This window comes from Massilia timonae, assembly GCF_001866515.1.
Taxonomy (GTDB): Bacteria; Pseudomonadota; Gammaproteobacteria; order Burkholderiales; family Burkholderiaceae_D; genus Telluria; species Telluria timonae.
On the sequence record NZ_JRYB01000001.1, the window covers coordinates 5291883 to 5405554 of the forward strand.

99 protein-coding genes and 7 tRNA genes (2 of these 106 cut by a window edge) are annotated in these 113672 nt (G+C 67.6%); 43 read left to right on the top strand and 63 right to left on the bottom strand.

The genetic code is table 11. The annotated features are described in order from the left end of the window. Window positions 1-333: the 3' portion of a sensor histidine kinase gene (locus LO55_RS22465; protein WP_005669945.1), read on the top strand. Its footprint begins 390 nt before the window's first position; the window shows 333 of its 723 coding nt (coding positions 391-723); its start codon lies beyond the left edge, outside the window; it ends in the stop codon at window positions 331-333. Window positions 334-428: 95 nt separating this feature from the next. Here LO55_RS22465 and LO55_RS22470 read toward each other — a convergent pair whose 3' ends face one another. From LO55_RS22470 to LO55_RS22480, 3 genes are all read right to left on the bottom strand, one after another. Further along, window positions 429-1730 carry an NAD(P)/FAD-dependent oxidoreductase gene (locus tag LO55_RS22470; RefSeq protein ID WP_005669943.1) on the bottom strand — a complete coding sequence of 434 codons (1302 nt, stop codon included), beginning with the start codon at window positions 1728-1730 and terminating at the stop codon, window positions 429-431. Window positions 1731-1835: 105 nt separating this feature from the next. Continuing rightward, entirely contained in the window at window positions 1836-2618 is a 783-nt protein-coding gene (locus tag LO55_RS22475; RefSeq protein WP_071363182.1) for a LytR/AlgR family response regulator transcription factor, read from the bottom strand. Continuing rightward, on the bottom strand, window positions 2608-3888 hold the full coding sequence (locus LO55_RS22480; RefSeq protein ID WP_071363183.1) for a sensor histidine kinase: 1281 nt from the start codon (window positions 3886-3888) through the stop codon (window positions 2608-2610). The genes LO55_RS22475 and LO55_RS22480 overlap by 11 nt, the downstream gene beginning before the upstream one ends. Before the next feature lie 234 nt (window positions 3889-4122). On the opposite strand from LO55_RS22480, the gene LO55_RS22485 reads away from it, so the two are divergent. From LO55_RS22485 to LO55_RS22490, 3 genes are all read left to right on the top strand, one after another. Next, the gene (locus LO55_RS22485) at window positions 4123-4800 is read left to right on the top strand and encodes a hypothetical protein (RefSeq protein WP_083415514.1); all 678 of its coding nucleotides are present in this window, start codon (window positions 4123-4125) and stop codon (window positions 4798-4800) included. A 90-nt stretch (window positions 4801-4890) separates the two neighbouring features. Then, on the top strand, window positions 4891-5028 hold the full coding sequence (locus tag LO55_RS26765; RefSeq protein ID WP_005669937.1) for a hypothetical protein: 138 nt from the start codon (window positions 4891-4893) through the stop codon (window positions 5026-5028). Between the two features lie 123 nt (window positions 5029-5151). Continuing rightward, window positions 5152-6396 (top strand): DEAD/DEAH box helicase, encoded by a 1245-nt coding sequence (locus tag LO55_RS22490; RefSeq protein WP_071363184.1) that lies wholly within the window; start codon window positions 5152-5154, stop codon window positions 6394-6396. Window positions 6397-6405: 9 nt separating this feature from the next. On the opposite strand, the gene LO55_RS22495 is transcribed toward LO55_RS22490, so the two are convergent. The 4 genes from LO55_RS22495 to LO55_RS22510 form a co-directional block, all read right to left on the bottom strand. Then, complete coding sequence (locus LO55_RS22495; protein ID WP_083415515.1) at window positions 6406-6858, bottom strand: GNAT family N-acetyltransferase; 453 nt, start codon at window positions 6856-6858, stop codon at window positions 6406-6408. 56 nt (window positions 6859-6914) lie between these two features. Further along, window positions 6915-7190 (bottom strand): hypothetical protein, encoded by a 276-nt coding sequence (locus tag LO55_RS22500; RefSeq protein WP_005669933.1) that lies wholly within the window; start codon window positions 7188-7190, stop codon window positions 6915-6917. Continuing rightward, entirely contained in the window at window positions 7190-7585 is a 396-nt protein-coding gene (locus LO55_RS22505) for a hypothetical protein (RefSeq protein ID WP_143054603.1), read from the bottom strand. Before LO55_RS22505 ends, LO55_RS22500 begins: the two co-directional genes overlap by 1 nt. Window positions 7586-7682: 97 nt before the next feature. After that, entirely contained in the window at window positions 7683-10373 is a 2691-nt protein-coding gene (locus tag LO55_RS22510; RefSeq protein WP_071363185.1) for a bifunctional acetate--CoA ligase family protein/GNAT family N-acetyltransferase, read from the bottom strand. 114 nt (window positions 10374-10487) lie between these two features. On the opposite strand from LO55_RS22510, the gene LO55_RS22515 reads away from it, so the two are divergent. Genes LO55_RS22515 through LO55_RS22530 form a run of 4 tightly spaced genes read left to right on the top strand, consistent with a single transcriptional unit; the run spans window position 10488 to window position 14105 of the window. Next, complete coding sequence (locus tag LO55_RS22515; protein ID WP_071363186.1) at window positions 10488-10889, top strand: DUF2946 family protein; 402 nt, start codon at window positions 10488-10490, stop codon at window positions 10887-10889. A gap of 56 nt (window positions 10890-10945) precedes the next feature. Further along, window positions 10946-11305: a hypothetical protein gene (locus LO55_RS22520; RefSeq protein ID WP_071363187.1), complete on the top strand. Its 360-nt coding sequence runs from the start codon at window positions 10946-10948 to the stop codon at window positions 11303-11305. Continuing rightward, window positions 11305-12720, top strand: coding sequence for a TolC family protein (locus tag LO55_RS22525; protein ID WP_071363188.1), 1416 nt, complete (start codon window positions 11305-11307; stop codon window positions 12718-12720). The genes LO55_RS22520 and LO55_RS22525 overlap by 1 nt, the downstream gene beginning before the upstream one ends. Continuing rightward, complete coding sequence (locus LO55_RS22530) at window positions 12717-14105, top strand: multicopper oxidase family protein (RefSeq protein ID WP_071363189.1); 1389 nt, start codon at window positions 12717-12719, stop codon at window positions 14103-14105. Before LO55_RS22525 ends, LO55_RS22530 begins: the two co-directional genes overlap by 4 nt. On the opposite strand, the gene LO55_RS22535 is transcribed toward LO55_RS22530, so the two are convergent. Both LO55_RS22535 and LO55_RS22540 read right to left on the bottom strand, forming a co-directional pair. Further along, on the bottom strand, window positions 14099-16885 hold the full coding sequence (locus tag LO55_RS22535; protein ID WP_083415516.1) for a PAS domain S-box protein: 2787 nt from the start codon (window positions 16883-16885) through the stop codon (window positions 14099-14101). The genes LO55_RS22530 and LO55_RS22535 overlap by 7 nt on opposite strands. A 164-nt stretch (window positions 16886-17049) precedes the next feature. Continuing rightward, window positions 17050-19545 carry a heavy metal translocating P-type ATPase gene (locus tag LO55_RS22540; protein ID WP_071363191.1) on the bottom strand — a complete coding sequence of 832 codons (2496 nt, stop codon included), beginning with the start codon at window positions 19543-19545 and terminating at the stop codon, window positions 17050-17052. A 205-nt stretch (window positions 19546-19750) separates the two neighbouring features. On the opposite strand from LO55_RS22540, the gene LO55_RS26080 reads away from it, so the two are divergent. Beyond that, a complete protein-coding gene (locus LO55_RS26080) occupies window positions 19751-21220 on the top strand; it encodes an aryl-sulfate sulfotransferase (RefSeq protein ID WP_177185563.1) in 1470 nt (489 codons plus the stop codon). A gap of 44 nt (window positions 21221-21264) precedes the next feature. On the opposite strand, the gene LO55_RS22550 is transcribed toward LO55_RS26080, so the two are convergent. Continuing rightward, the gene (locus LO55_RS22550; protein ID WP_071363192.1) at window positions 21265-21591 is read right to left on the bottom strand and encodes a hypothetical protein; all 327 of its coding nucleotides are present in this window, start codon (window positions 21589-21591) and stop codon (window positions 21265-21267) included. An 82-nt stretch (window positions 21592-21673) separates the two neighbouring features. Next, window positions 21674-23554 carry a PAS domain S-box protein gene (locus tag LO55_RS22555; RefSeq protein ID WP_071363193.1) on the bottom strand — a complete coding sequence of 627 codons (1881 nt, stop codon included), beginning with the start codon at window positions 23552-23554 and terminating at the stop codon, window positions 21674-21676. A 185-nt stretch (window positions 23555-23739) separates the two neighbouring features. On the opposite strand from LO55_RS22555, the gene LO55_RS22560 reads away from it, so the two are divergent. The 5 genes from LO55_RS22560 to LO55_RS22580 all read left to right on the top strand — a co-directional run bounded on the left by LO55_RS22560 (window position 23740) and on the right by LO55_RS22580 (window position 27668). Continuing rightward, the gene (locus tag LO55_RS22560) at window positions 23740-24306 is read left to right on the top strand and encodes a nuclear transport factor 2 family protein (protein ID WP_071363194.1); all 567 of its coding nucleotides are present in this window, start codon (window positions 23740-23742) and stop codon (window positions 24304-24306) included. 188 nt (window positions 24307-24494) lie between these two features. After that, window positions 24495-24803, top strand: a complete 309-nt coding sequence (locus LO55_RS22565; RefSeq protein WP_071363195.1) for an iron uptake protein — start codon at window positions 24495-24497, stop codon at window positions 24801-24803. A 1-nt stretch (window position 24804) separates the two neighbouring features. Further along, the gene (locus LO55_RS22570) at window positions 24805-26484 is read left to right on the top strand and encodes a PepSY-associated TM helix domain-containing protein (RefSeq protein WP_071363196.1); all 1680 of its coding nucleotides are present in this window, start codon (window positions 24805-24807) and stop codon (window positions 26482-26484) included. Then, a complete protein-coding gene (locus LO55_RS22575; protein WP_005669916.1) occupies window positions 26477-26803 on the top strand; it encodes a DUF3325 family protein in 327 nt (108 codons plus the stop codon). Before LO55_RS22570 ends, LO55_RS22575 begins: the two co-directional genes overlap by 8 nt. 226 nt (window positions 26804-27029) lie before the next feature. Next, window positions 27030-27668 carry a superoxide dismutase gene (locus LO55_RS22580; RefSeq protein ID WP_071363935.1) on the top strand — a complete coding sequence of 213 codons (639 nt, stop codon included), beginning with the start codon at window positions 27030-27032 and terminating at the stop codon, window positions 27666-27668. Between the two features lie 81 nt (window positions 27669-27749). Here LO55_RS22580 and LO55_RS22585 read toward each other — a convergent pair whose 3' ends face one another. Then, window positions 27750-29798 carry a TonB-dependent receptor gene (locus LO55_RS22585; RefSeq protein WP_071363197.1) on the bottom strand — a complete coding sequence of 683 codons (2049 nt, stop codon included), beginning with the start codon at window positions 29796-29798 and terminating at the stop codon, window positions 27750-27752. A 112-nt stretch (window positions 29799-29910) separates the two neighbouring features. After that, window positions 29911-32958, bottom strand: a complete 3048-nt coding sequence (locus LO55_RS22590; RefSeq protein ID WP_143054604.1) for a sensor histidine kinase — start codon at window positions 32956-32958, stop codon at window positions 29911-29913. Between the two features lie 211 nt (window positions 32959-33169). On the opposite strand from LO55_RS22590, the gene mprF reads away from it, so the two are divergent. Then, window positions 33170-35740, top strand: coding sequence for a bifunctional lysylphosphatidylglycerol flippase/synthetase MprF (gene mprF, locus LO55_RS22595; RefSeq protein WP_143054605.1), 2571 nt, complete (start codon window positions 33170-33172; stop codon window positions 35738-35740). A 393-nt stretch (window positions 35741-36133) separates the two neighbouring features. Here the strand turns inward: mprF and LO55_RS22600 are convergent. The 6 genes from LO55_RS22600 to cysS form a co-directional block, all read right to left on the bottom strand. After that, window positions 36134-36226 (bottom strand) — tRNA-Ser (locus LO55_RS22600). A gap of 98 nt (window positions 36227-36324) precedes the next feature. After that, entirely contained in the window at window positions 36325-37572 is a 1248-nt protein-coding gene (locus LO55_RS22605) for an aspartate kinase (protein WP_071363199.1), read from the bottom strand. Window positions 37573-37726: 154 nt separating this feature from the next. Further along, window positions 37727-39082 (bottom strand): tRNA lysidine(34) synthetase TilS, encoded by a 1356-nt coding sequence (tilS, locus tag LO55_RS22610; protein WP_071363200.1) that lies wholly within the window; start codon window positions 39080-39082, stop codon window positions 37727-37729. 67 nt (window positions 39083-39149) lie between these two features. Next, window positions 39150-40127, bottom strand: a complete 978-nt coding sequence (locus tag LO55_RS22615; RefSeq protein WP_005669899.1) for an acetyl-CoA carboxylase carboxyltransferase subunit alpha — start codon at window positions 40125-40127, stop codon at window positions 39150-39152. 99 nt (window positions 40128-40226) lie between these two features. Beyond that, window positions 40227-40940, bottom strand: a complete 714-nt coding sequence (locus tag LO55_RS22620; protein ID WP_229410215.1) for a DNA-3-methyladenine glycosylase family protein — start codon at window positions 40938-40940, stop codon at window positions 40227-40229. Then, window positions 40940-42334, bottom strand: coding sequence for a cysteine--tRNA ligase (gene cysS / locus LO55_RS22625; protein ID WP_071363201.1), 1395 nt, complete (start codon window positions 42332-42334; stop codon window positions 40940-40942). The genes LO55_RS22620 and cysS overlap by 1 nt, the downstream gene beginning before the upstream one ends. A 271-nt stretch (window positions 42335-42605) precedes the next feature. Here cysS and LO55_RS22630 point away from each other — a divergent pair, with 271 nt between their 5' ends. From LO55_RS22630 to LO55_RS22660, 7 genes are all read left to right on the top strand, one after another. After that, complete coding sequence (locus tag LO55_RS22630) at window positions 42606-43274, top strand: peptidylprolyl isomerase (RefSeq protein WP_071363202.1); 669 nt, start codon at window positions 42606-42608, stop codon at window positions 43272-43274. Between the two features lie 57 nt (window positions 43275-43331). Further along, a complete protein-coding gene (locus LO55_RS22635) occupies window positions 43332-43823 on the top strand; it encodes a peptidylprolyl isomerase (protein WP_005669893.1) in 492 nt (163 codons plus the stop codon). Window positions 43824-43854: 31 nt separating this feature from the next. Beyond that, complete coding sequence (locus LO55_RS22640; protein WP_071363203.1) at window positions 43855-44613, top strand: UDP-2,3-diacylglucosamine diphosphatase; 759 nt, start codon at window positions 43855-43857, stop codon at window positions 44611-44613. A 146-nt stretch (window positions 44614-44759) separates the two neighbouring features. After that, window positions 44760-45134 (top strand): GntR family transcriptional regulator, encoded by a 375-nt coding sequence (locus LO55_RS22645; protein ID WP_005669890.1) that lies wholly within the window; start codon window positions 44760-44762, stop codon window positions 45132-45134. Then, complete coding sequence (locus tag LO55_RS22650; RefSeq protein WP_071363204.1) at window positions 45131-46051, top strand: ABC transporter ATP-binding protein; 921 nt, start codon at window positions 45131-45133, stop codon at window positions 46049-46051. Before LO55_RS22645 ends, LO55_RS22650 begins: the two co-directional genes overlap by 4 nt. Window positions 46052-46059: 8 nt before the next feature. Continuing rightward, window positions 46060-47025 carry a hypothetical protein gene (locus LO55_RS22655; protein ID WP_071363938.1) on the top strand — a complete coding sequence of 322 codons (966 nt, stop codon included), beginning with the start codon at window positions 46060-46062 and terminating at the stop codon, window positions 47023-47025. Between the two features lie 5 nt (window positions 47026-47030). Beyond that, a complete protein-coding gene (locus LO55_RS22660) occupies window positions 47031-47804 on the top strand; it encodes a hypothetical protein (RefSeq protein ID WP_071363205.1) in 774 nt (257 codons plus the stop codon). Here LO55_RS22660 and LO55_RS22665 read toward each other — a convergent pair. The 4 genes from LO55_RS22665 to rnr form a co-directional block, all read right to left on the bottom strand. Continuing rightward, on the bottom strand, window positions 47764-48447 hold the full coding sequence (locus tag LO55_RS22665) for a YceH family protein (RefSeq protein ID WP_071363206.1): 684 nt from the start codon (window positions 48445-48447) through the stop codon (window positions 47764-47766). The two genes, LO55_RS22660 and LO55_RS22665, sit on opposite strands and share 41 nt — an antisense overlap. Window positions 48448-48473: 26 nt before the next feature. After that, complete coding sequence (gene cysE / locus LO55_RS22670) at window positions 48474-49214, bottom strand: serine O-acetyltransferase (RefSeq protein WP_005669881.1); 741 nt, start codon at window positions 49212-49214, stop codon at window positions 48474-48476. Window positions 49215-49347: 133 nt separating this feature from the next. Next, a complete protein-coding gene (rlmB, locus tag LO55_RS22675) occupies window positions 49348-50091 on the bottom strand; it encodes a 23S rRNA (guanosine(2251)-2'-O)-methyltransferase RlmB (protein ID WP_005669879.1) in 744 nt (247 codons plus the stop codon). Between the two features lie 25 nt (window positions 50092-50116). After that, the gene (gene rnr, locus LO55_RS22680) at window positions 50117-52876 is read right to left on the bottom strand and encodes a ribonuclease R (RefSeq protein ID WP_071363207.1); all 2760 of its coding nucleotides are present in this window, start codon (window positions 52874-52876) and stop codon (window positions 50117-50119) included. Between the two features lie 351 nt (window positions 52877-53227). Between rnr and LO55_RS22685 the strand changes: the two genes are divergently transcribed. The 4 genes from LO55_RS22685 to LO55_RS22700 all read left to right on the top strand — a co-directional run bounded on the left by LO55_RS22685 (window position 53228) and on the right by LO55_RS22700 (window position 53712). Next, window positions 53228-53312: transfer RNA gene (locus LO55_RS22685), tRNA-Leu, on the top strand. Between the two features lie 33 nt (window positions 53313-53345). Further along, window positions 53346-53430 (top strand) — tRNA-Leu (locus LO55_RS22690). A gap of 37 nt (window positions 53431-53467) precedes the next feature. Beyond that, window positions 53468-53552 (top strand) — tRNA-Leu (locus LO55_RS22695). A gap of 75 nt (window positions 53553-53627) precedes the next feature. Further along, window positions 53628-53712, top strand: a tRNA-Leu gene (locus LO55_RS22700). Window positions 53713-53801: 89 nt separating this feature from the next. Here the strand turns inward: LO55_RS22700 and cueR are convergent. Next, window positions 53802-54209 carry a Cu(I)-responsive transcriptional regulator gene (gene cueR / locus LO55_RS22705; protein ID WP_005669875.1) on the bottom strand — a complete coding sequence of 136 codons (408 nt, stop codon included), beginning with the start codon at window positions 54207-54209 and terminating at the stop codon, window positions 53802-53804. 112 nt (window positions 54210-54321) lie between these two features. Between cueR and LO55_RS22710 the strand changes: the two genes are divergently transcribed. Both LO55_RS22710 and phaP read left to right on the top strand, forming a co-directional pair. Then, a complete protein-coding gene (locus LO55_RS22710) occupies window positions 54322-54528 on the top strand; it encodes a hypothetical protein (RefSeq protein ID WP_071363208.1) in 207 nt (68 codons plus the stop codon). Window positions 54529-54609: 81 nt separating this feature from the next. Beyond that, window positions 54610-55182 carry a TIGR01841 family phasin gene (gene phaP / locus LO55_RS22715; protein ID WP_071363209.1) on the top strand — a complete coding sequence of 191 codons (573 nt, stop codon included), beginning with the start codon at window positions 54610-54612 and terminating at the stop codon, window positions 55180-55182. A gap of 22 nt (window positions 55183-55204) precedes the next feature. Here the strand turns inward: phaP and tssA are convergent, their stop codons facing one another. The 7 genes from tssA to LO55_RS22750 form a co-directional block, all read right to left on the bottom strand. Beyond that, window positions 55205-56194 carry a type VI secretion system protein TssA gene (tssA, locus tag LO55_RS22720; RefSeq protein WP_071363210.1) on the bottom strand — a complete coding sequence of 330 codons (990 nt, stop codon included), beginning with the start codon at window positions 56192-56194 and terminating at the stop codon, window positions 55205-55207. Between the two features lie 10 nt (window positions 56195-56204). Beyond that, window positions 56205-58865: a type VI secretion system ATPase TssH gene (tssH, locus tag LO55_RS22725; RefSeq protein WP_071363211.1), complete on the bottom strand. Its 2661-nt coding sequence runs from the start codon at window positions 58863-58865 to the stop codon at window positions 56205-56207. Window positions 58866-58905: 40 nt separating this feature from the next. After that, window positions 58906-59376 carry a type VI secretion system baseplate subunit TssE gene (tssE, locus tag LO55_RS22730; protein ID WP_005669865.1) on the bottom strand — a complete coding sequence of 157 codons (471 nt, stop codon included), beginning with the start codon at window positions 59374-59376 and terminating at the stop codon, window positions 58906-58908. A gap of 83 nt (window positions 59377-59459) precedes the next feature. Next, window positions 59460-59951: an Hcp family type VI secretion system effector gene (locus LO55_RS22735; protein ID WP_005669863.1), complete on the bottom strand. Its 492-nt coding sequence runs from the start codon at window positions 59949-59951 to the stop codon at window positions 59460-59462. Window positions 59952-59981: 30 nt separating this feature from the next. Beyond that, window positions 59982-61472 (bottom strand): type VI secretion system contractile sheath large subunit, encoded by a 1491-nt coding sequence (tssC, locus tag LO55_RS22740; RefSeq protein ID WP_071363212.1) that lies wholly within the window; start codon window positions 61470-61472, stop codon window positions 59982-59984. A gap of 1 nt (window position 61473) precedes the next feature. Next, window positions 61474-61977, bottom strand: a complete 504-nt coding sequence (gene tssB, locus LO55_RS22745; RefSeq protein ID WP_071363213.1) for a type VI secretion system contractile sheath small subunit — start codon at window positions 61975-61977, stop codon at window positions 61474-61476. Between the two features lie 26 nt (window positions 61978-62003). After that, window positions 62004-62582, bottom strand: a complete 579-nt coding sequence (locus tag LO55_RS22750) for a tetratricopeptide repeat protein (protein ID WP_071363214.1) — start codon at window positions 62580-62582, stop codon at window positions 62004-62006. 196 nt (window positions 62583-62778) lie between these two features. Here LO55_RS22750 and tssJ point away from each other — a divergent pair, with 196 nt between their 5' ends. Genes tssJ through icmH form a run of 3 tightly spaced genes read left to right on the top strand, consistent with a single transcriptional unit; the run spans window position 62779 to window position 65563 of the window. Beyond that, window positions 62779-63384, top strand: coding sequence for a type VI secretion system lipoprotein TssJ (gene tssJ / locus LO55_RS22755; protein WP_071363215.1), 606 nt, complete (start codon window positions 62779-62781; stop codon window positions 63382-63384). A 53-nt stretch (window positions 63385-63437) separates the two neighbouring features. Further along, complete coding sequence (tssK, locus tag LO55_RS22760; RefSeq protein ID WP_071363216.1) at window positions 63438-64802, top strand: type VI secretion system baseplate subunit TssK; 1365 nt, start codon at window positions 63438-63440, stop codon at window positions 64800-64802. Continuing rightward, the gene (icmH, locus tag LO55_RS22765; protein WP_071363217.1) at window positions 64799-65563 is read left to right on the top strand and encodes a type IVB secretion system protein IcmH/DotU; all 765 of its coding nucleotides are present in this window, start codon (window positions 64799-64801) and stop codon (window positions 65561-65563) included. The genes tssK and icmH overlap by 4 nt, the downstream gene beginning before the upstream one ends. 57 nt (window positions 65564-65620) lie before the next feature. Here icmH and LO55_RS22770 read toward each other — a convergent pair whose 3' ends face one another. The 4 genes from LO55_RS22770 to LO55_RS22785 all read right to left on the bottom strand — a co-directional run bounded on the left by LO55_RS22770 (window position 65621) and on the right by LO55_RS22785 (window position 72119). Continuing rightward, entirely contained in the window at window positions 65621-66409 is a 789-nt protein-coding gene (locus LO55_RS22770) for an OmpA family protein (protein WP_071363218.1), read from the bottom strand. Window position 66410: 1 nt separating this feature from the next. Then, complete coding sequence (gene tagF / locus LO55_RS22775) at window positions 66411-67385, bottom strand: type VI secretion system-associated protein TagF (protein ID WP_040777698.1); 975 nt, start codon at window positions 67383-67385, stop codon at window positions 66411-66413. Further along, on the bottom strand, window positions 67382-71158 hold the full coding sequence (gene tssM / locus LO55_RS22780) for a type VI secretion system membrane subunit TssM (RefSeq protein ID WP_071363219.1): 3777 nt from the start codon (window positions 71156-71158) through the stop codon (window positions 67382-67384). Before tssM ends, tagF begins: the two co-directional genes overlap by 4 nt. Window positions 71159-71279: 121 nt before the next feature. Then, window positions 71280-72119 carry a M15 family metallopeptidase gene (locus LO55_RS22785; protein ID WP_040777695.1) on the bottom strand — a complete coding sequence of 280 codons (840 nt, stop codon included), beginning with the start codon at window positions 72117-72119 and terminating at the stop codon, window positions 71280-71282. Window positions 72120-72211: 92 nt separating this feature from the next. Here LO55_RS22785 and LO55_RS22790 point away from each other — a divergent pair, with 92 nt between their 5' ends. The 3 genes from LO55_RS22790 (at window position 72212) to LO55_RS22800 (ending at window position 76859) form a co-directional block, all read left to right on the top strand. Next, window positions 72212-72853, top strand: coding sequence for a hypothetical protein (locus tag LO55_RS22790; RefSeq protein WP_143054607.1), 642 nt, complete (start codon window positions 72212-72214; stop codon window positions 72851-72853). An 82-nt stretch (window positions 72854-72935) separates the two neighbouring features. Beyond that, on the top strand, window positions 72936-74594 hold the full coding sequence (locus tag LO55_RS22795) for a VRR-NUC domain-containing protein (RefSeq protein WP_071363221.1): 1659 nt from the start codon (window positions 72936-72938) through the stop codon (window positions 74592-74594). A gap of 6 nt (window positions 74595-74600) precedes the next feature. Continuing rightward, window positions 74601-76859: an ATP-dependent DNA helicase gene (locus tag LO55_RS22800; protein WP_071363222.1), complete on the top strand. Its 2259-nt coding sequence runs from the start codon at window positions 74601-74603 to the stop codon at window positions 76857-76859. 3 nt (window positions 76860-76862) lie between these two features. Here LO55_RS22800 and LO55_RS22805 read toward each other — a convergent pair whose 3' ends face one another. The 7 genes from LO55_RS22805 to LO55_RS22825 all read right to left on the bottom strand — a co-directional run bounded on the left by LO55_RS22805 (window position 76863) and on the right by LO55_RS22825 (window position 83677). Then, window positions 76863-77597, bottom strand: coding sequence for a LytR/AlgR family response regulator transcription factor (locus LO55_RS22805; protein ID WP_071363223.1), 735 nt, complete (start codon window positions 77595-77597; stop codon window positions 76863-76865). A gap of 3 nt (window positions 77598-77600) precedes the next feature. Then, window positions 77601-78677 carry a sensor histidine kinase gene (locus tag LO55_RS22810; RefSeq protein WP_071363224.1) on the bottom strand — a complete coding sequence of 359 codons (1077 nt, stop codon included), beginning with the start codon at window positions 78675-78677 and terminating at the stop codon, window positions 77601-77603. Beyond that, window positions 78677-79393 carry a LiaI-LiaF-like domain-containing protein gene (locus tag LO55_RS22815; protein WP_071363225.1) on the bottom strand — a complete coding sequence of 239 codons (717 nt, stop codon included), beginning with the start codon at window positions 79391-79393 and terminating at the stop codon, window positions 78677-78679. The genes LO55_RS22810 and LO55_RS22815 overlap by 1 nt, the downstream gene beginning before the upstream one ends. Then, entirely contained in the window at window positions 79383-79757 is a 375-nt protein-coding gene (locus tag LO55_RS22820) for a LiaI-LiaF-like domain-containing protein (protein ID WP_005669839.1), read from the bottom strand. Before LO55_RS22820 ends, LO55_RS22815 begins: the two co-directional genes overlap by 11 nt. A gap of 212 nt (window positions 79758-79969) precedes the next feature. Continuing rightward, entirely contained in the window at window positions 79970-80146 is a 177-nt protein-coding gene (locus LO55_RS26770; protein ID WP_177185564.1) for a hypothetical protein, read from the bottom strand. A 66-nt stretch (window positions 80147-80212) separates the two neighbouring features. Beyond that, a complete protein-coding gene (locus tag LO55_RS26775; RefSeq protein ID WP_177185565.1) occupies window positions 80213-80374 on the bottom strand; it encodes a hypothetical protein in 162 nt (53 codons plus the stop codon). 300 nt (window positions 80375-80674) lie between these two features. Then, entirely contained in the window at window positions 80675-83677 is a 3003-nt protein-coding gene (locus tag LO55_RS22825; RefSeq protein WP_071363226.1) for a TonB-dependent receptor, read from the bottom strand. A 230-nt stretch (window positions 83678-83907) separates the two neighbouring features. Here LO55_RS22825 and LO55_RS22830 point away from each other — a divergent pair, with 230 nt between their 5' ends. Together LO55_RS22830 and LO55_RS22835 are read left to right on the top strand one after the other, a co-directional pair. Continuing rightward, window positions 83908-84870: an N-acetylmuramoyl-L-alanine amidase-like domain-containing protein gene (locus LO55_RS22830; RefSeq protein ID WP_071363227.1), complete on the top strand. Its 963-nt coding sequence runs from the start codon at window positions 83908-83910 to the stop codon at window positions 84868-84870. Between the two features lie 516 nt (window positions 84871-85386). Continuing rightward, complete coding sequence (locus tag LO55_RS22835) at window positions 85387-87309, top strand: polysaccharide biosynthesis protein (protein WP_307188263.1); 1923 nt, start codon at window positions 85387-85389, stop codon at window positions 87307-87309. 182 nt (window positions 87310-87491) lie between these two features. Here the strand turns inward: LO55_RS22835 and LO55_RS26780 are convergent, their stop codons facing one another. From LO55_RS26780 to LO55_RS22860, 6 genes are all read right to left on the bottom strand, one after another. Beyond that, window positions 87492-87635, bottom strand: a complete 144-nt coding sequence (locus tag LO55_RS26780) for a hypothetical protein (RefSeq protein ID WP_177185484.1) — start codon at window positions 87633-87635, stop codon at window positions 87492-87494. Window positions 87636-87668: 33 nt separating this feature from the next. Continuing rightward, the gene (locus tag LO55_RS22840; RefSeq protein WP_229410217.1) at window positions 87669-88820 is read right to left on the bottom strand and encodes a polysaccharide biosynthesis/export family protein; all 1152 of its coding nucleotides are present in this window, start codon (window positions 88818-88820) and stop codon (window positions 87669-87671) included. A 187-nt stretch (window positions 88821-89007) separates the two neighbouring features. Further along, on the bottom strand, window positions 89008-90699 hold the full coding sequence (gene tolA / locus LO55_RS22845) for a cell envelope integrity protein TolA (protein WP_071363229.1): 1692 nt from the start codon (window positions 90697-90699) through the stop codon (window positions 89008-89010). A gap of 104 nt (window positions 90700-90803) precedes the next feature. Continuing rightward, the gene (locus LO55_RS22850) at window positions 90804-91757 is read right to left on the bottom strand and encodes an MBL fold metallo-hydrolase (RefSeq protein ID WP_071363230.1); all 954 of its coding nucleotides are present in this window, start codon (window positions 91755-91757) and stop codon (window positions 90804-90806) included. 75 nt (window positions 91758-91832) lie between these two features. Continuing rightward, window positions 91833-92186 carry a DUF5710 domain-containing protein gene (locus LO55_RS22855; RefSeq protein ID WP_071363231.1) on the bottom strand — a complete coding sequence of 118 codons (354 nt, stop codon included), beginning with the start codon at window positions 92184-92186 and terminating at the stop codon, window positions 91833-91835. A gap of 80 nt (window positions 92187-92266) precedes the next feature. Further along, complete coding sequence (locus tag LO55_RS22860) at window positions 92267-92464, bottom strand: phage holin family protein (protein ID WP_005669793.1); 198 nt, start codon at window positions 92462-92464, stop codon at window positions 92267-92269. A 167-nt stretch (window positions 92465-92631) separates the two neighbouring features. On the opposite strand from LO55_RS22860, the gene LO55_RS22865 reads away from it, so the two are divergent. Both LO55_RS22865 and LO55_RS22870 read left to right on the top strand, forming a co-directional pair. Next, the gene (locus LO55_RS22865) at window positions 92632-93354 is read left to right on the top strand and encodes an XRE family transcriptional regulator (RefSeq protein ID WP_005669791.1); all 723 of its coding nucleotides are present in this window, start codon (window positions 92632-92634) and stop codon (window positions 93352-93354) included. Then, window positions 93351-93638, top strand: coding sequence for a hypothetical protein (locus LO55_RS22870; RefSeq protein ID WP_071363232.1), 288 nt, complete (start codon window positions 93351-93353; stop codon window positions 93636-93638). Before LO55_RS22865 ends, LO55_RS22870 begins: the two co-directional genes overlap by 4 nt. Here the strand turns inward: LO55_RS22870 and LO55_RS22875 are convergent. After that, on the bottom strand, window positions 93635-94537 hold the full coding sequence (locus LO55_RS22875) for a LysR family transcriptional regulator (protein ID WP_071363233.1): 903 nt from the start codon (window positions 94535-94537) through the stop codon (window positions 93635-93637). The two genes, LO55_RS22870 and LO55_RS22875, sit on opposite strands and share 4 nt — an antisense overlap. 107 nt (window positions 94538-94644) lie before the next feature. Here LO55_RS22875 and LO55_RS22880 point away from each other — a divergent pair, with 107 nt between their 5' ends. Beyond that, on the top strand, window positions 94645-95055 hold the full coding sequence (locus tag LO55_RS22880) for a tellurite resistance TerB family protein (protein WP_071363234.1): 411 nt from the start codon (window positions 94645-94647) through the stop codon (window positions 95053-95055). Between the two features lie 143 nt (window positions 95056-95198). Further along, window positions 95199-96245, top strand: coding sequence for a DUF4214 domain-containing protein (locus LO55_RS22885; protein WP_071363235.1), 1047 nt, complete (start codon window positions 95199-95201; stop codon window positions 96243-96245). On the opposite strand, the gene LO55_RS22890 is transcribed toward LO55_RS22885, so the two are convergent. The 5 genes from LO55_RS22890 to LO55_RS22910 are packed head-to-tail and all read right to left on the bottom strand — an operon-like array spanning window position 96232 to window position 101712. Next, the gene (locus LO55_RS22890) at window positions 96232-97074 is read right to left on the bottom strand and encodes an HpcH/HpaI aldolase/citrate lyase family protein (RefSeq protein WP_071363236.1); all 843 of its coding nucleotides are present in this window, start codon (window positions 97072-97074) and stop codon (window positions 96232-96234) included. The genes LO55_RS22885 and LO55_RS22890 overlap by 14 nt on opposite strands. Next, window positions 97071-98444, bottom strand: a complete 1374-nt coding sequence (locus tag LO55_RS22895) for an MmgE/PrpD family protein (RefSeq protein WP_071363237.1) — start codon at window positions 98442-98444, stop codon at window positions 97071-97073. The genes LO55_RS22890 and LO55_RS22895 overlap by 4 nt, the downstream gene beginning before the upstream one ends. A gap of 24 nt (window positions 98445-98468) precedes the next feature. Next, window positions 98469-99647 (bottom strand): CaiB/BaiF CoA transferase family protein, encoded by a 1179-nt coding sequence (locus tag LO55_RS22900; RefSeq protein ID WP_071363238.1) that lies wholly within the window; start codon window positions 99645-99647, stop codon window positions 98469-98471. A 10-nt stretch (window positions 99648-99657) separates the two neighbouring features. Continuing rightward, window positions 99658-100818 carry an acyl-CoA dehydrogenase family protein gene (locus tag LO55_RS22905; protein ID WP_005669775.1) on the bottom strand — a complete coding sequence of 387 codons (1161 nt, stop codon included), beginning with the start codon at window positions 100816-100818 and terminating at the stop codon, window positions 99658-99660. Window positions 100819-100851: 33 nt separating this feature from the next. Continuing rightward, window positions 100852-101712, bottom strand: a complete 861-nt coding sequence (locus LO55_RS22910) for an HTD2 family dehydratase (RefSeq protein ID WP_005669773.1) — start codon at window positions 101710-101712, stop codon at window positions 100852-100854. A gap of 175 nt (window positions 101713-101887) precedes the next feature. Here LO55_RS22910 and LO55_RS22915 point away from each other — a divergent pair, with 175 nt between their 5' ends. Beyond that, on the top strand, window positions 101888-102817 hold the full coding sequence (locus LO55_RS22915; protein WP_071363239.1) for a LysR family transcriptional regulator: 930 nt from the start codon (window positions 101888-101890) through the stop codon (window positions 102815-102817). A gap of 122 nt (window positions 102818-102939) precedes the next feature. Continuing rightward, window positions 102940-103905 (top strand): tripartite tricarboxylate transporter substrate binding protein BugD, encoded by a 966-nt coding sequence (locus tag LO55_RS22920; protein ID WP_071363240.1) that lies wholly within the window; start codon window positions 102940-102942, stop codon window positions 103903-103905. 21 nt (window positions 103906-103926) lie between these two features. Here LO55_RS22920 and LO55_RS22925 read toward each other — a convergent pair. From LO55_RS22925 to LO55_RS22950, 6 genes are all read right to left on the bottom strand, one after another. After that, window positions 103927-104003, bottom strand: a tRNA-Arg gene (locus LO55_RS22925). A 150-nt stretch (window positions 104004-104153) separates the two neighbouring features. Beyond that, window positions 104154-104230: transfer RNA gene (locus tag LO55_RS22930), tRNA-Pro, on the bottom strand. Window positions 104231-104304: 74 nt separating this feature from the next. Beyond that, a complete protein-coding gene (gene glmM, locus LO55_RS22935; RefSeq protein WP_071363241.1) occupies window positions 104305-105645 on the bottom strand; it encodes a phosphoglucosamine mutase in 1341 nt (446 codons plus the stop codon). Between the two features lie 30 nt (window positions 105646-105675). Further along, window positions 105676-106536: a dihydropteroate synthase gene (folP, locus tag LO55_RS22940; protein ID WP_071363242.1), complete on the bottom strand. Its 861-nt coding sequence runs from the start codon at window positions 106534-106536 to the stop codon at window positions 105676-105678. A gap of 167 nt (window positions 106537-106703) precedes the next feature. Next, entirely contained in the window at window positions 106704-108587 is a 1884-nt protein-coding gene (gene ftsH / locus LO55_RS22945; protein ID WP_005669764.1) for an ATP-dependent zinc metalloprotease FtsH, read from the bottom strand. A gap of 237 nt (window positions 108588-108824) precedes the next feature. Next, a complete protein-coding gene (locus tag LO55_RS22950) occupies window positions 108825-109472 on the bottom strand; it encodes an RlmE family RNA methyltransferase (protein WP_071363243.1) in 648 nt (215 codons plus the stop codon). A 45-nt stretch (window positions 109473-109517) separates the two neighbouring features. Between LO55_RS22950 and yhbY the strand changes: the two genes are divergently transcribed. Next, on the top strand, window positions 109518-109988 hold the full coding sequence (gene yhbY / locus LO55_RS22955; RefSeq protein WP_071363244.1) for a ribosome assembly RNA-binding protein YhbY: 471 nt from the start codon (window positions 109518-109520) through the stop codon (window positions 109986-109988). A 68-nt stretch (window positions 109989-110056) separates the two neighbouring features. On the opposite strand, the gene LO55_RS22960 is transcribed toward yhbY, so the two are convergent. From LO55_RS22960 to carB, 3 genes are all read right to left on the bottom strand, one after another. Then, the gene (locus LO55_RS22960; protein WP_071363940.1) at window positions 110057-110509 is read right to left on the bottom strand and encodes a DUF4149 domain-containing protein; all 453 of its coding nucleotides are present in this window, start codon (window positions 110507-110509) and stop codon (window positions 110057-110059) included. A gap of 20 nt (window positions 110510-110529) precedes the next feature. Beyond that, window positions 110530-111003, bottom strand: coding sequence for a transcription elongation factor GreA (greA, locus tag LO55_RS22965; RefSeq protein ID WP_005669756.1), 474 nt, complete (start codon window positions 111001-111003; stop codon window positions 110530-110532). Between the two features lie 135 nt (window positions 111004-111138). Beyond that, window positions 111139-113672 carry the 3' portion of a carbamoyl-phosphate synthase large subunit gene (gene carB / locus LO55_RS22970; protein WP_071363245.1) on the bottom strand. The gene runs 697 nt beyond the window's last position, so the window shows 2534 of its 3231 coding nt (coding positions 698-3231); the start codon falls outside the window, past its right edge — the gene reads right to left on this strand; its stop codon occupies window positions 111139-111141.

Consider the following 113672-nt stretch of genomic DNA (forward strand, 5'->3'; position numbering starts at 1 on the left):
AGCCTGCCCGACGACGACGGCGCCTGGTCGCGCGAACACGGCGTGCTGCTGCTGCGCTGCGCCGAGGAAGGCCTGCGCAACGCCGCCGCCCACGCCCAGGCCACGCGCGTGGACGTGATCCTGGACGACGACGGCGACATGGCCATGCTCACCGTGCGCGACGATGGCGTGGGGCCGAGCGCGGATGCGCTGGAAAAATCGTCGAAGGGCTGCCACGGCCTGCGCCTGCTGCGCGAACGCGCGCGCTACCTGGGCGGCAACCTGACCCTGGCGCGCGGCGAGAGCGGCGGCGCGATATTACAGATGACCTTGCCGCGCGAGCTGGCGGCCTGACGCGCAGGCGAACTAAAAACGACAACGCGGAAAACGACAACGCGAAAAACGACAACGGCGGCCATCGGCCGCCGTTGTCGTTGGTACTGGTACGCTCAGTGCAGCTTGACCAGCGGCGTGCTGCGCCGGATCAGGAAGCGCGCCACCGCCAGCAGCGCGGTGCGGGTGATGCCCATCACCGCCCGGTGGTGCATCAGGTGCAGGCTGGCGTACATCGTGCGCGCCAGCGCGCCCTGCACGAACCAGCTGGCCCCGCGCAGCGAACCCATCAGGCTGCCGACGCTGGTGCTCTGCCCGACCGAGACCAGCGAACCATAGTCGCGGTACTCGTACGGCGTGTCTTGCGGCGCCTGGCCCTTGTCCATGCGCAGGAAGGCCGTCACCAGGTAGTCGGCCTGCTGGTGCGCGGCCTGGGCGCGCGGCGGGACCGGCGCGCCGTTGCCGTCGATGCAGACGGCGCAGTCGCCCAGCGCCCAGATATTCGGCACGCCCTTGACGCGCAGGTGGGCGTCGACGTCGAGCCCGCCGCCGCGCGCGGTCGGCAGGCCCAGGCCGGCCAGCAGTTCGGGCGCGCGGATGCCGGCGGCCCACACGCACAGGTCGGCCGGGTAGACGTTGCCCTTGCCGTCGATGACCTTGTCGGCCTCGATCGCGGTGACGCGGCAGTCGGCCACCACATTGATGCCGCGCTTGCCGAGCAGGTCGTGCGCCGCGGTCGAGACCCGCTCGGGCAGCGGCGCCAGGATGCGCGGCGCGCCCTCCAGGATGGTAATGCGCACGTCGCGCTTGACGTCCATGCGCGCAAAGCCATAGCGCGCATAGGCGCCCGACGCTTCGCGCAGCTCGGCGGCCAGCTCGACGCCGGTGGCGCCGCCGCCGATGATGACCACGTCCAGGCCGGTTTCCTTGCCTTCTTCGCGCTGCTGCTCGACGGCCAGCATCAGGCGCAGCATGCGCAGGCGGAAGCGCTCGGCGTCCTCGGTCGCGTTCAGCGAGATCGAATGCTCCTCGGCGCCCGGCACGCCGAAATAATTCGAGGTGCTGCCGATCGCCATCACCAGCGAGCCATAGCCCAGGCGCCGCACCGGCAGCACTTCTTCATTGTCGCTGGCGGCGCGCACCGCGCCGATCTCGATCGCCTGGCCGGCGGCGTCCAGCCCCGTCATCGGGCCGAGCACGAAATTGAATCCATTGTCGTGGGCCAGCATGGCGTACGACAGTCCTTCCTGGTGGATGTCCAGGGTGCCGGCCGCGACTTCGTGCAGCGACGGCTTCCAGATATGATAAAGGCGGCTGTCGACCAGCGTCACCTTGGATGGGCCCAGTTTGCGGCCCAGTTTGCAGGCCAGCTCGAGTCCGCCGGCGCCTCCACCCACGATCACGATATCGCTACGCAAGTTGCCTCCTTCACAATGCCCTGTCCGGCAACGGCGCCGGATCCTCGGACAATGTCGATTTTACTATGGCGGCGTGAATAACGTAGCGCTTGTCAATATAGTTGACTACATATTACGGAAGAGCCCCATGAAGGACTGACTGACAGTCAGCGTCTCGGGCCGGTTCCTGAGCCGGATCGTGCCGCGCCCGCTTTCGTCGCGCGCCACGCCGGCTACCGCGCGCAGGTTGACGATGGTCGAGCGGTGCACCTGCTTGAACATGGTCGGGTCGAGCACCTCGAGCAGGTCGCGGATGGGTTTACGCAGCAGCGATTCGCCGTCACGCGTCATCACCACCGTGTACTTGGCGTCGGACTGGAAATACACCACGTCGTCGACCAGGATCAGGCGCGTCTCGGCGCCGCGGCTGGCCGTCAGCCAGACCAGGGGCTGCGCGCGCGGCGCCGGCGGAGAAACCAGCTGCAGGCGCGCCAGCAGCTCGGCCAATTGGGTGGCGTCGACCCCGCCGCGCGCCAGGCGCTCGCGCACCCGCGCCACGGTCGCGTTCAGGCGCTCGCGCGCCACCGGCTTGAGCAGGTAGTCGACCGCGCCGCGATCGAAGGCGTCGAGCGCATACTGGTCGTAGGCGGTCACGAACACGACCTCGGTGCGCAGGCCCGCCGCCAGCAGGTTCGACGCGACTTCCAGGCCGGACAGCCCCGGCATGCGGATGTCGAGGAAGGCGACCTGGGGCCGGTGGGTCTCGATCGCTTCCAGCGCGCTGCCGCCGTCCTCGCACACGGCCACGATCTCCAGCCCGGGCCAGGCTTCGAGCAGCAATTTGACCAGTTCGTCGCGCAGCAGCGCTTCGTCTTCGGCGACCACGCATTTGACGGCATCAGGCGGCATGGCGGCCTCCGCTTCCCTGCAGCGCCAGCGGCACCGTGATGGTCGCCGCCACCCCGCTCGGGAAGTTGGCGACGATGGCGAAACTGGCGCCATTGCCGTAGGCCAGGCGCAGGCGCTCGCGCACGTTGCGCAGGCCGACGCCGGTGCCGGCGCCTTCGCTCGAAAAGCCGCGGCCGTCGTCGGCCACGGTCACGGCCACCGCCTGCGCCTGTTCGCCGCCCACCGCCCGCGCCAGGATCCAGACGGTGCCGCCGCCCGGCTTCGGCTCCAGCCCGTGCTTGATCGCGTTCTCGACCAGGGTCTGCAGCATCATCGGCGGGAACACCAGCCGTTGCAGCTCGTCCGGCACGTCGACCTGCAGCGACAGGCGCGGCCCCATGCGGATGGCCAGGATGTCGAGGTAGGCGCGCGAGCGCTCCAGCTCCTCACCCAGGGTCGACGGCGCATCCTCGGTGCGCGGCAGGGAATGGCGCAGGTAGTGGATCAGGTTGCCCAGCATGGCGTCGGCGCGCGCCGGGTCGCTGCGGGTGAGCACCTGGGCGCTGGCCAGGGTGTTGTACAGGAAGTGCGGCTCGACCTGGGCGTGCAGCAGGTTCAGGCGCGCCACCGTGAGCTCCTTCTCGGTCACGCTCTCGCGCACCTGATTCGCTTCCAGGCGGCGCCGCTCGGCGATGCGGCGCGCGATGGCGCGCACCACGGCCTCGGCGTTCTCGAGGTTGGTGCCGTGGTCGACCAGGAACCAATCGAGCCAGGCCGGCGCCTCGGGCTCGCAGATGAGGGTGACGCTGCCGGCCACGTCGCCGTTGGGCGTGACCGTCGCCAGGATCTGGTTGCGCCGGTTCGCAAAGATGTCCAGGCCCCACAGCTGGGACGCCTCCTTGCCGTAGGGGTCGATGCGCGCGACCTTGGCCCGCACCTGCAGGCTGTCGCGCGCGCTGTCGACGACGGTGGCGCCCGGCAGTTCGCGGATCGCCGCATCGATCATGTCGAAGGCCTCGCCCGCTTCGAGCGGAATCTCGATCTGGCGCCGCTGGCGGTTCGACAGCGTGCTGGCGTCCAGGTGGCCAATGACCAGGCGCACCCGGCGCATGTGCGAGAACACTTCCAGCAGCACCCAGGCGCACACGCCGAAGCCGAGCAAGGGACCGATCGGGCCGAGGTCGACGTCGACCCGCTCCAGCCAGGTCTCGTTGAGGGTGATGCACAGGGCGAGATAGACCGCCAGCCAGGCCAGCAACAGGCGGAAAACGTGGAACAGGCTTGCAAACATGATGTGCTCTCAAGGGTTGGGAATGGGCCCACCATAGGCTATCCATTCCTTGCAAGACAGCATTATGCGACGGAGCCGGGACTGGGCCGACGAAACCGGGGCCGGGCGGCATGGAGCCGGTGCATGGCCGGGCGAGCAGACTGTTGCTTTCTACCTCTCATTACAATTTTCAGACATGCCCTCCCCCGCCCCTGCCCGCTACAATCTCGCCTTTCCGATCAAAAGGTTTTACAGATGGTACTGAAACGCATCGTCGTCATGCTGGCCGCCACGCTGGCCGCCGCCACCGCCCACGCCGAGATCGGCGCCGCCGTCACCGCCACGCTGGGCACCACCGGCGCCGGCCTGCACCTGGTCGTGCCGATGGAGAGCAATCTCAACGGTCGCTTCGGCATCAATTACTTCCAGCACGATTTCGACAAGCGCACCGGCGGCATCGATTACGACGCCAAGGGCAAGCTGCAGACCTTCGACGTGCTGTTCGACTGGTACGTGATCGCCGACAGCCCGTTCCGCCTGACCGGCGGCATCCTCTACAACGGCAACGAGATCAAGGGCCGCGGCCGTCCGAATGCCAACGGCCAATACCTGATCAATGGCCGCGGCTACACGGCGGCCGACGTCGGCGCACTGGACGCGGACGTCGATTTCCAGAAGGCCGCGCCCTACATCGGCATCGGCTGGGGCAATGCCCTCACGCCGAGCAAGCGCTGGCAGTTCAGCGCCGACCTCGGCGCCTTCTACCAGGGCAAGGCGCACGTGAACCTGGTCAGCCGCGGCTGCACCAGCTCGCGCGTGACCTGCACCGTGCTCGCGACCGACGTCGCGCGCGAAGAAGCGCGCCTGGCCGAAGAACTGTCGGACTACAAGTTCTTCCCGGTGCTGCGCGCCAGCGTGTCGTACAGCTTCTGATCGACCCTGTCCAGCCGGCCATGCCGAACGCGCGCCTTGGCTGACGCGGCCGGCGTATGATGGGCTTCCACCATCGGGAGGGAGTCCATCATGTTGCCACGCCGAATTCTCGCCGCAGCGCTGACCGCGAGCTGCCTGCTGCTCGGCGGTTGCCGTGAACACAACGAGCCGGTCAAGCCGATCGCCGACTTGAGCCTGGGCCTGTCAAGCCAGCCTGCTCGCGACTGATTTTGCGCCTGATTTGCGCCTGACCTGCCGGCGCCGGCCGTCGGCCAGCCGCCGTTCTCGCCATGCCGGCCGCGGCAGGGTAAACTACGCGCTGTCCATTTTCGTCCCAAGGTTGTCCCACCCATGTCGTTCGCATCCCTCGGCCTGATCGACCAGATCGTCCGCACCCTCGACGCCCTCGCCTACCACACTCCCACCGCCGTCCAGGAACAGGCGATTCCCGCCGTGCTGGCCGGCCGCGACGTGATGGCCGCGGCCCAGACCGGCACCGGCAAGACCGCCGGCTTCACCCTGCCGATCCTCCAGCGCCTGGCCAGGAGCGGCACGGTGGGCAGCAACGCGGTGCGCGCGTTGATCCTGGTGCCCACCCGCGAGCTGGCCGAGCAGGTGCACGAAAGCGTGCGCACCTACGCCGAAGGCCTGCCGCTGCGCACCATGGTCGCCTACGGCGGGGTGAGCATCAATCCGCAGATGATGGCGTTGCGCAAGGGCGTCGACGTGATGGTCGCCACGCCCGGCCGCCTGCTCGACCTGCAGCGCCAGAACGCGGTGCGCTTCAACGAAGTCAAGACCCTGGTGCTGGACGAAGCCGACCGCATGCTCGACCTGGGCTTCGCGCGCGAGCTGGACGGCCTCATGAAACTGCTGCCCAAGAAGCGCCAGACCCTGCTGTTCTCGGCCACCTTCTCGGACCAGATCCGTGCGCTGTCGAACCAGATGCTGCGCGATCCGGTGCGCATCGAGGCCTCGCCGCGCAACACCACCGTCGCCGCGGTGAAGCAGTGGATCATCCCGGTCGACAAGAAGCGCAAACCCGAGCTGTTCGTGCACCTGCTCGAGCGCCATGACTGGACCCAGGTGCTGGCCTTCGCCCGCACCCGCAAGGGCGTGGACGAGCTGGTGTCCCTGCTCGAGGCCAAGCGCATCACGGCCGACTCGATCCACGGCGACAAGCCGCAGCCGGCGCGCCTGCGCGCGCTCGAACGGTTCAAGGCGGGCGAGGTGCGGGTGCTGGTCGCGACCGACGTCGCCGCGCGCGGCATCGACATCGACGACCTGCCGGCCGTGATCAACGTCGACCTGCCGATCGTGGCCGAAGACTATGTGCACCGCACCGGCCGCACCGGCCGCGCCGGCGCCACCGGCGAGGCGGTGTCGCTGGTGTGCGCCGACGAAGTCGAGCAGCTGGCGGCGATCGAGGTGCTGACGCGGCAAGCGCTCGAGCGGGTCGAGGAACCGGGCTTCGCGCCCGACCACCGGGTGCCGATGACGGACGCGAAGGGGCAGATCGTCAAGAAGCCGAAGAAGCCCAAGAAGCCGAAGGGCGACGCGCCGGTGGTCAGCGAGGACGTGCGCTTCCGGCGCTAGGGCGCGGGCTCAGTCTGCGCTGACCGGTTCCAGCGCCTTGCGCAAGGCATGACGCGCGCCGCCCGGCGGGAAGCCGTCGAGGCGGCTGAATACCGTGTAGCCGAGCTTCTCGTAGAAACCGAGGGCCTGGAAGCTGAGCGTCTCGAGGAAGGCCTGCGTGCAGCCGCGCCGCACGGCTTCGCGCTCGGCCGCGAGCATCAGGGCGCGGCCCATGCCCCGCCCACGCAGCTCGTCCGCGAGCCACAGCGCATGCACCTGCAGCCAGCCGACCCAGGTGTCGCCGGACAGGCCGCCCACCACCTTCCCCTGCGCGTCGCGCAAGGTCACCAACAGGTCGAGCGGCGCCGCGCCGCCGGCATGTGCGGCGTTGTAGTCGATCAGGCCCTGGATGACGACGTTGGCATCGCGGTAGTCGGGCGTCGATTCGACCGCGATTGCGAGGTTCGGGATATGGTCTGGCATGGCGGATCCGCAAATGAAAGCGATTCTACGGCAAGGGCCGCATCGCCCAGCGGACGTCAGGGGCGCGGCGCCCCGTTCTTCGCCACATGGCGCCGGTATTGCCACTCCGAGATATGCCAGGTCAGGACGCCGAACACGGCGCCGGCGATCAGCCAGGACGGGATGTTGTAGACGAGGGACGGCACGAACCGTTCGGGATTGCTGAACCAGGCGGAGATCACGAAGAAGAGGTACATCGGTATGCCGTACGCGAGCAATCCCCGCTTGACGATCCACGATGCCATGCCGGCTTCACGAAGCGTGCGCCATCTGATCGCATGCGCTTCGCTCATCAGCCTGCCGCCTTTCGCTTTGCGGCCATCTTCTTGCCTGCGCCTCGTTGACCGATCGCGTCCGCGAGCCCGCGCCGCCGATCGAGCCTGCGCTCGAGCGCCGCACCCACCGCGTACAGCAGGATGAAGACCGGCGTCATGAACAGGCCGTAGGCGTCGGGCCACGAGATGAATTCCAGCGCCCGGCCCAGGCCCAGCCAGTGCGCCAGCGCCAGCTGGGCCGCGATCGGCAATTCGAGATACGCGAATTGCGACTGGTAATCGACGTAACCCAGCGAGACGAAGCCGAGGCAGGTCGCAATGAATAGCGCGTAGGGAGCGCAAAAGAAAAGACCGAGTCGGGACATCGTGATCGATACGAGGTTCGGGTTGCAAATGCTGTGGCGGATCGTCACGACGTGACAGGGCGACAAGTACGGCTTGGATTGGGCGCTACGATACCACCGTGGCCGCATGCAAAATTCACCCTTTGTCACGAAACGCCGGAAAACCCTAACGTAATGCAAGCCGCATTTTACGGATGCCCTCTTCGCCGTCGATCGTCACCTCGAAACCCAGCTTTTTGACCATGGCGACGATGCGCGAGTTCTGCGGCAGCGCCTCGCCCACGATCTCGCCGGTGCCGCGCGCGCGGCAGTAGCCGATCAGCTTTTCCATCATGATCCGCCCCAGCCCCATGCCCTTCAGGTCGGAGCGCACGGTGACGGCGAATTCGGCGCTGGTGTTGTCGGGGTCGGCCACCACGCGGCCCACCGCCAGCGTCTCGTTCACGCCGTCGGCATTCTTGCGGGTGGCGATGAAGGCCATCTCGCGGTCATAGTCGATCTGGGTGAAGCGCGCCAGCTGCGAGGGTTGCAGCTCGCGGATGCGCACGAACATGCGGTAGCGGATGTCGTCCGGCGTGAGCGCGTCGAAGAACGCCAGGTGGGCCGGACCGTCCTCCGGACGGATCGGGCGCAGCAACAGCGGCGCGCCATGCCAGTCGATGGTCTCTTCGAGCTCGCGCGGATAGGGACGGATCGCCAGGCGGTCGAGCGTGCTGCCCGAGCGGTCGGCCAGCGCCAGGCGCATCCGCGCGTCGAGCACCGTCGCTCCACGGCTGTCGGCCAGCAGCGGGTTGATGTCGAGTTCGACGATCTCGGGGATGTCGGAGACCAGGCGCGAGACCTGGATCAGCACCGCCAGGATCGCGTCCAGGTTGGCCGGCGGACGGTTGCGGTAGCCGGCCAGCAGGCGCGCCACCCGCGTGCGGTCGACCAGGTCGCGCGCCAGCACCAGGTTCAGCGGCGGCAGGGACACCGAATGGTCGTCGGTGACCTCCACCGCCACCCCGCCCTGGCCGAACACCAGCACCGGCCCGAACACCGGATCGGTGGCGGCGCCGACGATCAGTTCGTGGCCGTTGGCGCGCCGGCACATGGCCTGCACCGAAAAGCCGTCGAAGCGCGCCTGCGGGAACAATTCGTCCAGGCGCTTGCGCATCCGCTGGGCGCTGGCGCGCACCGCGTCGTCGGAATCGAGGTCGAGCGTCACGCCGCCGAAGTCCGACTTGTGCATCACGTCGGGGGTCAGTATCTTGACCGCGACCGGATAGCCGATGGCGCGCGCCGCCGCCACCGCGGCCTCGACGTCGGGCGCGGCGCGGGTCTCGACCAGGGCCAGGCCATAGGCGCGCAGGATGGCCTTGGTCTCGGGATCGGACAGCAGCAGGCGTTTGTTCGCGATCGCCTCGCGCACCAGCGCCCGCGCCGCGCTGCGGTCGGGCGCCATGTGGCCGACCATCGAGGGCGGCACTTCCATCAGGAGGTTCTGGTTGCGGCGGTAGTTCACCAGTTGCAGGAAGCCGGCCACGCCGTCTTCGGGAGTGCGGAAGGTCGGCATGCGCGCGCTGGCGGCGATGGTGCGCGCCTCGAGCACCGAGGCGCCGCCGAGCCAGCACGACAGGATCGGGCGCGAGGCGGCGCGCGCCAGCGGCGCGATGGCGTTCGCCACTTCGCGGCTGTCGACGGTGGCGGTCGGCGAATGCACCACCAGCACGGCGTCGACCTGCGGATCCTTGAGCAGGATCTCGAGCGCGGCCGCATAGCGTTCGGGCGGCGCGCCGCCCAGCAGGTTGACCGGCAGGTTGGCCGCGCCTGCGCTGGCCGCACCCGGCAGCAGCGCGTCGAGCCGGGCGACCGAGTCGGGCGACAGCATGGCGGCAGTGCCCCGGCCATGGCGCAGCGCGTCGCGCGCCAGCACGCCGGGACCCGCGCCGTTGCTGACGATGGCCAGCCGCTCGCCATGCAGCGGGCGGGCATAGGCCAGGGTCTCGACCGCCGCGAACAGCTGCTCGGTGGTGTGTACCCGCAGCATGCCGGCGCGCCGCACCGCGGCGTCGAACACATCGTCCTCGCTGGCCAGGGCCCCGCTCTCGCTGGCCACCGCGCGCACGCCGTCGTCGAGGGCGCGCGACTTGAGCACCAGCACCGGCTTGCTGCGCGCCGCGGCGCGCGCGGCCGACATGAACTTGCGCGCGTAGCGCAGCTGGTCGACATACAGCAGGATGGCGCCCGCGTGGCCGTCGCTGGCCAGGTAATCCAGCACGTCGCCCAGGTCGACGTCGCTCGAGTCGCCCAGCGAGATGAAGTGAGAGAAGCCGATGCCGCGCGTGCGCGCCCAGTCCAGCACGCCGGTCATGAGGGAACCGGATTGCGAGACGAAGGCGATCCGCCCCGGCAGCGCCCCGCTGTGGGCCACGCTGGCGTTCAGGCCGAGGCCGGGCGCCAGCAGGCCGGCGCTGTTCGGCCCGAGCAGGCGCAGCAGATAGGGATGGGCCGCATCGAGCGCGGCCTGGCGCAGGCTGCGCCCGCGGCCATCGCGCGCCCTGGCCATGCCGCTGCTGAGCACCACGGCCGCGCGCGTGCCGCGCTCGCCCAGCTGGCGCACCAGCTGCGGCACGGTCGCCGGCGGCGTGCAGATCACGGCCAGCTCGGGCGCCTCGGGCAGGTCGGCCACGCTGTCGTAGCAGGGCAGCTCGCCGACCTGCTCGTACTTCGGGTTGACCGCGTACAACTTGCCCTTGAAGCCGCCGCCCAGCAGGTTCTCGAGCAAGGTCGTGCCCATGCTGCCGGGACGCTCGGAGGCGCCGATCAGGGCCACCGATTTCGGCGCGAACAGGTAGTGCAGGTTGCGGACGCTCATTGATGGGGCCCTTCCAGCGGCAAGTAGTGACTCATCGTATCAAACGCCGTGACCCGACGGCGCGTCGAAGCCGGGGCTTGCCGCCCGGGGCGCCGGGCGTGCTAGAATCGCCGCGTGAAATATTCCGTCCGTCTCCTGTTCGTATGGCTGATGCTGCTGGCGATCCCGTTCCAGGGAATCGCTTCGGCCGCCATGCTCGCGTGCGCGCATGATGCGCCGCAAGGGACGCAGCAGGCCGCGCATGCGACGCCTCACCACGATGCCGCAAGCAGCCCTTGCCACGAGACGCAGAAGATGCGCGACAGGTCGCACGACCTTGCCCAGGATACGCACGATCACGACGGCAATTGCAGCGCCTGCGCTGCCTGCTGCATGGGCGCCGCCATGGCGCCCGCGGCAAGCCTCGACCCGCCGGCGCCATCGCTGGCCAAAGCCCTGCTCGTGGCCGCCACCGGCCGCCTTGCCGCGGTCGACCTCGCTCTTCCCGAACGACCGCCCCGCTTCCCGCTCGCCTGATTTCGCCCGCCGCGCCCCGTGCGCGGTCCGACGCATTTCATCCGAACGAGGACACCATGTTTACCCACACCGCCGCGCCATGGCGCGCGGCCGCCCTGCTGAGCGCCATGCTTGCGGCCATGCCCGCCGTCGCCCAGCACACCGCCGACAATCCCGCCGCCGGCGTTCCCGAGACGCGCTACCAGAGCGCCCACGTCCAGCGCCCGCCCGCCGCCGCCGCGACCACGCCGGACCGCAACTGGCAGGAAAGCAACCGCATCGTGGCCGGCCAGCCGGCGCATGCCCATGCTGCCACACATGCCGACCATGCCGACCATTCGGCGCATGCCGGCCACGCCAAGCCTGCGCAGAAAGAACAGCCGAAGGCCGACCACCAGGGCCACCATGGCCACCACGGGCATGGAGAACACCACTGATGGCCGCCCCGATGATGGCGCGCAGCGCGCTGGCCGCGGCTGCCGCCCTGCTGCTGGCCGGCTGCGCCAGCACCGATCCTGAAGCCGCATTCCGTGTCAGCGCCGACGAGGCGCGCGAGCGCACCGGCGTCGAGGCGCGCCTGCTGAGAAGCGACGACGACCGGCGCGCGCTGGCGCGTGAAATCGACGCCCTGCTCAGGGAGCCCCTCGGCCTGGACGCCGCCGTGCGCATCGCCGTCCTGAATCACCCCGGCCTGCAGGCGAGCTATTGGGACGCCGGCATCGCCCAGGCCGACCTGGCCCAGGCCGCGCGCCTGCGCAATCCCTCGTTCGGGTTCTCGCGCATGGATGGCGGCGGCAGCCGCGAGATCGAGCGCGGCGTGTCGCTCGACCTGGCGGGCCTGCTCACCATGCCGCTGCGCCAGCGCATGGCCGAGCGGCGCCACCAGGAGACCACCCTGCAGGTGGCCGCCGCCATCGAGCGCCACGCGATCGCCACCCGGCGCGCCTGGATCGAGGCCGTGGCCGCCGGCCAGGCACTCGAGTACGCGCGCCAGGTCGCCGCGGCCGCCGACGCCTCGAGTGAACTGATGGAACGCATGACCCTGGCCGGCAATGCCAGCGCGCTCGACCTGGCGCGCGAATCGGCCTTCCATGCCGAAGCCGGCGCCGCCGTGCTGCGCGCCGGCCGCGCGCGCGACGCCGCGCGTGAACACCTGACGCGCCAGCTCGGCCTGTGGGGCGTTCATGCCGGCTATGCGCTGCCGGAACGCCTGCCCGAACTGCCCGCCCGGCCGGTGGAACTGGCCGGCATCGAGCGCCTGGCGCTGGAACGGCGGCTCGACGTGCGCGCCGCGCGCGCCGTCGCCGCCGGCACCGCCGCCGACCTGGGCCTGACGCGCGCCACGCGCATGGTCAACGTGCTCGACCTGGGCTATGCCAGCAAGAGCGAGACCGGCGAAGCGCGCAGCGAAGGGTACGAGATCTCGCTCGAACTGCCGCTGTTCGACTGGGGCGGCGCCCGCGTGGCGCGCGCGCAGAGCGTGTACATGCAGGCGCTCGGGCGGGTCGCCGAGACCGCCGTGAATGCGCGCAGCGAAGCGCGCGCCGCTTACCTGGGCTACCGCGCCAGCCATGACGTCGCGCGCCACTACCGCGACCAGGTAATCCCGCTGCGCCAGAAAATCGCCGGCGAAACCCTGCTGCGCTACAACGGCATGCTGGCCAGTCCCTTCGAACTGCTGGCCGACGCCCGCGAACAGGCGGCGGCGGTGCACGCCACCATCGACGCCCTCAAGGATTTCTGGCTGGCCGAAGCCGACCTCGAAGCCGCGCTGGGAGGCCGCCTGCCCGTCCCCGCCTCCGCCCCCGCTGTCAAGCACGGCCACGCACACGACCACAAGGAAGCACAATGACCAATCGCAGATCGTTCCTGACCGGCGCCGGCGTGACCATGCTCGGCGCCTCGCTGGTGAGCCGCGCCGGCGCCGCCGCGCTGCCCGAAGCCCCCGTCCACACCTCAGCCGCCACCGCGGCCCCGCTGGCGCCGCCGGGCGGGCGTCCCTACAACCCGGTCGTGACCCTCAACGGCTGGACCCTGCCGTGGCGCATGAAGGACGGCGTCAAGGAATTCCACCTGGTGGCCGAACCCGTGGTGCGCGAACTGGCGCCCGGCATGCAGGCCAATCTGTGGGGCTACAACGGACAGAGCCCCGGCCCCACGATCGAGGTGGTGGAAGGCGACCGGGTGCGCATTTTCGTGACCAACAAGCTGCCCGAGCACACCAGCGTGCACTGGCACGGCCAGCTGCTGCCGTGCGGGATGGACGGCGTCACCGGCCTCACCCAACCCGGCATCCAGCCGGGCAAGACCTTCGTCTACGAATTCGTGGCGCGCCACGCCGGCACCTTCATGTACCACCCGCACGCCGACGAGATGCAGCAGATGGCGATGGGGATGATGGGTTTCTGGGTCACGCACCCGAAGAATCCGCGCCAGCACGCCGTCGACCGCGACTACGTGATGCTGCTGTCGTCCTACGACATCGAGCCGGGCAGCTATACCCCGCGCACCAACACCATGCTCGACTTCAACCTGTGGACCATCAACAGCCGCGTGTTCCCGGGCCTGGATCCGATGGTCGCGCGGCTGAACGACAAGGTGCGCATCCGGGTCGGCAACCTGACCATGACCAACCACCCGATCCACCTGCACGGCCACCGCTTCGAGGTGGCCGGCACCGACGGCGGCTGGGTGCCGAAGTCGGCGCGCTGGCCCGAGGTCACCACCGACGTCGCCGTGGGCCAGATGCGGGCGATCGAGTTCGTGGCCGACGCGCCCGGCGACTGGGCCTTCCACTGCCATAAATCGCACCACACGATGAACGCGATGGGGCACGACGTGCCGACCCTGATCGGGGTCGACCACCGCGGCGTGGCCGAGAAGATCAACAAGCTGGTGCCGGGCTATATGGTCATGGGCGACAAGGGCGGCTCGATGGGCGACATGAAGATGGCGCTGCCGCACAACACGCTGCCGATGATGAGCGGCGACGGCCCCTTCGGCAACCTGGAGATGGGCGGCATGTTCACGGTGCTGAAGGTGCGCGAAGGCTTGCAGCGCGGCGACTACCGCGATCCCGGCTGGTACAGCCACCCCGCCGGCAGCGTCGCGCGCGAATGGACCGGCGACGTGCCGGCGCCCACCAGCGCACCGGCGGCCACCCCTGCGGCGCCGGCCGGCCCGGCACTCAACGCGCGCAAGCCGGGCCCGAAGGACCACGGCGGCCACCATCACTGAGCGCGCGGCTGCTCCTGCGCCACCTTGCGCAGCAGCTCGAGCAGCTGCTGCGGCGCGACCGGCTTGGTGCAGTGCTGGTCGAAGCCGGCCGCCAGCGAGGCGGCGCGATCTTCCTGCCGGCCGCGTCCCGTGACCGCGACCAGGTAGGGCCGCGGATGCTTGGCCGACAGGATGGCCGCCACTTCGAGTCCGCTCATCTCGGGCATGCCCAGGTCGAGCACGGCGATGTCGGCGCCCTGTTCGTTATACAGTCGCAGCGCCTGGGCGCCGTCGTGCGCCACCGTCACGCTCGCGCCTTCGGAGCGCAGCAGCCAGCACAGCGACTCGGCGGCGTCGAGGTTGTCGTCGGCCACCAGGATGCGCTTGCCGACGACGGCGCCGCCGGCCGCCTGGCCTTCGGCCTGGGCCTCGGGCGCGGCCGCCTCGCACAGCGGCAGGCGCACGATGAAGGTGGCGCCCTGTCCCGGCCCCTCGCTGTCGGCGTGGATGCTGCCGCCATGCAGCTCGACGAAACCCTTGGCCAGCGACAGCCCGATCCCCAGGCCGCCCTGGGCCAGGTGGCGCGCGCTGCTGACCTGCACGAAGGCATCGAACACGCGCTCGATCATGCCGCGATCCAGGCCGACCCCATTGTCGGCCACCCACGCCACCGCCTCGCCGTTCTCCGAGCGCAGCCCGATCTCGAGCGCCCCGCCGGGCGGCGTGTACTTGGCCGCATTGTTGATCAGGTTCGCGAACACCTGGGTCAGGCGCAGCGCGTCGGCCTCGACCCACAGGGGTTCGTCGACCAGCCTGAGCGCCACCTGGTGACGCCCGCTCTCGATCAGCGGCATGCTGGCCTGCAGGGCGTCGCGGATCAGGCGGCCCAGTTCGACCCGCGCGCGCCGCAGCTCGATCTTGCCGCGCCCGATGCGCGAGACGTCCAGCAGGTCGTCCAGCAGGCGCGCCATCTGGGCCGCCTGGCGCCCGACCATGGAGGCGATCCACTCGATGCGCTCGGGCGGCAATGACTTGACGCGCAGGAGCGAGGCCGCGTTGGCGATCGGCGCCAGCGGGTTGCGCAACTCGTGCGCCAGCGTGGCGATGTACACGTCCTTGCGCTGGTCGGCTTCGCGCAGGCCATCCATCGCCTGTTCGCGCTCGGTCACGTCCAGCACCAGCGAGAACACGGTCAGGATGTCGCCGGCCTCGTCGACCAGCACCGAGTTGTACCATTCGCAGCACAGCACGCGGCCGTCGCGGGTGCGGTTGCGGTTGCTCGATTTGGCGTGGCGGGTGGGCGAATCGAGCAGGCGCCTGATCATCGCCCCGACCTGGTCGGCGTCGCCCTCGTGGATCAGCGGCAGCGCATCGATGCGCTCGCCGATCACTTCGTGCTGGCGCCAGCCGAACAGCTCTTCGGCGCGCCCGTTCCACAGGGTGACGACCAGCTCGCGGTTCCACTCGATCACGGCCAGCGGCGTATGTTGAATCAGGTAGCGCGTCTGGTCCAGCGCACGCGCCAGGGCCGCGCTGGCCTCGGTGCGCTCGGTGATGTCGTCCACCACGATCACCGCGGCCGCCAGTTCGACCGCGCCGTCGCGCAGCGGCGCGCCGCTCACCGTGTAGGCGCGCCGTACGCCGTTGCGCTCGCTTTCCAGCAAGGCCTCGCGAAAGGTCTCGCCGCCGATCGCACGCGCCACCGGATCGCGGATCAGCTCCAGCATGGCTGTCATGCCGGCTTGCGCCACGGATGGCTCCACCGACTGCGCCACATCCTGCGCGCCATCTGCGTCCCCGGGCTGGAAGCAGGCCGCCATCCGGCCGGCCTGGTCGTTGGCCATCACGCAGCGCCCCGCCGCGTCGACGATCAGCACCCCGTCCGGCAACTGCCGCAGCACCGTCCCCAGCAGGCTCTGCCATTGGGCATGGGCGCGGGTTTCCATCATTTCCTGGAAAGTCGCGTGCAGGCGCGCGTGCAGCGCGATATTGTCGATCGCCAGCGCGCCCAGCACGAACAGCGCGGCGGCCAGGCCGTACAGGCGGCCGGCATAGAAGCCCAGGTCGAACATGCCGCCATTGAGCACGCACGACAGCGCCACCTCGAACACCCAGGCCGCCAGCGCCACCGCCAGCCAGGCATCGAGCACGGTGCGCGGGCGCTTGCGCACGATGGCCCACAAGACGCCGACCGACAGCGCCAGCACCGCCCCCGCGATCCAGTGGTACAGCGGCAGCGTGCGGGTTCCCACCATCAGCGGCGGCAGCCAGGCCGCTCCCGAGGTCGACAACAGCACCAGCAGCGCCGCGACCAGCACGATCAGCAAGGCGCCGAAGCGCATGAAGTGCGGCGGCAACGGCGCCGCGTGGGTGCTGCGGGTATAGCCGAGCACGAACAGCGGGAACAGCGCATGCCAGGCGATGTGCAGCCAGGGCGTGGTCTGGTTGTTCCCGCCAAGCACACCCTGGTCGGCGAACAGGCCGGGGAAGGTCAGCAGGTGGGCGCTGGCGATCAGCGCCGTGAGCAGATAGCCCAGCACCAGGATGCCGAGCGCGCGCGAGCGTCCCGTGTGCACGTGACCCAGCAGCAGGATGCCGGTGAGCAGATTGGCGCCGATCAGCACCGCGCCGTAGAGGGGAATGAATTCCGGCGCCCGCGCCAGCGGCACCCCGGCGGCCGGCGCCAGCAGCGCGAAGGCCAGCGCCAGGCAAGCCAGCACCCATACCACGTGGCGCAACTGGGCGCCGCTCGGCGGATGCCTTGCCAGATCCGTCGGTTCTGCCAGAACGCCGTGTCGCATATATGTCCCCGTGCAGGATCCGGCGGGGCAGCAGGGATTTTGCGGCTGTCCGGGCGGCGCCTGATGTTATTGTCCTTTCAATAAAATATAACGCAATTCCCACTGCATAGGGGGCAGATTCAATATCTAATCGTCCACAATTGATACTGCGTGGCGAAAAAGCCCTAGGCCGGGGCGCGCGCGGTGACCGGATAGCCGGCGCCGTCGATCGCGGCCACGATGCGGTCGAGGTCGGCGTGGCTGTCGATCCGCACGCTGGCCTTGTCGAGGTCGATCGCGACCTTGGCGTCGGCGTCGACCGCCTGCACCGATTTGGTGACGCGGCCCACGCAGTGATTGCAGCTCATGCCTTCCACGGTCAGTTCATACATGGTGTGTTCTCCTGTCGGATGGGACATCGATGTCCCGGTGGTTGAAAAGGGTTCGGATGCGGGTACGGTGGCAGCCTCGGGCGTCGCGGCGGCCGGCGCCGGCGTCCAGCGCCGCAGCAGCAGCGCGTTGGCGACCACGCTGACCGAGCTGAGCGCCATCGCGGCGCCGGCCAGCACCGGATCGAGCAGCCCGAAGGCCGCCAGCGGCAGGCCGATCACGTTATAGATGAAGGCCCAGCCCAGGTTCTGGCGGATCTTGCGGTAGGTGCGGCGCGACACCGCGATGGCGTCGGCCACCAACCGCGGATCGCCACGCATCAGGGTCACGCCGGCGCTGTGCATGGCGACGTCGGTGCCGGTCGCCATCGCCATGCCGACGTCGGCCGCCGCCAGGGCCGGCGCGTCGTTGATGCCGTCGCCGACCATCGCGACCTTGCGCCCGCCCTGGCGCAGGCTGGCGACCACCTGCGCCTTGTCCGCCGGCAGCACCTCGGCATGCACGCGCTCGATACCGAGCGCCTGCGCCACCGTGCGCGCGGCGCCGGGGCTGTCGCCGCTGAGCAGGACCGGCTCGATGCCGGCTGCCTTCAGGCGCGCGACGGCGCTTGGTGCGCCCGGCTTGATGCGGTCGCCGAAGGCGAGCAGGCCCAGCACCCGCACCCTGCCGTCGCGGCGCTCGGCCAGCCACGACACGGTGCGTCCGGCCGCTTCGTGGCCTTCGGCCCCGGTCGCCGGCACGCCGAGATCGATCATCAGGCGCCGGTTGCCGAGCACAATGGTGGCGCCGTCGACCTCGGCCTCGACCCCACGGCCCGGCAAGGCGCGCGCGGCGCGCGCCGCTGGCAGCGCCAGGCCCTGGCGCGCCGCTTCCTCGAGCACGGCGCCGGCCAGCGGATGCGAACTGCCCTGCTGCACGGCGGCGGCCAGCGCCAGCAGCCGCGCCGGCTCGAGGCCGTCATGGGCCACCAGCTGCGGCTTGCCCTCGGTCAGGGTGCCGGTCTTGTCGAACACCACGACGTCCAGCGCATGCGCAGTCTCGAGCGCCTCGGCGTCCTTGATCAGGATGCCGTGGCGAGCGCTGGCGCCGGTGCCGACCATGACCGCGGTGGGCGTGGCCAGGCCCAGCGCGCAGGGGCAGGCGATCACCAGCACCGCCACCGCATTGAGCAGCGCCGCCTGCCAGTCGCCGCCCGCCAGACCCCAGCCCAGCAGGGTCGCCAGCGCGATCGCGAGCACGACCGGCACGAACACCGCGCTGACCCGGTCCACCAGGCGCTGGATCGGCGCCTTGACCGCCTGCGCATCCTCGACCATGCGGATGATCTGCGACAGCATCGTCGCCGCGCCGACCGCCGTCGCCTCGACCAGCAGCAGGCCGTCGGCATTGACGGCGCCGCCGGCCACCCGGTCGCCCGGCTCCTTCGCCACCGGCAGGCTCTCGCCGGTCAGCAGCGATTCGTCCAGGTGGCTGCGGCCGTCGACCACGACGCCGTCGGCCGGCACCCGCGCGCCGGGCTTGACCACCATCAGCTCGCCCACGCGCAGCGCGGCCAGCGCCACCAGCACGTCGTTGCCGTCGCGCCGCACCAGCGCCTCGGCGGGCCGCAGGCGGCCCAAGGCATCGAGCGCGGCCAGGGTCTGGCGCTTGGCGCGGCCTTCCAGCCACTTGCCCAGCAAGACCAGCGTGATCACGACCGCCGACGTTTCGAAATACAGGTGCGGTTCGGGATGGGCGCCGTGCGCGCCCGCGCCCAGCAGGAGGTAGACCGACAGGCCATAGGCGGCGCTGGTGCCGAGCGCCACCAGCAGGTCCATATTGCCGCTGCCTGCGCGCAGCGCCTTCCAGCCGGCGCGGTAGAAGCGCGCGCCGAGCCAGAACTGGACCGGCGTGGCCAGGGCCAGCTGCAGCCAGCCGGGCAGCGCCAGGCGATGACCGAACGCCGCGGCCAGCATCGGCAGCACCAGCGGCAGGCTCAGCAGCATGGCGGCGGCCACCGGCCACCAGGCCGGCAGCGTCGCGCCGGTTTCCTTGCGCCGCGCCGGGGCCGCGCCGGCGGCGTCCGGCAGGTCGAGGTCCGCCTCGTACCCGGCCGCGTGCACGGCCGCCATCAGGACCTCGGGCGCGGCCTGGCCCTGCACGCTGGCCTTCTCGGTGGCCAGGTTGACGCTGGCGCCGCTCACGCCCGGCACCGCGCGCAGCGCCTTCTCGACCCGCGCCACGCAAGAGGCGCAGGTCATGCCTTCGATGTTCAGGACAGTGTTGTTCATTTGCTTGTTCCTTGAATCCATACCAACAGCATAGTCCTTCCCACCATGGGAAGGTCAAGCGTTTGTTATTTAGTTCGCGCGAAGGGCTTGCGCCGGTCGCAGGCACGGGCCCGCCAAACGGAATACAAAGGAGCTGGGCCTCGTTTCGAGGATTCGGCATCCACCTGCGGGGGGATCGATGAACGCGCTGATGAAGTCGCTAACCACGCTATTGCTCTGGATACTGATGACGGTCTTGTTGGCCGCCTGCGGCAGCGACGACGACGGGTCGCAGGCCGAACGCGCCGGCATCGGCGCCATCGACCAGGCCGCGGGCGCCACGCCTTTCGTGGCGCAGCTGAGCTATACGCTGGACAACTTCGCCCACCTCGACAGCGTGCGCTACACGATCGCCGGCCGCCCGGGCTCGCATTCGCTGCCGGTCGCGGTCACCTACGACCACGCCTGGCTCGGGCGGCGCGCGGCCTGGGACCCGTCCGCCAGGCGCATCGCCTTCCCCGTCTTCGGCCTGTATGCCAGCCACCTCAACGAGCTCACGCTCACGACGCGCTTTCGGGATGGATCCACCCACGTGGCGCAAGTGGCGCTGGCCACCGGCCCCTACACCGGCCCGGCCACCGTCTACGCCACGCCCCAAGTGCGCACCGCGCGCGGGGCGGCTTCGCCCGGTGTCGAGTACATGCTGATCAAAAACGGCGTCACGATGCCGGTCATCCTCGACAGCGACGGCCAGATGCGCTGGGCCGGCGCCGCACCCGGCAGCTCGTTCTCCTCGCTGTTCAGCGACGACGCCTTCTATGTCGGCGACCAGGACGCCCCGCTGCTGCACCAGGTCGACGTGGACGGCAGCGTGCGCAGCAGCCGCCTCGACGACACGCGCTTCACCAACTTCCACCACGAACTGGCGCGCGGCAAGACCGGCTTCCTGGCCGAGCTCGACGCCCTGGTCGGCGGTGTGCAGCTGGTGGAGTCGATCCTGGCCGAGATCGACATCTCGGGGCGGGTGCTCAAGGAATGGGACCTGGGCCAGATCTTCCGCGCGGCGATGCGCGCCGGCGGCGACAATCCCGACAACTTCGTGCGCGACGGCATCGACTGGTTCCACATGAACTCGGCCATCTACGACGCCCACGACAATTCGCTACTGATCTCCAGCCGCGAGAACTTCGTCGTCAAGCTCGACTACGAGACGGGCGCCATCCGCTGGCTGCTGGGCGACACCAGCAAGCACTGGTACGTCAACTATCCGTCGCTGCGCGCGCTGGCGCTGCGCGTCACCGAGGGCAAGGCGCCGATCGGCCAGCATTCGCTGTCGATCGCGCCGAACCGCGAGCTCATCATGTTCAACAACGGGCTGGCCAGCCTCAACCCGCCCCCGGGCGCGCCAGCGGGCGAAAACCGCAGCTACAGTACGCCGTCGCGCTACGCGATCGACGAAACGGCGCGCACTGCGCGCGAAGTCTGGACCTGGGATGGGGACCGCAAACTGCTGTCGAACGTCTGCTCATCCGCCTACGAAGGCGCCGCCGGTCGCTACCTGATGGCCTACGCCGCGCTGGAGGCGAACACGCTGGCGCGCTTGATCGCCGTCGACAGCGCCGGCCAGGTGGCCTTCGATTACGCCTACCCGACCACGGCCTGCAACACCGTCTTCATCGCCCAGCCCTTGCGCCTGGAAGACCTGCGCCTGCGCTGAAAGCCTGTTCCGGCAGGTGGGAGTCGCTCCTGGCGCGCCCGGCTTCAACTGCCGACGTCGAACAAGACGCCGACCGCGAGTTCCACCCACAGCGCGGCGAATCCCAGCGCCACCGCACCGACGACGGCGAGCCGCCGCCAAGGCTGCCAGTGCGCCACCCACCGCGCCGTGCGCAGGCAGGCCAGCCCCGCGCCCGCAAGCAACAGCGCGGCGGCGCCGAAATCACGGCCGGTCCAGGCGACTTCGCGCGTGAATTGCATGGCGACCAGCGGCGCCAGCAGGATCAACGCGGTCGCCAGGCCGACCCGCAGCAGATCGATGAGCAGCGTGGCCTTGTGCGCGAGGGGCTTCTGTGAGCCAACGGTATGCATTTTGCTCTCCTGAATGAATCTGGTTGACAGCCGGCGCCCGGCAAAGACCCGGCGCCGGTCGGCGCATGGCATGTCGGCTATCCTAAACCTGTTGCGGCGCGGGCGGAAGCGGCAAGACGCAGCCGCGTCCCGATTTCTTGGCCTCGTACATCCAGTGGTCGGCTTCCTTGATCAATTCTTCGGGCGTGGGCGCCCGCCCCGGCGCCTGCACCGCGATCCCGATGCTGGCCCCGACCCGGACCGTCGCGCCGCACAGCTGCACGGGGAGGGAGACCGCCTCGACCAGCTTGCGGCCGACCCGGTGCGCATCGACCAGGCCACCGGCCAGGTCGGCGAGCAGCACCGTGAACTCGTCGCCCGCCAGTCGGAATACGCTGTCGGTGCGCCGCACCGCCTGGCGCAGGCGCTCGGCGATGGCCCGCAGCAAGGCGTCGCCGCCGTCGTGGCCGAGCTGGTCGTTGACCGCCTTGAAGCCGTCCAGGTCGATGAACAGCAGGCCGAGCCGGCCCTGGCCGCGGTCGGCGCGCGCCTGCGCCAGCGGCAGCGCCTCCATCAGCGCGCGCCGGTTCTGCAGGCCGGTCAGCAGGTCGTGCCGGGTCTCGTATTCGCGCTGGGCGTCGCGCTGCCTGCGCAGGGTGACGTCGTGCAGGAAGGCGCTGAAGACGGGTTCGCCGCGCACCTCGTGGCGGCGGATGCGCACCTCGACCGTGAGCCGGCTACCGTCGCGCCGCAGCGCCGGCAGCTCGACCCGGCGGTCGAGGATGCGCGAGGTGCCGGTGCGCAGGTAGAGCTGCATGCCGTCGCGGTGGGCGCCGGACAGCTCGGCCGGGATGATCAGCGCCTCGAGCGGCCGGCCCAGCGCTTCCTTCGCGCTCCAGCCGAAGGTCTGCTCGGCCTGGCGGTTCCAGGCGGTGACCCGGCCGTTGCGGTCCAGGCTGATGTAGGCGTCGTTGGCGTTGTCGATCACGCTGCGCAGTTCTTCCTCGCGCTCGCCGAGCTCGCGCGTGCGCGCCTCGACCCGCCGCTCGAGATCGGCGTGCAGGCGCGCCAGTTCTTCTTCCGCCAGCTTTTGCGCGTGGATGTCCTTGATCACCGACACATCGTATTCGGGACGCCCGGCGGGATCGCGCTTGCGCTTGACGTCGACCTCGACCCACACCGGCGAACCGTCCCTGCGCAGGTAGCGCTTCTGGCGCCGCAGCGCGTCGATCTCGCCCCGCGCCAGGCGCCCCATCAGGGCCGCGTCTTCGGCGCGGTCGTCCTCGTGGGTGACGTCGGCGAAACCGCGTCCCTGCAGCTCATCGGCCGTATAGCCGAGGAGCTCGCTCAGCGTCCGGTTGATGCTGATCCAGCGCCCGTCCGGCGTCGTCAGCGCGATGCCGACGCTGGCGATCTCGAACACGGCGCGAAAGCGGGCCTCGCTCGCGTCCAGCACCGCGTCGCTGTGCTGCAGCCGCGAGCGCGCCGCCGCCAGCCGCTCGCGGTACTGCACCTCGCGCATGATGATGGCGGCCAGGTCGACCAGCACCGCCTTCTGCTCGGCGTCGAGCTGGCGCGGCACGACATCGATCGCGCACAGGGCGCCCAGCGCCAGCCCGGCGCTCGAACGCACCGGCACGCCGGCGTAGAAGCGGATGGCGGGCGCCCCGGCGACCAGCGGATTGTCGGCGAAGCGCGGGTCGTGGCGTGCATCCGGCACCACCAGCGGCTCGTCCTGCAGGATCGTGTGGGCGCAGAAGGCATCCGCGCGCGGCGTGTCGCCGGCCTTGATGCCCACCCGCGACTTGAACCACTGGCGCTCGGCGTCGATCAGCGAGAACGCCGCCATCGGCACCTCCAGCAGGCGGCTGGCCAGACGGACCACCCGGTCGAAGACCGGCTCGGCCGGCGTGTCCAGCAGGTCGAGCTCGCGCAACAGCGCGAGACGCTCGTGTTCATCGGGAGGCGGGGCTGCTGCAATCATGGCTCAAGAAAGAATCATCTCCAGGTCGATCGCCGAATGGCCGTGCCTTACTGTAGCAGAGCAGACGCCCGATTCCCCGCACATGATGGCTGGAGCGGCCCGCCCTGCGGCATGGCAAAAATTTGTTACAAGTTTATGCGCAAGAATTTATATACTTGCGCCGTGCGAACATTCATTTGCCTACCATGCGAATCCTGCCTTTCCTGCCGTGCGCCCTGCTCTGCCTCGCCGTGTTCCAGCCAGCCGCCGCCGGCATGGCGGAAGACGTCACCCTGTCCGGCGCGCCCAAACCCGCACCCGCCGTATCCATGCCGGGTATGAGCGGCGCCGCGCGTGATGTCGAGGCCATGCGCGCGGCCGTGCGCGCGGCCGAGCAGCGGCGCGCCCAGGCCGTGTCCAGCCGCGACGTGGCCACTCTGCGGCACCTGATCAGCCGCGACTATTACCACGTCGAGACGCGCGGCCGCGCCCGCACCAGGACCGAGTTCCTGCAACTGCTGACGCGCGACGAATACGAGTTCCGCTCCTACGAAGTCGACGATACCGAGATCCGGATGCTCGACAATGGCCAGGCGGCGCTGGTCACGGGCCGGTTCCGCGCCGCGGCGCAGGGCGCCGACGGTCCCCGCGACCTGCGCGGACGCTATGTCCGCATGTGGGTGCTGGGGCCGGAGGGATGGCGCAATACCATGCAGCAGACCACCGAAATCCGCCCGTTCGCGGCCCAGCGCGACCTCCGGACACAGCGCTGAGCGGTCGTCGCTTGTCCTGGCCGGCGGGACGGGCCGGCACGGCCTCCGATGCTTGTCGGCCACGGCCGCGTTCAATTTCCATGTGACTGCTTGTCAAGGCGACGTGATGCATCTATCATGAGAATGATTATCATTTGCTGTCTCATTTACAGCTTCCATCATTCTTGCCACGCCCAACCAGCGCGACCATGACCTCACTCACTCTGACGCCCCGCCACATCGCCTCGCGCACCGCGGTGGCCATCCTCGGCGGCTACGCTTTCACCTGGGGCGTCGTCGCCCTGGGCATCTCCCTGCTGTACAGCGCCGGCATGGAATTCCACGATGCCGAGCACCTGTCTTACATTATCGGTTTCCTGGTCTTCCTGGCCGCCTTCCTGGTGGCCTTCGCCACCCAGGGGCTGCGCAAGGTAGCGCTGGTGCTGGTGGGCGGCGGCGCGCTGATGAGCGCGGTGGCCTGGTGGCTGCAGAGCCTGATCATTGCGTCGGGGGTCTGACATGTTTCCCAACTTCCGCCATACGATGGCCTGGCTGCACACCTGGTTCGGCCTGGCGCTGGGCCTGGTGCTGATGGTCGTGTTCTTCTTCGGCTCGCTGTCCGTGTTCGACCGCGAGATCGACCGCTGGGCCATCCCCGACACCCGCTACGAACCGCAGCCAATGCCGTCGTTCGACAAGATGCTGGCGCCGATCTTCAAGGAGATGCAGCCCGACGCCGCCGCCCGCGCCATGACGGCGCCGCTGGCCGACGGCCCGCTGCCGGCCCACTTCGACACGCCGCGCAGCTGGGGCGCGTATACCACCCACCGCGATCCGGTGCTGCTGCTGTTCGCCGGCTACGAAGTGCCGAATGCGAAAGACCATGAAACGGCGATCTGGGCCAACCGCACGGTCGATCCGCGCACGGGCGAGGCCCTGCCGGTGGACCGCCTCAAGATCGGCAGCGAATTCTTCTATCCGCTGCACTACAGCCTGACCCTCGACTGGAAGAACGTCGGCTACTGGATCGTGGGCTTCTCGGCCCTGATGATGCTGATGGCCCTGGTCACCGGCGTCATCATGCACCGCAAGATCTTCCGCGAACTGTTCACCTTCCGCCCGAACAAGAGCACCCAGCGCAGCATGCTCGACCTGCACAACCTGACCGGCGTCGTGGCCCTGCCCTTCCACTTCTTCTTCGCCTTCACCGGCCTGGTGATCTTCGCCTATATCTATTTCCCGGTCACGCATACCCAACTGACGCCGCTGCACGACCGCCATGAAATGATGGAATCGAAGGAAACCGGCCTGCCGCACGACCGCGCCGGCGTGGCGGCCCCGCTCGCCTCGGTCGACGCCATGGTGGCCGAAGCCCAGCGCCGCTGGGCCGCCAAGGGCATGGCCGGCGACGTCGGCTACCTGAACATCCAGCACGTGGGCGACGCCAACGGCTATGTCAGCGTGTACCGCGCCGGCACCGACCGCGTCCAGCTGACCGGCGAAGGCATCCACTTCAAGGCCTCCACCGGCGAGCTGCTGCGCGAGGATCCGCCGCCGACCGTGGTGGCGCGCATCAATGAATTCCTGACCGGCCTGCACCTGCAGCACTTCAAGCACTGGCTGCTGCGCTGGCTGTACGTGCTGGGCGGCCTGTCGGGCGCGGCCTGCATCGCCACCGGCCTGTTCTTCTTCGTCGAGAAGCGCAAGCGCCAGCACGCCAAGCAGGGCGTGAGCGGCGCGCGCGTGGTCGATGCGCTGGCCGTCACGGTCGTCACCGGCATGCTGGTGGCCACCCTGACGATGCTGATCGCCAACCGCCTGCTGCCCGACGTCATGCCGGCCGGCTGGCCGCTGCGCGGCGCCATGGAGAAATACCTGTTCTGGGGCAGCTGGGTGGTGGCCGGCGCGCACGCTTTCTGGCGCACCGCCGCGGTCGCCGAGGGCCGCCTGGCTCCGGCCTGGCGCGAGCAGTGCCTGGCCATCGCCGTGCTGGCGGTGACGGCGCCGGTGCTCAACTGGATCACCACCGGCGACCACCTGCTGCGCACGGTCGCCTCCGGCTACTGGCCAGTGGCCGGCGCCGACCTGTTCATGCTCACCAGCGCCGCGCTGGCGCTGCTGGCCGCGCGCAAGCTGCGCCAGCGCGAAGCGCGCCCGCTGGCGCTCAAGAACGTGACCCTGGAGGCCGGCCATGCCTGACGCGCTGCTCCTGCTGCTGGCCCTGCTGGCCTGCGTCGCCGGCATGGGGTGGCTCGCCCTGTCGATGGACGTGCACTGGACCCAGGCAAGGGGCGCGGCGCCTCTTTCCCCGGCCCTGGCCAAGACCCTGCGCCTGGGCGGCGCGGCCGCCCTGCTGCTGTCGCTGGTGCTCTGCCTGACGGTGGATTCGCCGTCGATCGCGGTGCTGGTATGGTTCATGGCGCTGGCCGGCGCCACGCTCACGATCGCCTTCACGCTCACCTGGCGCGCCAGCATCCTCGGGATGCTGGTATTCTGGACAGGATCAGGCGCCCGGTGAGTCATTCCTGGGGTGCGCGGCCGCGCGCCCCGTCCTGCTTGCCGGTTTTGCCCGCATGGCACGTCGCCGGAACGGCGCGATCGAGAGGGTCGCGCATTTCACTTGACCTCAAGCACGCTTGAGGTTGTGTAATACGACCTGACCATGCAAACCGCGGGACCGACCGGTCCCGGTGCAACGTTTCATGCCGGAACAGTGTTCCCAACCATCTGAACGGAGAATGATCATGCCTTATGCACTGCCGCCACTGCCGTATGCCTACGATGCCCTCGAGCCGCATTTCGATGCGCGCACGATGGAAATCCACCACACCAAGCACCACCAGACCTATATCACCAACGTCAACAACGCCCTGGCCGAGGCCAGCGTGGCCGAGGTGCCGGTCGAAGAACTGATCGCCAATATCGGCGCGCTGCCGCAGAACATCCAGACCGTGGTGCGCAACAACGGCGGCGGCCACGCCAACCACGCGCTGTTCTGGACCGTGCTGAGCCCGGACGGCGGCCAGCCTTCGGGCAAGCTGGCCAAGGCCATCGAGGACGACCTCGGCGGCTTCGACCGGTTCAAGGACGCCTTCACCAAGGCCGCCCAGACCCGCTTCGGTAGCGGCTGGGCCTGGCTGACCCTGGGCAAGGACGGCAAGCTGCTGGTCGAAAGCAGCGCCAACCAGGACAATCCGCTGATGGGCGAGTTCGCCGGCATGTCGGGCGGCACGCCGATCCTGGGCCTGGACGTGTGGGAGCACGCCTATTACCTGCAGTACCAGAACAAGCGTCCTGACTATATCGCGGCCTTCTTCAACATCATCAACTGGGCCGAAGTCGAGCGTCGTTACGATGAGGCGTTGAGCAGCCAGGCCGGCTAAGTCGACCGGCTGCTGAAAAAGGGCGCGCCATCCGGCGCGCCCTTTTGCATGCGACTGTCGATCCAACCGCCCGCCGCGGACTTACAGTTTCACGTTCAGCGATACATACGCCGCGCGACCGTTGCCCGACGAATACATCGGTTGGGCCTGGCCGGCCGGCCACCAGTACTCGTCGTACCACGCATATTCGTACCGACGGTCGGCCAGGTTCTTGACCTGCAGGTCGATGCTCACGCGTGGCGTGATTGCATACGACACATTGGCATCAAACAACACGAAGCCGCCGTACTTGCCGAGCTGGTTCGCACGGTCGATGTAGTAATCTCCCTGCGCCCGGCCCTGCAGGCCGAGGTGCCAGCGCTCGGACGGATGGTAGTCGAGGCCGACGTTGCTGATGTAGCGCGGCGTCGAAAACAGTTCCTTGCCGGCCAGCGAAACGCCGGCGTCGGTCATGGCGCTCACCGCCTCGGCCTTCTGGAGCGAATGCGACGCCCAGACCTGGAGCCGGTCCGACAGGCGGCCAGACAATTGCAGGTCGATGCCCTCGCGCCGCGTCTCGCCGAGCGCCACCGAGGTGCCGGTGGCCGGCATGTTCGCCGCCTCGCCGGAGGCGTCCTGGCGCCAGATCGCCAGGCGCAGGTCGGAACGCGCGCTCGGCTTGAGCTTGATGCCGATTTCCTTGCCGGTATTGCTCGAGGCGTCGAACGGACCCTGCCCCGGCAGCAGGTAGGCCGGCATGACCGATCCGGTCAGAATCTGGAAGGTGCGGCCCCAGTTGGCGTACACGCTGACGTCCTCGGCCGGGGAGTACACCATGCTCAGTTTCGGCTGCTTGATCCAGCCGTAGTCCTGCAGGCCGGCCGATCCGCCGCCGGGCAGCGGATTGCTGCCGGTGAAACGGTCGACCCGGTAGCCCGGCACGATGCGCAGCGTGTCGGTGGCCTTGATCACCGCCTGGGCATAGGCGCCAACGTTGTTCAGGTAATAGCGGTCGTCGTTTTGCACCCGCGCCGGATTGCTGAAATCGGTCGGCATCGCATACGTGTAGCGTGAACGCTTGTAGAAATTGTTCTGCCGCTCTGTGTTCACGCCGCCGTCGACCGTGACACGCTCGCTGGCGCGCCAGGTCAGTGTGCTCATGAAGCCGAACTGGTGCTCATCCCACTCGCGGCGCTGGCGCGGCCCGTTACCTTCCGGGTTGCTGGTGAAGGTGACGCGGCGGTCGTCGTGGTAATCGTTGTAGTACAGCTTGTTGCTGAGGAAGGCGTCTTTCGAGATTTGCCAGTCCAGGTGGGCACTGGCGTGGTTCATCTCGCGGTAGGTGATGTCGTTGACGTTCTTGGCCGGCGACTGGCGCCGGTCGGCGGCCAGTTCGGTGGCGGTCAAAAAGCCCGGCTCGTCGGCGTCATGCTTGTAGGTGCGCAGCACGATGCCGCCGGTGAGCGACTTGTCCTTCGACGTCAGGAACCACTTGCCGGCCGCCGTGTAGCGCTCCGAATCGCCGTGGCTGCGGCGGTAGCTGCTGGAATCCTGCCTTGCCAAGACATAGTTCTGGGAGAAGCCGTCGGCCTCGCGCCCATAGACCAGTTGGGCTTCGCGCGTGTCGAAGCTGCCGAGGGTGAAACGGCCGTCGAAGTAGTTGCCGCCCTGGCGCGTCCCGAGGTTGATGTTGCCGCCGATGTTGTGCAGACCGTAGCGCGGGTCGTTGGTGCCGCGCACCACTTCGACATAGTCGACTTCGAGCGGGAAGATCATATCGATGAAGCGCTGGTTGCCGCTGTTGACATTGCTCGGAATGCCGTCGATCAGCACCTTGATAGCGTTGATATACCCTTCGCCATTGAAGGCGCGGAAGGTCGCCTTGCCCGACTCGGCGCCCATGCGGGTTTCGGTCATCTGGGTGCCCGGCAGCTGCCCGACCAGTTCCCAGCTGCTGGCGACGTGCTTGTCCTCGATCTTGTCGGCGCCGAGCACGTCGACCGAGGTCAGCACGGTGCTCGGACGCAGCGCGCCGGCATCGCGCTGGGCGCTGACGCGCACTTCGCCCATCACGATCGTGGGGTCGGCGGCGTGGACGGCGGACGCGAGCGAGGACAGGCCCAGCGCCAGGGGGAGGAGCTTTGTTTTCATTATTGACGTAGAGGAGTACGACGGGAAAGGATGCCAGGGCATCGATTCGATAATGATATCCCATTCTCAATAATTCGGGCAAGCCACACCAGCTTCCGGCTGCGTCTCCTGCTCAGGACGGGCGGCCCCGGTAAGCCATGCGCGCCGGCAGCGTCAGCGCCACCCGCGTGCCGCGCCACCCTTCCCGACCGCCGCCGCTATGGATGTCGAGCCTGGCGCCGATGCGCTCGGCGCGTTCGCGCATGCCGCGCAAGCCCCAGTGGTCGGGCCGGCCCTGTTCGCGCAGCCAGGCCGGATCGATGCCGCGGCCGTCGTCCGCGACCGTCAGCACGAAGGCGGAGCGCCGGTACACGACCTCGATCCTGACCTGCGCGGCCCGGGCATGGGCGAAGGCGTTGCGCAGCGCCTCGAGACCGATCCGGCAAACCTCGTCCAGGACCGCCGGCTGCAGGCGTCGCACCGTCCCACGCACCGCGAACGCGAAGCCGCAGGCCCATTGCGCGGCCAGTTCCTCGCCGGCCGCCGCCAGCGCCTCGTGCAGCTCGCGCGTGTCGAGCGGACCGCCACGCAGCGCGCGCACGCGCTCGCGCCCCTCGACCAGCACCTGGTCGGCGCGCACCAGGGCTTGTTCCAGGCGCGCGCGGGCGGGCGCGTCCGCGGGCAGCGTGTCGGCCGCCGCCTGGAAGCGCAGCACCAGTCCGTGCACGCCCTGCAGCAGGGTGTCGTGCAGCTCGCGCGCGATGCGCTCGCGTTCGCGGTGGCGTTCCTGCAGGCGGTCGCGCACGCGCTCGGCGGCGCGGCGCGCCGTGGCCCGGTAGGCCAGCCGCAGAGCGGCCAGCGCCAGCACGGCGGCGCCGGCCAGGAACAGCGGATGACGGTAGAACGCCTGCGCCACCCTGAACGGCAACACCGCCTCGCGCGGACTCGGCACGCCATCCTTGTTCAGGGCGATGACGCGAAAGCGATAGGCGCCCGGCGCCAGGCCGGTATAGATGGCCTGGCGCGCACGGCCGGCGTCCACCCAGTCGGTGTCGAAGCCGTCCAGCCGGTAGCGAAACCCCAGGCGCTCCGGCGCGGCCAGGCTCGGCGCCGTGTAGTCGATGGCGATGCGCTGCGCCTGCGGCGCCAGGCTGAGCGAGGCAGCGGGGTCCACCCGGGCGCCGTCCACGCTGACCGCCTCGATCCGGACCATCGGCCCGGGCTCGGCGGGCGGCAGGCGCGCGGGGTCCAATGACACCACCCCGCCGCTCGTCGAGAACCACAGCCGGCCATCGGCGCCGCTTACGGCGGTCGGCAACGGCAGCACCTGGTGCGGATCGTTCGCCAGGCCGCCCAGCGCGTCGAAGGAACGATAACGGATCCGGTGGCCGGGCGTGGCCATCGCGCGCCGCAGTTCGGCGGCGCCGATCTGGAAAATGCCCGCCCTGCCATGCAGCCACAGGTCGACATCGGCAGCCCCGGTGGCCGCCGCGACCGGGACGATGGCATAGATGTTGTCGAACACGCCGTCGTCCGGCAGCGGCAGGCGGCGCAGGCGGCCCGCTTCGACATACGCCAGGCCATGCTGGCCGCCGACCCAGGTGCGCCCCGCGTGGTGCGCCAGCGCGGTGACGTGGCCAAGGTCGTCGGACGCGCTCCAGCGCAGCGTCTGCCCGCCGCGGCGCGCTTCGAGCAGGCCGTCGCGGTAGCCGAACCACAACCAGCCGTCGGGCGCGGCCAGCGCGCTGACCGGCATGCGCTGGCTGTCGCGGCCTGGCGCCACGGGCGCGCGCACCCATCCTTGCGCCTCGCGCCGGAACAGGCCCACCTTGTTGATCGAGACCCACAGCACGCCTTGCGCATCGCGCGCCATCGCGCGCACCGGCGCCTGGCCGGCGGCGCCGGGCGGCAGGTCGGCCACGAATGCCAGCCGGGCGCCGCGCGAGCGCCAGATGCCGGCCGGGCCGGCCATCCAGATGCCGCCCTCGGCGTCGCTGATGGCGCTGTTGACCGGCGCCGGCATCGCCAGCGCCCCCACGCGGCCGCCCTGCAGCCGCAGCGCCGAGCCGCTGCCCGGACCGCCCCACAGGCTGCCGTCGCCGCCGGCGGCCAGCGCCACGTTCAGTGCGCCGGGCGGGAACGCCGAAGGCGCCAGGATGCGCGGCCGGAAGCGGTCCAGGCCGGCATTGGTGCCGACCCACAGATTACCGGCGCGGTCCAGGTGCAGCCGCCACACGAAGTCCGAGCTCAGGCCCTGCCTGGCCGTGAAGCGGCTGGCGCCGGCCAGCGCCGCCAGGCCGTCCGGGCGCGCCACGTGCAGCAGGCCGCGGCCGGCCGTGCCGAGCCACAGGCCGCCGGCGCCGTCGAACACGAGGCTGGTCGCGGGCGCATCGAGCGGCGCCGTGCCGGACGACAGCCCATTCTCGTGCAGCACCACGCGGTGCACCCGGCCGCCCCGGCGCTCGGCCAGCCACAGCGCGCCATCGGGCGCCTGCGCGATCTGGCTCACGCCATCGAGCCGCAGGCCGGTGTCGGTGAAGCGCCCGGCGCCCTCGCGCAGGTAATGGAGCTTGCGTTCGCCGGCGACCCACAGCACGCCGTCGCGGTCGACGAACACGGCGCGGGCGCCGGCCTCGTCGACACCCTGGTCGCGGCCGATGCGCCGCCAGGCGCCGTTCACCCGCCGCGCCAGGCCGTCCTCGGCGGCGGCCCAGATGGCCTGGCTCCGGTCCAGCGCCAGCCCGTACACCACCCCGGCCGGGGCGCCGGGGCCGCGCTCGCGCGCGAGGGCGGCCCCGGGACGGGCCAGCGCCACGCCGCCGCTGCGCAGGCCCACCCACAGGGCGTCGCCCTGGGCCAGCAAGGACGACACGATGGCGGGCGCCCCGCGCGCGCCGGGTGGCTGGCGCCGGAAGCGCAGGCCGTCGAAACGCACCAGCGAGTCGTTGGTGCCGAGCCAGAGATAGCCGTCGGCGCCGTGGACGATCGCGCCGACCTGGCTCGGCCCGCCGTCGGCCGACAGCCAGCGCCGGTGCTCCAGGCGTTCGGGCGCATGCTCCTGCGCCGCCGCCGGCATGGCCGTGCCGGCGGCCACCAGCAAGGCGAGCGCGCATGCCGCCAGCGCGGGCGATCCAGGCCGGCCCGGCCACCGGCGAAAGCCTCGATGTTGCAGGATTTCCATTGCCCGATCATAGCATCGGGACTGACTGCGGCCGCATCCGTCGTTGCGCTATCCGCCCCCGCCGGACGGACACGCGCCCGCTCCCACCACATGAACCGGCCCGCAGGACGGAACCACCGCGTCCGGCGCGGCTCGAACGGAAGATGCCGGCGCCCGTGCCCGGCGAGCACATCCCACATCCACCCATCCGCATGGACACGAGGTCCACACCGTGAGCGCCGCCCCGATCGCCAGCCGGCAGGCCGGACTGCGCAGCTGGCTGCCGCCGCTGGTCGCGGCCGTGCTCTTGTGCGCGGCAGTCTGGGTCCTGCACGGCGAACTCCAGCAGATCCGTTATCGCGACCTGCAGGCGGCGCTGGCCCGCCTCGGCGCCGGGCATCTGCTGCTCGCCCTGCTGTGCTGCGCGGCCAACTACCTGGTCCTGAGCTGCTACGACCAGCTGGCCTTCGTCTACATCGGCAAGCGCATCGCACGCGCGCGCATCGCCCTGACCGCTGTCATCGGCTACGCGATCAGCAACAGCGTCGGCTTCGCACTGCTGTCGGGGACGGCCGTGCGCCACCGCTTCTATTCGCGTTGGGGCGTAGGCGGCGCCGACCTGTCCCGGATCGTGGCGCTGAATGGCATCACCTATTGGCTTGGCCTGCTGGCTTTGGGCGGCTGGAGCCTCGTCAATCACCCGCATGCCTGGCTGCAGGGCGAACTGGCGCAACGCGGCGCGCAGTGGCTCGGCCTGGTCTGCCTGGCGCTCGTGGGCAGCTACCTGTTCCTGCCGCTGGCGCGCAAGACGCCGCTACGGGTGCGCGGCTTCGATATGCGAATCCCGCCGCTGCCGCTCACGCTGGCCCAGCTGCTGGTGTCGATGACCGACTGGATGCTCGCGGCCGGCATCCTGTATGTCCTGCTGCCGCCAGGCGGCCCGCCCTACCCCGTCGTGCTTGGCGCCTTCCTCGCGGCGCAGCTGGTGGCGCTGGCCAGCCACGTGCCCGGCGGGCTCGGCGTCTTCGACGGCATCGTGGCGCTGCTGCTGGCGCCGTACCTGCGCGCCGACCAGATCGTGGCGGCGCTGCTGCTGTACCGCCTGGTCTATTATCTGCTGCCGCTGAGCCTGGCGCTGGTCCTGCTGGTCGGCGACGAGACGCGGCGCCGGCGCGGGCGCCTGCAACAGCTCGACCAGTCGCTGGGCCAGCACTCGGTGCGGCTCGCGCCCAGGATCCTGGCGCTGTTCACCTTCATGGGCGGCCTGCTGCTGCTGGTCTCGGGCGCCACGCCGGCCGCGCACGAACGGCTGCACTGGCTGTCGCGCCTGTTTCCGGTCGGCCTGTTCGAAGCGTCGCATTTCATCGGCAGCGTCGTGGGCGTGGCCCTGCTGCTGCTGGCGCAGGCGATCGCGCGCCGCATCCGGCTGGCCTGGCAGCTCGCCGTCGGCGCGCTGGCCGCCGGCATCGCGGCCTCGCTGCTCAAGGGCGGCGACTGGGAAGAAGCGACGCTGCTGGCCTTGCTATTGCTGGTGTTCGCGCCGAGCCGCCGCCTGTTCGACAGGCGCGCGGCGCTGTTCGACACCCGTTTCTCGCCCGGCTGGATCGTCGCGATCGCGGCCGCCTTCGGCGCCTCGCTGTGGATCGGCGTCTTCGCCTATCGCCACGTCGACTATTCGAACACGCTGTGGTGGCAGGTGGCCTTGCACGCCGACGCGCCGCGCTTCCTGCGCGCCAGCCTGGGCGCCGCCGTGGTCCTGTTCGCCTTCGGCGTCGCGCGCCTGCTCAGGCCGCCGCCGCACCTGGCCGAACCGCCATCGAACGAGACGCTGGCCGACGCCGAGCGCATCGTGCGCGCACAGGGCGCGACCTTGCCCTACCTGGCCTGGCTGCGCGACAAGGAGCTGCTGTTCAACCCAGAGCGCACGGCCTTCATCATGTACGGCGTGCGCGGCCGCACCTGGGTGGCGCTGGGCGATCCGGTCGGCCCGCCAGCCGCCGCCGCGTTCTTGACACGCGACTTCGTCGAGCGCGCGGATGATGCCGGCGCCACCCCGGTGTTCTACCAGGTGCATCCGGAGCAGCTGCACTGCTACGCCGACCTGGGGCTGGCGTTCGCCAAGTTCGGCGAGGAAGCGCGCATCCGCCTCGACAGCCTGTCGCTGGCGGGAGGGCGCTTCAAGGATCTAAGGGCTGCCATGCAGCGCCTAAAGCGCGAGCACGTGGATTTCCGGATCGTGGCGCCGGAATCCGTGCCGGCGATCCTGCCGCAGCTGCGTTCGGTGTCGGATGACTGGCTGGCCGGCAAGGCCGGCGGCGAAAAGGGATTTTCGCTGGGCTTCTTTGCCGATGACTATCTGACGCGGCAACCGGTCGCGGTGCTCGAGCGCGAAGGCCGCATCGTGGCCTTCGCCAACCTGTTGTGCGGGCCCACCGGCGAGGAACTGTCGATCGACCTGATGCGGTTCATGCACGCGGCACCGCGCGGCCTGATGGATGGCTTGCTCACCCATGTCTTCCTGTGGGGCCAGGAGCACGGCTACCGCTGGTTCAACCTCGGCATGGCGCCGCTGTCCGGCGTGCGCGCGTCGCGGGCCACGCCCATGTGGAACCGGCTGGCCGGCTTCGTGTACCGGCATGGGGAGTCGTTCTACAAATTCCAGGGACTGCGCGCGTACAAGGAGAAATTCCATCCGGTGTGGGAGCCGCGGTATATCGCCTATGCGAGCGGGAAGTTTCTTCCGGCGCTGCTGGCCGATGTGGCGGCGCTGTCGGCACGGGGGTATGCCAGGATCTTCGGGTAAAGGCATATTCAGAGTGCGGCGCCAGGGGGCGGCTCAAACCGCCCGGCATCGGCCGTTTCGAAAGTCTCGCGGCGATGTACGGCGCATGATGGCCAATGACCGCATTGCCTGGAGGACCACCATGGCGCGCCACGCGCGACTGCACATCTGCTTCCTGGCATGTGCGCCGGCGGGCTGTTCACGCTCGCGATGGCGCGGCGCCGACGCCGCCAGCATCGAACCTGACGCAGACGGTGGGATACGCCTACGTCCCGCAGGCCGCCCACGCGCGAGCACGCGCGCAGCTTCGAATTACGCCCTCAGGGCAGGACACGCAGAGCGCGCAGGCGCTCTACTCGGCTGATACGCCAACAATGAAAAAAGCCACCTTGCGGTGGCTTTTTTCATCAAACTTGGCGGAGACGGTGGGATTCGAACCCACGATACGGGTATAAGCCGTATGCTTCCTTAGCAGGGAAGTGCCTTCGGCCACTCGGCCACGTCTCCCATCAGAACCGGCGTTTGCACGTCAGCGCTGAGTGCAGGCATCTTAAGGGCTGGACCTCATTGCGTCAAGGACGCACGCCCAAAAATTTTGAAATTTGTTAACCTTGCTCCAGGCCAAATGCCTTGTGCAGTGCGCGCACTGCGAGCTCCATATACTTCTCGTCGATCAGCACCGAAATCTTGATTTCGGAGGTCGAGATCATCTGGATGTTGATGCCCTCTTCCGACAAGGTGCGGAACATCTGCGACGCCACGCCGACGTGGCTGCGCATGCCCACGCCCACCGCCGACACCTTCGACACCTTGGCGTCGCCCAGCACCTTGGTGGCGCCCAGCGCCTGCTGCTGGCTCTCCAGCACGCCCATCGCGCGCACGTAGTCATTGCGCGGCACGGTGAAGGTGAAATCGGTCTTGCCGTCCACCGACTGGTTCTGGATGATCATGTCGACTTCGATGTTCGCTTCGGCGATCGGGCCCAGGATGTGGTACGCCACGCCCGGCTTGTCCGGCACGCCCAGGACGGTGATCTTTGCTTCGTCGCGATTGAACGCGATGCCGGAGATGACGGCTTGTTCCATATTGCTTTCTTCCTCAAACGAAATCAGGGTGCCGGACTGGGCTTCTTCTTCCAGCGGCATCAGGGGATCGGTCAGCGACGACAGCACGCGCGTCGGCACCTGGTAGTTACCGGCGAACTCGACCGAGCGAGTCTGCAGCACCTTCGAGCCCAGCGAGGCCAGTTCGAGCATTTCCTCGAACGTGATCTTCGACAGGCGGCGCGCCTCGTCCACCACGCGTGGATCGGTCGTGTAGACGCCGTCGACGTCAGTGTAGATCAGGCATTCCTCGGCCTTCAGCGCGGCCGCAATCGCCACTGCCGAGGTATCCGAGCCGCCACGACCCAGGGTCGAGATATTGCCTTCTTCATCCACGCCCTGGAAGCCGGTGATGATGACGATCTTGCCGGCCGCGACGTCGCGCAGCACGCGGCTGTCGTCGATCGACTGGATGCGCGCCTTGGTGAACGAGGAGTCGGTGCGGATGCCCGCCTGCCAGCCGGTGTACGACACCGCATCCTTGCCGATGGCCAGCAGTGCCATGGCCAGGAGGCCAACCGACACCTGCTCGCCGGTCGAGGCGATCATGTCCAGTTCGCGCGGGTCGGGTTGCGGCATGATTTCCTTGGCCAGACCAATCAGGCGGTTGGTCTCGCCCGACATCGCGGACGGCACAACGACGATTTGGTGACCTGCGTCATGCCACTTGGCCACCCGGGCCGCGACATTCTTGATACGGTCCGTCGAGCCCATCGACGTCCCGCCATATTTGTGGACAATTAAAGCCATATCAGGAAGGGTTCCAGCTTGTGTAAAGAGAAAAGAAGACTCTTAATGTAGCATGCTGCAACGCGGCATCACAAGGCTTGGAGATCGAAAAAGCTATATGGAAAGAAAATAACCTAATGCGTTTTCGGAATACACTTGCCTATACAATCTAGCTTCAGTTCACTTCCCAGCGCAGCGCGATCAGCTCCTGACCAAGCGCCGACCAGTGCCGGCAATCCATGCCGATGCCGGCGGCGAACAGCAGGTCGAGGTCGCGGCTGACCGTCGGCAGCCGCTCGCGCTCCCATGCCGGCACGCCCAGCGCCTGGTAATGCGCCTTCAGGCTGCGCGACGGCCGGTTGGCCGCGGGCTTCAGGCGCTCGCCGCCCTTGCGGAAATCGATGGTCAGGGTTTGCGCGCGCAGCCAGGCCGCATCGAAGCCCTGCCGCGCCGGCTCGAAGTGCAGCACGCCGCCGTAGTCCGGGAAGGCGATCGACGCCTCGCCCTGCCAGCGGAACGCTTGCCCTTCCCTGTCGAGCACGCCGATATCGTCGGGATCGCGCATGCCGGCCAAGTCCGGCAAGTGCGGCGTGAGATACAGCTTGCCGCGGTGGCGGCGGATATGGCAGCCCGGATGCGTGACCTTCAATTGCGCATCCTCGCGCGCCGAGAACAGTTGCGCCACCATCTCGTTCAACCAGGCGGTCGACGGCATCGCCAGGCCGCGCACCATGAACAGGTGGCGCATGAAGTTGTCGATGCGGTCGGCGCTCAAGCTGCCAAGACAGGCCAGGTCGATGGCGTCGCCATCCTGGCAGGCCGCCAGGTCCTGGGCCGCCAGTTCGTCGAGCAGGCGCTGGGCCGAGGCCACGTGGGCAGCGCCGCGCGCCAGCCGCGCCTGGAAGCCGGGGAAGTTCGCCGCCAGCGCCGGCATCACCTGGTGGCGCAGCGCATTGCGGGTATAGCGCGGGTCCTGGTTCGACTCGTCCTCGACCCAGTGCAATCCATGCTCGGCCGCATACGCTTCCAGGGCGGCGCGCGGCAGCGACAGCAAGGGCCGCGCCATCGGCAGGCCGGCGACACCCAGCAATCCTGGCGCGAGATTGTCGGCATCCATGCCCGACAGGCCGGCCGGACCCGAACCGCGCAGCAATTGCAGCAGCACGGTCTCGGCCTGGTCGTCGAGATGGTGGGCGGTCAGGAGCAGACTGGCGCCATGCGCGCGGCACATCTCGCCCAGCGCGGCGTAGCGCAGCTTGCGCGCCGCGGCCTCGACGCCGGAACCGTCGTGCGCGATCGTCACCCGGCGCTGGTCGAAGCCGACGCCGAGCGCCGCCGCACTGCGCTCGCAATGCGCGCGCCAGTCATCGGCATGCGGGCTCAGTCCGTGATGAACGTGGAAGGCATGCAGCCGCACGCCCTGCTGTGCGCACCAGTCGTGCGCCAGCCGCAGCACGACCATCGAATCGAGGCCGCCGCTACACGCAACTGCGATGGATTGGGGGGAGTATTTGGCGCGCAAGCCGGACATGGCTTGCGCGAACGATGCCGGGACCAGCCCGGCCGGGTTGGCCCCGCTGTTGGAACGGCTCAGAGGATTACTCCTCGCGCGGCAGCGTTTCCTTGAACTTGCCATAGCTCATCAGCTTCGCGTGACGGGCTTCCAGCAAGTCCTTGGTTTTCATGCCCTGGAACTGGCGCAGCGAATCGGCCAGCGCGCGCTTGAGCATTTGCGCCATCTGCGCCGGATCGCGGTGGGCGCCGCCGAGCGGTTCGGTGACGATCTTGTCGACCAGGCCCATCGCCTTCAGGCGGTGCGCGGTCAGGCCCAGGGCTTCGGCGGCGTCGGCCGCGCGTTCCGAGGTCTTCCACAGGATCGAGGCGCAGCCTTCCGGCGAGATCACCGAATAGGTGGAGTATTGCAGCATCAGCACCGCATCGCCGACGGCGATCGCCAGCGCGCCGCCCGAACCGCCTTCGCCGATGATGGTGGCGATCAGCGGCACTTTCAGTTCGGCCATCACGTACAGGTTGTGACCGATCGCTTCGGACTGGCCGCGCTCCTCGGCGTCGATGCCGGGGAATGCGCCGGGCGTGTCGACAAACGTGAAGATCGGCAGGCCGAATTTTTCCGCCAGCTTCATCAGGCGCATCGCCTTGCGGTAGCCTTCGGGCTTCGGCATGCCGAAGTTGCGCATCGCGCGCTCTTTGGTGTCGCGACCCTTCTGGTGGCCGATCACCATGCATGGCTGGCCGTTGAAGCGGGCCAGGCCGCCGATGATCGACTGGTCGTCGGCGAAGGTGCGGTCGCCGTGCAGCTCATGGAAATCGGTGAAGATCGCGTTCACGTAGTCCATCGTGTAAGGACGCTGCGGGTGGCGCGCGATCTGCGACACTTGCCACGGAGTCAGCTTGGCATAGATGTCCTTGGTGAGCTGCTGGCTCTTCTTGTCCAGGCGATCGATCTCTTCGGAGATGTCGACAGCGGAATCGTCTTGTACGAAACGCAGCTCTTCAATCTTGGAATCGAGCTCGGCAATCGGCTGCTCAAAATTGAGGAAAGTTGTTTTAGTCATTGTACCTCCGGGGTAATGTCTTGGCCGCGCTCCGTTATGCGCGGCGGATCAGGGCGCTATTCTACCGTAAGCCGACAGCGTATCGAACGCCTGAATTGCTCAGTTGGCGGGCGATACGGTGGATGCAACCGGGTCCAGGCTGCGCCACAAATACCATGTAGCAACCGTGCGCCAGGGTTCCCAGTTGGCGGAGACCTCGCGCGCATCGCTGCGCGAGACCGGCTCGCCCGAGAAATAGTTTTGGCTGATGCCCTGGATCAGGCCGGGGTCGTCCAGTGGCAGGACGTTCGGCCGCAGCAGATTAAATATCAAAAACATCTCGGCTGTCCAGCGCGTGATGCCGCGGATCTGGACCAGCTCGGCGATGACGGCTTCGTCATCCATTTCCGACCACAGGTCGGCATGCACCCGCTTGGCCTTGAAATGGTCGGCCAGGTCGAGGATGTATTCGGTCTTGCGCTTGGACAGGCCGCACCCCGACAGCTGCACCGCCCCCAGCTTGAGCACCTGGCTCGGCGCCAGTTTCGGACAGACGGCAAGCAATTTGCCCCAGGCCAGGTCGGCCGCTTTCGGCGTCACCTGCTGGCCCACGATCGACCGCGCCAGCGTGATGAACGGGTCGGGCTGGCCGCGCAGGTGCAGGTCGCCGAACTGGGGGATCAGCTTGTTCATGATGCGGTCGCGCTGCATCAGTTCGCGCTTGGCCTCGGCCCAATAGATCGGCACCGCCAGCGCATCCTGCGCCGGCAGCGCGGGCGACTCCACGCTGGCGCCTGCGGCGGCGCCGCCGGCCTTGTCCTTGTTGGCTGCCATTATGCGCGGCGCCAGGTCGTTCCGTCGGCCTTGTCTTCCAGGACGATGCCGGCTGCCGTGAGTTCCTTGCGGATCGCGTCGGCCTGGGCGAAGTCGCGTGCGGCCTTGGCGGCCGCGCGGCGCGCGATCGCATCGAGGATCGCCGCTTCATCGAGCCCGCCGCTGCCCGGCGTGCCGGCCTGCAGGAAGGCTTGCGGCGCGCGCTCGAGCAGGCCCAGCACGGCGGCCAGCGCCTTCAACTGGCGTGCAGTCTCGACCGACTTGCCGCGATTGACTTCGCTCGCCAGGTCGAACAGTTCGGCCACCGCCAGCGGGGTGTTGAAATCGTCGTCCATCGCGTCGCGGAAGCGCTTCGCGTGCGCTTCGTCCCAGTCGACGGCCAGTTCGCCATCGCCCAGGTCGACGTCGGCGAGCGCCGTGTACAGGCGCGTCAGCGCGCCCCTGGCGTCGTCGATGTGCACGTCCGAGTAATTCAGCGGGCTGCGATAGTGGGCGCGCAGGATGAAGAAGCGCACCACTTCGGCGTCGTACTTCGCGAGGACTTCACGGATGGTGAAGAAGTTGCCCAGCGACTTGGACATCTTTTCGTTATCCACACGCACGAAGCCGTTGTGGATCCAGTAGTTGACCATCGGGCCGCCGAAGGCGCCTTCGGATTGCGCGATCTCGTTCTCGTGGTGCGGGAACTGCAGGTCGGCGCCGCCGCCGTGGATGTCGAAGTGCTCGCCGAGCGTGGCGCACGACATGGCCGAGCACTCGATGTGCCAGCCCGGACGGCCGCGGCCCCACTGCGAATCCCATTTGGCCTCGAGAGGTTCGGATTCCTTGGCGGCCTTCCACAGCACGAAGTCGAGCGGATCGCGCTTGGCCGTCTTGACGTCGACGCGCTCGCCGGCGCGCAGGTCGTCCAGCGACTTGCCGGACAGCTTGCCGTAGCCTTCGAAACCGCGCACGGCGTAGTTGACGTCGCCATCCTCGGTTTGATAGGCCAGCCCTTTTTGCTCGAGCTTCTCGATGATCGACAGCATGTGCGGCACGTATTCGGTGGCGCGCGGCACCACGGTCGGCGGCAGGATGCCGAGCGCGTCCGTGTCTTCGTCCATGTATTTCTCGAAGCGCTTGGTCAGCGCGCCGATGGTCTCGCCATTCTCGACCGCGCGCCGGATGATCTTGTCGTCGATATCGGTGATGTTGCGCACGTAGTTGACTTCGTAGCCGGATGCCATCAGCCAGCGGTACACGACGTCGAAAGCCATCATCATTCGCGCGTGGCCGACATGGCAGTAATCGTAGACGGTCATGCCGCATACATACATGCCGACCTTGCCTGCGACCTTGGGAACGAATACCTGCTTGTCACGCGCGAGCGTGTTGTAAATCTTGAGTTGGCTCATTGAGTTCCGTTTCGGAAGAGGAGCGCCGGGCGCAGCGCAAGCCGCAATAGCCACCCGGCGCAGCAGTGGACGCGCGCATCGGGCGGGTGCGGCGACGGGTTCGCCTGGCTCCTCGGTGTTGTTCTTATTTGATAGAATGGGGCGCTTGACTACGAACGCCTTTCGTAAAGTATAGCATTGATAAAATCCCGGCTGGCCGCCTACGGTCCAGCTTTATTTTTCGGGAAAACCCTTGACAGCGCCTTGCGCGAGGTCCATCAGAGGAAGCCAGATGTCGTCATCGATCACCCGCCGATCCCTGCTCGCCCGCATGACGGGCGCCACCGCCCTGCTCGCCTGCGGCCTGCTGTTCGCAGGCGCCGCGCCGGCCCAGGAAGCCGTTGATCCGGCTGCGGCGCCCGAGGCCGCCGCAGCCCCGGTCATGGTCGGCCCGCAGTATGCGATCAAGACCACCATGGGCGAGATCGTCGTCCAGCTCGACCAGGAAAAAGCCCCCAGGACGGTCGCCAACTTCGCCGCCTACGCCAAGTCGGGCTTTTACAAGGGCACGATCTTCCACCGCGTGATCGACGGCTTCATGATCCAGGCCGGCGGCATGAACGAGAAATTCGAGGGCCGCAAAACCCTCAAGCCGGTGAAGAACGAGTCGGATAACGGCCTGTCGAACCAGCCCTATACCATCGCCATGGCGCGCGAGGACAACCCCGACAGCGCGACCTCGCAATGGTTCATCAACGTGGCCGACAATTCCGGCATCGACCACCCCTTCGTCAAGGGTTCGGGCTATACCGTGTTCGGCAAGGTCGTGAAGGGCCAGGAGGTGGTCGACAAGATCAAGGGCGTGGTCGTCGACGACGTGCGCGGCATGCAGAACGTGCCGGTGGTGCCGATCAAGATTACGAACGTCACCCTGCTGAAGGGCGACAAGCTAGTAAAATAACGGTTTTGCCGCAGTTGCAATACCGGGCAAACAACAACCCATAGAACAGGACAAGCTATGACGACCATTCTCATCACCACCAACCAGGGCAATATCACCGCCGAGCTGGACGCCGAAAAAGCACCGAAGACCGTTGCCAACTTCCTCGACTACGTGGGCAAGGGCCACTTCACCAACACCATCTTCCACCGCGTGATCAAGGACTTCATGATCCAGGGCGGCGGCTTCGAGCCAGGCATGAAGCAAAAAGCCACCGAAGCGACCGTCGAGAACGAAGCCAAGAACGGCCTGAAGAACGACAAGTACACGCTGGCCATGGCCCGCACCTCGGCGCCGCACTCGGCATCGGCCCAGTTCTTCATCAACACCAAGAACAACGCCTTCCTCGACTACCCGGGCCAGGACGGCTGGGGCTACGCCGTGTTCGGCAAAGTGACCGAAGGCCAGGACGTGGTCGACGCGATCAACGGCGTCAAGACCACCCGCAGCGGCATGCACTCGGACGTGCCGGTCGACGCGGTCATCATCGAAAAGATCGAAGTGCTGTAATGCACGGCGCGCACTGGCACCGGTCAATCCGATGACGTGTACTGGGCGCCCGTTCGCGCTGTTCATCTCCGACCTGCACCTGCAGGTCTCGCACCCGCGCACGCTGCAGGCCTTCCTGGCCTTCCTGAGCGCGCGCGCGGTGCAGGCCGAGCGGCTCTACCTGCTCGGCGACATCTTCGAATACTGGGCCGGCGACGACGACCTCGCCGACCCGTTCAACGCGCAGGTGGTCGCCGCGATCCGCACGGTGGCCGACGCCGGCACCGCCGTCCACTGGATGGCCGGCAACCGCGATTTCCTGGTCGGCGACGCCTTCGCCAAGGCCGCCGGCCTGCAACTGCTGCAAGACCCGCACGTGATCGAGGCCGGCGCGCGCCGCGTGGCCCTGCTGCACGGCGACGCCCAGTGCACGCTCGACACGCAATACATGGCGTTTCGCGCCCAGGTGCGCCAACCCGCCTGGCAAGCCAACTTCCTCGGCATGCCGCTGGCCCAGCGCAAGGCGATCATCGCCGGCCTGCGCCAGGGTTCGCGCGACGCCCACACCGGGAAAGCGTACGAGACCGTGGACGTCACGCCTGATGCGATCGACGCCGTGTTCCTCGAGACCGGGGCCGACGTCATCATCCATGGCCATACCCACCGCCCCGCCGTGCACGAGCATGGAAAGAAGCTGCGCTACGTGCTGCCCGATTGGGAACTCGACGCCGAGCCGATGCGCGGCGGCTGGTTCGCGCTGCACGCCGACGGCAGTATCGTGCGCCACGACTTTACCGAACTGACGCAGTAGGAACGGCGATGTCGGGATGAAACCCGACGTCTGCATCTTTACATTTACGCCTATGGTGTTATAGTTCACTACAACACCACCGCAATACATCACCAAGGAGGCATGCATGAGCATTACACTGCAAGGCACCGTGAGGGAGGCCACCGATGAGCGCCGACTGGAACGATAGCACCCCGATCTACCGCCAGCTCAAGGAGCGGGTGGTCGGCATGATGCTCGACGGCGTGTTGAAAGCCGGCGACGCCCTGCCCTCGGTGCGATCGATCGCCGCCGAGTACCAACTGAACCCGATAACAGTGTCGAAGGCATACCAGGAACTCGTCGACGAGCGCCTGGTGGAAAAACGAAGGGGAATAGGCATGTACGTCACCGAGGGAGCAAGCGAAAAACTGCTGGCAAGCGAACGCGAACGTTTCGTCCGCGAAGAGTGGCCGGCCATGGTCGAGCGCATCCGCCGCCTGGGGCTGGATGTCGAACAGCTGCTGCGCGACAGCGGCAATCCACAGGGAGGTGCGGCATGAACACCGTTCAAGACGCGGTCCATGACACGTCTGCGAGCCCGGCCTCCGGCGCCGTCCTGTCCGCACGCGGCTTGACCAAGCACTACGGCAAGCAGGTGGCGGTCGACGGCATCGACTTCGAGATTCCGGCCGGGCGCATCGTCGGCCTGATCGGCCCCAATGGTTCGGGCAAGACCACCACGCTCAAGGCGGCCCTGGGCCTGATCCCGTTCGAGGGCGAGCTGTCCGTGCTGGGCCTCGATCCGCGCACCCGGCGCGACGACCTGATGAAGGACGTGTGCTTCATCGCCGACGTCGCCATCCTGCCGCGCTGGCTGCGGGTCAAGGACGCGGTGGACTTCGTGGAGGGCGTGCATCCGCGCTTCGACCGCAGCAAGGCCGAACGCTACATCGCCAACACCAGGCTGAGGCCAGGCATGAAGGTCAAGGAAATGTCGAAGGGCATGGTCGTGCAGTTGCACCTGGCGCTGGTGATGGCGATCGACGCCCGGCTGCTGGTACTGGACGAGCCGACGCTCGGACTCGACATCCTGTATCGCAAGCAGTTCTACCAGCACCTGCTCGAAGACTACTTTGACGAACAAAAAACCATCGTCATCACGACCCACCAGGTGGAAGAAGTCGAGCACATCCTGACCGACCTGCTGTTCATCCGCGACGGCAAGATCGCGCTGGCGGCGTCGATGGAAGAGATCGGCCGGCGCTACGTCGAGGTGATGGTGCCGAACGAAAAGGCCGCCGCGGCGCGCGCCCTGCAGCCGCTCGACCAGCGCGCCATGTTCGGCAAGTCGGTGATGCTGTTCGATACCGAGCGCGCGGGCGGCTTGTCGCGCAGCCAGCTCGAAGCCCTCGGTGAAGTGCGCCACCCGAGCGTGGCCGACCTGTTCGTCGCCACCATGAAAGGAAGCTACGCATGAACACGCACATGAGCACGATGAAATGGCTGATCCGGCGCGAGCTGTGGGAACACAAGGGCGCGTTCGTCTATGCGCCGCTGGCGGTGGCGGCGGCCCTGGTGCTGCTGCTCGGCGGCGGCTTCCTGTACGCGTTGTCCTCCTCCGCCTTCCATATCCAGCACAATGGACAGCAGATGATCACGATCGAGGGCGTCCCGCCGGAGATGTACGCCAAGGCGGCGGCGATGGCGGCCTCGAGCTACCTGGCGATCACGGCGCCGCTGTTCCTGGTGCTGCCGGTGGTGGTGTTCTTCTACTGCCTGGCCGCCCTGCACGACGAACGGCGCGACCGCAGCATCCTGTTCTGGAAGTCGCTGCCGATGTCGGACGGGCAGACCGTGCTCTCGAAGGCCGCGGTCGCGCTGGTGGTGGCGCCGCTGCTGACGGTGGCGATCGGCATCGCCACCTCCCTCGTGCTGCTGGTGCTTGGCCTGCTGGCCAGCGCGGTCAAGGGCGTCAACCTGATCGCCCCGGTGCTGGCCAACGCGAACTTCTACCTGTCGCCGCTCTACCTGCTGGCCTTCGTGCCGCTGTACATCCTGTGGGCGCTGCCGACGGTCGGCTGGCTGCTGCTGGTGTCGAGCTGGGCCCGCTCGAAGGTGTTCCTGTGGGCGGTGGGCGTGCCCCTGGTGGCGCTGGCCCTGCTGGCCTGGTTCGACTTCCTGGTCGGCCGCTTCTCGGGGCTGAGCCTGAACGTCAAGTGGTTCGGCGAAGAAGTGGTGGCGCGCATCCTCGGCGGCCTGATGCCGGGCATCTGGTTCGGCGAGGTCAATGGCAGGGCGCTGGCCGAACAGAATGCCGGCTTCGACGCGCCGATGCTGCTCGGCCTGTCCTACGGCACGCTGGCCTCGCCCGCGGTGTGGATCGCCGCCGTCGCCGGCTGCGCGATGATCTACGGGGCGATCCGCCTGCGCCGCTGGCGCGACGAGGGCTGAGCGCGATGCGCGTCCTGCCTGCGCTGCTGGCTGGCGCGCTGTTCGGCGCCAGCGTGGCCAGCGCTGCCGATCGGAGCGCGCCGGACAATCCGGATACCATCAACGTCAATGCGGTGCGCGATCCGGAAGTCCGGCGCTACACGTCGATCCTGGCCGGACTCGACGCCTTCGACCATCACCATCACCTCGCGCCTGGCGTCGACGCCCTGCGCTTTCGGGTCCAGCCACCGCGCGATCCCGCGTCCGACGCCACCGTCCGTGTGCGACTCGAGGGCGATGGCGGTTTCGTCTTGCCGATCGCGCCGGATGCGCGCGGCGAGTACGTGGTGCCGCGCAGCGAAGAAGCGAAGGCCGCGAACAGTGAGCTGGTGCTGAACCAGAAGAGCAGCCGCTATCGCATCCAGCCGCATGTGCGCACCCCGGGCCTGCCGGAAAACGTGCGCCGGCTGGGCGACCTGCGGCTCGAGTGCAAGGTGTGGGTGGCGATCTCGAAGAACGAGATCGGCCTGATGTGGACGCTGACCATCAACGGTCTGCTGCGCACCCGCGACTGGTGCACCTTTCTCGACAAGGGGAAGGCAGGCTATGCCTTCCACGTGCGGGAACGGCTCGTGCGCGCCATACTGCACGAGGGAAACCGCAGCGCGCTGCTCGAATCCCGCCGGCGCAGCTTCATGGCGCCGCTCCACGACATGTCGTGGAGCGACGAGGCGCTGGTCGAACTGGAATACGAAACGCCTACTGGAACTGCTGGCGAAACGCCTCGAACTGGGCCTTGAGCTCATCCATCTGGCCGCGCAGCGACGCCACTTCTTCTTCGAGCTGGGCGATGCGGCCGCCCTGGGTCAGGCCGCTCGCGCTGCTGGACGTCTGCTCGCTGCCGGCGACGATGGTGATCTCTCCGCCCAGCAGGTGGCCGTAGCGCGATTCCTTGGTGCCCGGCGCGCGTTCCAGCTTGGCCACCAGCGGTGGGTATTTGTCGATCAGGAACTGCAGCGCCGTCTCGACGTCCAGCACGCTCTTGAACTCGTGCAGGCGGCCGCTGCGGGTGCGGATTTCGCCGGCGGTCTGCAGGCCACGCAGCATCAGGACCGTGAGCACGGCCAGCTTGTCCTGCTCCAGCGTCCACTTGATGCGCATGCGGTGCTCGTACTTCACCACGCGCGCGCCGGCCTGCGAGATGGCACCCACCAGCTTGCGTTCGGTGAGACGCTGCAGGGTGTCGAGCACGATATCGTCCGACAGCTGCATCACCGGATCGCGGCTCGACAGCTGGTTGCAACCGTTCACGATCGCGTTCAGCGACATCGGATAGTTATCGGGGGTCAGCGCTTCTTTTTCGGCCAGCACGGCCAGCACGCGCAGCTCTACCGGGTCAAGCACGGCTGCGGCGTCGGCGCCGCCAGTCGCTTCATTCGTCATGCGATTCCTTCATCTACTTAATCTACTTAATCGACCAACCGGTTCAGTTGTTCCGAGTCGAGTTTATCACCCTCCTGCACGCGCGGGCAGCACAGGCCGGCCGCGCGCACCGTCTCGGTGAGGCGCTCGATCTGCTCGTCCTGGCGCGCGGCATGGTCGATCAGGCCGCGCAGGGCTTTCGACAGCGGGTCGTCGCCGTTGGGCGTGACGCCATAGGCGGCGAACATGCGCGCGCTGCGCGACTGGTCTTGTTTCTGGATCAGGTGGGCCGGATTGCCGACCGCCGTGGCGCCGGCCGGCACCGGCTTGACCACCACCGCGTTGGAACCGATCTTGGCGTATTCGCCGACCGTGAAGGCGCCCAGCACCTGGGCGCCGGCGCCGACGATCACGCCGCGCTCGAGCGTCGGATGGCGCTTGGTGCCGGCCACCAGCGTGGTGCCGCCCAGCGTGACGCCCTGGTAGATGGTGCAGTCGTCGCCGATCACGGCGGTCTCGCCGATCACCACGCCGAAGCCGTGGTCGATGAAGACCCGGCGGCCGATCGCGGCGCCGGGGTGGATCTCGATGCCGGTGACGATGCGGGCCAGGTGCGCGATGAAGCGGCCGAGCCATTTCAGGCCCATGCGCCAGCAGGCGTGGGCCCAGCGGTGGGCGACGATGGCGTGCAGGCCCGGATAGCAGGTCAGCACTTCCCAGCCGTTGCGGGCGGCGGGATCGCGCTCGATGATGTTGCGAATGTCTTCGCGCAGTCGTGAGAAAAACATGGTGACGCTCAGGATGGAACGGCTTTCATGGTAGCCGATCCGGGAATGGAATGCTCGTGGGGATGTTGCTGCGCAGGGAAGCGGCCTGGACGCGATGCCAGGCCGTTGCAGCCATGCTGCTCGGGCGGGAAAATCAGCCTTCGCGCGCGATGCGCTGGCGGCGCGCCTCGTACAGGCAGACGCCCGAGGCGACCGACACGTTCAGGCTCTCGACCGAGCCGAACATCGGGATATTGACCAGCACGTCGCAGGTCTCGCGCGTCAGGCGGCGCATGCCCTCGCCTTCCGAACCCATGACCAGGGCGGCCGGGCCGGTGAAATCGGCCTCGTACAGGCCGCGTTCGGCGTCGTCCGAGGTGCCGATCAGCAGGATGTCGCGCTCCTTCAGCTCGCGCATGGTGCGCGCCAGGTTGGTGACGGTAATGTAGGGCACGGTCTCGGCCGCGCCGCTGGCGACCTTGGCGGCGGTGGCGTTCAGGCCGACCGCGCGGTCCTTCGGCACGATCACCGCGTGCGCGCCGACGCCGTCGGCCACGCGCAGGCAGGCGCCCAGGTTGTGCGGGTCGGTGATGCCGTCCAGGATCAGGAGCAGCGGCGGACCCTCGATGGCGTCGAGCAGCTCGTCCAGGTTGCGCGCCAGCGCCAGCTGGCTGGCGAAGGCGATCACGCCCTGGTGGCGGCGGGTGCCGGTGATCTTGTCGAGGCGCGAGGCGTCGACCGGCATCACACGCACGCCGGCCGCCTTGGCATTGGCGATCAGGTCCTTCATGCGGCCGTCGTTGCGCTCGGCGTCGACGAAGATCTCTTCCACCGACTGGGCCTCGTGACGCAGGCGCGAAGTCACGGCGTGGAAGCCGAAAATCATTTTATTTTTCATTCTTTACTTCTTCTCTTACTTTCTCTTACTTCGTCTTGCTGGTTTTGGATGCGGTCTTGGCCGCCTTGGGTGCGGCTTCTTTTGTCGTGCTCCTGGCGGCGGTTTTCGCTACCGGTTTCGCTGCGGCCTTCTTCGCCGCCGGCTTGGCTGGCGCCTTCGTTGGCGCCTTCGTTGGCGCCTTCACTGGCGCCTGCGCCGGCGCCTCGGCGACAGGGGCCGCGGCCACTGCCTTCTTGGCCGCCTTGGCCGGGGCCTTGACGACGCCGGTGGCTGCGGTCTTGGCCGCGCGCGGCTTGCGTGGCGGCGGCACGAAGACCACGTCTTCCTCGGCCTCGTCCTCGATCGCCGGAGCCGGAGCGGGGACTGGAGCCGCAGCGGGCGCCGCCGCGCTCAAGAGGCCCTCGGCCACGGCCTTGGCGCGCGCCTTGCGCGACTTCGGCGGCTTCGTTTCGGTGGCCTCGTGCGCGGCCTGCAGCGCGCGCTCGAGCGGCGACGGCAGGGCCGCCGGCGCGGATGGCGCCTTCGCCTGCGGCGCCCGCTCGGCCTGGGCCTGGGCGCCCGGCGCCGCCAGGGTCAGGTCGATCTTGCGCGACTCCAGGTCGACGCGGGCCACCTTGACGGTCACGCGGTCGGTCAATTGGTAACGCTGGCCGGTGCGCTCGCCGCGCAGTTCATGGCGCGCCTCGTCGTACTGGAAGTAGTCGGCGCCCAGCTCGGTGATGTGCACCAGGCCCTCGACGAACAGCTCGTCGAGCTGCACGAAGATGCCGAAGGTGGTCACGCCGGCCACGGTGCCGGTGAACTCTTCGCCGATCTTGTCTTGCATGAAGAAGCACTTGAGCCAGTTCTCGACGTCGCGCGAGGCTTCGTCGGCGCGGCGCTCGTTGGCCGAGCAGTGCACGCCGAGGGCGTCCCAGACGGTCAGGTCCTTCTCGCTCTTCTGCGGCTTTCCTTCGGCCTTGTCCTTGGCGGCCTGCTTGCGCGCGGCGTTCGACTGGGTCGTGTTCAGCTTGCCCAGCTCGATGCCCTTCGGCTCGTAGCGCTTGCCCAGCAGGATCGCCTTGATCGCGCGGTGGGTCAGCAGGTCGGGATAGCGGCGGATCGGGCTGGTGAAGTGGGCATAGGCCTCGTAGGCCAGGCCGAAGTGGCCGACGTTGTCGGGGCTGTAGACCGCCTGCTGCATCGAGCGCAGCAGCATGGTCTGCAGCAGCGCCGCGTCGGGACGCTCTTTGATCTGCTGCATCACGGCGGCGTAGTCGCGCGCGGTCGGCTTGCTGCCGCCGCCCAGGTTCAGGCCCACCTGCTTGAGGAAGGTGCGCAGCTGGTTCAGCTTTTCCTCGGTCGGCACCGCGTGCACGCGGAAGGTGCCCGGATGCTTGTGGCGCAGCAGGAAGTCGGCGGCGCACACGTTAGCGGCCAGCATGCACTCCTCGATCAGGCGGTGCGCATCGTTGCGGGTGCGCGGGATGATCTTCTCGATCTTGCCCAGCGCGTTGCAAACGATATAGGTTTCGGTCGTTTCGAAATCGATCGCGCCGCGTTCCTGGCGCGCCTTGAGCAGCGCGCGGAACACCTGGTTCAGGTTCAGCAGGTGCGGGACGATGGCCGGACGCTTCTGCGCTTCCTCGCCGTCAGTGCTGGCCAGGATGTCGGCCACCTGGTTATAGGTCAGGCGCGCCGCCGAGTGCATCACGGCCGGGTAGAACTGGTAAGCGGTGACTTCGCCGTCCTCGGTGACGACCATGTCGCACACCAGGGTGCAACGGTCGACCGCCGGGTTCAGCGAGCACAGGCCATTCGACAGCTTCTCGGGCAGCATCGGGATCACGCGGCGCGGGAAATAGACCGAGGTGCTGCGCTCGATCGCGTCGGCATCCAATGCGTCGTTCGGCTTCACGTAGTGGCTGACGTCGGCGATCGCGACCAGCAGGCGGAAGCCGCGGGCGGCGCCGATCTTGACCGGCTCGCAGTAGACCGCATCGTCGAAGTCGCGCGCGTCCTCGCCGTCGATGGTCACCAGCGGCACGTCGCGCAGGTCGACGCGGTCCGCCAGGTCGGCGTTCACGACTTCGTTCGGCAGGCGCGCGGCCTGCTTCAGTGCCGGCGCCGAGAACACGTGCGGCACGCCGAACTTGCGCACCGCGATCTCGATTTCCATGCCTGGATCGTCCAGTTCGCCGAGCACTTCAGTGATGCGGCCGGTCGGCTTCTGGAAGCGGCCCGGCTGCTCGAGCAGCTCGACGCTGACCACCTGCCCGGCGCGCGCCTTGCCCGGCGAACCAGAGACCAGGATGTCCTGGCTGATGCGCTGGTCTTCGGGCGAGACGATCCAGACCCCGCCTTCGTTCAGGAGGCGGCCGATGATGTGGGTGTTGGCGCGCTCGACGACTTCGACGATCGAGCCTTCCTGGCGGCCGCGGCGGTCCTGGCCGGTCACGCGCGCCATCACGCGGTCGCCGTGCAGCACTTTCTGCATCTCGCGGTCGGACAGGAACAGGTCTGGGCCTGGCTCGTCCGGGATCACGAATCCAAAGCCGTCGCGATGCGCGCTGACGCGGCCGGCGATGAAGCCGGAGTGGTCGGCCAGCATATAGGTGCCGCTGCGGTCGGAACGGATCTGGCCGTCGCGCTCCATGGCGTTCAGGCGGCGGCCCAGGACTTCCTGGGCGGCTGGCTTGACCTTGAGGGCACGCGCCAGGCCGGCCGCATCGAGCGCTCCTGAAGCTTCGCGGAAGACTGCGAGGATTTCCTCGCGGCTTGGAATGGTATGAGTAGGTTGCTTCAAATCGGTTCTTTTTTCTTTTGGCCAGTAATTGCGCCGCTCATGAATAATAGGCGGCGTCATGCTTGATTGACACCTTGACAGGCGTAGTGTAACGGAGGTCCATCCGATTCGCCTAACGTGGCGTGCTGCGGGACATCCCGCGAGTTTTATTCATTGCCCCGATCGGAACTTCATCGTGGGTCTTTGACTATTGAAAATCATCCGCTATAATCTCGCTCTCTTCAGCAACGGCGGCAACGACGAAGCGAAGAAAGCAGCAGTGGCAAGCGGTGTAGTTGGCGTGACGATCTGGAAATGTTGATCTAGCGGAAAATGACAAAGCCTGCTATTGTAGCAGAGTTGGTTTGCAGTGCCCACGTGGCGGAATTGGTAGACGCGCATGGTTCAGGTCCATGTGCCGCGAGGTGTGGGGGTTCGAGTCCCTCCGTGGGCACCAACAGATTGACTGGTTGTTTGTTGTACAGAAAACGCCCACGTGGCGGAATTGGTAGACGCGCATGGTTCAGGTCCATGTGCCGCGAGGTGTGGGGGTTCGAGTCCCTCCGTGGGCACCAACGTTTTCTGGTTGTATGGTTGTGCGGTTGTTTCAGTGCCCACGTGGCGGAATTGGTAGACGCGCATGGTTCAGGTCCATGTGCCGCGAGGTGTGGGGGTTCGAGTCCCTCCGTGGGCACCAAAATCTACCTGATCGTTGTAGGGTGGACGGATTTCCGTCCACGCGGAAGTAAGCGTAGTGTTTGCAGTAATCAGTGCCCACGTGGCGGAATTGGTAGACGCGCATGGTTCAGGTCCATGTGCCGCGAGGTGTGGGGGTTCGAGTCCCTCCGTGGGCACCAAAATCTACTTGTTTTTCGGACGCATCGTCCCGCAAAACGCCGTAGCCTTCTCATGAGGACTACGGCGTTTTGCGTTTTACCCTCTGTTTTCAATGCGTCGCCAGGTCGTCCAGGATCGGACAATCCGAACGATCGTCGCCATGACAGGATGCGGCGAGGCTTTCCAGCGTCCTGCGCATCGCTGCCATTTCCGCGATCTTGCGATCCAGCTCGGCGATATGCGCCAGCGCCATCGCGCGCACGTCGGCGCTGGCCCGGCGTTTATCTTCCCATAGCGCCAGCAAATCCCTGATCTGGTCCAGCGAAAACCCGAGCGCACGGCCGCGGTGGATGAATTGCAGCACCCGCACGTCCTGTTCGCCGTACAGGCGATATCCGGCCCCGGTGCGGTGCGGCGCTTTCACCAGGCCGATCGATTCGTAATGGCGAATCATCTTCGCCGTCACGCCGGACGCGCGCGCGGCGTCGCCGATGTTCAGCTTGGGTGTGGACTGCATAGCATTTCTCCCGTTGTTTTCCGACCTTTTTCCCGAGCAAGCATACACCTTCCCACCGTGGGAAGCTCAAGCGACGCTTGACTTGCGGTCGAGAACGTCCGAGCATGGAGCCATGCAGATTCTCCGACCCGCGGCCCTCGGGCTGGCACTCGTCCCCATCCTCTCCTCCGCCCTGGCCGGACCGGCGCCTTATTACCAATGGCGCAGCAAGCTCACCGGCGAGCTGGCCTGTTCCCAGACCCCGCTGGGCGAAGGCTGGGAAAAATCAAACGGACCCTATCGGGACATGCGTTGCGAAAAACTCATTGTTGTTAAATAATGAAAGTGGAAGGCGCGGCGTGTTGACAAACATCGCCGTTCGATCTCATACCATAACAGAGCAGCCACTGAGGAGACGACCATGTTCACCAACCCGGAGCAGTTCGCAAACGCCACGAAAACCCTGTTCGACCTGCAGATGCAGACCTTCAACGCCCTGGCCGGCAAGACCGTCAAGGGCGTCGAGCAGGTCGTCGCCCTCAACCTGAACGCCGCCAAGACCTCGGTCGACAACACGATGGCGGCCGGCCGCAGCATGGCCGAAGCCACCCAGGCCGGCAATCCGAAAGCGGCGTTCGACACCCTGGCCGCGCGCATGCAGCCGGCCGCCGGCGTCACCAATGCCACCGAATACGCGGCCCAGCTCAAGGCCATCATCGACGAGATGCACGACGAATTCCGCGGCGCCGCCGATGCCCATGTGGCGGAAGCGAAAAACACGCTGTCGGCGCTGATCTACGACGTCACCCAGAACGTCAAGCCGGGCTCGGAAAACGCGGTCGAGATCATCAATGCCGCGATCGAGAATGCCTTCAAGGGCTACGAGCAGGTGACCCAGGCCACCCGCCAGGCGGTGCAGACCGTCGAAGCCCAGTTCGAGCGCGCCAGCGCGATGGTGACGCCGGGCGCCGCCAGGACCGAAAAAGCCGAGTAACCGGCCCCATGGACGTCCGGCGTCACGGCGCCGGATGTTCGATCCCCAGCAAGTCTTCCAGCCGCGCCAGCGAGGCGTCATCCTTGATCACCGAACGCAGCCAGGCGTGCAGCGGCTGCTCGCCCCAGCGCGCGGCTTTCTCGGCCAGGTAAGCCACCGGGCTGTGCGGCTCGGTGCGGCGGAAAAATTCGGCGACCTGGCGCAGCTGGGCCAGCGCCTGGTCACGGTGCGCCACCTGTCCGTCGACCCGCGCCGGCAGCGCCGCCGTCGACGCCATACCCGCGCCGCCGGCCGCGGCCGCCTCGGTCGGCGCCGCTCCCGCCATCGCCGCCGGCTTGATCAGGTCGTCCACGTCGCGCAGCGCGGCGCGTCCGACGCTAAATCCCGGCCCATCGGCGCCGAGCTGGGCGTCGACCACCCGTTCCAGCTCCTGCAGGGCAGCCTGGCAGGCTTCGCAATCGGCCAGCAGCGCCTGCACGACATCGCCCTTGATCCGCGCGCGCGCCGTTTCCAGTTCGGCCACCGCTTCCGGTCCCCTGGCGCGCGCGACTTCCCAGGCCTGCAGGGTCAGCACGCCGTTCTCCGCCAGCGGCATGGTCTTGACCAGCGGCGCGATCCGGCCCGCCAGCCAGGCCAGGACCCCGATGCGGCGCTCGAAGCCATCCTCGTCGGCCTGCGGGTGCAGGCCTTCCCAGTAGCGCTCGCACAGCGCCGCCACCAGTGCCAGGCCCTCGGCCAGGCCGCGCATGCCACCGGTCTTCGCGTTCGCCTCGGCCAGCCACACGGCCAGTTGCAAGTCCTTGCTGCGCGTTTGCAGCAAGCCGGCGCAGCGCTTGCCGACCAGCTTCCAGTCGGCTTCCTTGAGCGCCGTGACCCAGGCGCCCTGCTCCAGCGACGGATCGTCGGCCAGGCGCGCGCGTGCGATCTCGTCGACCTCGGGCGAGAAAGCCAGGTCGTCGCCGCAGGGATTGTCGGGCGCGATCGGCGCCAGCAAAGCATCGGTGTCCAGCATGGCGTCCTCCTCAGGCTTCTCTCGGTTCGATCGCGTACTTGAACTTGCCGGCCTTGGTGGCGCCGACTTTCACGCGGGCGATGCCGCCGCCGTCGGCCATGCGCGCCAGCACGTTGTCGGCGATCTCCGGCAGCAAGGTGCCGTTCAAGACATTGTCGACGTTGCGCGCGCCGGAATCGACTTCGGTGCAGCGCCGCAGCACCGCCTCCACCAGCGCGTCGTCGTATTCGAAGCCGGCCTTGTGGTTGTCCAGCACGCGCGCGCCGATGCGCGCCAGCTTGAGACGGATGATGTTGGCCAGCACCTCGTCGCCGATCGGGTAGAACGGCACCACCGCCAGGCGGCCCAGGAAGGCCGGCTTGAAGTGCTTCATCAACGCCGGCCGCAGCAGTTCGGCCAGTTGCTCGGGCGTGGGCAGCTCGCTCGCCGCCTTGTTCAGGCAAGCCGCCATCAGCTGGCTCGAGCCGGCGTTCGAGGTCAGGATGATGATCGTGTTGCGAAAGTCGATCTGGCGTCCTTCGGCATCGTCCATCACGCCCTTGTCGAACACCTGGAAGAACATCTCGAGCACGTCGGGATGCGCCTTCTCGGCCTCGTCGAGCAGCACCACGCTGTAGGGATTGCGCCGCACCGCCTCGGTCAGCACCCCGCCCTCGCCATAGCCGACGTAGCCCGGCGGCGAGCCTTTCAGGCCGGAGACGCTGTGCGCTTCCTGGTATTCGCTCATATTGATGGTGATGAGCTTGCGTTCGCCGCCGTACAGGATGTCGGCCAGCGCCAGCGCGGTCTCGGTCTTGCCCACGCCCGAGGTGCCGACGAACAGGAACACGCCCTTGGGCTTGTTCGGATCATCGAGGTTGGCGCGCGCGGTGCGCACGCGCTGGGCCACCACATGGCTGGCGTGGCCCTGGCCCAGGATGCGCTCGTCCAGCATCGATTTCAGGTTGACCACGGTGCGGATCTCGTCCTTGACCATGCGGCCCAGCGGGATGCCGGTCCAGGCGGCGACGATCTCGGCCACCGTATGGCCATCCACCTGCACCGGCACCAGCGGCGCCTCGCCCTGCAGCGCGCGCAGGGCTTCGTTCAGCGCGCGCAGATCCTTCGCGCCGCTGTTCTCGTCGCGGCTGCCGGAGGCCTCCAGTTCGGCGCGCAGCTTGCCGATCTGGCCGGCCAGCGCCTGCTCTTCTTCCCACCTGCGCTGCAGCATCTCCTGCTCGGCCGCGGCGCTGGCGCGCTGCTGGCCCAGCGCCGCCAGCACCTCGGCATGGTTCGAGCCTGCGCTGGCGTCGCGGTTCAGGGCGCTGATCCGGGCATCCAGCCGTTCGATGCGGCGCACGCAGTCTTCCAGCAGCGCCGGCGTGGCGCTTTGACCCAGCGCCACCTTGGCGCAGGCGGTGTCCAGCACGCTGATCGCCTTGTCCGGCAGCTGGCGGCCGCTGATGTAGCGGTGCGACAGGCGCACCGCCTCGGTGATGGCGTCGTCGTAGACGCGCACGCCGAAGTGCTGTTCCATCAGCGGCGCCATGGCGCGCAGCATGGCCGCCGCCGTGTCTTCATCCGGCTCCTCGACCTTGATCACCTGGAAGCGGCGCGCCAGCGCGGCGTCCTTCTCGAAATACTTCTTGTACTCGCCCCAGGTCGTGGCCGCGATCGTGCGCAGCTCGCCGCGCGCCAGCGCGGGCTTGAGCAGGTTGGCGGCGTCGTTCTGGCCGGCCGTGCCGCCGGCGCCGATCATCGTGTGGGCCTCGTCGATGAACAGGATGATCGCGTGTGGGCTCTTCTTGACTTCGTCGATGACGTTCTTGAGGCGGTTCTCGAACTCGCCCTTCACGCTGGCCCCGGCCTGCAGCAGGCCCATGTCGAGCGTATGGATCTCAACGCCCTTCAGCACGTCCGGCACGTCGCCCTGGGCGATGCGCAGCGCCAGGCCCTCGACCACGGCGGTCTTGCCGACGCCGGCCTCGCCGGTGAGGATCGGGTTGTTCTGGCGCCGCCGCATCAGGATGTCGATCGCCTGGCGGATTTCCATGTCGCGGCCGATCACCGGGTCGACCTTGCCGTCGCGCGCGCGCCCTGTCAGGCAGGTGGTGTACTGGTCGAGGGCCGGCGTGGCCCGGGTGGCGGCCTGGCTCAGTTCCGAGGCGGGGTCCGGCCCGGCGCCGACCGCTTCCTCGGCCTTGAGCTCGGGCGCCTCGACCGAGCCGCGCGTCAGGCGCTCCAGGTCGTGTTTCAGGCGGTCGAGCGGGAAGCGTCCGAACAGCGGCGATGCGCGCTGCGCCAGCTGGGCCAGCGACGGCTCCGTCAGCAACGCCAGCAGCAGATGGGCGCTGCGGATGCGGTTCGGCTGGCCCGAACCCAATGATGCGATCAGCCAGGCATGTTCGAACAGCAGCGGCAGGTGGCGCGAGAACACGGGCGTGCGCGCGCTGCCGGTGGCGAAACGCCCCACTTCGCGCCGCAGGTCGGCTTCCAGGCCGGTCAGGCTGATGTCGCACTGGCGCGCGATCGCGGCCAGATCGCTGCCCGGCTGTTCGATCAGGCCCAGGAACAGGTGCTCGACGTCGACCTCGTACTGGCCCAGCCCCATGCAGATGCTGGCGGCGCGGCTGGCGGCCGCGCGGGTGGTGTCGTTCAGCTTGGAGATGAGCGTCTTGAGGTTGATGTCCATCGTGGCTCCCTTGTCATGGTGGCGTGGTGGCGCCGCTTCTTCAGCCCCGGGGCGGCCGGGCGGCGCGGTTGATTTCGTAGTGCAGCGACGACGGCTGCAGCACCGCATTGAAGTTGACCGGCTCGAGCAGGCCGTCGACCGCCAGCCGGGCATGGATCGCGAAGTGCAGGCGGTTGACGTCGCCCGCCTCCGGCTCGAGCACGGCGCGCGCGTCGAGCAGGCGCGGCTCGTGGGTGGCGATCGCATCTTCGATGCTGGCGCAGACGGCGGCGCGGTCGATGCTGCTGGTCAGGCAGAAACCGGCGAAGTCGATCAGGCCGTAGTGCAGGATCGAGGTGCGCGCCGCCGGATAGCCTTCGAGGTGGGCGACGTCCAGCGCGATGCGGGTATTGAGCAGGGCTTCCAGGTCGCGCGCGACGCTGTCCTTGAGCTGCTCGACGCCCAGCGCGGCGCCGGCCGCGCCCTCGTCGACCATCAGGCGGTCGAGCAGGCCCGGCGTGAAGCCTTTCATGGTGCCTCCCGGGGATGTCGGATGCGCGGCGCGCTGCAATGCAAAAGGCGCAGCCGCCGCGCGAACGAGAGCGGCGACGCCGCTCAGACGACCTTGTTGGCCGCCAGGTCCCAGCCGCCCGAGGTGTTGCCGCCGGCGCCGCCGGTGACCTTCTGCTGGGTGTACTTCCATTTGATCTTCGAGAACTTCAGGCCGACCTGCTCCTGGATGATGCTGCCTTCGGATACGCTGGGGCTGATGCCGCCGATCAGGACGTTCTCGAGCTCGATCTCGAAATACTTGATGCGCTCGCCCTGGCCGTCGGCGCGCATGAATTCCAGCTTGGCTTTCGGGATCGTCTTGCCGGCCGAGCAGGTCTGCAGCAGGATCGGCGACGACAGGTCGGCCAGCTTGGTCAGCGCGATCTCCTGGTGCTCGCAGCGCTCGGCCGTGTGGCCGCCGCCGGTGGACGCGGTGGCCGAACGCGGCTGGCTCACGCCCCACGCCACCGAGGTGCACTCGATCCAGTCCTTGTGCTTGTCGTCCATCGATTCGCCCTTGATCCCGTCGATCTGCAGGTACACGTCAATTGCCATGTTCTACTCCAAGTAAGTTAAGAATAAGTGCTAGCTTTTGGTCGACTGCGGCAGCTCCGCGACCAAACGGAGCGAAACGGAAAGCTCATCGAGCTGGAAGTGCGGCCGCAGGAAGGACACGGCGCGGTACACGCCGGGGCGGCCCGGCACCTCGGACACCTGCACGCTGGCTTCGCGCAGCGGGAATTGCGCCTTCTGGTCCTGGCTCGCGTTATCGTCGAGCAGGACGTACTGGGTCAGCCAGCGGTTCAGGTAATCCTCGACGTTGGAGGCGGCGGCGAAGCTGCCGATCTTGTCGCGCATCATGGACTTCATGTAGTGCGCGATGCGCGACACGGCGAAGATGTACTGCAGCTGCGACGACAGCACGGCATTGGCATTGGCCGCCTCGTTGTTGTACTTGCGCGCCTTCTGGGCCGACTGGGCGCCGAAGAAGGCCGCATACGAGGTGTTCTTGCAATGCACCAGCGAGATGAAGCCGAGATCGGACAGCTCCTTCTCGCGGCGGTCGGTGATCGCGACCTCGGTCGGGCATTTCAGCGCCACTTCTCCCTCGTCGGTCTTGAAGGTGTGGGTCGGCAGGTTCTCGACCAGGCCGCCGCCCTCGACGCCGCGGATCGCGGCGCACCAGCCATAGTCCTCGAAGGCGCGCGTCAGGCGCGCGCCGAAGGCATAGGCCGCGTTGCACCACAGGTATTTGGAGTGGTCGCTGCCGTCCACGTCCTCGACGTAGTTGAAACCTTCGGTCGTCATGCCGTCGGCCGGGTGGTATGGCAGGCGCCCCAGGAAGCGCGGCAGGCACAGGCCGACGTAGCGCGAATCCTCGGATTCCCTGAACGCCTTCCACTTGGCGTATTCGACGGTGTCGAACACCTTGGCCAGGTCGCGCGGCTTGCCCAGGTCGCCGAAACTCTCGACGCCGAACAATTCGGGACTGCTCGAGGTGATGAAGGGCGCGTGGCTGGCCGCGGCCACATGCGACATCTGCTCGAGGAAGTAGATGTCCTCGGGCTGGCGCGAGATCTCGAAGTCGCCGATCAGGGTGCCGTACGGCGCGCCGCCGAAGGTGCCGAATTCTTCCTCGTAGATCTTCTTGAACATCGTGCTCTGGTCGAACTCCATCGCCGACTGGAAGTCCTTGACCAGCTCGCGCTTGCTGGCATTGAGCATGCGGATCTGCAGGTTGGCGCTCGTGGTGCTGTTCCTGACCAGGTAGTTGAGGCCAGTCCAGCTGCGCTCGAGCTTCTGGAATTCGGGCGCATGCATGATCGCCGAGAGCTGATCGGAGATCATGCGGTCCAGTTCCGCCAGGCGCGCATCGATGGTGGCCGACAGGTTGGACGAGATCACCATCGTCCCCTGCATCACCTGGGTCACCAGTTCCGAGATCAGGTCGCGCGCGCGCTCGTGCTCGCTGCTCGACGCCGCCACGCGGCTTTCTTCGACGATCTGGTCGAGCAGCGAAGCGTCTAGTTCCGGCGCCGTCGCCGCAGCTTGGGTGGATTCGAATACCGCCGCCATCTCACTCTCCCTTGCCCGATTTGCGCAGGCTGTCGAGTTTTTCGGTGTTGCCCAGCACCTCGGTCAGGATGTCTTCGAGCTTGTCGTTCCCGGCCAGCTTGTTGCGCAGGTCGGCCAGCTTGGTGCGCGCATCGAGCAGCCCGGCCAGCGGCGCCACCTGGCGCACCACCGACTCGGGCCGGAAGTCGTCCATCTCGCGAAACTGCAGCTGCACCCCGAACTGGCCGCCGTCCGGCGACAGGTGGTTGTCGACCTTGAAGGTGGCCACTGGCGCGACGGCGCCCAGCACCTCGTCGAAGTTGCCGGCGTCGACATTGACGAACTTGCGGTCCTTGAGGCGCTTCTTCTCGGCCTTGGGATCGAGGCCGAAGTCGCCGACCACGCCGACCACGAAGGGCAGCTCCTTGTTCTCGATCGCGTCGCCGATCTCGACGTCATAGGTCATCTGCACGCGCGGCGCGCGCACCTTCTGCAAGCGTTTTTGTACGCTTTCGCTCTTGGCCATGTCGACTCCAGTGGGGGAAGATGGATTTATTTCAGCACGTCGAACGGACTGCCGCTGCTGGCCGCCGGACGCGGCGGCGCCGCCACCGCCGGCTGGCTCGGGGTCCTGCGGCTCGACGCCGGGCGCGCGGCCGGGCGGGTCGTGACCAGCACCTCTTCGCCCAGGCTGGTGCGCAGCAGCTTGGCCAGGTCTTGCGCTTCGCTGCGCACCGAACCCTGCAGATTGTTCTTGCGCGTCAGGTCGGCCAGCGCCTTGCTGGCCACGCGCAGGCCGCTGACGGCCAGGATGCTGTAGGCCAGCGTGTCGTCGGGGTCGCGCGCCAGCGCTTCCTGCGCGCTGCTGATGGCGTCGCCGTACTGGGTGGCGTCGAAGCGGATCTGGGCCATGCGCACCCAGGGCTTCTTGTCGACCGGATGCGCCCTGCTCGCGTCCTTGAGCAGGCTCACGGCCTTGTCGCTCTGCCCGGCCGCGAGGGCGGCATCGGCCTCGGCATAGATGTTTTCGGACACGGCGGCGCGCTTGGCGGTCGTGCCCGTGCCGTCGGTGACGCACCCGGCCAGGGCGGCGACCCCGACCAGCAGGGGTAACAGGCGTTTGCGGATCATGTTCGTCTCTCCAGTGGGTGAACAAGCCCCCATTATTCGCATCGTGCTTGCCAAGAAGTTGTGCACTGTCAATGAAAAGCGAGTTCAAGCAAGGGGTGTTGGATGTCGCTTGCGTTTGCGCGGTGTCAGCGTGCACCGGCGGGGATCGGGTTCAATCCAAGCCTGGTGCCTTAGGACAATTGCGAGGAGATCGTTGATGGGGACGCCCAACCCGTTCAAGCTGCCGGTCGTGGTCATCGCGCCGGCGATCGTGCTGACAACGGCGCTCGCCGGCTGCGGCGGCGCCGCGCTGGCGCCGCTGGCCAGCGTGGCGCTGGAGGCGGCCGGCTTGCGCAAGCCGGCCGAACTGCCCGAGTCGCAAAAGCCGCCGCGCAATGTGCCACTGAAGCTGCACGCCGCCACGCGCCTGAACGTGGACGCGCGCGGCCAGCCGCTGGCGCTGGCGGTGCGCCTGTACAAGCTGCGCCAGAAGGACGCCTTCGAGGGCGCGCCCTACGCCACCTTCCTCGATCCGCGCCTGGAGCGCGAAAGCCTGGGCGCCGACCTGGTCGAGGTGCGCGAGATCATGCTGGTACCGGGCCAGCGCTACGAAGTGACGGAAAAAGTCGCGCGCGAAGCCGGTCACGTCGGCATCGTGGCCCTGTTCCACACCCCGGCCGCCGGCCGCTGGCGCACCGCGGTCAGCAGCCTGGACGCCGAGCGCGACGGCCTGAACGTCGGCCTGCACGCCTGTGCGATGAGTGTGGGCTCCGCCTCCGCCAAAGACGGCGCTTCGGCACTGGGCTCTGTGCGCTGTCAATAATCGTTTGCAACTTTCCTGCAAGCTAGTCCTTTCTGAACGGCGAGGAGGCGATCGTGAGCATGCCATCCAAGGTCTTATGGGGCGAAGGACTGTTCCTGCGGCCCCAGCATTTCCAGCAGCAGGACCGCTACCACGAAGCGCGCCTGAACCAGACCGCCTGCGCGCTGCACCCGTATTGCTGGGGCGTGCGCCGGCTGGCGGTCGACCTCGACGCGCTGCGCAGCGACATCCTGCGCATCGACGAACTCGCGCTGCTGTTCCCCGACGGCGAAGTGGTGCGTGCGCCGGGCGACGACGTGCTGCCGCCGCAGGTGCGACTTGGCGACCTGCCGCCGGCGCAGCAAACGGTCACCTATCATGCCGCCCTGCCCGCGCTGCGCACGCACGGCGACAACTGCGCCAATGGCCCGGAAGTACCGGAGCCCATCGACGTGCGCTTCGGGCGCATCGACCGCGAGACCCAGGACTTGTATACCCAGGCCGCCGACGCCCCCGTGACCTATCTGCGCAAGGCGCTGCGCCTGGTGGCCGACAGCGAGCCGCTGGAAGCCTATGAAAGCTTCGCGCTGCTGCGCCTGCGGCGCGTGGCCACCGGCGGCTTCGAGATCGATCCCGGCTTCATTCCGCCCAGCCTGTCGATCGACGCCGTGACGATGCCCGGCGCCGGCCTCTACGTCGGCCTGGCGCGGCTGATGGAAAAGCTGCTGGCCAAGGTCAATGCGCTGTACGGCGACCTGCGCGAGCCGAGCCGCAACGTGGTCGAGATCCGCGGCGGCGACGTGTCCTCGTTCTGGCTGCTGCACACGGCCAGCGCCGGCTATGCGGCGCTGGCCCACTACCTGCACCACCGCGAGCTGCATCCCGAGCGCCTGTACGGCGCCATGCTCGAACTGGCCGGCGGCCTGATGACCTATTCGCGCAGCTACCGGCTCGAAGACCTGCCTTCCTACGTCCACGCCGATCCCGGGCCGCAGTTCGCGCGCCTGGATGGCATCATCCGCGACCTGTTGGATACCGTGATCTCGTCCCGCTACTTCACCATCGCCCTGCACAAGGACCGCCCGTCCTACTACCTGGGCGCGCTCGATTCGGGCCGCATCAATGCCCAGACCACCCTGTACCTGGCGGTGGCGGCCGACATGCCGGCGCTGCGCCTGGTCGAGGCGGTGCCGTTGCAGTTCAAGGTCGGCTCGCCCGAGGACGTCGACAAGTTCGTGCTGTCGGCGCTGCCCGGCGTGAAGCTGGTGCATGCGCCCCAGGTGCCGAGCGCGATTCCGGTGCGGCCCGACACCTATTACTTCGTGCTCGAAGGCCGCGGCGCGCTGTACGAGGCGATGCTCAAGGCCCAGGCGATCTCGGTCTACGTGCCGAACGGCGTGCGCGAGCTGCGCCTCGAACTGATCGCGGTGTCGGCATGAGCGCCTTCGTCGAGCGCCGCGCCGCGCAACGAGGCGAGGATGGAAAACCCGGCAGCCGCCGCCAGCGCCTGGTCGACATCATGTACGAAGGCTTCCACGCCCTGTTCCTGCTGAAAAACGGCTGCGGGCCGCAGGACAAGGGCGCCTTCGCCGACAATATGACCGCCTTCCTGGCCGACGTCGACCGCAGCGCCAAGGCGCTCGGCATCGCGGCCGAAGACGTGACGGCGGCCAAGTACGCCTACTGCTCGGCGGTGGACGAGATCATCCTGCGCTCGAGCTACGAGGTGCGCGAGGCCTGGGAAACGCGTCCGCTGCAGCTGCGCGTGTTCGGCGACCAGCTCGCCGGCGAGCATTTCTTCCACCGACTGGAAGACCTGCGCGCCAAGGGGGCGCAGCAGGTCGAGGCGCTGGAAGTCTTCCATATGTGCCTGCTGCTGGGCTTCCAGGGCCGCTACGCGCTGGACGGCAAGGACAAGCTGGACTACCTGGTGGCGCGCCTGGGCGACGAGATCGCGCGCATGCGCGGCCGCACGCGCGGCTTCGCGCCGCACGCCGAGCGGCCGGACCAGGTGGTCAACCGGCTGCGCAGCGACCTCTCGCTGTGGGTGCTGGCGGCGGTGTTCACGCTGGCCGGGCTGGGTGCCTACCTGGGCTTTCGCACCGTGCTGGGCAACGAGTCCGAGCTGGCGCTGGCGCACTACAACGACCTGGTCAAGCTGCCGCCGAAAGCCGCGCACGTGACCATCACCCTGCCCTGAAAACAGAACAGCCCCGGGATCGTGGTTCCCGGGGCTGCCGGTCCTGCTCCCCAGGTCTTATTGGATGACCTTGAACTCGATGCGCCGGTTGCGCGCCTTGCCTTCCGGCGTGCGGTTGTCGGCCACCGGCCGGTCCGGGCCTTCGCCCGACACCGCGATCGACTCTTCCGCGATCCCCTGGCTCACCACATAGGCTTTCACCGCCTCGGCGCGCGCCTGGCTCAGCGACAGGTTGCCGGCGCGCGAACCGGCGTTGTCGGTGTGGCCGATCACCTCGACCTTCACGCCATTGAGCTTCTTCAGGGCCGCCGTCATCCCGTCCAGCACCTCGGTGCCGGCCGGGGTCAGGGTCGCCTTGCCCGACTCGAATTCGATGATGCGGTCGGCCAGCGCCGCATCCAGCACGCTCTGCTGCGAGACGGTCACCCGCAGGCCGTTGTTGACCGTATAGGTCGGATTGAGCCGGGCCGCGATCTCGCCGGCGATCTGCTGGCGCTGGGCTTCGCTCGCCACGTCGCCGCGCAGGCTGACGCTGTTGCCCTCGACTTTCAGCTGGCCGCCCTTCACCAGGCGCAGGTTCGGCCCGATCAGGCTGCCCACGTAATTGTTCCAGTTGGCAGGCGTCGAGACGGTGCCGACCGACAGCTGGTCGACCACGCGCTGCGCACCGTACACGGCGCGCAGGCGCTCGAGCAGCGCGGCCTTGGCGGCTTCGTCGGCCACCATGCCGCTGACCACGACCGGGGCCTCGGCCGCGCCTGGCGCCGTCTGCGCGGCCAGCGGCAATCCGGCGGCCAACCCGGCGGCGGCCGATCCAAGCAACAGGGTCAGGGTGCGAAGTTTCACGTCAGGCTCCGATGAAGGTCTTCATGAACAGGTCGCGCGCCAGCGACAGCGGCAGGTCGGGCTGGGCCAGGTGGCTGGAGAGCTGGCGCACGTCGGCGTCGAACTGCAGCTGCTCGTCGATCCAGTCCGTGTCCAGCAGGCGCACCTGCAGCTCGGCGCCGACCAGGGGGTCGATCACGGCGCGCAGGGTTTCGGCCAGCGCCGCGCAAAAGCCCACCACCAGCACCGGCCGTTCTTCCTGGCGCGTGATGAACAGCGCCAGGTCGAATTGCGCGCGGCGCAGGAAGGGCGTGATCAGCTCGAGCCAGAAGGCGGCCACCGGATAGCGCGCCGACGCGTTGTGCGGCAGCGGCAGCACCAGGCTCTTATGCAGCTCGGCCGGCTGGCTGTGCATGACCGGCTGCAGCAGCAATCCCAGCGCCAGCACCAGGCGCGCCGCGCTGGCATTCGCGCTGGCGCTCGACACTGCGCGGCCCAGCAGGCCGTCGAGCGAGGCGATCGTGCCGTGCTCCATCCAGCGCGCCAGCGCCGCCTCGTCGCCCAACCCGATCGCGCTGTCGGCGATCGCCTGCAGGTAGGCGGCGGGGTCGCCCTCGCCCAGCACCTTGGGGCAGATCTCTTCCAGGAACACCCAGAGCGGCGCGAACGCCAGCGGACAACGGGCCACGAAGGCGGCGGGATCGCTCACCGCCAGCGTGCGGGTGGCGAGAAACGGAAAGCGCCGCCCCGACTGGTCGTGGCTGGCCAGCAGGTGGCCGGCCACCGCGTGGTGCCGCGCCGGGCCGACCAGGGCGAAGCTCACCGGCGCCATCGCATCGTAATGAAAGCGCCAGCGCGCGTCCGACGGCAGCAGGGTCATCACCTGCGCCAGCCAGGCGTCGAGCATGCCGATCGCGGCCGGGTCGTGGGCCAGCTTGACGAAGTCGGCGCGCGCCGGGACCTTGCCGAAGTAGCCGATGCGGTCGGCGCGCATCATTGGGCTCCCGCGCTGGCCAGCGCCGGCGCCGCGTTCTGGACGTCATGGCGGCCGACGATCGCCGGCGGCAGGCGCAGGCCGCGGAAACCCTGGGCCTGGCTCTGGCCGCCCCCGGTGGACTGCGGGCTGCTGACGATCTTCAGGTCGACCGCCACCGAGACGTTCTGCGCGCTCCAGCGCAGCTCGAACACCCCGCCGTCCTTGCGCTTGCGCTGGGCCGCCTCGAACAGGCGCTGCAGGCCGAACTGGCCTGGCTGGTTGAACAGCTCCACCGTGCGGCCATCGAAGGTGACCGCCGAGACCCGCGCGCCCGACACGCCCTGCGGACCCGGATGGACCATATTGTTCCAGCTGGGCGGCGTGTTCCGGTAGCGCAGCTGCTGGCCGTCGATCTCGAGCGTGTACTCGAGCGTGCCGGGCGCGCTCAGGGGCAGCACCTGGAACACGGTCTGGGCCGCCCCGCTGGCCGCCACGCCGTTGTTCGACAGCGGCGCCACCCAGCCGGGGAAGGCGGCCACCGCCTGCGGCGCCAGCGAGATGCCGATGTCGGCCCAGGTGCGCGCCGCCAGCACGTCGCCGCGCCGCACCACCAGCGGCCCCATCGCCGTGCCCACGAACTTGGCCACCGCGCCTTCGGGGCCGAACACCTGGCCGATCTCGCCGGGGGTCGCCTCGACGCTGGAATCCTGGGCGAACGGGTACTTGGCGGCGAGCGTGCGGGTAAACGGCTCGACCACCTGCGCCTGCCATGTCTTGTTGATCTCGGCCTCGGACGGCAGCACGATCATGGCGAAGGTCTGGGTGAGCGGGCGCACCAGCAGCGGGCGCAGCGCCTGTTTCTGGCTGTCGCTCATCCCGGTCAGCATCTGTTCGTCGACGTAGCGCAGCGCGTCGGCCAGCTCCGAGCCGCTGCCCTCCAGCGTCTGCTGCATGAACTGCTTGGCGCCGGGGCCCGGATCGCCCTGGTTCTTCAGGGCGTTGAGGCGCGTGCGCAGGCGCGACAGCGCATCGAGGTAGCCGGTCATCAGCGACGCTTCCTTTTCCCTGGCGCCGACCAGGCGCGCCACGCCGGCGAACTCGCGCCCGATCGGGCCAGCCCCCTGTTGTTGCTGGGCCAGCAGCTGGGCCGGGTCGACGCTGTCGGCCAGCGTGCGCGCGTCGGACGGCGCGCGCCGCAACACCACCTGCTTGAACCATTCGATCACGCCGCGCTCGGTCTTGCCGATGGGCGCGCGCAGGCCGCCCGGATTGTCCCAGGCCGTCTCTTCATAGATGGTGCGCAGCAGCTTGGCGATCGGCGAGGATTGCGGGTCGCCCAGGCGGTTCATGGCCTGCACGCTGGCGTCGAAGCCGCGCAGGTCGGCGATCGCCACGCCCTGCACGAACTTCGACCATTCGCGCGCATAGTCGGCCTTGTACAGGTCGATCAGCGCCTTCTGGATCTGTTCCGGGCTGCCCTCCAGGGTCAGGTCGTCGCGCGCGGTGGTCTTGAGCACCCAGTCGACCGTGTTCAGTTCCTTGTTCGAGGCGTCCCGGATGGCGCCGAGCACGAACTTGTCCCAGGCCGCGCGGGTGAAGGCGCCGCTGACGGCGTGGCTGCCGGCCACCAGCGCCGCATCCTGCTCGCCGACGATGCGCGCCACCGTCACCGCCGGGAAGCGGGTGGCGGCCCGGGTCTTGATGTCGGCGTACACGCGCTCGCGCGCCGGCGTGCCGCGCACCACGCGGCGCAGGTGCTCGCGCGTGGTGTCGAGCAGGCTCAGTTTGGGCGAAATCTGCGGCCAGGCCGGGTCGTCGATGTGGGCCAGGTGGAAGGTCATCAGGCGCTCGGCGCTGCGGATCATCTGCTCGCGCGGCATGCTGCCGCGGTTCGCCTCCAGCCAGCCGCGCCAGTAGCGCGTGAGCTGGTCGTTCAGGTGGCCCGGCTCGGCATACGATTTAGTGCCCAGCATCAGATAGGTCTTGAGCGCGTTGTAGGCATCGCCGACATCCGTGGGCGACGCGTCCTGGTAAGGCTGGCCAAGCCGGGGCGCGCTGGCGGACACGGACGCGGGCGCGGCCACCTGGCGCCCCGGATCGAGGGCGGCTGCGTTGTTGTTGACCTCCGTCAGCATGGTCTCGAGCGCGCCGGCGACCGGTTCGACCATCACCGCGCGCACCCCGGCGAAGTATTCGTCGCGCAGCTTGCGCGCCAGGATATCGCCCTGGTACAGGCCGAAGCCCAGCGCCCACGGCTTGTCGTCGGCATAGCGCTCCAGCTGCTCGATGCGGTCCTGCAGGATGTCGAGGGCCTCCAGGCGCGACTGCAGGTCGATGCGGCCAGCCTGCAGCTTCATCACCTTGTCGAGATCCGACTGCACGTTGGCGACCAGCTGGCGGTTGCCCATGTACGACCACGACCAGCCGCCCATCGCGCAGCCCAGCAGGATGGTGGCGGCGAAGAAGGCGCCCAGCTTCCAGCGCGCCGCGGCCGGATTCGTGTAGCGCTTGACCAGTTCGCGGTCGGCGAAGACCACCTTGCGGAACAGCTCGAGCAAGAAATAACCGGATTGCGCCCCCGCCTGCGAACCTGCCGGCTCCCCGGCACCCTCGCCCCCCTTTCTCTCCTGCAGCGCCAGGTCGAAACGGCTGGCCACGCGCCGGCTCGACAGGTCTTGCACGCTGCCTTCCTGCAACGCGCTGGTGAAGTAAAAGCCGCGGAACACCGGCTTGAACTGATAGGTGTTCTCTTCGAACAGCGTGGCCAGGAAGGCGCGCAGCGGCGTGCGCAGCGCGGCGAATTCCAGCGGGAAGGTGAACACGCCGGAACGCAGCGTCGTGCTGCGGTTGGCGCCCATGCCGGCCAGGCTCATTTCCTTCAGGCCGTCGACCAGTTCGTCGAAATGCTCGTCGAAGAAGGCCAGCACGTCCTGCGGCGCGGCGCGCCGGTTGTAGCGCAGGGTCGCGCCCCAGATCCGCTCGCGCTCGGCCTGTTCGCTGTCATGGAAGAAGTCGAGGAAGCCGGCGACCAGGTCGGCCTTGGTGAACACCACGTACACCGGCGCGTGCACGCCCAGGCGCTCGGTCAGCTCCTGCACCCGGGTGCGCAGGTTCTTGGCCAGTTCGTGCGAGGCGGTGGCCGGGCCGGCCATCAGCTCGGCCACGCTGACCGCGATCAGGATGCCGTTGATCGGCGCACGCTGGCGGTATCGCTTGAGCAGGTCGAGGAAGCCGAACCATTCGGCGCGGTCGGCGTCCTGCACCGAGTAGCGCCCCGCGGTGTCGAGCAGGATGCCGTCGGTGGTGAAGAACCAGTCGCAGTTGCGGGTGCCGCCCACGCCCTGCAGCGCCTTGTTGCCGGGGATCGGGAAGCTCAGCCCCGAGTGCACGATGGCGCTGCTCTTGCCGGCCGCCGGGTTCCCGATGATCATGTACCAGGGCAGCTCGTACAGGGCCGCGGCGCCGCGGGTCAGGCCCAGCTTGGAGGTCTTGATGGTGCCGACCGCCTCCAGCAGGTTCTTGCGCAGCACCGCGACTTCGTCCTTGCCGTCGTCGTCGGTGGCGCCGGCGCCGGCGATGGCGCCCGCCAGCTTGCGCGCACGGCGAGCGCGCCAGGCGCGGCGCAGCATCCACCAGATGCCCCAGCCGGCCAGCAGCGCCAGGGCGCCGATGGCGGCCCATACGATGCCGAGGCCGAACAGGCCGGCGCCGATTACCAGGATGGCCGCCAGCGCGGCGAGACCGATCGCGGCCAGCACGCGGCTGTCGGTCAGATACTTCCAGAGTCGTGCCATGGCGGGATCTCTTGTAGAAAAATCTCACAGGAAATGGTCGCATGGGCATACGACGCGCTGCTTGACTCTGCGCAATGCAGCCAAAATCCGAAAAATCACGCAACAGCCCGCAGGCGACGCCTCAACGCCCCATCACGCCGCGCATGCGCAGCTCGATGTGGCCGAAATCCATCATCTTCCAGCGCCCGCCCCAGGTCAGGCCCAGCGATTCGGCCACCTGGCCATACAGTTGGTAGCCGCGCATGGCCCACGGGTCTTTTTCCGAGATCACCAGCTTGCCGTCGCGCAGGAAGGCGCAATCGGCCGCCAGGCCATACTGGTGCCAGCTCTGGAAGGCGCGCGCATTGGTGACGTGGCCGCCGGTCGCGGCCAGCTCGTCCTGGCGCGCCGGACTGCGGTAGCCTTCGAGCAGCGCCATCTCGTAGCCATGCTGTTCCTTCATGATCTTGAACGCCAGCAGCAGGCGCTGGCTGAAGTCGGGATGCAGCAAGCCCCAGTTACGGCTGGCGCCGACCAGCATCGGCCGCACCAGCTCGACCTCGGCCGTGGTGAACACGCTGGGCGGCAGCGCCACCGGCGGCACCAGCTGCTCGCCGGCCAGCAGCGCCGCCACCTGTTCGTCGGGCAAGGCGCTGCTGCCCTCGTACACCGGCAGCATGGCCGGATTGCTCAGCGCCAGCGCCAGCAGCGATGGAATCAACACCGCCGGCGCGCCGATGGCCAGCAGCACCTGGTGGCGGCGCACCCCCTGCACCACCCGCTCGCGCAGCGACAGGGTGACGCTGTCGCGCATGGCGCCGGCGGCGCGCGTGCCGGCATGGCTCCAGGCACCGGCGCGGCCGGCCAGGCCACGCATGGCATGCATGCCGCGCGCCATCCAGGCCCGTCCACTTGGAAAAAGAACAAGCCAAGCCAGGCCTGAAGCGAGACAAACGTACAGAAGGGCGATCAAGATCAGCATCGGACTCCCCAGGATTGTTTCTAATCAGAACAGGAGAAGCCAATCTTAGGAGTAATGTCGTGCGTCCATCAGACGAAAATCAAGACAACCGCATGCATGCCCATATGCGTCCCAACCTGATGTCGTCGGCGCGCCGCGGCGGCCGCGAAGACAGCATCCTCGCCAAGCTCGAACGCGAGCCGGCGCGGCGCGCGGGCGTCGGTCACGGCGCGCGCCTGGCCTGGTATGGCGCGGCGGTGGCGGTCGCCGTCGGTTTGACGGCGACCCTGGCCTGGCTGGCGGCCGGCGCCGGTCCGGCGCCGATGGAGGTGGCGCGGCCCGATGCGGCGCCCGCCCCGATGACGAGCATGGCCCCGGCGCCGGTCGAGACGGCCGTGATCGTCGACACGGCGCCCCAGCCGGCGCCAGACCCGGTGCTGGCGGCGGCGCCTGCGCCCATTCCGCCGCTGCGCCTGCTCGAACCGGCCGCCGCGCCTACGGCCCCAGCCAAGGCCGCGCCGGCGCCCGTCAAGACGGCCCCGGCGCGCCGTCCGGAAGCGCGCGCCGCCGCCCCAGCCCGCTCTCGCGTCCAGTCTCCACGCCAGGCCGCGCGTCAGGCCCGGACGGTGAATCCCGCACGCGCCGGCGAGGCCCAGGACGACAGCGACGTCGCCCTGATCTCGGCCGTGATCTACCATGCCAACGGTCATGCCGCGCCGGCGGAAGATGAAACCCCTACCCCTCCTGCACGCTAAGCGTGGCAAATAGGCCGCACCTGGCGGGCGGCCGCCGCCAGAAAACGCTATACTGTATATAAGTACAGGTGGGCGTTCGGTCATGATCAGGGTGTTGGAAAACGAGTTTTATTATCTGGATAACTTCCAGCGGGTTCTCGATTGGATCGGCGAACGCTATGGCGATTTGCTCGACGACGGCGAACAGGCCTTCCTGGCCCGGTTCCCGACCTTGCCGCACAATGCGCGCGCCCTGTTCGTGCGCATGGTCATGCGCAAAGGTAACCTGTTCCGCGCCAGTAAACTGAGCTATGCCGAGATCGGCTGCCCGATCGAGGCCGCCGGGCACCTGCTCGGCACCGGCTGGATCGAGCCCGACCCCGAACTCACGCTCGACGAATTGTTCGACCTGCTGTCCAAGCCCGAGATCCTCGACGCCTTCGGCGCGCAGCTGCCGCGCAAGACGGCGCGCAAGGAAGAACAGCTGGAAGCCCTGCGCGCCGCATTCCCCGAGGCGCGCCGCTTCTCCGGCTGGCATCCGGCCTGTCCCGACGTCGCCTGGCGCATCCTGGTCAAGCCGCTGTGCGACCGCCTGCGCCTGGTCTTCTTCGGCAACCTGCACCAGGGCTGGACCGACTTCGTGCTGTCCGACCTCGGCCTGTTCCGCTACGAGAGCGTGGACATCTCGCCCGCCTCGCGCGGTTTTCGCCAGCGCGCCGACGTCGACCACTACCTGCAATTGCATGCCTGCCGCGAGCGCTTCGCCGCCGGCGAAGACGTCGACGAGGTGGTGCGCGACCTGCCCGTGCACGCCTTCGACAATGACTGGCTCGAGAGCCGGCGCGAAAAACTGACGTTCCAGATCGGCCAGCACTACGAAAAGCTGAAGGACTGGGACGGCGCCTACGCCGCCTACGCGCGCTGCCGCTTTCCCGGCGCGCGGGCGCGCGCGATCCGCGTGCTCGAAAAACACGAGCGCTTCGAGCAGGCCCATGCCCTGTTGCTTGCAGCTCAGTGCGCGCCCGAGAACGAAGCCGAGCGCCAGCACCTGTCCCGCATCGCGCCGCGCCTGGCGCGCCGCCTCGGCCACGCGCGCCTGGCGCCGCGCGCCAAGACGCAGGTAGAGCGCATCGAGCTGTCGCTGGCGCCGCCGAACGGCGAACGCTGGGTCGAAGGCGCCGTGCGCGGCCACCTGCACGCGAGCGATGCGCCCGTGTTCTACGTCGAGAACGCGCTCGCCAACACCCTGTTCGGCCTGCTGTGCTGGCGCGCCGTGTTCGCCGCGATTCCCGGCGCCTTCTTCCACCCTTTCCACCGCGGCCCGGCCGACCTGCACAGCGCCGACTTCCACCAGCGCAGGCAGGCCGAATTCGCCGCCTGCCTCGCGGAGCTGGACAGCGGCAGCTACCGCGACACGATCCTGCGCACGTACCGGGAGAAAGCCGGCCTGCAATCGCCTTTCGTGCACTGGGACGGCGTCACGCCCGAGCTCATCGAGCTGGCGCTGGCCTGCATCCCGGCCGCCCACCTGCGCAAGTGGTGCGAACGCATCCTGGCCGACGTCAAGGAAAACCGCACGGGCTTTCCCGACCTGATCCAGTTCTGGCCACTCGAGGCCCGCTACCTGATGATCGAGGTGAAAGGCCCGGGCGACCGCCTGCAGGACAACCAGCTGCGCTGGATCGACTACTGCGCGGCGCATGACATGCCGGTCGCCGTGTGCTACCTGCAGTGGATCGAGTCCACCGAGATGGCGGCCTGAGATTACGTGAGCTACACCATCGCCGTACGCGCCCTGTGCGAGTTCACCGCCAAGCAGGGTGACCTCGATCTGCGCTTCACCCCCTCCCCCAGCGCCCAGGAAGGCATTGCCGGCCATGCGGTCGTGGCCGGCCGCCGCGGCGACGGCTACCGCAGCGAGGTCGCGCTGTCCGGCCAGTGGAACGAGTTGCACGTGCGCGGCCGCGCCGACGGCTACGACGCCAATGAAAACCTGATCGAAGAAGTCAAGACCCACCGCGGCCGGGCGGACGCCATTCCCGACAACCACCGCCACCTGCACTGGGCCCAGCTGCGCGTCTACGGCCACCTGCTGTGCCAGGAACAGGGCATCGAATCGGTCAACCTGGCCCTGGTCTACTACGACATCGTCAGCGGCGTCGAAACCGTGCTGCGCGAGACGCGCGACAGCGCCTGGCTGCGCGCGCACTTCGAAGAGCTGTGCCAGCGCTTCTCGGGTTGGGCCGCCAGCGAAGCGGCGCACCGGGCGGCGCGCGACGGCGCATTGACGTCGCTGTCGTTCCCGCACGCCGACTTCCGCCCCGGCCAGCGCCAGCTCGCCGAAAGCATCTACCGCGCCAACGCCAGCGGCCGCTGCCTGCTGGCGCAGGCCCCGACCGGCATCGGCAAGACTGTGGGCAGCCTGTTCCCGGTGCTCAAGGCCATGCCGCGCGAGAAGCTGGACAAGGTATTCTTCCTGGCCGCGAAGACCCCCGGCCGGCGCCTGGCGCTGGACGGCGCCGCGACCCTGTGCGCCGGCAGCAAAGCCCCGTTGCGCGTGCTCGAACTCACCGCGCGCGACAAGGCCTGCGAGCATCCCGACAAGGAGTGTCATGGCGAATCCTGTCCGCTGGCGCGCGGCTTCTACGATCGCCTGCCGGCGGCGCGCGCGGCCGCGGCGGCCGTGCCCGTGCTGGACCGCGAGGCGCTGCGCGAGGTCGCGCTGGCGCACGAAGTCTGCCCCTATTACCTGGGCAGCGAGATGGCGCGCTGGGCCGACATGATCGTCGGCGACTATAACTATTATTTCGACGGCAGCGCCATGCTGTACGCGCTGGCGCTCGCCAACGGCTGGAAAACCAGCCTGCTGGTCGACGAGGCCCACAACCTGGTCGGCCGCGCGCGCTCGATGTACAGCACCGAGCTCGATCGCGAGCTGCTGCGCCTGGCCCGCGCCGGCGCGCCACCGGCAATCAAGAAGGTGCTCGAGCGCGTGGGCCGGGCCTGGACCGCGGTCGACAAGACGGCGCCGGCGCCCTACCAGCTGCTCGAGAAGATTCCATCGAAGCTGGTCGACGCGCTGCAGGAAGCGGGCAGCGCCGTCAACGAACACCTGGCGGCCTTTCCCGGCCCGCTCGACCCGGACCTGCAGCGCTTTTATTTCGACGCCATGCAATTCGTGCGCCTGGCCGAATCGTTCGGGCCGCACTCGCTGTGCGACCTGAGCCGGGATGCCGACCGCCCAACCCTGCGCGATTCGACGATCTGCATCCGCAACGTGGTGCCGGCGCCCTTCCTCGGCCCGCGCTTCGCCGCCACCCATTCGAGCACGCTGTTCTCGGCCACGCTCGGACCCTGGCACTACTGCCTCGACACCCTCGGCATGCCCGAAGACACGGCCTGGGTCGAGGTCGACTCGCCGTTCAGGGCGAGCCAGCTCGAGGTCCACGTCGCGCGCGGCATCTCGACCCGCTACCAGGTGCGCGCCGCCTCGGTCCAGCCCATCGCCGAACTGATCGCGCGCCAGTACCGTGAACGTCCCGGCAACTACCTGGCCTTCTTCAGCAGCTTCGACTATCTCGACAAGGTGGCGAACGCGCTGGAGCGGCTGGATCCGGCCATCCCGGCCTGGCGCCAGGAGCGCCGCATGAGCGAGCACGAACGCCAGGGCTTCATCGACCGCTTCGACGTCAAAGGCGCGGGGGTCGGCTTCGCGGTGCTGGGCGGCGCCTTCGGCGAAGGCGTGGACCTGCCGGGCGAGCGCCTGATCGGCGCCTTCGTCGCCACCCTCGGCCTGCCCCAGGTCAATCCCGTCAACGAGCAGCTGCGCGAACGGATGCAGGCGCTGTTCGGCGCCGGCTACGACTACACCTATCTGTATCCCGGCATCCAGAAGGTGGTGCAGGCGGCCGGGCGCGTGATCCGCACCGAGCACGATCGCGGCGTGGTGTGGCTGATCGACGACCGCTTTGCCCAGCCCAGCATCAGGAAGCTGATGCCGGCCTGGTGGGAGCTCGGGTCCCGGTGAACCTCACGCCAGCCGTTCGCGTATCTTCTGGTAGCCGCTGCGGCTGATCGGCAACCTGACGCCGCCCCTGAGCACCGCGCAATGGTTGTCCTTGCTGACCGGCTCGATGCGTTCGACCGCGCAGACATTGACGATGAACGAGCGGTGGATGCGCACGAACACGGCGCCGTCGAGCTGCGCCTCGAGCTCGGACAGGCGCTGGTGCTTCAGGTAGCCCTTCCCGCCCGCCATGATCCGCACGTAGTCGTCCTGGGCCTCGATGTAGTCGACGTTGCCGGCGGCGACCACATGCACGCGGGCGCCGTCGCGGATCAGGATCCGTTCGAGCGGCTGCTGGCGTGCCTGCGCATCCTTCACCGCCGCGGCGATGCCGGCCCGGGCCGGCTGCGGCGCGCGCAGGCGCGCCTGCGCCAGCGCCTCGGCCAGGCGCTCGCGCGAGAACGGCTTGAGCAGGTAGTCGAGCGCGTGCACCTCGAAGGCGCGCAATGCGAACTGGTCGTAGGCGGTGGCGAAGATATAGTGCGTCCTGGCGCCGGCCAGCTCCACCACCTCGAAGCCGTCCAGCTTGGGCATCTGGATGTCCAGGAAGACCAGGTCGGGATCGTGCTCGGCGATCGCCTTCACCGCCTCGAAACCGTTGGCGCATTCGCCCACGATCTCGACGTCGGGATGGGCCGCCAGGTACTCGCGCAGCAGCGCGCGCGCCAGGTGTTCATCGTCCACGATCAGGGTTCGCATCCCTCATTCTCCTGTGTCGGCGGGCAGCACCAGCTCCACCCTGAAAATATCGTCGACGCGCGCCGCATGCACGCTCGCGTCGATCCCATACTCCGCCAGCAGGCGCGCGCGCACATTGGCCAGGCCGACGCCGCCGCCCGCGGCCGCATTGGCCGCAGCGGCGCCATCCGGATCGACGTCGTTCTCCACCCGCAGCCTGAGCCGCGAACCGGCCCGTTCGACGTGCACCCGCACCACACCCCCATCGAGCAGCTGGCCGATGCCGTGCTTGACCGCGTTCTCGACCAGCGGCTGCAGGATCATCGGCGGCAGCAGGCAAGCCTCGGCCTCCCGGTCCACGTGGCGCTCGACGCCCAGGCGCGGTCCGAAGCGCACCTGCTCGATCGCCACGAAACGCCCGACCAGCGCCACCTCCTGGGCCACGGTCACCTTGCGGTGCGCCTCCAGTCCCAGCGTATGGCGGAAAAACTCCGCCAGCTCCAAGCTCATGTCGCGCGCCGCGCCGGCGTCGATCGCGGTCAGCGCGCTGATCGAATTGAGGCTGTTGAACAGGAAATGCGGATCGACCTGGGTGCGCAGCATGCGCAGTTCGGCGTCCTGGGCCAGGAGCCTGAGTTCGAGCTCGCGCCGCTCGAGGCCGCGCGCGCGCTCGAACTCCAGCGCCAGGTAGTGGGCGCACGCCGTCATCCCGTACAGCAGCACGCCGACGCCGAACATCACCGCCATCAACGGCCGCGACATCGTCACGCCGTCGTCGGCCGGCGCCAGCCACTGCCACCAGGCGGCCCAGCCGGACGCCGCGGCGCACCACAGCAGGGCCGCGCACACGGCGGTGAGGAAGAACACGCCCAGCACCGCCGGCGTCGACTTGCGCGCCAGCGGATAGGCGCGGCACAGGTAATACGCCGAGAAGCCGCACACGGCGGCGTAGACCAGCACCAGCGGCAGCGCGAACAGGAGACTGGGCGCCAGGCCGGCGCCGCCGGTGGCGGACAGCAGCCCGGCCAGCATCAGCCCCAGCATCAGCCAGGCCGCCAGGTACAGCGCGGCGCCGCGCCGCGCCCAGAATCCGCCGCCCATCAGTTGCGGATTTCCACGCCACCCATGATCGCGTAGCCGCGGATGACCAGCCGCTTGGCGTCGTCCGGCGGCGCGATGGTCTTTTCCTCGAAGCCGCCCAGGATCGGCGTGCCGTGCAATACGACGGCCCAGTCGGGCGGGCACTTGATGGTCACGCCGCCCCAGAACGCGAACACGTTGATCACCGCCTCGCCCTGGATCGACGCGCCGCGCATATCGAGTTCGCAGCCGCCCATCACCGCGGTGATCTCGCCGCCCCGGAAGTTCCGGGTCGTGACGCGGCGCTCGTAGCCGCCCAGGATGGCGGTGATGTCCAGCACCTCGCCGGCGCCCGCGGGCGCCCCGTCGGTCATCGCTATCCCGTGTTCCAGCGCGCGCTTGCCGCGCACCGCCTTCGCCACCAGCAAGGCGCCGAAGCCGATCAGGACCAGCGGCCAGATGGTGCGCCAGCTGAAGTCGATGATGTCCATCCGGTCCAGCATCAGGAGGATGCCCACGCCGACCAGCCCGGCCCCGAGCAGCGTGCCGCCCTGGGTGCGGGTGTCGCACAGCTTGACGGCGCCGACGATGACGAACAACATCGGCCAGAACGAAAACGCGCGGTGCATGTCGACGAAGCCCAGGTTATCGAGCAGGAACAGCAACCCCATCCCGATCACGAGCAGGCCGAGCACGACCTGGCTCGTCACGCCTTTGGCATGCGGATCATTTTTCATGGCGGTTCCTCTGGTTGTTGGCGAAGCGGCGCGCGATGAATGGATCCAGCACCAGCTTGACGCCCCACATCAGGATGAACAGCGGCCAGCTGTTGCGAAAGGTCAGGCCGAAGGCGTTCTCCAGCACCGCGAACAGCCACAGGCCGGTGAACACGGTCCACAAGCCGCTGCTGAACTCCTTCGGGCTCGGGTAGCCGATGGTCTGGCCGATGCCGACCACGACCAGCAGCAAGGGGGCGTAATGCCAGTAGTCCTGGGCATCGATATAGTGCAGGCGGTCGAGCAGCACCACCGCGCCCACCACGATCAGGAGCAGGCCCCACAGCACCTGCTTGCGCCAGCGATAGGCGTCTTCAGTATCCATTGCGTCACTCCTCTCGTTATCGAACTGGATACACGATAACAAGCGGGAAGGCAATCGCGAAAGCGCTATTCGGCGAATGGCGGGTGGAAGGCGGCGAATGGCGAGCGCGCGCGGCGCGCGGCGGCGAATGAAGAGGATCGGGGACGATGGACGTAAAAAAGCCCGCCTCGCGGGCGGGCCGCAGGCGGGCCAAATAAGGCGTACGACGTGGATCAGGCGGCCGTCTGCGCCTGCTCGCGCTGGGCCTGGCCTTTCGGCTGGTTGCGGTACTTGGCGCGGGCTTCGGCCTGGCGTACCGCTTCGCGCGCCACGTTGGCGCGCTTGATCTCGAGGCGTTCTTTCTTGCCGCGGTGCTGGGCGATGTGTTTGCTGCCGATCTTGCTGGTCATGGATGTCTCCTGTGGTTGGGCTGGGCGCCGCGTCCTCGCGGGACGTCGGCGCGGAAAAAGTGACATTCAGGAGCGGTTGGTGGCCAACTTGAGGTCGGCCGGCATCAGCATGCCCCAGCCAAGCTGGCGCCGGATTTCTTCCGGGGTCGGCGGCGGTTTCGGGTCGCGCGAGCGACGTTCGAGATAGGCGCGCACCAGGTGCTTGGGTGGATGCTTGACATCGTACATGGCAACCTCCGCTTCCGTTACGGGCCGCGCCTGCACCAGCGGCGGCGCGGCCCTGAAATTGGTGCCGATCCTCGAGGCGACCGGCTAACCTGTTGAGGTTTCGGATGGCAGCGAATCGAATCGCGCGTTCCTCACTCAGACAGGTGCATCTTATCGAAACCGCAGCCATTGCACCGTTAGGTGACGCACACTGTGCGCGTCAATACGGCCGAGCAGGCCAGGTGTCATGCGCGCGGCGGGACCGTCACGCACGAAAAAAAAAGGGAAGCCGAAGCTTCCCTTTTACCGTGCCCTGCCCGATCAGAACTTGTAGCGCAGGTTCAGGTAGTACTGGCGACCGCTGACATCCAGCTTCTGCTGCTCTTCTTCGCTGTAGCGATACTGGGCGCGCTTGGCATTGGTCAGGTTGGTCGCGCTGAACGCGAGTTCCAGGTTCTTGGTGAAGTAGTAGTTGGCGGAGAACGCCAGCGTGGTCACCGCGTCGGCATAGGTCGGCGCGGTCGGCATCGCGATGCCGTTGATCACCGAGAGACCCTGGCTGTTGGCGGTCGGCGACGGCGCGGTGGTGCTGTTCACGTACTCGCCACGGTAGTTCGCCACCAGGCGCGTCGACAGCTTGTCGTCTTCGTAGTACAGGCCGACGTTGCCGGTCCATTCGGATGCGCCCACCATAGGACGGCCGTCGTCGACCTTGGTCTTGGCGCGGCTGACGTTGGAGGTGAAGCCGAAATTGGTCTTGCCGAACGGCTGCTCGTACTGCAGCTCGATGCCGTTGATCTTGGCGCCCTGCTGCGAGGCCGTGTTGATGAAGAAGGTCTTCACGGTCTGGTCGCGCGGATCGAGCAGGTCGACGGTGGCGCTGCCGACCGCGCCGGTCTTCGGATAGCCGTCGATCGACGAGTGGAACACGCTCACCGCCACGATCGAACGCGGCGCGAAATACCACGACCACGACAGGTCGACGTTGTCCGAGGTTTGCGGTTCCATGTCCGGGTTCGGACCGGTCACGCGGCAGCCGTTGGCGTCGCAGCCCGGCGTGCCGAAGCCGCTGCCCAGCAGGTTGTAGTTCTGGCGGCCGATGGTGCGGCTGACGCCGAAGCGCGCCAGCATGTCGTTGCCCATGTCGTAGCGCAGGTTCATGCTCGGCAGCCAGTTGTCGAAGGTGCGCTTGGTCGGCGTCTTGTAGTACAGGATGCCGGCATTCGGATTGAACGGCACGCCGTCGAAGTAGGCGGTGGCGTCGCCGGCATCGGTGATCGCGCCCGGATAGGCGGCGCAGGTGATCGCCGGCTGGCCCGGCTCCACGCGCTGGCAGGCGCCGGACGGGATCGGGGTGGCGATGTTCGCCTTGACCTCGGTGCGGGTGAAGCGCACGCCGACGTCGCCCGACCAGCGCTCGCCTTCCAGGTTGGCCATCACGTAGGCCGCGCTCTGGCGCTCCTGCATGTCGATCTCGGAGTTCACGCGGCGTTCCCAGGCGTCGCTGGTGACCTTGGTATTGCTGGCGATGTAGTCCTTGATGCCTTCCGGGGTGTAGGTGAAGCCGGTGTTGTCCCAGCCGGCCGGGCCGTCGAGGTCCTTGCCGAAGTCGCCCGGGAATGCCTGCCAGCCGGTGAGCGGCGTCGGCGTGTTGGAGATCACGCGGCCGGTGACCGGGTCGAGCGTGATGCCGTTGCGGAAGGCGGGGCCGCGGCGGCCGCTGGTGCGCTTGTGATCGGCGAAGCGCACGCCGCTTGCCAGCGACTGCAGGAAACCGCGGTCGACGCGGTATTCGGCGTCGAACTGCGCGCTCCACTCCTTGTCGACGGTCTTGACGCCCGACGCGGCGCGGTCGACGATGGTGTAGCCGCTGCCGTCCGCGTTCAGGCCGGGCTGGTTGCTGCCGGCGTTATGGTACTGCACGAACGGCGCGTCGTGCAGGTCGCCCAGCGCGTACGAGATGCCGGTGCCGTAGCGCGCCAGGGTCAGGCCCTGGTCGAGCCGGGTCTGGCCGACGCCGCGGGTGGTCGACAGCAGGGTCTTGACGGTGAGGTCGTCGTTGACGCGGTACTTCGCGTCGAGGTCGAGGAAGGAGCTCTCGGCCTTGGCGCCGTCGCGGTAGAAGCCCTCCGAGTTGCCCACGTACTGGGGGCTGGTGCCGTCGGCGAAGACGATGTCGGCGGCCTTCAGCACCTTCAGCGGGTGGCCGTAGACGGTGGTTTCGTCGACGATGACCGGGTTGCGGATCTGGGCGAAGACCTGCTGGCCGTTGTGGCTGGTGTTGACGGCGGCGGCGGTGGTGCCGCCCAGCGGCGCGTTCTTACCGAGCAGCATGGAGTAGATGGCGCTCGACGTCAGGCGGCCGTGGTTGTTGGCCTCCATCGCGGAGTGGAAACCGGTCATGGTGACGTCGAGGTCGCGGTTCGGCTTGAACTGCAGCGACAGCATGCCGCCCTTGCGGTCACGCACGCCTTCCACGAATTCCGAGCTCATCGAACCCGGGAGGCGCACGCCGTTCAGGTCCGCCGCGGTATAGCCGGTGCCGGCCAGCGATTCGTCGGTGATGCCCTTCATGGTGCTGGTGTTGATCACGTCCCAGCCGCTGTTGGTGCCGTAGGCGAAGCGCGACACCGAGTCGCGCCGCACATGGCGTTTTTCCGCGAACAGCGCGGCCAGCACGCCGAAGGTGCCCGCCTCGTTCTTCCAGGTGACCGAACCGTTCATGTCCGGCGCGTAGCGGCCCGGCAGGTCGGCGTAGCTGGCGCCGACGCTGACCACGCCCGAGAAGCGCTCTTTCTGCGCCAGCGGCTTGCGGGTGCTGACATTGATGGTGCCGGCCAGGCCGCCGTCGACGATGTTCGCCTGCGAGGTCTTGTACACGACCGCCTGCTGCAGCACGTGCGACGGCATCAGCGACAGGCTGGTCGAACGCGAGCTCGAGGCCTGGTCGGCGACGTACCAGTCGGCGCTGCTGACCGCATGGCCATTGAAGATGATCAGCGACATGTCCGGATTGGTGCCGCGCATCGACACCTTTTCCGCTTCGTCGTAGTCGGTGCGCACCGCCACGCCCGCCAGGCGCTGCAGGGAGTCCGCCAGGTTCTTGTCCGGCATCTTGCCCACGTCTTCGGCCGTGATCACCTCGACGTTGGCCGAAGCGTCCCGCTTGACCGACAGGGACTTGGCCAGCGAGGCACGGATGCCCGTCACTTCCACGGTCTGCATCGGCACCGGCGCTGCGGCTTCCTGGGCCATGGCCGGCAGGGCTGCGAGGCTCCAGACTGCCATCGATACGGCCGCTGCGAGCGGCTTCTGCTTGAACATGCTCTCTCTCCTGGGAATAGTGCTATCGTTATTACTTAAGGCAGGCTGAAGGCTGCCATGCTCGGAGTATTCATGTTCATTTCACCGGTGAATAATCACTTGTGTTCGCTTCTATATAACTTGAAGGAATGTACATAAATGGCGCCCTTCCCGGGGTTATGGCTGGGCGAAGAAATTTCATTACCCAAGCCGGGCGCACCAGATTAGCTTGACGTTTTTCCCCCACATTGATGAACGCCATGCGCCTTGCCTGCCTGCTGCTTGCCAGCGCCGTCCTGACCGGGTGCGCGACCGCACCCGCCACCAAACCCATCCCGGGCGCGCCGCCGCCGCCCACGCCCCTGGCGGCGCTGCTGCAAAAGCAGGTCTACCAGATGACGCCGTTCGAGGCCGGCCAGTACATCGCCCACATGCAGGGCGCCGAGCCGGACCTGCGCAAGCGCATCGCCGCGATCGGCCGCCAGAACATCGGCCAGCCCTACTCGCTGCACCTGCTGGGGGAATTCCCCTACGAGATCCACGACAGCCTGCCTCTGTACAGCCTGGCGCAAAGCGATTGCGTGGTGTTCGCCGAGCACACCTATGCGATGGCCTTGTCCGGCTCGTGGGAAGAGTTCTTCTGGATGCTGCAGCGGATCCGTTACCGCGACGGCGTGATCGGCGTGGCCACGCGCAACCACTACACCGAGATGGACTGGAACGTGGCCAACGGGTGGCTGGTGACCGATGTCAGCGGCGAGCTGGCCGGAGCGGGCGGCCCGTGGTACGACATGAAGGTCGACCGCGCGCGCTTCCTGGCCACCCGCCACAACACGGTGCGCGACATCCCGGTCGAGACCAGCCGCCAGGCCTACGTGCCGAAGGAACAGGTGGCGGCCATCGCCAGCCAGTTGCAGGAAGGCGATTTCGTGAACGTGATCTCGACCCGCGACGGCGAGTACTGGGCCTCGCACGTGGGCCTGGTGGTGCTGGGACCGAACGGCGAGCGCCACTTCCTGCATTCGTCCGAACCGCAGGTGCGCGAGGAAACGTTCGCATCGTATATCGGGCGCACGCTCGAACGCCAGGAACGCAATGCGCGCGCGGGCAAGCGCGGCCAGGCGCTGGCCGGCTTCAAGTTCCTGCGCCTGAACGAACGGATCACGGCGCCGCCGATGGCGCCGCAGCCGCGTCCGGGGCGTCCCGCGGCCTGAGGCCCGACCTGACAGCGTCGCCAGCGTTCCGGCCTGCCGGGTCGGGACGCTTTGTTGTTTCCGCCATTCCCGTCGGCCTTCGCCGATCCCGCCCTTGCCTGAATACGCCAGATTAAATAAATAGTCGCTGGAAATTATTATTCAAGGCCATTTCTTATATTCACTTCTCGGCCTCAACTTCTCTGTTCACGCATTATATCCCTGACCGCTGTTGAGTGACCTCAAGCCTACCATTCAATCGCAGACAGATAATAAGCTTATATACACAAAACCAATCGGCAAAGCCCCATTCAACACAGCACGTTATTCAAAACGACTGGTCGTGCAGTAAACCACTATTTTGATTGCAGCAGCATGTCGTTCTCTTTCAGCGAGAAGCCGATTGCCATGTCAATTCAACGCCACACCCTGTCTCACCAGTTTTGCGCAAGAATCGTCTCCATGCATCGCACTGCGAAGGCCGCCCTGGCCATCGCGGTCGACCTGGTCGCGCTTCCCGTGTGTTTTTTAATCGCAATGATATTGCGCGGTGGCGATTTACAGCTTGCAAAACAATTTAGCCCCGGCTCTTATTTACTGGTGGCGGTGCTGACGATAGCGGCTTTCTGGCTATCCGATTTATACCGGGCCGTCATCCGCTTTATCGACCATCGCCTGCTCACCCTCACCGGCCTGGCATTGGGCATTGCCGTATTATGCGCCTATCTCACTTTGGTATTCCTCAATGAGGCGAGATTTCCGCGCAGCGCGCTGGCAATATATTGGTTCATCGCTTTTTCTTATGTCGTCATGTCGCGTATCGGTGTGCGCAAGCTGCTGCGCAGCAAGCGCGGTCCCTGCGCCGGCAAGGCGCTGGCTGTCGCCATCTACGGCGCCGGCGAGGCCGGCGCCCGGCTGGCCCAGACCATGCGCGACGGCGACGAATACCGCCCCCTGTGCTTCTTCGACGACAAGCACGCGCTGAACGAGCGCACCGTGGCCGGCCTGCGCGTGTTTCATACTTCACGACTGGTCGAGCTCGGCGCCGCGCTCGGCATCCGCACCATCGTCATCGCCCTTCCCGCCGCCGCGCCCGAGCGCCTGCGCGAGTTGATGCAACGCCTGGGCCAGGCCGGCGTGCCCACCAAGATCCTTACCCGGCTGGTCGACCTGGCCGACGACAAGGCCAGCGACAAGTCGGTCCTGCGCGACGCCATCCGCGAAATCAAGTTCGAAGACCTGCTCGGCCGGCCGCCGGTTCCGCCGCGGCTCGACCTGTTCGCGCGCTGCGTGCGCGGCAAGGGGGTGCTGGTGACGGGCGCCGGCGGTTCCATCGGCAGCGAGCTGTGTCGCCAGATCGTCACCCTGAGCCCGGCGCGCCTGCACCTGATCGACCATTCCGAATACGCGCTGTACACCATCCGGCAAGAGCTGGCGGCGCGCTTTCCCGACCTGCCCATCCACGCCCACCTGGGCTCGGTCTGCAATGCCGACCTGGTCGAGCGCGTGCTGGCCGCCGGCGGCATCGACACCATCTACCATGCCGCCGCCTACAAGCACGTGCCCCTGGTCGAGACCAATATCGTCGAAGGGCTGCGCAACAATGTGCTGGGGGCCCAGATCATCGCCGCCGGCGCGGCGCACCACGGCGTCCAGACCTGCGTGCTGATCTCCAGCGACAAGGCGGTGCGGCCGACCAATATCATGGGCGCCAGCAAGCGCATCGCCGAGCTGATCTTCCAGGCCGCCGCCGCCCGCGCCGCCGGTGGATACGCACCTGGCGACGGCGCAGGCACTGGCGCCGCCAATGGCCCGGCCCATGCGACAGGCAACCGGACGGGCACGACCTTCTGCATGGTCCGCTTCGGCAATGTGCTGGGCTCCTCGGGGTCGGTGATTCCCCTGTTCCAGCGCCAGATCACGCGCGGCGGGCCGGTGACGATCACCCATCCCGAGGTGTCGCGCTACTTCATGCTCATCCCCGAGGCGGCCCAGCTGGTGATCCAGGCCGGCGCCATGGCCAAGGGCGGCGACGTGTTCGTGCTCGACATGGGCGAACCGGTGCGCATCCTCGACCTGGCGCGCACCATGATCGCCATGCACGGCCTCACCGAGCGCACGCCCCAGCAGCCGCGCGGCGACATCGAGATCCAGTTCATCGGCCTGTTCCCGGGCGAAAAACTGCACGAAGAACTGCTCACCGACGGCACCGTCTTCCCGAGCGAGCACCCGCGCATCATGCGCATGAAAGAAAGCGCGCTGCGGCCCAATGTGCTCGAGACCTGCATCACCTGTCTCATGATGGCCTGCGAGACCCACGAGCGCGGCCCCATCGAGTCGATGGTCAAGGCCATCGTGTCCGAATACCTGCCATCGACGCCGGCGCCGTTGCCGCAGGCTCCCGCCGAAGAGCCCGCGCCTGCCGGCCTGATCCGCAGGTTCGTGCCGTTCCGCATCTAGGGCCGGCCAGCGCCGCCAATCCACGCCGCCGCCATCGTTGCCGTCCTATCCGCTGTCATACCCGCTGTCATACCGTCACTGTCGAGGAAACCCATGCGAGACGAGAACCAATCAATCCACCTGGAACAGCTGCTGGCCCGGCTGCGCGACCGCCATGCCGTGATCGGCATCATCGGCCTCGGCTACAGGGTGTTGAGATAGCCTTTCAGGTCGACCGTGGATTCTTCTGGTAACGGTTCGGGCGGGCGTGGGTCGAACGGCACCGACAGCACCGGCGGGCTGTGCGAGACCTGTTTCAGCGAATGCGCCTCATGCGGGCTGGTCATGGCGAGACTCCTCGGGACAGCGGTGGCAGCTGCTCAGGGACGATTCGTGACGCCGACGGCATTCGTCAACGCGCCAGGGAACAGCAGGCTCAGGTGGCGATTCCAGTTCGCCAGCGGCGAGGCGGCGACGTAGACGACGTCCTTGGGCCGCAGCTCGAAGGTCTCGGCCATCGCCAGCGCGCCGGAGTCGCGCGCGTCGAGCCGGAACACGCGCGTGCGGTCTGGCGCCTTGCGCACCACGTACACCTGGCGCGCATCGCCGCTCAGGGGGCTGATGCCGCCGGTCTCGCCCAGCGCTTCGTTGAGCGTGAGCCGGCCGTCGTGCATGGTGAGCGCCTTCGGCGAGATCACCTCGCCCGACACGAACACCTTGCTCTCCTCGCGCGAATGCACGCGCACGACGTCGCCATGGGCCAGCAGGATGGCGCCCGGATTGACGCCCTTCTGCACCAGTTCGCGCAGGTTGACGTGGTAGCGGTCGTCGCCACGCTCGATCACGATGCGGCTCTGGTCGGCCGCCGGCTGCATGCCGCCGGCGCGGTTCAGCGCCTCGACCAGCGTCATCGGGATGTCGTCGATCGCCTGCAGGCCGGGCGTGCGCACCTCGCCGTCGACGTACACGCGGCGGCTGCGGTAGGCCTGCACGCGCAGGGTGACGTTCGGATTGGCGATATAGCGCGCGAGCTTGCCGGTGAGCAGGGCGCGCGCTTCTTCCTCGGTCTTGCCGTCGATGCTGAGCAGGCCGATCAGGGGGAACTGGATGCGCCCCTGGTGGTCGACGACGAAGCCGGGCGGCGTCGCGTTCGGCTGGACGACGCCGCTGTCGGCCGCCGAGGTGGCCATGGTCATGCCGCCGGCGGCCAGCTCGGGGTGGTCCCAGACCACGATCGACAGGATGTCGCCGCGCCCGATGGTGTAAGGCGGCGGCCGGGACACGAACAGCGGTGTGAGGTCTTGCCGGGCGACGCTGGCCTGCGCCGCGCGCTCTTGCTCGATCAGGGTTTCGGTGATCAGCTCGGTGGTGGGCGCCGACGCATTGCCGGGACCGCCGGAGCGCGCCGCGTCGCCGAACCCGATCCCGGTCGCACAGGCCGACAGGGCAAGACATAGCGCAAGCAGCAGCGCGATAGTGAACGCGGATACCGGCGCGCGAGGCGACTGCGGTCCACACCGTAGAACCCGCAACAAATCCCTTATTGCAACTGAACGAAGCCAAGCCATGATTGTTGCCTATCAAAAATAGTCGCAGTAGGTGAACGATTCAGTTCAGAGTACGGCGTCCATCGGGCTTGGCTTTGCAGCGCATCAAATGGCGAACGGCGGCGTCAGGTCGGGTGCGATGGGCAACTGCGTGGCGGGCTTCGCACAGGGTTCAGCGCATCTCTTCGATCAGCTTGAGCCCATCGGCGAAGCGCCAGATGCGGCGGATCTCGATGATGTCGAATTGTGCGGCGACATTCGGCGGAAACGCGGAATAGCGGGCATTCAGGCGCACGAAGCGGCGCACCGCGTCGTCCATGTCGGCCCGCCCGCTCGAGCGGATGATGGTGACGTCGTCGATGCTGCCGTCGCTGCGCAGCGACACGCTGACCAGGGGGTCGATGCGCACGTCGTGCAGCGACAGGCGCGCGCCTCCCAGCACCGCGTTGCGCTCCAGCTTCTGGCGCACGCTGTCGACATAGAGGCGCAGCGGCGCGTCACGCTCGCCGCCGTCGGCCAGCACCCGGCGCCCGCCCATGGCGCGCTCGGCCGGCGTGGCGGGCGCATTCACGTTGGGGATGGTCACGCCGCGCAGCAGCTCACGCGCGCGATTGCCGGGCAAGCCGGCCAGCGATCCGGCGCCGGGCTGGCTGCCGCCGCCGCTGCCGGCGCCACGCCCCGCGCCCTGCCCCGGCCCGACGGGCATCGATTCCATGGCCGCCGCGCCCGCGCCGGGAGCGGGCGCCTGTGCCTGCATCCGCTGCGCCGCCGCCTGGCGCGCCGCGTCTTCCGCCTGCTGGCGGGCCAGGCGTTCGGCCTCGGCGCGCGCCCGCTGCTCCGCTTGCTGTTGCGCTTGCTGTTGCGCTTGCTGCTCCGCCTGCTGTTGCGCCAACTGGCGTGCGCGCTCCTGCTCCTGTTGCTGTATCTGCGCCTGGCGCAGCGCGTCTTCTTCGGCGCGCTGGCGCGCCAGCGCCTGTTCTTGCATCCGCTCTTGCAGCGCCTGCTCGGCGGCCTGCTGCGCCAGCCGCTGCTCGGCCTGCTCGCGCGCGGCCTGTTCCCGGGCCTGCAAACGCTCGGTCTCGCGCAGTTGCGCGATCCGGGCTTCGTCGTCGGCCACACGGCGTTCCTGCTCGCGCCGCTCCTGTTCCAGCCGCTCCTGTTCGACCCTTTCCTGCGCCAGGCGCTCGGCGGCGTCACGCTCGGCCTGGGCCAGCCGTTCCAGCTCCTGCTGCTCTGCCGACAGGCGCCGGCGTTCTTCCTCGGCCTCCTGCGCAACGAGATCCGGACCCGGGTCGGGCAAGTCGGCCGGTTCCGCCGGCGCTTCTTGTACGACCGCGTCGGCCAGCGCCGGCGCATCGAGCGCCGGTTCAGGGACGACGTCCGGCAAGGGCACGGGAACGGTGAATTCCGATTCCGGATCCGGGGCGGCCACGATCACCGGAGGCGGCACCTCGCGCAGCCTGCGCTTCGGCGCGGGCGGCTTGGAACGCTTCGGCCGCCGGGCCTGGGCCGGTGGACGCGCCTCGGCCTGGACGATCGGCGGCGGCGGCGGCGGCGGTGGGTCGACCAGACGCAGGCCGCGCGCCGGCGCCGGGGCCGGCGGTGGCGCAGGCGTCGTGGGTGGCGCAAGCGGCGCCGGCGTTTCAGGCAATGGGGGAATCGGCGCGGTCGCCGGCGGCGCTGCCGGGGAAGGCGCCAGGGTGACGTTGATCGGTCCCCCGCCGCCAAAGTCGAGGCCGGGAACACCGAACTGCAGCGACAACAACAGGCCGTGCAGCACGACCGACATGACAATGCCCACGCCCAGGCGCCGGTCACTGCGTGCCTGGTCGTATCCGCGCCTGCCAGCGGTCGCTTTGGTCATGTCATCGCTTGAGCAACATTGTCAAGCTGGCATCTTAGCGTTTACTCAGCAGTAACGCGAGACGCGCACGATTCAAATCCGCCCTGTGGCGAAAATGCGCATGCTCAGCGCTTCGCCCTGGTGAACGTATACGTTTCGCCGTGTGCCAGGTACACCACTTCCTGTTCGAGTCCCGCGGCCTTCACCTCGCGCGCGAAGTCCTCGAGCGGCGACTTGAAGACGTCATAGTCGTTATAGTGGATCGGGATGGTCTTTTTGGGGCGCACCACCTGCATCATGCGCACGCCGTCCTTGCCGTCCATGGTGACCTTGACGACGCCCAGGATACGCGTGCCGCCCAGGTGCAGCAAGGCCAGGTCGATGCCGGGAAAGCGTTCCGGCACGGTCTTGATGTCGTCGATCACCAGCGTATCGCCACTGATGTACATGCGGTAGTCCGGCGCCGCCGGATCGGCCCCGAAGTCGAGCACCGAGCCCATCACCTTGGGCAGCAGCGCGGCCACGCCGGCCGGTCCGTGGCGGCCGGGCGTAGCCGTCACCCGCAGGCGCGCCTCGCCTTTCGAGACGTCCAGCCGGTCCCAGGGACTCAGTCCGGTCACGCGGGTGAATCCCAGTTTCTGGAGACTGGCCGCGGCCTGGCGGGTGCTGACGATGGGCACCGCGCGATTCAGGCGTTTCTGCACCAGCTGGTCGAAGTGGTCGCCGTGAAAATGCGACAGCACCACCAGGTCAATGGGTGGGAGATCGTCGAAAGCGATCGCCGGATTCGTCTTCCGTTCAGAGGTCAAGCCATAGCCCAAGTGCACGTGGTCGCCCTTGTGCAAAAAATTGGGGTCGGTCAGGATGGTGAAACCCTGGTAGCGGATCAGCACGGTCGCCGTGCCGATGAACTGCACGCTGCCCTGCGCCGCGTCGATCGCGCCCTCGCCTGCCGCAAGCTCCAGCGTCGATACCTGCCCCTGCTGTCGGGTGTCCGGCGCCTGGGCCTGGGCGCCGGCGGCGAGGCCGCACAGTGCGGTCAGGAAGATGGTGGTGAACAGCGGGCGGGGCAAGCGCATGAAGGATCTCCGGGTGGCTGCGAACCAGCCGGTCCGCCTGCCTTCAAGCTAACACGAAGGCCCGGGCGGCGCCGCTCACTTGCTCGATGTGCCAGGCAGCGCGCCGACCAGCGCCCGCAGCCCGGCTTGCGCCTGGGCCCAGGGCGTGCCGGCCAGCTGCTCCGTGCAGCTGGGGCAGGCCTGCATCGGATCGCAGTCGTGCGCCAGTTCGATGTAGTGCAGGCCGACCACGGTCTTGCCCTGGTAGCTGTCGACCCGGCCCGGCTTCGCGGACGGGGCCTGGCCGCCGGGCGCGCCGTCGAGCCACTTGGCGAACGGCTCGGTGGCCACGCCGTCCGGCACGTACCAGCGTTTGCGGGTCGGGTTCCAACGGGCGCCGAGCGCCTTGGCGGCGTCCTTTTCGGCATAGGGGACGGTGAGGAAAACCATGAACGAACGTGCTCCGGAATCGATGTCAGTGCGGCCCGCTATTCTACAGCGACCATGCCCGGGCCGCGGCTGTCGCGCCTTCACTTTTCCTGGCGCCGCCGGGCCCACGCGGCGTCGCTTTCGCGCTGCTCGCGGCGGTCCTTGCGCCAGGTGTACACCAGGTTGACGAGCGCCCCCAGCAAGCCGGTCAGGATCCCGACCAGGATGCCCAGGTCCGCCAGCGTCAGCGGCGTGGCCTGGGCGGCGCCGAGAAGGCGCAGGTAAGTATCAATGATCATCGTGTCCCCCGTGCTTCGCCCTGAAGCGGCGCATGGGAACCGTGATCGTCCCTGAGCCACGTCAACGCGGTGAATGAAAGTTTAGGAAAACTATACCACATCAGTAAATAAAAACTATACTCTTGCGTATAGTTTTCCTATACCATGGCGATATGGATCTCCAAACGATGATTGCAGGCTGGGTGAGGGAAGCGCGCACCGCCGCCGGCCTGTCCGGCACGGCGCTCGGCGCGCGGCTGGCGCTCGAACTCGGCACCGAGCGCGGCAACACCAAGGCCAATATCTCGCACTGGGAAAACGAAAAGCACAGCCCGAACCTGAAGCAGCTGCTCGCCATTTCGCGGGTCACCGGCCGCAGCCTGCCGCCGGAAATCCTGGCGCCCATGTCGGGCGCGCCCGCGACCGACGCGCCGCCCCACGGTGGGGTGAGCAATGCCCTGCGGGTCGTGGCGGCCGAAGGCGACGACGACGGCTTCGTGCAGATCCCGATGGTCAAGCTGCGGCTGTCGGCCGGCATCACCGGCTACCAGACCGAGCCCGAACGGCGCGACGGCGGCACGCTCGGCATGCGCCGCACCTGGATCGAGCGCAACCAGTACAACCCGTCGCACCTGATCGCCATCTACGTCAAGGGCGAGAGCATGGAGCCCTCGCTGTACGCGGGCGACATCGTGGTCATCAACACGCTCGATACCAAGCTGGTCGACGGCGCCGTGTACGCCTTCAACTACGAGGGCGAAGCCGTGGTCAAGCGCCTGGCGCGCGATGCCGGCCAGTGGTGGCTCACCTCCGACAACGTCGACGGGCGCAAGTACCACCGCAAGCTGTGCCAGGGCGGCGAATGCATCGTCATCGGGCGCGTGGTGCGCAAGGAAAGCGACCGCATTTGAGACTCACGGGCGGCATCGTCACCGTGCGCGGCGTCCGCATCGCGCTCGTCTTCGCCGACCCCGACTGCCTGCGGCCCGGCGTCGGGGACGCGCTGCTGGCGCGGCTCGGGCCCTGGTTCCCGCGCCTGCCGATCATGCTGGCGGCGCCGCGCGAAAAGCCGTCGCGGGCGTATGCGGCATTCGATACGCGTCAGCTGCTGCCCGAACTCGACCTGGCCGGCATGCTCGAACAGACGATCGACCTCGACCTAGCGCCGCCTGACGACGCCGCGCCGCCGTTCTAGGCAGCTCGTTCGCCGAAGGCGCTCGCGGCCCGCTCCAGTATCCGCCGCAACGCCGGATGGTGCACGCGCCGCTCGACCGTCACCGCATAGATCTGCTCGACGATCGAATCGATCACGCCCACCTGCTCCAGTCCATACTGCGCGCACAGCGCGTCCGCCAGCACGGTCGGCGCCACCATGAAGCCGGCGCCCGCGCCGGCGAAGGAACCGAGCAAGGCGCCGTCGTCGAATTCGCCCACCACGATCGGCCGCAATCCATGCGCCTCGAGCCAGGCCCTGAGCTGGCTGTGCAGGGCCGCGTCCTCGCCCGGCATCAGGAACGGCGCGTCCTTCAGGCGTTGCGGGAAGGGCCCGGCCCAGCGCCGGCAGACCTCGGGATGGGCGACCACCGTCACCGTGCTCGAACCCAGCAGGTGGCTGTGGCCGCGCACCGCGCCGCCGGGCGGCAGGCCCTGGTCCGAGATCAGGAGGTCGAGCCGGTGCGCGCTCAGGTCTTCCATCAGGTCGGCGAAGCGCCCTTCCCTGCACACCAGGTGCATGGCCAGGCCGGCGTCGCGCGCCGGCTGCAGCAGGCGAAAGGCCATCGTCTTGGCGATCACGTCGCACAGGCCGACGCGCAGGGTTTCGGTCTCCGTGAACACGCCGCGCCGCACCGCCTGTTCCAGTTCATTGCCGAGGCTGAAGATCTGGTCGGCATAGCGCAGCACCGTCTTGCCGGCCTCGGTCAGCGCCAACCCACGTCCCTTCTTGCGCAGCAATTCCTCGCCAAGCTGGTCTTCCAGCACCTGCAACTGGGTACTGATCGCCTGTGGAGACACGTGCAATTGCTCCGCGGCGCGCGCGACGCTGCCCGCCGTCGCGACGGCATGAAAATACTGCAGGTGCTTGTAATTGATCATGCAACACCACCAAAAAACAGAATGATTTTGAAAGATTATTCGATTTTACTTTCGTTTTGCAGCGCCGTATATTGATGACTCCCAGTTCTTGTGAAGCGAGGAATACAATGAGAAGTTACCCCACCAACAGCCCGAAAGCCATGTGCCGCCTGCTGGCGCTGGCCATGATCGTCGACGGCCGCATCGCGCCGCAGGAGCTCAAGAGCCTGCACCGCAGCGGCGTGCTCGGGGCGTTGCGGGTGAGCGAAGACACCTTCGACGACACGGCGGGCGAGCTGACCCAGGACCTGCTGGCGACCAGCGCCGACCGCGAGGGCGGCATGGTCGAGATCGCACCCGAGACGATCGACCGCCTGCTCGACGAGGTGCAGGACGAGCTGCTGCGCGCCACGGTCCTGAAAGGCATGCTCGAGATCGTGCGCGCCGACAGCGTGATCGACCACCGCGAGCGCCGGCTGCTGCGCCGTGCGATGCATGCCTGGGCCGAGTCGGGCGTCGAAGCCGCCAGCACGGTGTGACGACAGGGGCGGCGCCTTCGCATGCATACGTTGAAAGACATGCTTGCAATTGAGGCGCCGCCGTTACAAAGCGACACCATTTGCACACATTACCGGAATAGCCCAGCCATACAATGAAGACCTCATATCGCGCGAGGTCCGTCATGTCGAACTATTCCCAGGATCACCAGTACACCCTGACGCCGTCCGAGATGGACTGGGCCTGGCGCCTCGAGCTGCGGCCGGTGCACGACCCGCAGCTCGGCCAGCACTATGGGCGCACCGCCCACTTCGGCACCCATGACCCGTATGCCGGCCAGGACGATATCTTCGTCTTCCACGGCACCAGGGGCATGGCTTACACGGTGCAGAGCGGCAGTTACTTCGACCCGGTCGTCCTGCGCGTGTTCGACGACCTGGGCAAGGAAATCGCCAGCGACGACGGCAGCGGCGCCTACGGCTATGACTACGCCTCCTTCGTCGCCCCCTATACCGGCTGGTACTACATCGACGCCGCCTGGAGCCAGGACTACTACGACACCTACGCCAGCGTGAACGTCTACGAGGACCGGGCGCCGGTCTATCCGATCACCAATACCATCGTCGGCGGCGCCGGCCACGACATGCTGTACGGCACGCGCTCGGACGACATCGTCGACGGCGGCGCCGGCATCGACACCTTCGTGCTCGAGGGCTATCGCGAGGAATACACGGTGAGCGTGAAGAACGGCGCCATCACGGTCACCGACCTGCTGGGCCTCGATGGGACCGACACGCTGCGCAACGTCGAGCGGCTGTCGTTCGAGGGCGGCGACTATATTTCTTACGAGACCATGGGCTTTCCGGCCGAGGCCTATCGCCTGTACCAGGCGGCCTTCGACCGCACGCCGGACAAGGCTGGACTCGGCTACTGGATCGGCCGGATGGGTGACGGGACGAGCCTGCACGCGGTCGCGGACGCCTTCGTCCACTCGGCCGAGTTCGGCAAGCTGGCCGGCGCGGCGGCGACCAATGCCGACATCGTCACCCTGCTCTATGCGAATGTGCTCGACCGTGCGCCCGACGCCGCAGGATTCGCCTACTGGAAGCAGGCGCTGGACAGCAAGACGATCACCGTGGCCGACATGCTGGTGGGCTTCAGCGAAAGCCCCGAAAACCAGGTCAAGGTCGTCGGTTCGCTGCAGGCCGGTTACGAATTCATCGTGAGCTGACGGGGTCCGCCACCCCCGCGCGCAGCGCATGGGCGTCGACGATGGCTTGCGCGCGCAGGATCACGGGCCGGTCGATCATCTTGCCGTCCAGGGCCACCGCGGCGCCGTCGGCGCGCGCCGCCGCCTCCAGCACCCGCCCGGCCCACGCCAGCTCGTGCGCGCCGGGCGTGAAGCAGCGGTTCACGGCGTCCACCTGCTTCGGATGGATGCACAGCTTGGCGCCGAACCCCATCTGGCGCGCATGCCGCGCGTCGTCGGCCAGCCGCTCGGCGTCGTCGAGCGCCGTGCTGACGCCATCGACCGGCGCCGCGAGCCCGGCCAGGCGCGAAGCCAGCACCAGTTGCGAACGGAAGAACAGCAGCTCTTCGCGTTCGCCCGGGATGCCCAGGTCGAGCTGGAAATCGATCGAGCCGAACATCAGGCGCTGCACGCCGCGCGCCGCGGAGATCGCGCGCAGATGGTCGATCCCGGCCGCGCTTTCGATCAGCGGCAGCACCGCCGTGGCCCCGGCCGCGCGCAGGCGCGCGATGTCGCCGGCCTGCTCGGCCTTCGGCAGCACCACGCCGGCCACGCCGGGCATGCGGCACAGGGCCAGGTCGGCGCCGAACCAGTCGGTGTCGGCGCCGTTGATGCGCACCAGCACCGGCTTCTCCGCCGACAGCCAGGCGGCGACGGCCTCGCGCGCAGCCGCCTTGTCGGCGAACGGCACCGCGTCCTCGAGGTCGACGATCACGGCGTCGGCGCCGGCCGCGCACGCCTTGTCGAAGCGCTCCGGGCGGTTGCCGGGCACGAACAGGTAAGACCGGGGCAACGGGGCTGGCGGGTTCATCGCGTCTCCCCGGGCGCGAGGAAGTGGCCGACGACCGGCGTGCGGCCGATGTGCCAGATGCGCTCGAACACGGCGCGCATCTCGTCGTCAGTCGCGGCGGCGCCGAAGCGCGCCAGCCGCAGCGCCTTGTCTTCCAGCTCGCGCCGGCTCAGGGTATTGCCCGGGTCGCCCTTCGGTTCGTCGACCCGCGCCTTCAGCACCCGAGCGTCGGTGGTCGTCACCGTCACCTTGCCGATCCAGCGCGCCGGGTAGGCGCCGTCCACCTCGTCGTCGAGCGCCATCGTCACCTTGTCGCGCAAGGCCACGATGCGCGGGTCGGCGTAGGCCTCGTCGAATTCGTTCAGGCCGGCGCTGCGGAACTGCGCGATCAGGCCCAGCACCGTCCCCATCGAGAATTTCGCCTGGTGGACCGTGCGCGGATCGACCACCGGGCCGAGCACGTCGAGCGCGCCCTGGTGCACGTGGGCCGTCACGGCGGCGATCTGCTCGGGGCGCAGGTCTTCGGCGACGATCACCTGCAGCAGCGCGTCGGCCGCCGGATGCGTGTGGCGGCACGAGGCGTGGAACTTGAACGAGGTTTCGGCCGTCGCCCAGCGCGTGCCCAGGCCATCGGTGAGCCGCGCCGGATCGGCGTCGTGCGACATGCCGGCGGCCATGCCCTGCTTGCCCTCCAGGATCCGGCGCGCCCCGGTGAAGCCCTCGGCCGCCAGATACGCGGCCATCAGGCCGTCGCTCGCGGCCTTGGCGGTGTGCAGCTGCTTCGAATCGGCGGCGTCGCGCAGGAATTCCCACAGTCCGGCCGCTTGCGTGCCGGCCGAACCGAAGGCATCCAGCATGCGCTCGGGCGTCAGGCCCAGCAGGCGGCCGACGGCCGCCGCCGCGGCGACGGTGCCGGCGGTGCCGGTGGTATGAAAGGTCCGGTAGTGCGAGCGGCCGAGGAACTCGCCGACGCGGATGCCGACTTCGTAGCCGGCCACCGCCGCCGTCATCAGTTCGCGTCCGCTGGCGCCGTTCGCCTGGGCCACGGCCAGCACGGCCGGGAACACCACGGTGGCCGGGTGGAACACCGAGCCGTTGTGCACGTCGTCCTGCTCGGCGTAGTGCGAGGACGCGGCATTGACCATCGCCGCGAACAGCGGCGTCGTGGTGCGGCGCGAGATCAGCACTTCGGCGCCGCCGCCGGGGCCGGGCCCCATGGTGCGCGCGAACGATTCGATGCACTGGACCGGCCGGCCGTTCCTGCCGGCCAGCGCCGATCCGAACCAGTCGAGCATCAGGTCTTCGGCGCGCGCCATGACGGTCGGCGGGATGTCTTCGTAGCGCAGCTGGGCGGCAAAGGCGGCAAGCGCCTGGCTTGGGTGGTCGCTCATGTTGTTCCTTTTTATTGCTGTCGTTCAGATGGCGCGCTCGGCGCGCAGGGCGGCGATGTCGGCGCTGGCGTAGCCGAGCCCGGACAGGATCGCCTCGGTATGCTCGCCCAGCGCCGGCACCGGGTCCATGCGCGCCTGCCAGGTGTTCGGGACCGCCGGCGGCAGCAGCGCCGGGATCGCGCCGTCCGGGATGCCGACGTCGACCCAGCGGCCGCGCGCCGCCAGTTGCGGGTGCCGCCACAGGTCGTGCATATCGTTCATGTGCGCGTTCGCGATCTGCGCTTCGTCGAGGCGCGCGACCACCTGCTCGGCCGTCAGCTGCGCGAACACGTCGACGATGATGGCGCGCAGTTCCTGGCGCGCCCCGGTGCGCGCCGCGTTCGAGGCGAAGCGCGCATCCGCGGCCAGTTCCGGCTGGCGCAACACTTTGGCGCAGAACTGTTCCCACTCGCGTTCGTTCTGCAGCCCCAGCATGACGGTCTTGCCGTCGCCAACCGGGAACGGCCCATACGGATAGATGGTGGCGTGGGCCGCGCCGGCGCGCGGCGGCGGCGCGGCGCCGTCGATCGCGTAATACAGCGGATAGTTCATCCACTCGGCCATGCTCTCGAGCATGGAGACGTCGATGTGGGCGCCCTCGCCCGTGCGCCCGCGCTGGATCAGGGCGGCCAGAATATTCGTGTAGGCGTACATGCCGGCCGCGATGTCGGCGATCGAGCAGCCGGCCTTGGCCGGCTCGTCGGGCGAGCCGGTGATCGACAGGAAGCCCGATTCGCTCTGGATCAGCAGGTCGTAGGCCTTCTTGTCGCGGTAGGGACCGTCGGCGCCATAGCCCGAGATGTCGCACACGATCAGGCGCGGAAAGCGCTCCTTCAGGGCTTCCCACGACAGGCCCAGGCGCGCCGCCGCGCCTGGCGCCAGGTTCTGCACCAGCACGTCGGCCCCGGCCAGCAGCCCCTCGAGGATCGGCGCGGCCTGGCGGTGCTTGACGTCCAGCGTCAGGCTTTCCTTGGAGCGGTTGGTCCAGACGAAATGCGAGGCCATGCCGCGCGCGCGCGTGTCGTAGGCGCGCGCGAAGTCGCCCACGCCGGGCCGCTCGACCTTGATCACGCGGGCGCCCAGGTCGGCCAGCTGGCGGGTGCAGAACGGCGCGGCGATCGCGTGTTCCAGGGTGACGACGGTGATGCCATCCAGAGGTCGCATGATCAGTCTCCTAGTAGGAACGCGGCAGGCCGAGCACGTGTTCGGCCACGTACGACAGGATCATGTTGGTCGAGATCGGCGCGACCTGGTACAAGCGCGTCTCGCGGAACTTGCGCTCGACGTCGTATTCGGCGGCGAAGCCGAAGCCGCCGTGGAACTGCAGGCAGGCGTTGGCCGCTTCCCACGAGGCGTCGGCGGCCAGCATCTTGGCCATGTTCGCCTGGGCGCCGCAGGGCTGATTGGCGTCGAACAGCGCGCAGGCCTGGTAGCGCATCAGGTTGGCCGCCTCGATGTTGACGAAGGCCTTGGCGATCGGGAACTGCACGCCCTGGTTCTGGCCGATCGGGCGCCCGAACACGACGCGCTCGTTCACGTAGTTGGTGACCTTGTCGATGAACCAGTAGCCGTCGCCGATGCATTCGGCGGCGATCAGGGTGCGCTCCGCGTTCAGGCCGTCGAGGATGTACTTGAACCCCTTGCCCTCTTCGCCGATCAGGTTCTCGACCGGGATCTCGAGGTTCTCGAAGAACAGCTCGTTGGTCTCGTGGTTGACCATGTTCAGGATCGGCTGCACCGCCAGGCCCTTGCCGATCGCTTCGCGCAGGTCGACGATGAAGATCGACATGCCCTCGGATTTCTTGGTCACCTCGGCCAGCGGCGTGGTGCGCGCCAGCAGGATCATCAGGTCGGAGTGCTGCACCCGCGAGATCCAGACCTTCTGGCCGTTGACGACATAGCGGTCGCCCTTGCGCACGGCCGTGGTCTTGATCTTGGTGGTGTCGGTGCCGGTGGTCGGCTCGGTGACCGCCATCGACTGCAGGCGCAGCGCGCCGCTGGCGATCTGCGGCAGGTAGCGTTCCTTCTGGGCCGCCGAACCGTGACGCAGCAAGGTGCCCATATTGTACATCTGGCCATGGCAGGCGCCGGAGTTGCCGCCGGCCCGGTTGATCTCTTCCATGATGACGGAGGCTTCGGTCAGGCCGAGGCCGGAACCGCCATATTCCTGCGGGATCAGGGCGGCCATCCAGCCGGCCTGCGTCAGCGCGTCGACGAACTGCGCGGGATAGCCGCGCTCTTCGTCGATCTTGCGGAAATACTCCGGCGGGAATTCTTCGCACAGCGAGCGGACCGCATCGCGGATATCCTGGTGCGGCAGTTCCAAGTGGATCATGTGGGTCTCCTGGATAGTGTAGGGATGATGCGCTCAGCGCAGGGTCGCCTCGGCCTGCATGGCGAGCTCGCCCCGGTCATTCTGCGCCCATAAGGAAATGGTCTTGCCGTCCGGCCCCGGCTTGCCGCAGACCGCGAACGGCGCGGTATCGAACAGCGGACTGACGGCGCGGAAGCTGAAGCGCGCGATGTCCGCGCCCGGCAGCTCGCGCCGCACCAGGTCGACCAGCAGCGTGGCGATGAGCGGGCCGTGCACGATCAGGCCGGGATAGCCTTCCACCCCGGTGACGTAGCTGCGGTCGTAGTGGATGCGATGGCCGTTGAAGGTCAGGGCCGAATAGCGAAACAGCAGCACCGGATCGGGGTGGATGGTGCGCGACCAGCGCGCGTCGGCCGGGGCCGGCCGGGGCGCCGGCGCTGCCGCGCCGGGCGCGGGCAGGTCGCGATAGACGATGTCGTGTTCCTCGGTGATGACCGGCGCCCCGCCCTGGCGGATGTCATGCCGCACGGTGACGAACACCAGGCTGCCGCTGGCGCCTTCCTTGGCCTGCACGCTGCGGATGGTCGAGGTGCGCGTCACGAGCTCGCCGATCCGCGCCGGCGCATGGAACTCGAAGCGGCCACCCGCCCACATGCGCCGCGGGAGCGGCACGGGCGGCAGGAAGCCGCCCCGTTTCGGGTGACCGTCGTCGCCCAGCTGCGACTGCTGGGCGATCGCGTGGAAGTAAATCCAGTGCCACAGGGGCGGCAGCGCCTCGCCCTGGGCGGGCGCGTCCGGATAGTCCAGCGTGGCGGCCAGGGCCGCCACCGCGTCGGGCCGCAGCACATCGTGCAGCACTTCGGTCTTGCCTGTCCACTGCTGGAGCAGGCTTGCATCGAATTCGTTGGTAGTCATCGTTCGCCGTGAAAGGAATCGGATGACTCATCATAGATTTGAATGGATTGCCCGTAGAAATAGAAAAACGTGATTCCTCCATCACGCGCCGCGATAGCTGTGGCCATCATGAATCGCGATTGCCAAGCCGCGTGAAAGAGCATATGTTGATGGCTCATCCATTACCGGAACGTTCATGGACATCAAGCAGATCCGCACCCTGATCGCGATCGCCGAGACCGGCAGCGCCACCCGCGCAGGCGAACTGCTCCACCTGGTCCAGCCGGCCGTCTCGCGCCACATCCGGCTGCTGGAAGAAGAATGCGGCGTGCCGCTGTTCGAGCGCGAGCGTCACGGCATGGTGCTGACCGACGCCGGCCGCACCCTGGTCGAGTATGGGCGCCGCGCGCTGCGCGAGCTGGACAAGGCGCGCGCCGAGATCGGGCCGGCGACCACGAGCGTCTCCGGGCGCTTGACGATCGGCCTGCTGGCCAGCACCAGCCGGCTGCTGGCCGGCGAGCTGGTGGCGCGGGTGCGTGCCCGCTACCCGGCGGTGACGGTCAGCATCACCGTCGGCTATGCCGGCAATGTGCTCCAGTGGCTGGAAGCGGGCGACATCGAACTGGCCCTGCTGTACGACACGCGCTCGTCCAACGGCCTGCAGGCCGAGGCGCTGGTCGACGAGCGCCTGTACGTGCTCGGCCCGCCGGGTGAATTCACGGGAAACGAACCGTTTCCCCTGAAAGGGCTCAAGGACCGGCCGATGGTGATGCCGAACGCGTCGCACGGGCTGCGCAGCATCATCGAGCACGCGCTGGCGGTGGCCGGCATCAGCGTCGACGTCGTCGCCGAGACCAATGCGCTGGACCTGCAGAAGTCGCTCGTGGCCAAGGGCTTCGGCTACACGATCCTGCCCACCTCGGCCGTGCTGGAAGAACTGCAGGCAGGAACGCTCTCCGGCGCCCCGGTCGGCACGCCGGACCTGTCGCGCCGCATCGTGCTGGCGCGCGCCGCCGCGCGCCGGCCCTCCCCGGCCAGCGCCGCCGCGGCCCCCATCCTGACCGCGCTGATGAAGGAGATGGTCGACCAGCAGGCCTGGCCGGGCGCGGCCTGGATCGGACGCTGAAACGAGCTATGCCGTTCCCTGATGCTGGCATCACAAAAAGGTATTTCGTGCGCCCTCCCATAAGCTCTTAGGATGGTTCAAAACAACGGGACCACCCGTCACAACGAGCACAGGAGACGACGATGCTGAAAAAACTGATGTTTGCCGGCCTGACGCTGGCCGCCGCCGGCGCCCACGCGGCCGATTACCCAGCCCGGGCAATCACGATGATCATTCCCTTCTCGGCCGGCGGGCCGACCGACGTCATCGGCCGCATCCTCGGCCAGACCATGGCGAAGTCGCTCGGCCAGTCGGTCGTGGTCGAGAATGCCACCGGCGCCGGCGGCACGATCGCCGCAGGCAAGGTGGCGCGGGCCGCGCCCGATGGCTATACCATCTTGCTGCACCATAATGGCATGAGCACCAGTCCGGCGCTGTACCGCAAGCTGGCCTTCAATCCGATGACGGATTTCGAATACGTGGGCCAGGTGGCCGACGTCCCGATGGTGCTGCTGGCGCGCAAGAACCTGGCGCCGAACACCCTGCCCGAACTGCTCACCTATATCAAGGCCAACAAGGACAAGCTGACCATGGGTAATGCCGGGCTCGGCGCGGTCTCGCACCAGTGCGGCATGCTGTTCCTGAGCGCCATCGGCACGCCGCTCACCACGGTGCCCTACAAGGGCACGGCCCCGGCGATGAACGACCTGCTGGGCGGCCAGATCGACCTGCTGTGCGACCAGACCACCTCGACCACGTCCTACATCAAGACCGGCAAGGTCAAGGTGTATGGCGCGACCACCAAGGCGCGCATCGCCTCGCTGCCGCAGCTGCCGACCCTGGCCGAGCAAGGCATCGCCGGCTTCGAGATGTATGTGTGGCACGGCATGTATGCGCCCAAGGGAACGCCGAAGGCCGTGGTCGACCGGCTCGGGACGGCCCTGCGCGAAGCGCTGAAGGATCCCAACGTGAAGGCCCGGTTCGCCGAGCTCGGAACGGAACCGGTCCCGGCCGAGAAGGCCACGCCGGAAGGCTTGCGCACGCATCTGAAAGCGGAGATCGACAAGTGGGGGCCGATCTACAAGAAGGCGGGGGCCTACGCCGATTGACGGCGTTCGACGCGATGTGAGTGGCCCGCCCTACACGAATCGAACGTGTGACCCACAGCTTAGAAGGCTGTTGCTCTATCCAACTGAGCTAAGGGCGGTCCTGGAAGAGGCGCTACTATAAACCGCAAGTCACGCTGCTTGCAATATGGCCAAGCAGCAAGCTGCTGTCCGCGTAGCGATGCTGAACAAAAAGCAGGCCGATAAAACAAAACAGGCCGTCCTAGGACGGCCTGTCTCGATGAATCTTTTGGTCGGAGTACAAGGATTCGAACCTTGGACCCCCTGGTCCCAAACCAGGTGCGCTACCGGGCTGCGCTACACTCCGCCGTGAGAAACATTATACGCGATGACGGCGCCGAGCGCCAGTCCGGCCTGCATCTTGCCGGACTGGCGCTTCGATCAGGCCGCCAGCTTGTCCGCGATGCGGCGCGCCATGCTTTCGGCCAGCGCCGCCTCTTTCGCTTCCACCATCACGCGGATCAGGGGTTCGGTGCCGGACGCGCGGATCAGCACGCGGCCGTTGTCGCCCAGTTCGCGTTCGACCGCTTCCTTCTCGGCCACCAGGGCCTGGTCGCTGGTCCAGTCGAAGCCCGGCGTGACCTTCTTGTTGATCAGCGTTTGCGGGAACAGTTGCAGCTCGCTGCAGCATTCCGCCAGCGATTTATTGCCGCGCACCAGGGCCGACAGCACTTGTAGCGCCGACACGATGCCGTCGCCGGTGCTGTGCTTGTCAAGCGCCAGCAGGTGGCCCGAGCCTTCGCCGCCGAACAGCCAGCCGCGCTCTTTCATGACCTCGAGCACGTAGCGGTCGCCGACCTTGGCACGCGCGAAGCCGATGCCCATCTGCTTGAAGGCGACTTCGAGCGCCATATTTGTCATCAGGGTGCCGACCGCGCCCGCCACCGGACCGGTGCTCATGCGGTCGCGCACCATCACGTACAGCAGCTCGTCGCCGTTGTAGACGCGTCCATTGGCGTCGACCATGATCAGGCGGTCGGCGTCGCCGTCCAGCGCGATGCCAAGGTCGGCCTTGTTGGCCACCACGGCTTCGGACAGCGCCTTCGGCGCGGTGGCGCCGAAGCCGGCGTTGATATTGAAGCCGTCCGGCTGGGCGCCGATCGAGATGACTTCGGCGCCGAGCTCGTGGAACACGTGCGGCGCGATGTTGTAGGCGGCGCCGTGGGCGCTGTCGACCACGATCTTCAGGCCGCGCAGGTCGAGCTCGTTCGGGAAGGTGCTCTTGCAGAATTCGATGTAGCGGCCCTGGGCGTCGCGCAGGCGGGTCGCGCGGCCGAGCTTGTCGGAGGCGACGCAGCCCATCGGCTGGTCGATCGCTTCCTCGATCTCGAGCTCGACGGCGTCCGGCAGCTTGGTGCCGTGCTCCGAGAAGAACTTGATGCCGTTGTCCTGGAAGGGATTGTGCGAGGCCGAGATCACGACGCCGGCCTGCAGGCGCAGCGCGCGGGTCAGGTAGGCGATGGCCGGGGTCGGCATCGGGCCGGCCAGCATCGAATCGACGCCGGCGGCGGACAGCCCGGCTTCCAGCGCCGCTTCGAGCATATAGCCCGAGATGCGGGTGTCCTTGCCGATCAGGACGACCGGACGGCCGCTGCTCGACTTGCGGCCCTTGGCCAGGACGGTGCCGGCGGCGTAGCCGAGACGCATCACGAATTCAGGAGTAATTGGCGCCACGCCCACCGTGCCGCGCACGCCATCGGTGCCGAAATATTTCCGTGCCATCTAGTTCTCTTTTCTCTTATTGAAACGTTTTTACAGGACCGAGGGTGGATGCATCGCCGCATGCCACACCTTCAGGGCATCGACAGTCTCTGCCACATCATGCACACGCACGATTCTAGCGCCATGCGCTACCGCAGCCAATGCCGCGCCGATGCTGCCGGCCACCCGCTGCTCGACCGGACGTCCGGTGACGGCGCCGATCATGGATTTGCGCGACATGCCGGCCAGCACCGGCAAGCCGAGCTCGTCGCGCATGCGCTGCAATCCGTGCAGCAAGGCGTAGTTGTGTTCGACCGTCTTGCCGAAGCCGAAGCCGGGGTCGACGCAGATGCGCTCGCGCTCGATGCCGGCGGCGCTCAATGCGTCGACGCGCTCGCGCAGAAAAGCGATCACCTCCCCCACCACGTCGTCGTACTGCGGCGCCTGCTGCATGGTTTCTGGCGTGGCCTGCATGTGCATGATGCACAGGCCGCAATCGCTGTCCTGCACCGCCTCGATGGCGCCCGGCGCACGGAACGCGTTGATGTCGTTGATCATGTCGGCGCCGGCGATCAGCGCCTCGCGCATGACTTCGGGCTTGCAGGTGTCGACCGACAGCGCGACGTCGAGCGTGCGCAGCGCGTACAGGGTCGGCATCACGCGCCGCAGTTCTTCGTCGAGCGGTACGCTGGGCGAGCCGGGGCGGGTCGATTCGCCGCCGATGTCGATCATCGCGGCGCCGTCCTTGATCATGGTCTCGGCATGGGTCAGCGCGAATTCGAGGCCCTGGTAGCGGCCGCCGTCGGAAAAGGAATCGGGGGTAATGTTCAGGATGCCCATCACCACTGGATAGGCAGATTCAGCCCCCTCCAGCGCGAAGCTGAAGTGGCCACATTGCAGTTTCTTGGTCATGAAAGCACATCGGGGTCAGGTCTGACAATCAGGTCTGACAATCAGACACGGCCTCGACAATAAATGTATTTAAAGGTTGAGCTCGTGTCCGAATGTCAGACCTGACCCCAGCTTTTTGCAAAACAAAAAAGGCACCCTGACGGGTGCCTTTGATGGGAGAGACAGCGTCAGGCCGGTGCGGTGGCATTCGGCGCCACACCGCCCGAGCCGCTGTCGCCCGGCGGCGTGCGCTTGGTCAGCACGGTCTTCGGCTGGCGCGGCTCGCGGCCGGCCATGATGTCGTTGATCTGCTCGGAATCGATGGTTTCCCAGTCGAGCAGCGCCTTGGTCATCATCTCGACCTTTTCGCGGTTCTCTTCCAGCAGACGGCGCGCCAGCGCGTACTGCGTGTCGAGGATGGCGCGGATCTCGGCGTCGACCTTCTGCTGCGTCGCTTCCGAAATGGTCTTGGTGGCGCCGCCGAAGAAGCCGTCGTTCTCGCTGTCTTCGTAGACCATCACGCCCATGCTGTCGGACATGCCGAAGCGGGTGACCATCGAGCGTGCCAGCTTGGTCGCGCGGGCGAAGTCGTTCGAGGCGCCGGTCGACATTTGGCCGACAAAGATCTCTTCAGCAATACGGCCGCCGAACAGGATCGAGATTTCCTCGAGCATCTTGTCCTTGTAACCGGACAGGCTGTCGTGTTCCGGCAGCTGCCAGGTCAGGCCCAGCGCATAGCCGCGCGGCATGATCGTGACCTTGTGCACCGGATCGGCCTTCGGCAGCAGCTTGGCGACCACCGCGTGGCCCGACTCGTGGTAAGCCGTGTTGCGGCGCTCTTCTTCGCGCATGACCATCGACTTGCGCTCCGGACCCATATAGATCTTGTCCTTGGCGTCTTCGAAGTCGATCATCTCGACCAGGCGCTTGCTGCGGCGTGCGGCGAACAGCGCGGCTTCGTTGACCAGGTTGGCCAGGTCGGCGCCCGAGAAGCCCGGGGTGCCGCGCGCCAGGATGTCGGCCTTGACGTCGGTGCCGATCGGCACTTTACGCATGTGCACGTTGAGGATCTGTTCGCGGCCGCGGATGTCCGGCAGGCCCACCATCACCTGGCGGTCGAAACGGCCCGGACGCAGCAGCGCCTTATCGAGCACATCGGCGCGGTTGGTGGCGGCGATCACGATCACGCCCGACTGGGCTTCGAAACCGTCCATCTCGACCAGCAGCTGGTTCAGGGTCTGTTCGCGCTCGTCGTTGCCGCCGCCCATGCCGGCGCCACGGTGACGGCCGACCGCGTCGATCTCGTCGATGAAGATGATGCAAGGCGAATGCTTCTTGGCGTTCTCGAACATGTCGCGGACACGCGAGGCGCCGACGCCGACGAACATCTCGACGAAGTCGGAACCCGAGATCGAGAAGAACGGCACCTTGGCTTCGCCGGCGATGGCGCGCGCCAGCAGGGTTTTACCGGTACCCGGAGGACCGACCATCAGCACGCCGCGTGGAATGCGGCCGCCCAGTTTCTGGAACTTGGTCGGATCCTTGAGGAAGTCGACGATTTCCGAGACTTCTTCTTTCGCTTCGTCGCAACCGGCGACGTCGGCGAAAGTGACGGTGTTATTGGTTTCATCGAGCATGCGCGCCTTCGATTTACCGAAGGAGAAAGCGCCGCCCTTGCCGCCGCCCTGCATCTGGCGCATGAAGAACACCCACACGCCGATCAGGAGCAGCATCGGGAACCACGAAATGAATACCTGCTGCAGGAACGATGGCTCCTCGGGCGGCTTCACGTCGAAGCGCACGCCGTTTTCGCGCAGGTCGCCGATCAGGCCGCGGTCCAGGATGGTCGCGGTCGCGCGCACCTTGGAATCGTCGCTGCGCGTGGCGGTGATATTCGAGCCTTCGATCGTCACATCCTTGATGCGACGTTGTTTGATCTCATCGAGCAGCTCGGAATAAGCGATGGTCTTGCTGCCGCCGGCGACGCTATGGGTGTCGAACTGCTTGAACAGCATGAACAACAGCAGCGCGACGACCACCCAGATGGCGGATTTGGAAAACATATTATTCACGAGCACTCCTCCGATGCAATTGCATCTCTACCGATTTCAGTATTCCGATTTTACTCGCAATAAGCCGACACCGCCACGCGACGCCGGCAATAGTGCCGAAATACTATCTTTTTACATCCCGCCGGCACATTGCATACAAACCGCGGCGCCGGGCCGGAGGGATCACGCGGCTGATGTATGGGCACGCGTGGAGATTTCAAGGGGAAATTCTACCCCCTGACAAATGGATCACTACATTCACTCCGCCGGATTCTTGAGGCCACGGCCGAGCAGGAAGATCTCGGACGATTTATCGCGGCTGGCCTTCGGCTTGATCTGCTTCACGGTCTTGAATTCAGTCCGGAATTTCTCCAGGATTTGTGTAAAACCCATGTCTTTGAAACATTTAACAACCAGCCCACCGCCCGGCTTCAAATGCAGCTGCGAAAATTCGATCGCGAGGTCGATCAAATGTTCCATGCGCGCCGCATCGGCGTGGCTAATACCCGACAAATTGGGCGCCATATCGGATAGCACAAGGTCGGCCTTGCGGCCGGACAGGACTTCATCGAGCTGCGTCAGCACTTCTTCCTCGCGGAAGTCGCCTTGAATATATTGCACGTCCGCGATCGGCTCCATCGGCAGGATGTCGAGGCCGATGATGGTGCCATTGATGCCGCCGCCGTCGGCGCCGGCCAGCTTGCGCCGCGTGTACTGGGCCCAGCTGCCCGGGGTGCAACCGAGGTCGACGATCACCTGGCCCGGCTTGATCAGCTTTTCCTGCTCGTCGATTTCCTTGAGCTTGTAGGCGGCGCGGGCGCGGAAGCCTTCTTTCTGGGCCAGTTTGACGTACGGGTCGTTAATATGGTCGTGCAACCAGTTTTTGTTTAATTTGTTCTTGGCCATTCGCGTAGAATACTGCTTTTATAGGTACATCAAAAAAGAATTGTTATGATCAAACTTACACCGGCCGAGCGCAGCGCCCTGCGCGCAGAAGCACACGGGCTCAATCCAGTCGTCATGATCGGCGAAGCCGGCCTTACCGAATCCGTCGTCAAGGAAATCTCGGCCAGCCTCGACGCACACGGCCTGATCAAGGTGCGCGTGTTCGGCGACGACCGCGAAGCGCGCGTCGCCATGTACGAGCAGATCTGCGCCGATCTCGACGCGGCGCCGGTCCAGCACATCGGCAAGCTGCTCGTCCTCTACCGCCCCAAGAAAGAGGCGGTCAAGGAACGCAGCGGCAAATCGGGTCCGGGCATGCGCGAAGTCACCATCGTCAAGGCCAGCGCCAGCGGCACCAAGAAGCCGAGCGTCACCAAGGTCATGCTGAAGGGGAACGAACGCGTCACCGCCGGCGGCAACATCAAGCGCGCCAAACCGCGCCAGACCAGTTCCAAGAAAAATTCGCTGAACAAGTGAACAAAAAAACCGGGGCAACCCGGTTTTTTTACGTCCGTGGGTGGCGCTACCGTCCACCCCACGATGTTTCAACGCAGCCGAACGATCAGCCACGCGCCCAGCAAGCTCTGGACGATGTGGAACAGCTGCGACACCCCATGCATCACCGCGAACTGGGTCCAGTACGGCGACGCCCTCACCCCGCTTGGCCCGGCCAGCTCCCGCAGGTTCGCCATGGCCGGCTGCAGCCCGACGAAGATCACCAGCGCACACGCCAGCATCGCCAGCACCAGCAGGTTGAGAAAACGCCGGCGCGGCGGCGCCAGGTCAAGCGACACCCGCAGCAAGACCAGCAGCACGACGGCGCAGGCGATCGACAGCCACGCCTGGCGCGTGAGCAGCAGCGCGACCAGGTCGCCGGCCTGGCCGCTGCCCAGGACGGCGAACGCCGCCGGCGCCGCCACGTAGCCGAGCGCCCACAGCGTGCCGGCCCACAGCGCGGCCACCAGCAGGCGCGCCGCCGGCAAGCGCCCTGCCTTCATGCCGCTGGCCGCCCCTTCCATCAGACGTAGCGGACTTCGAGGATTTCGTATTCGCGCGGACCCGACGGGGCCTGCACTTCGACCACGTCTTCGGCAAACTTGCCGATCAGCGCGCGCGCGATCGGCGAGGTCACCGAGACCTTGTTCAGCTTCAGGTCGGCTTCGTCGATGCCGACGATCTGGTAGGTGACCTTCTGACCCGATTCCAGGTCTTCGAGGTCGACGGTGGCGCCGAACACCACGCGCCCGTCGGCGTCGAGCGTCGAAGGATCGATGATCTGGGCGGTCGAGAGCTTGCCCTCCAGCTCGGCGATGCGGCCTTCGACGAAGGCCTGGCGCTCCTTGGCGGCGTCGTACTCGGCGTTTTCGGACAGGTCGCCATGCGAACGCGCCTCGGCGATCGCGTCGATCACGATGCGGCGCTCCTTGGTCTTGAGCTGGTGCAGCTCTTCTTTCAGGAGTTCTGCGCCGAATTTGGTCAGTGGTGTGTTCATGGTTCTCTGCTGTTGGTGTTTTACGGGACACCCGTAGCGTCTCAAAGCGAAAACCACAGAGGCACGCGGCGCCAAGGCCGCGCGAGCTCTGTGGTTCACTTGTGTACTAAGCTGTCCTACGGGTACTGCGTGTGCTTAGTGTAAGGTTTTATGCAGGCCTTGTAAATCGTACACGCGCAGTTCGTCGATGTGGGGCATGCCCTCGATCGCCGCTTCGGCGCCGGCGATCGTGGTGTAGGTCACCACGTGCGCCGCCAGTGCCGAGGTACGGATCGTGCGCGAGTCGGTGATCGCGCTGCGCTTTTCCTCGACCGTGTTCACGACCATGACGATCTCGTGGTTCTTGATCATGTCGACCACGTGCGGACGGCCTTCCAGCACCTTGTTCACCGAACGCACCGGGATGCCGGCCGCCGAGATCACGGCGGCGGTGCCCTTGGTCGCCACCAGGTCGAAGCCCAGCTTGACCAGCTCGCGCGCCACGCCGACCGCGCGCGGTTTGTCCGACGACTTCACCGACAGGAACACGGTGCCCGACTTCGGCAGCTTGATGCCGGCCGCGAGCTGCGATTTCACGAAGGCTTCGCCGAAGGTGGTGCCCACGCCCATCACTTCGCCGGTCGACTTCATCTCTGGTCCGAGGATGGTGTCGACACCAGGGAACTTCACGAACGGGAACACGACTTCCTTGACGCTGTAGAACGGCGGCACGACCTCTTTCGTGATGCCCTGCTGCTCGAGGGTCTGGCCGACCATGCAGCGCGCCGCGATCTTGGCCAGCTGCAGGCCGGTCGCCTTCGAGACGAACGGCACGGTACGCGAAGCGCGCGGGTTCACTTCCAGGACGTAGACGGTGTCGACGGTCTGACCGTCCTGCTCCGACTGCTGGATCGCGAACTGCACGTTCATCAGGCCGACCACGTTCAGGGCCTTGGCCATCAGCGAGGTCTGGCGCTTGAGTTCATCGATGGTCGCTTGCGACAGCGAGTACGGCGGCAGCGAGCAGGCCGAGTCGCCCGAGTGCACGCCGGCCTGTTCGATGTGTTCCATCACGCCGCCGATGAAGGTGGCTTCGCCGTCCGAGATGCAGTCGACGTCGACTTCGATTGCGTCGTTCAGGAAGCGGTCGAGCAGCACCGGCGAATCGTGCGAGACCTTGACCGCTTCGCGCATATAGCGCTCCAGGTCGCGCTGCTCGTGCACGATCTCCATCGCGCGCCCGCCCAGCACGTAGGAAGGACGCACCACCAGCGGGTAGCCGATCTCTTCGGCCAGCGCCAGGGCGTCGGCTTCGGTGCGCGCGGTGCGGTTCGGCGGCTGGCGCAGGTCCAGCTTTTGCAGCAGTTGCTGGAAACGCTCGCGGTCTTCGGCGGCGTCGATCATGTCCGGCGAGGTGCCGATGATCGGCACGCCATTGGCTTCCAGGTCCAGCGCCAGCTTCAGCGGGGTCTGGCCGCCGTACTGGACGATCACGCCGACCGGCTTTTCCAGTTCCACGATCTCGAGCACGTCTTCCAGCGTCAGCGACTCGAAGTACAGGCGGTCCGAGGTATCGTAGTCGGTCGACACGGTCTCGGGGTTGCAGTTGACCATGATGGTTTCGTAGCCGTCTTCGCGCATGGCGAGGGCCGCGTGCACGCAGCAGTAGTCGAACTCGATGCCCTGGCCGATGCGGTTCGGGCCACCGCCCAGCACCATGATCTTCTTCTTGTCGGTCGGGTTCGATTCGCACTCTTCGTCGTACGTCGAGTACATGTAGGCGGTGTTGGTCGCGAACTCGGCGGCGCAGGTGTCGACGCGCTTGTACACCGGACGGATGTTCAGCGCATGGCGACGGGCACGCACGGCGCTTGGCTCGACCTTCAGCAGGAAGGCCATGCGGCGGTCCGAGAAGCCCTTCTGCTTCAGTTTGTACAGCACGTTCTTGTCGAGCGATTCCAGGGTCTGGGTCTCGAGCCACAGCTCGATGTCCACGATCTCCTTGATCTGCACCAGGAACCAAGGATCGATCTTGGTGAGATTGTGCACTTCTTCCAGGGTGAAGCCCTGGGCGAAGGCGTCGCCCACGTACCAGATGCGCTCCGGACCCGGCTCGCCCAGTTCTTCCTCGATCTTTTCGCGGTCGCGGGTCTTTTCGTTCAGGCCGTCGACGCCGACTTCCAGGCCGCGCAGGGCTTTCTGGAACGATTCCTGGAAGGTGCGGCCCATCGCCATCACCTCGCCGACCGATTTCATCTGGGTGGTCAGGTGCTTGTCGGCGGTCGGGAATTTCTCGAAGGTGAAGCGCGGGATCTTGGTGACGACGTAGTCGATCGACGGCTCGAAACTGGCCGGGGTCGCGCCGCCGGTGATCTCGTTGCGCAGCTCATCGAGCGTGAAGCCGACCGCCAGCTTGGCCGCCACTTTCGCGATCGGGAAGCCGGTGGCCTTCGAGGCCAGCGCCGACGAACGCGACACGCGCGGATTCATCTCGATGACGATCATGCGGCCGTCTTTCGGATTGATCGAGAACTGCACGTTCGAGCCGCCGGTGTCGACGCCGATCTCGCGCAGCACGTCGATCGACGCGTTGCGCATGATCTGGTATTCCTTGTCGGTCAGGGTCTGCGCCGGCGCCACGGTGATCGAGTCGCCGGTGTGCACGCCCATCGGATCCAGGTTCTCGATCG

What these genes read in the sequence shown, in the direction of transcription:
- tssM (WP_071363219.1), bottom strand. Translation starts at nt 71,158, where the DNA reads ATGGCACGACTCTGGAAGTATCTGACCGACAGCCGCGTGCTGGCCGCG.
- LO55_RS22550 (WP_071363192.1), bottom strand. Translation starts at nt 21,591, where the DNA reads ATGCATACCGTTGGCTCACAGAAGCCCCTCGCGCACAAGGCCACGCTG.
- LO55_RS22555 (WP_071363193.1), bottom strand. Translation starts at nt 23,554, where the DNA reads ATGATTGCAGCAGCCCCGCCTCCCGATGAACACGAGCGTCTCGCGCTG.
- LO55_RS22825 (WP_071363226.1), bottom strand. Translation starts at nt 83,677, where the DNA reads ATGTTCAAGCAGAAGCCGCTCGCAGCGGCCGTATCGATGGCAGTCTGG.
- LO55_RS22895 (WP_071363237.1), bottom strand. Translation starts at nt 98,444, where the DNA reads ATGAGCGACCACCCAAGCCAGGCGCTTGCCGCCTTTGCCGCCCAGCTG.
- LO55_RS22710 (WP_071363208.1), top strand. Translation starts at nt 54,322, where the DNA reads ATGCAGATTCTCCGACCCGCGGCCCTCGGGCTGGCACTCGTCCCCATC.
- LO55_RS22795 (WP_071363221.1), top strand. Translation starts at nt 72,936, where the DNA reads ATGATCAGGGTGTTGGAAAACGAGTTTTATTATCTGGATAACTTCCAG.
- tssE (WP_005669865.1), bottom strand. Translation starts at nt 59,376, where the DNA reads ATGAAAGGCTTCACGCCGGGCCTGCTCGACCGCCTGATGGTCGACGAG.
- LO55_RS22490 (WP_071363184.1), top strand. Translation starts at nt 5,152, where the DNA reads ATGTCGTTCGCATCCCTCGGCCTGATCGACCAGATCGTCCGCACCCTC.
- LO55_RS22860 (WP_005669793.1), bottom strand. Translation starts at nt 92,464, where the DNA reads ATGATCATTGATACTTACCTGCGCCTTCTCGGCGCCGCCCAGGCCACG.
- LO55_RS22510 (WP_071363185.1), bottom strand. Translation starts at nt 10,373, where the DNA reads ATGAGCGTCCGCAACCTGCACTACCTGTTCGCGCCGAAATCGGTGGCC.
- LO55_RS22540 (WP_071363191.1), bottom strand. Translation starts at nt 19,545, where the DNA reads ATGGATTCAAGGAACAAGCAAATGAACAACACTGTCCTGAACATCGAA.
- LO55_RS22500 (WP_005669933.1), bottom strand. Translation starts at nt 7,190, where the DNA reads ATGAGCGAAGCGCATGCGATCAGATGGCGCACGCTTCGTGAAGCCGGC.
- LO55_RS22850 (WP_071363230.1), bottom strand. Translation starts at nt 91,757, where the DNA reads ATGCGCTTGCCCCGCCCGCTGTTCACCACCATCTTCCTGACCGCACTG.
- LO55_RS22585 (WP_071363197.1), bottom strand. Translation starts at nt 29,798, where the DNA reads ATGAAAACAAAGCTCCTCCCCCTGGCGCTGGGCCTGTCCTCGCTCGCG.
- LO55_RS22815 (WP_071363225.1), bottom strand. Translation starts at nt 79,393, where the DNA reads ATGAAAAATGATCCGCATGCCAAAGGCGTGACGAGCCAGGTCGTGCTC.
- tolA (WP_071363229.1), bottom strand. Translation starts at nt 90,699, where the DNA reads ATGACCAAAGCGACCGCTGGCAGGCGCGGATACGACCAGGCACGCAGT.
- LO55_RS26080 (WP_177185563.1), top strand. Translation starts at nt 19,751, where the DNA reads ATGACGGTCTTGTTGGCCGCCTGCGGCAGCGACGACGACGGGTCGCAG.
- LO55_RS22880 (WP_071363234.1), top strand. Translation starts at nt 94,645, where the DNA reads ATGAGAAGTTACCCCACCAACAGCCCGAAAGCCATGTGCCGCCTGCTG.
- LO55_RS22520 (WP_071363187.1), top strand. Translation starts at nt 10,946, where the DNA reads ATGTTTACCCACACCGCCGCGCCATGGCGCGCGGCCGCCCTGCTGAGC.
- LO55_RS22665 (WP_071363206.1), bottom strand. Translation starts at nt 48,447, where the DNA reads ATGACGAATGAAGCGACTGGCGGCGCCGACGCCGCAGCCGTGCTTGAC.
- LO55_RS26780 (WP_177185484.1), bottom strand. Translation starts at nt 87,635, where the DNA reads ATGACCAGCCCGCATGAGGCGCATTCGCTGAAACAGGTCTCGCACAGC.
- LO55_RS22560 (WP_071363194.1), top strand. Translation starts at nt 23,740, where the DNA reads ATGCGAATCCTGCCTTTCCTGCCGTGCGCCCTGCTCTGCCTCGCCGTG.
- LO55_RS22910 (WP_005669773.1), bottom strand. Translation starts at nt 101,712, where the DNA reads ATGACTACCAACGAATTCGATGCAAGCCTGCTCCAGCAGTGGACAGGC.
- LO55_RS22645 (WP_005669890.1), top strand. Translation starts at nt 44,760, where the DNA reads ATGAGCGCCGACTGGAACGATAGCACCCCGATCTACCGCCAGCTCAAG.
- cysE (WP_005669881.1), bottom strand. Translation starts at nt 49,214, where the DNA reads ATGTTTTTCTCACGACTGCGCGAAGACATTCGCAACATCATCGAGCGC.
- LO55_RS22655 (WP_071363938.1), top strand. Translation starts at nt 46,060, where the DNA reads ATGAGCACGATGAAATGGCTGATCCGGCGCGAGCTGTGGGAACACAAG.
- LO55_RS22905 (WP_005669775.1), bottom strand. Translation starts at nt 100,818, where the DNA reads ATGATCCACTTGGAACTGCCGCACCAGGATATCCGCGATGCGGTCCGC.
- LO55_RS22565 (WP_071363195.1), top strand. Translation starts at nt 24,495, where the DNA reads ATGACCTCACTCACTCTGACGCCCCGCCACATCGCCTCGCGCACCGCG.
- tssA (WP_071363210.1), bottom strand. Translation starts at nt 56,194, where the DNA reads ATGCTGGACACCGATGCTTTGCTGGCGCCGATCGCGCCCGACAATCCC.
- LO55_RS22915 (WP_071363239.1), top strand. Translation starts at nt 101,888, where the DNA reads ATGGACATCAAGCAGATCCGCACCCTGATCGCGATCGCCGAGACCGGC.
- tssH (WP_071363211.1), bottom strand. Translation starts at nt 58,865, where the DNA reads ATGGACATCAACCTCAAGACGCTCATCTCCAAGCTGAACGACACCACC.
- LO55_RS22835 (WP_307188263.1), top strand. Translation starts at nt 85,387, where the DNA reads ATGATATTGCGCGGTGGCGATTTACAGCTTGCAAAACAATTTAGCCCC.
- LO55_RS22890 (WP_071363236.1), bottom strand. Translation starts at nt 97,074, where the DNA reads ATGAACCCGCCAGCCCCGTTGCCCCGGTCTTACCTGTTCGTGCCCGGC.
- LO55_RS22575 (WP_005669916.1), top strand. Translation starts at nt 26,477, where the DNA reads ATGCCTGACGCGCTGCTCCTGCTGCTGGCCCTGCTGGCCTGCGTCGCC.
- LO55_RS22650 (WP_071363204.1), top strand. Translation starts at nt 45,131, where the DNA reads ATGAACACCGTTCAAGACGCGGTCCATGACACGTCTGCGAGCCCGGCC.
- folP (WP_071363242.1), bottom strand. Translation starts at nt 106,536, where the DNA reads ATGACCAAGAAACTGCAATGTGGCCACTTCAGCTTCGCGCTGGAGGGG.
- LO55_RS26770 (WP_177185564.1), bottom strand. Translation starts at nt 80,146, where the DNA reads ATGACCAGCAAGATCGGCAGCAAACACATCGCCCAGCACCGCGGCAAG.
- LO55_RS22620 (WP_229410215.1), bottom strand. Translation starts at nt 40,940, where the DNA reads ATGGCAGCCAACAAGGACAAGGCCGGCGGCGCCGCCGCAGGCGCCAGC.
- tilS (WP_071363200.1), bottom strand. Translation starts at nt 39,082, where the DNA reads ATGTCCGGCTTGCGCGCCAAATACTCCCCCCAATCCATCGCAGTTGCG.
- LO55_RS22570 (WP_071363196.1), top strand. Translation starts at nt 24,805, where the DNA reads ATGTTTCCCAACTTCCGCCATACGATGGCCTGGCTGCACACCTGGTTC.
- LO55_RS26765 (WP_005669937.1), top strand. Translation starts at nt 4,891, where the DNA reads ATGTTGCCACGCCGAATTCTCGCCGCAGCGCTGACCGCGAGCTGCCTG.
- LO55_RS22820 (WP_005669839.1), bottom strand. Translation starts at nt 79,757, where the DNA reads ATGGATACTGAAGACGCCTATCGCTGGCGCAAGCAGGTGCTGTGGGGC.
- LO55_RS22900 (WP_071363238.1), bottom strand. Translation starts at nt 99,647, where the DNA reads ATGCGACCTCTGGATGGCATCACCGTCGTCACCCTGGAACACGCGATC.
- LO55_RS22660 (WP_071363205.1), top strand. Translation starts at nt 47,031, where the DNA reads ATGCGCGTCCTGCCTGCGCTGCTGGCTGGCGCGCTGTTCGGCGCCAGC.
- LO55_RS22630 (WP_071363202.1), top strand. Translation starts at nt 42,606, where the DNA reads ATGTCGTCATCGATCACCCGCCGATCCCTGCTCGCCCGCATGACGGGC.
- icmH (WP_071363217.1), top strand. Translation starts at nt 64,799, where the DNA reads ATGAGCGCCTTCGTCGAGCGCCGCGCCGCGCAACGAGGCGAGGATGGA.
- LO55_RS22485 (WP_083415514.1), top strand. Translation starts at nt 4,123, where the DNA reads ATGGTACTGAAACGCATCGTCGTCATGCTGGCCGCCACGCTGGCCGCC.
- tssB (WP_071363213.1), bottom strand. Translation starts at nt 61,977, where the DNA reads ATGGCCAAGAGCGAAAGCGTACAAAAACGCTTGCAGAAGGTGCGCGCG.
- LO55_RS22810 (WP_071363224.1), bottom strand. Translation starts at nt 78,677, where the DNA reads ATGGGCGGCGGATTCTGGGCGCGGCGCGGCGCCGCGCTGTACCTGGCG.
- LO55_RS22885 (WP_071363235.1), top strand. Translation starts at nt 95,199, where the DNA reads ATGTCGAACTATTCCCAGGATCACCAGTACACCCTGACGCCGTCCGAG.
- LO55_RS26775 (WP_177185565.1), bottom strand. Translation starts at nt 80,374, where the DNA reads ATGTACGATGTCAAGCATCCACCCAAGCACCTGGTGCGCGCCTATCTC.
- LO55_RS22525 (WP_071363188.1), top strand. Translation starts at nt 11,305, where the DNA reads ATGGCCGCCCCGATGATGGCGCGCAGCGCGCTGGCCGCGGCTGCCGCC.
- LO55_RS22635 (WP_005669893.1), top strand. Translation starts at nt 43,332, where the DNA reads ATGACGACCATTCTCATCACCACCAACCAGGGCAATATCACCGCCGAG.
- LO55_RS22830 (WP_071363227.1), top strand. Translation starts at nt 83,908, where the DNA reads ATGAACGCCATGCGCCTTGCCTGCCTGCTGCTTGCCAGCGCCGTCCTG.
- LO55_RS22920 (WP_071363240.1), top strand. Translation starts at nt 102,940, where the DNA reads ATGCTGAAAAAACTGATGTTTGCCGGCCTGACGCTGGCCGCCGCCGGC.
- cysS (WP_071363201.1), bottom strand. Translation starts at nt 42,334, where the DNA reads ATGAGCCAACTCAAGATTTACAACACGCTCGCGCGTGACAAGCAGGTA.
- LO55_RS22530 (WP_071363189.1), top strand. Translation starts at nt 12,717, where the DNA reads ATGACCAATCGCAGATCGTTCCTGACCGGCGCCGGCGTGACCATGCTC.
- LO55_RS22605 (WP_071363199.1), bottom strand. Translation starts at nt 37,572, where the DNA reads ATGGCTTTAATTGTCCACAAATATGGCGGGACGTCGATGGGCTCGACG.
- phaP (WP_071363209.1), top strand. Translation starts at nt 54,610, where the DNA reads ATGTTCACCAACCCGGAGCAGTTCGCAAACGCCACGAAAACCCTGTTC.
- LO55_RS22535 (WP_083415516.1), bottom strand. Translation starts at nt 16,885, where the DNA reads ATGCGACACGGCGTTCTGGCAGAACCGACGGATCTGGCAAGGCATCCG.
- glmM (WP_071363241.1), bottom strand. Translation starts at nt 105,645, where the DNA reads ATGGCACGGAAATATTTCGGCACCGATGGCGTGCGCGGCACGGTGGGC.
- greA (WP_005669756.1), bottom strand. Translation starts at nt 111,003, where the DNA reads ATGAACACACCACTGACCAAATTCGGCGCAGAACTCCTGAAAGAAGAG.
- LO55_RS22495 (WP_083415515.1), bottom strand. Translation starts at nt 6,858, where the DNA reads ATGCCAGACCATATCCCGAACCTCGCAATCGCGGTCGAATCGACGCCC.
- cueR (WP_005669875.1), bottom strand. Translation starts at nt 54,209, where the DNA reads ATGCAGTCCACACCCAAGCTGAACATCGGCGACGCCGCGCGCGCGTCC.
- LO55_RS22580 (WP_071363935.1), top strand. Translation starts at nt 27,030, where the DNA reads ATGCCTTATGCACTGCCGCCACTGCCGTATGCCTACGATGCCCTCGAG.
- LO55_RS22950 (WP_071363243.1), bottom strand. Translation starts at nt 109,472, where the DNA reads ATGGCCAAGAACAAATTAAACAAAAACTGGTTGCACGACCATATTAAC.
- LO55_RS22785 (WP_040777695.1), bottom strand. Translation starts at nt 72,119, where the DNA reads ATGCTGATCTTGATCGCCCTTCTGTACGTTTGTCTCGCTTCAGGCCTG.
- LO55_RS22865 (WP_005669791.1), top strand. Translation starts at nt 92,632, where the DNA reads ATGATTGCAGGCTGGGTGAGGGAAGCGCGCACCGCCGCCGGCCTGTCC.
- LO55_RS22790 (WP_143054607.1), top strand. Translation starts at nt 72,212, where the DNA reads ATGCATGCCCATATGCGTCCCAACCTGATGTCGTCGGCGCGCCGCGGC.
- LO55_RS22615 (WP_005669899.1), bottom strand. Translation starts at nt 40,127, where the DNA reads ATGACTAAAACAACTTTCCTCAATTTTGAGCAGCCGATTGCCGAGCTC.
- rlmB (WP_005669879.1), bottom strand. Translation starts at nt 50,091, where the DNA reads ATGAAAAATAAAATGATTTTCGGCTTCCACGCCGTGACTTCGCGCCTG.
- LO55_RS22750 (WP_071363214.1), bottom strand. Translation starts at nt 62,582, where the DNA reads ATGATCCGCAAACGCCTGTTACCCCTGCTGGTCGGGGTCGCCGCCCTG.
- LO55_RS22960 (WP_071363940.1), bottom strand. Translation starts at nt 110,509, where the DNA reads ATGAAGGCAGGGCGCTTGCCGGCGGCGCGCCTGCTGGTGGCCGCGCTG.
- LO55_RS22640 (WP_071363203.1), top strand. Translation starts at nt 43,855, where the DNA reads ATGACGTGTACTGGGCGCCCGTTCGCGCTGTTCATCTCCGACCTGCAC.
- LO55_RS22875 (WP_071363233.1), bottom strand. Translation starts at nt 94,537, where the DNA reads ATGATCAATTACAAGCACCTGCAGTATTTTCATGCCGTCGCGACGGCG.
- yhbY (WP_071363244.1), top strand. Translation starts at nt 109,518, where the DNA reads ATGATCAAACTTACACCGGCCGAGCGCAGCGCCCTGCGCGCAGAAGCA.
- LO55_RS22480 (WP_071363183.1), bottom strand. Translation starts at nt 3,888, where the DNA reads ATGTTTGCAAGCCTGTTCCACGTTTTCCGCCTGTTGCTGGCCTGGCTG.
- tssJ (WP_071363215.1), top strand. Translation starts at nt 62,779, where the DNA reads ATGGGGACGCCCAACCCGTTCAAGCTGCCGGTCGTGGTCATCGCGCCG.
- LO55_RS22475 (WP_071363182.1), bottom strand. Translation starts at nt 2,618, where the DNA reads ATGCCGCCTGATGCCGTCAAATGCGTGGTCGCCGAAGACGAAGCGCTG.
- LO55_RS22805 (WP_071363223.1), bottom strand. Translation starts at nt 77,597, where the DNA reads ATGCGAACCCTGATCGTGGACGATGAACACCTGGCGCGCGCGCTGCTG.
- tssC (WP_071363212.1), bottom strand. Translation starts at nt 61,472, where the DNA reads ATGGCGGCGGTATTCGAATCCACCCAAGCTGCGGCGACGGCGCCGGAA.
- LO55_RS22590 (WP_143054604.1), bottom strand. Translation starts at nt 32,958, where the DNA reads ATGGAAATCCTGCAACATCGAGGCTTTCGCCGGTGGCCGGGCCGGCCT.
- tagF (WP_040777698.1), bottom strand. Translation starts at nt 67,385, where the DNA reads ATGATGCGCGCCGACCGCATCGGCTACTTCGGCAAGGTCCCGGCGCGC.
- LO55_RS22855 (WP_071363231.1), bottom strand. Translation starts at nt 92,186, where the DNA reads ATGGTTTTCCTCACCGTCCCCTATGCCGAAAAGGACGCCGCCAAGGCG.
- LO55_RS22735 (WP_005669863.1), bottom strand. Translation starts at nt 59,951, where the DNA reads ATGGCAATTGACGTGTACCTGCAGATCGACGGGATCAAGGGCGAATCG.